An 81,763-nucleotide genomic window follows, 5' to 3' on the forward strand; every position below is an offset into this window, starting at 1 on the left:
AAATCGCCACCTCCTCGCGAGAGGTCTACATCACCATGGCGCAGTCGAAGCGCGGCATGGTCGAAAAGATCGACTTCTTCACCTCCTTCGGCCATGGCGAGGGTGGCGACCATCGCAAGCGGCTCGGCATCGACACCGCCGGTCCGAGCTTGCTGATCACCGACCTCGCCGTCTGGAAGCCGGACCGTGTCACCAAGGAATTCACCGTCGTCTCGCTGCATCCCGGCGTCACCCGCGAAGAGGTGCAGGCGACCTGTGGCTGGGAAGCAAAGTTTGCCGAGGCGCTTGACGAGACGCCGGCGCCGACGGAACTCGAGCTGAAGACATTGCGCGATTTGCAGGCGCGCACCAAGGCCGCGCATGCGGGTACCGCCAAAGGGAAAGCTGCATAATGACTGATGCCTTCATCTGCGACTACATCCGCACGCCGATCGGCCGTTTTGGCGGCGCGCTATCCTCGGTGCGAGCCGACGATCTCGCCGCCATTCCGCTGAAGGCGTTGGTCGAGCGCAACCTGGGCGTCGACTGGGCCGCGGTCGACGACGTCGTCTTTGGCTGCGCCAACCAGGCCGGCGAGGACAACCGCAACGTCGCCCGCATGGCGCTGCTGCTGGCCGGCCTTCCCCAGGACATTCCGGGTTCGACGGTCAATCGGCTGTGCGGCTCGGGCATGGATGCCGTCACCATCGCCGCCCGAGCCATCAGGGCCGGCGAGGCCGAGCTGATGATTGCCGGCGGGGTGGAATCGATGAGCCGCGCGCCCTTCGTCATGCCGAAGGCCGACACCGCCTTCTCGCGCAATGCCGAGATCTACGACACCACCATCGGCTGGCGCTTCGTCAACCCGCTGATGAGGAAGCAGTACGGCGTCGATTCCATGCCGGAGACCGGCGAGAACGTCGCCGAGGAGTTTTCGGTCAGCAGAGCCGACCAGGACGCCTTTGCCGCGCGCAGCCAGGACAAGGCTGTTGCGGCGCAGGCCAATGGCCGGCTGGCGAAGGAGATCACGCCGGTGGCGATCCCGCAAAGAAAAGGCGAGCCAATCGTCGTCTCGAAGGACGAGCATCCCCGCGCCGGCACGACCATCGAGGCGCTGGCCAAGCTGCCGACGCCGTTCCGCCAGGGCGGCACCGTGACTGCCGGCAACGCCTCCGGCGTCAATGACGGTGCTGCCGCGCTGATCATCGCCTCCGAAGCGGCTGCCAGGAAACCTGGCCTGACGCCGATCGCCCGCATTCTCGGCGGTGCTGTTGCCGGCGTCGCGCCGCGCATCATGGGTATCGGTCCCGCGCCGGCAACCAAAAAGCTCTGCGCCCGTCTCGGCTTGAGGCCTGACCAATTCGACGTCGTCGAGTTGAACGAAGCCTTCGCCTCGCAAGGCATTGCCGTGCTGCGTGAACTCGGAATTTCCGACCAGGCGAAGCATGTGAACCCCAACGGCGGCGCGATCGCGCTCGGTCATCCGCTTGGCATGTCGGGCGCGCGCATCACCGGCACGGCGGCGCTGGAGCTGCGCGAGCGCGGCGGCCGCTACGCGTTGGCCACGATGTGCATCGGCGTCGGCCAGGGCATTGCGATTGCACTGGAACGGGTCTGACGACTCGGTCCGCTCAGTAAGGCAGGCCGACATTGTTCTCCGCCAGCGCGGTCGAGGCGGCATTGATGTGTACGAGATAATCGAGGCCGGCTTCCTGGATGCGCTGGCCGAACTCACCCGTCTCGGGGAAGCGGTGCAGGATCGTCGTCATCCACCAGGAGAAGCGCACCGCCTCGCAATCGATTGCGATGCGTCGTCCTCGAGCCCGGTCCGGTATCGGTTGGTATTGTTTGCGTCATCGCCCATGGAGATGCTTTCCCTCAGGCAACGACGCGACGAAGGCGCGGATCAGGGCGACGACCGCGTCGGGCTGCTCGATGCAGGGAATGTGCCCGGCGCCGCGGATCAGCTCGAAGCGCGCGCCGGGGATCAGGTCGGCAAGCGAGCGCACGAGATCGGGCGGCGTCGAGCCGTCCTGGTCGCCGACGATGCAGAGCGTCGGCACCGCGATGCGGCGCGCGCTGTCGGTGAAATCCGCGTCGCGAACCGCCATACACGTGCCGATGTAACCCGGCAGCGCCTGCCTGGTCAGCATGTTGCGGCAACCGGCAAGCTCGGCGGCGCGGTTGGCATGAAAATCCGGCGTGAACCACACCTTCATGATGCCATCGGCAATCGCCTCGATGCCGTCACGCTCGACCGTCGCGATGCGGCTGTTCCAGCTCTCGGGGGTGCCTATTTTGTGCGCGGTGTCGCTGAGGATCAGCGCTTCGACGAGTTCGGGCCGCCGTGCATAGAACCCCTGCGCGACCATGCCGCCGACCGACAGGCCAAAAAGCACGACCTTCTGGAAGCCGAAGCAATCGATGAGCGCGCTCAGATCGTCGACATGGTCGTCGATCGAGCGCACGCCGCTGCCGATGTCGGAAAGTCCGTGGCCGCGCTTGTCATAGACGAGCATCGGCATCTCACCGGCAAGCCGTGCGACGACATCGTCCCAGATCCGCAAGTCGGTGCCGAGCGAATTGATGAAGATGATCGGGCGCGCAGCAGCCGTCCCGGCGATAAGGCGATGGTGCAACGCAATGCCGCCGATACTGACGAATGGCACGATCTCGATCCTCCAAACCAACATTGCACCAGTTGTCTAGATCGGTAAACCGAAGGCTACTCTGGACGGTGCACGCCGCCTTGGATCTTTTGAGGGGGCGTTTGGCGATCCGCCTCCGGGGTCGAGACCAGCAGGGCGGCGGCGGCATTCGCGGCGGCGATGGCGGCATCGGTGGGCTCGCCGCGAGCAAGCGCAGCCGCAAAGGCACCGACGAATTCATCACCGGCGCCATGGGTGCTGACCACCTTCACCGGAATGGCAACGAGCGCCAAGGCGCGGCCATCGCGGTCGTGATAGGCGACGCCATCGCCGCCGGCGGTGACGATTGCGGCCGGACAAACGATTGCCAATTGCCGCGCTGCCTCAGCTGCGCCTTGAAGCGTGTCGACGACCGGAATGCCGGCCAGGAACTCCGCCTCTATGGCGTTGGTGATCACGATGTCGACGAGCCCGGTGAGTTCGGCGGGCAGCGGCCGGGCCGGCGCCGCGTTGAGCACGACGCAGCAGCCGTGAGCCTTCGCCGCGCGCGCGACAGCGATGTTGGCGATTTCCGGAACTTCGTTCTGCAGCAACAGCACCGAAGTCTGCGCGAGCAGACCGGCGGCCGCCGCGACATCCTTTTCACCGAGTGTCAGATTGCTGCCGGAAACGATCACCGCGCCGTAGTCGCCATCGTCGTCGAAGATGGCCACGCTCATGCCTGATCGGATCCCCGGTTCTGTTCGCACGAAGCGGTGATCGACATTGCTGCGGCTGAGATTGGCGAGCAGCGCGCGGCCGAAATCGTCGTCGCCGACGGCGCCGATCATCGCCGACCTCGCCCCCGCGCGCGCCGCCGACAGGGCCTGATTGCCGCCCTTGCCGCCGCATTTCGGCTGCCAGCCGAAACCGGTCACCGTCTCGCCCTTGCGCGGACGATCCGGTGCGTCGACCAGGATGTCGTAATGCAGGCTGCCGAACACGGCCACCACCCCCGCTGAAGCAACGCTCATCCGCGATGATCTTTCATCTGTTCTTGTCCCGGCGCTTCGACGTCACTGCCGACATGGTGCGGCCGAGATTGTGCTCCGCCGCCTGATAGTCGCGCTGCGCCACCGCGACGAACAGCGCATCCAGGATGTTGAGCTGGGCGATACGGGCGGCCGCATTCTCGCCCATCAGCGGCGACCCCCGCGCGGTCGAGCAGAGCACGACATCCGCCTCGGCTGCCAGCGGCGAGTTGGCGTAGTTGGTTACGGCAAGCGTGCGGGCGCCGTTCTTTCTGGCGAGCTGAACGGCATCAATCACCGCGCTGCTGTTGCCGGAATGGGAAAAGCCGACGGCAATGTCTTCGGCGCCGAGGAGCGAGGCCGACATGAGCATCATGTGGGAATCGTCGTAAACCGCCGCGCGGATGCCGATGCGCAGGAACTTGTGCGAGACGTCCCGGGCAATCTGAGCTGAGCCGCCGACGCCGTAGAAGTCGCGATTTCTGGATCGATAAATGAGGTCGGCGGCCCGGTCGAAATCGCCGATGTCAAGGATCGCGAGCGTTTCCTCCAGCGCCTGTATGGAAGTGCGGAAGACCTTTTGCACGATCTCGGCCGAACTATCGTCGACGGAGAGTTCCCGGTGCATCTCGGCGGTCGGCGAGCGGCTGTATTCGCAGACTGCCGTCCGGAAGTCGCGATAGCCGGAGAAGCCCAGCTTCTTGGCGATCTTCACCACCATCGCCTCGGAGACGCCGGCCTCGTCAGCGATCTCTTTCAAAGGGATCGTCTCGTCGAAACCGCGGCGGCCGAACACGGTTTCCACCACCTTTGCCTCCAGCAGTGTGAGATGCGGCATCATCATGCGGATGCGCGGCCCCACAGCTCGGAGATCCGCGGACGTCATCCTGCATTTGCTCCGAGCAGGATTTCTTGGACGACAGCCTGAGAGGCAACCGCGTCCTGTCCGTCGAGGGCAGCCGCCAGCCGATTGTCCTGCCCCAGCCGCTCGACGACCCGCAACATGCGGTTGACGGTCGCGATGTTGACCTCGCATTCGCGCACCGGGTCGAGACCGGTCATGTCCGGAAAGGTGTCGAAATAGATGGCACCGGCGTAGCCGTCCCTGCGTATCTGGCGCAGCAGCTCGATCGTCTGCAGCGTGTGCACGGCGCCGACCATCAGGCCGTCGTCGCGCTTGGCGTAGCCATCGTTGAGATGAACGCCGAGCAACCTGCTGTGACGGGCGACAAGAGCGGCGGCAAAGGCCGGTTGCTCGTCGGCATAAAGAACATGCGCGAAGTCGAGAGTGACGCCCAGATTGGGCAGGCCGGCCTCGCGGATCGCCAGCAACGTGGTCGCGGCATCCGGCATCAGTGAATAGGAGCGCGGCTCGTTCGGCTTATATTCGAGACTGATGGCGCAATCGGGGTCATGCGCCGCAACTTCACGAATACCGTCGATTTCGTGTTGCCAAAGTGTCGCGTAGTCGGCCTGGAAAGCGTAGTCGAAACCATCCTGCCCCAGCCACAATGTCATGAGACTGGCGCCCGCCTCTTGCGCCGCATCGATGCCAGCCTTGGTAAGGTCGATGGCTTCACGCCGCACTGCCGGATCGGGATTGGTGAACGCGCCGAGCTTGAAGGCGGGATTGGAGTAGTAGCGCATCGCGAAGCCATTGATGGAAAGCCCAAGATCGCCAAGCCTCCGTGCGATTTCCCTGGGGTTTTCACCGATATGGTCGGGATAGTTGAGATCGAGATCGGTGAGCCCCTCGACCTTGGCCGCCCGCGCCGCCATCTGCAGCACCGAGGGCTTCCCGGTAAGCCCGGCCCACTCCGCCTCAGGCCGCGAGGCGAAGGAATTGAGACGGGTGGCAAAACGGTGGGATGTCATTTGGGATCCTTGGGATGCCTGAGACTTCACATGGAAAAATGATTTTGTAAAGTTCTCTGGTGAGCTGTACAGGCTGGTTGCCCTGGTTGGCATGCGCTGATTGTTCTGGCATTACCGGGTTCGAGAACCATTCCGACGGGCAGCAATGACCTCGAAACGCAACGTCCTTTTCATCATGTGCGACCAGCTGCGGTTCGATTATCTGAGCTGCGCCGGGCACAAGAGTCTGACGACGCCGAACATCGACCGGCTCGCCAGCCGCGGCGTGCGTTTCACCAATGCCTATGTGCAATCGACGGTCTGTGGCCCCTCCCGCATGAGCGCCTATACCGGCCGCTACGTCCGCTCGCACGGCTCGACGCATAACGGCGTGCCGCTCAGAGTCGGCGAGCCTACGCTGGGCGACCATCTGCGCGAGGTCGGCGTGCGTTGTGCGCTCATCGGCAAGACACATATGAAGGCCGACGAGGAAGGCATGGAGCGCCTCGGCATCGCCAAGGATTCCGTCATCGGCGTGCGTGTCGCGGAATGCGGCTTCGAGCCGTTCGAGCGCGATGACGGCCTGCACCCCTCGACCAGCTACGACCCCGATCCGGCCTACGACTCCTATCTGCGCCAGCACGGCTTCGAGGCCGAAAATCCTTGGGAGCATTGGGCGAATTCCGGCGAAGGCGAGAATGGCGAGAATTTCAACGGCTGGCTGCTCGTCCATGCCGACAAGGCGGCGCGCATTCCGGAGGAGCATTCCGAGACGTCTTACATGACGCGCCGCGCCATGCGCTTCATCGAGGACGCCGAAGCCAAGGGCGAAGCCTGGTGCGCGCATCTTTCCTACATCAAGCCGCACTGGCCCTATATCGTGCCGGCGCCCTACCACGCCATGTACGGCAAGGCGGAGATCCAGCCGCCCGTTCGCAGCGAAGCCGAGCGCGTCTCGCCAAATCCGATCTTCGAGGCCTTCCAGCAGGAGCGGTATTCGAAGAACTTCTCGCGCGATGAGGTCCGCGAAACGGTCGTTCCCTGCTACATGGGCCTGATCAAGCAGATCGACGATCAGCTTGGCCTTTTGTTCGACTTCATGGAGAAGTGCGGCCTGTTCGAGAATACGCTTGTCGTCTTCACTTCTGACCATGGCGACTATCTCGGCGACCATTGGCTCGGCGAGAAATACCTGTTCCACGACGTCGCGGTGAAGGTGCCGATGATCGTCTACGATCCTCGTCCGGAAGCCGACGTCACAAGAGGAACCACGTCGGACGCGCTGGTCGAGATGATCGATCTCGCGCCCACCTTCCTCGATTATTTCGGCGGCGAGCCCAAGCCGCATGTCCTCGAAGGCCGCTCGCTGCTGTCGCTGACTTCGGGTGAGCGGAAGAGCCTGCGCAACTATGCCATCAGCGAATATGACTACAGCGGCGATGCGGCGCGGCTGAGACTCGCCATGCCGGTGTCGGGCTGCAAGCTCTACATGATCACCGACGGCCGCTCCAAACTCGTCCATGGCGAAGGTGTCGAGCCGATGTTCTTCGATCTCCAGAACGACCCCGGCGAATTGCGCGACCTCGGCCGCGAGCCGTCGGCCGCTGGCGACATCGAGAGGCTGCGCAAAATGCTGATGCGCTGGCTGGCGCTGCCCAACAACCGCATCACCGTCCCCGACGAGTGGCTGACGGAGATCGACGACAAGGTCGGGCATTTCGACCCGATCATCGGCTCCGGCGTGCTCATCGGCTACTGGGACGAGGCCGAACTCGCCGAACAGCTGGAGGCGCGTCGCCGCTGGCTGACGCGCCGGGGCAACTAGCTTTCGTTACCCGAGTGTCAGCCCCGCCTTCTTCGCTTCCTCGCGCAGGAAGGGCAGCCCCACCTCGATGACGTCGCGCGGGTCGTCCGCCACCGGGCGCCATACCGCGAGCCCCCCGGCGATGTCGACGTCGACATGGTTCATGCTTTCGAGCGTGATCGGGCCCTCATAGCCGATGTCGGCGATCGCCTTCATGCAGGCTGCCCAGTTCAGCATGCCGCGCCCCGGCACGCCGCGATTGGCCTCCGACACATGGACATAGCCGAGGAAGGGCGCCGCCGCCTCGAAGCCGGCCGCGAAGCTCTCTTCCTCGATATGCATGTGGTAGGTGTCGAGATGGATGAAGATGTTGTCGGCGCCGATGCGCTCGATGATGCGCGCCGCGTCGATGCCGCGGTTGATCAGATGCGTCTCGTAGCGGTTGCAGGGTTCGATGCCGAGCTTCAGGCTGCGGGCCTTCGCCGACTTTGCCGCCCGTTCGAGGAAGCGGCACATGCCGTCGATCTCCCGCTGCGTCGGCGCCCGGCCGGTGGTCTTGCCGATCGTGCCATAGGTGACGCCGCCGAGCGCCTCGGCGCCCACCTCGTTGCAGACATTGAAGGCCGGCTGCAGGAAATCGAGTGCCTCTTCCGGCCGCTCCACCACGTCGAGTGCGCGCGGCAAGCCGAGCGACGGAATGAGCTGCACGCCATAATGGTTTGCAAAACCGCGCGTGCGCTTGGTGTCGATCTCCTCGGGTCTGAGCAGCGGAATCTCCATCAGGCCGATGCCGAGCTCCTTCAGCCGGTCCATCTGCGGCTCGATGCGGGCCAGATCCCAGACCGGGGCGATGGCGAAAGTGTGCAGTCCGAAAACATTCATATCAGCCTCGTTGCTCGTGCGCCGCCGCGGCGGCCGTGTCGCCGCCGCCGACGATGCGGCTGACGACTTCGTTCATGTTGGTTTTGGCGGTGACGAGATCGGCATCCGCCCTGCCGTGGCGCAGCACGACGATGCGGTCGGTGACCGACAGCACGTCATTCAGCCGGTGCGAAATCAAAATGACGGCGATGCCTTCAGACTTCAGCCGCCGGATGAGATCGAGCACGCTCTGCACCTCGCGCACGGCGAGCGCCGCCGTCGGCTCGTCCATGATGACGAGCTTCGGGTTGAAGGTGAGCGCCCGCGCAATCGCCACCGTCTGCTGCTGGCCGCCGGAGAAGGAGCCGACGGAACGACTGATCGACGGCAGGTGCGCCCCGAGCCGCTCGATCATCCGCGTCGCCTGCCGATCCATCTCGGTCTTGTCGACAAAGCCGGGGAAGAGGCCGAGCAGCCTTTTCGTCGGCTCTCGGCCAAGGAAGATGTTGGAGGCCACGTCCTGCTGCTTGGCCAAGGACAGATCCTGGTAGATCATCTCGATGCCGAGCCGGCGCCGCTGGCCGGGATCGAGAGCGAGGATGTCCTTGCCGTCGAACTCGATCGAGCCGGTGTCGGCGCGGTAGATGCCGGTGATGGTCTTCATCAGCGTCGACTTGCCGGCGCCGTTGTCGCCGACCAGCCCGACCACCTCGCCGGCCGCGACCGACAGGTCGACGCCATGCAGCACGTCGACCGCCCCGAAGCTTTTGCGGATCTTATGGAGCGAAAGCAGTGTCATACGCGCGACTCCTTCCGCACCTGATACTGGTCGATGAAGACCGCGAGGATCAGCACCGCGCCGATCGCCATCTGCTGGTAGTAGGACTGCACCGCAAGCAGCGTCAGCCCGTTCTGCAGCACGCCCATGATCAGCGCGCCGATCATTGTGCCGAGGATCGAGGCGCGGCCGCCGAACAGATTGGTGCCGCCGATGATCGCCGCGGTGATCGCGGTGAGTTCGTAGTTGATGCCGGCGGTCGGGTCGCCCGCATTGACGCGGGCGGTGAACAAGAGACCGGCAAGCCCGGCAAGCGCGCCGGAGAGCGTGTAGATGATGCGGCGATGCTGCTCGACGCGGATGCCGGCGGCGCGCGCCGCGCCTTCGCTGTCGCCGAGCGCCAACGTGTGGCGACCGAAGCGCGTATAGGCAAGCACCGTATGCGCGACGATCGCCGTCAGCACGAAGATGATGACGGGCATCGGAATGCCGAGCGGCCTCCCTTGTCCGATATAGACGATCTCCGGCGGCAGGCCGTAGATCGCCCTGCCCTGTGAGATGACGAGCGCCAGCCCGCGCGCAAGGCCCAGCATGCCGAGCGTTACGATGAAGGCGGGCACGAAGGCGCGGGTGACCAGTTGGCCGTTGATGTAGCCGGCGATACTTCCGGCCAGAATGCAGGCGATCACCGCGAACACCGACGGCCAGCCGAGGTTGACGGCGACGAAGGCCCCCGCCACGCCGGCAAGGCCCATGACCGATCCCAGCGACAGATCGAGCCCACCTGAACCGATGACGAAGGTCGCGGCGATCGCCAGCACGCCGATCGTCGACGTCGCGAGCAGGATGTTGAGGAAATTGCTGAGCGACAGGAAGAAAGGCGACAAAAGCGCCATCGCCGCGCTCAGCAGCACAAGCACCAGCAGCGACTCCAGCCTGATGTGGAGCCTCTCGACGGATGCGCGCTGCACCCGAGCCCAAAACCCGGGCTGCGCCGTTTCGGAAGCCATGGTTTTCACCCTTCTGGGTAGGGAAGTAGGGGAATAGGGAAGTGAGCGGGAGAGAGCCGGGTCTTGGAAGTGCAAACCTTCCTCCTCCTACTCCCCTACGGACCTACTCCCCTACTCCCTTCTCTTACTTCACATATTGCAGCATCGGCTCCTTGCCGGCGTCGAGCACGTCCTTGGTCAGCACCAGGGTGGGCACCGCGATGCTTTCCTCGATCTTCTCGCCAGCCAGCGCCTTCTTGACGTTCTCGACCGCCTGCTTGCCGACGAGATAGGGAAGCTGGGCGACGGAAGCGTTCAGACGGCCTTCCTTGATCGATTTCACCGCGTCGACATTGCCGTCCACGCCGATGATCGTCACCTGCTCGCCCTTGCCGGCGGCGTAGACCGATTCCACGGCGCCCAACGCCATGCCGTCGTTGGCGCAGAAGATGGCAACCAAATCGGGATGCGCCGTCAGTGTGTCGGTGGCGATCGAGGCCGCCTTGCCACGATCCCAGTCGCCCGGCAGCGAGGCGACGACCTCGAGCCCCGGCGCCAGTTCCTTGAGCTTGTCGGCAAAGCCCTTGGCGCGCTTCTCGCCGGTGATGTTGCCGGAGAGACCCTCGATCACCAGCACCGGACCCTTGGCGTCCTTGCCAAGCTTGGAGACGAGATATTCGGCCCCTAGCGCACCCGCGGCGACGTTGTCGGAACCGATATGGAAGGTGACCTTGACGCCTTCCTTGTCGAGAACCGCCTGGTCGAGATTGTTGTCGAGATCGACGATCTTGATGCCGGCATCCTGCGCCGATTTCAGGCAGGGCAAGAGGTTGGTCGAGTTGATGGCGGCGGTGATCATCGCCACCGGCTTGCGCTCGAGCATCGTGTTGCAGAGGTTAAGCTGCGGCTCGGCCGCCTGGTCGCTTTCGGCCGCCTGCTGGAAGTATTTCACGCCGGCTTCCTTGGCGCCGTCGGCGACGCCCTGCGCCATCGCGCCCCAGAACGGATTGGCCAAGGTCTTCATCAGCACGCCATATTCGCCGTCCTCGGCCTTAGCAGTGCCGACCGCGGCAAAGGTAAGCGCCACGCCCAATGCGAGAGTAAATCGATTTATCTTTGTGGAAAGCGATGTCATTCCGTCCTCCGTTTGTTTGCGCCGGATGCCTCGGCCAGGGCCGGCACTCTTCTTCCGTTTTCGACAATGGGGGTTATTGTCGGTCTCCTCCCCCGGAATGCGGGACGCTGCCTGGCGAGCCAACGGATTCCCGCATGAACACCTTGCAAGGTTCGAGCCGCGCCCTCGGCGGGCCGCGCTCGCCTTCGATCCTGCGAAACAGAACCTCCATTGCGTTGGCGGCGATCTCGCGCACCGGCTGCACCACCGCGGCGATCGCCGGCCACGTCACCTGCATCCATTCGGCGTCGTCGAAGCCGACCAGCGAGATGTCGTTTGGGCAATGCCAGCCGCGCCGCCGAAATTCCGAAAGCGCCACCAGCGTGCCCTTGAGGAAGAGCGAATAGACCGCCGTAGGCCTGTCGCCGCCGTCTTCCCGCTGGCTGAAATAATCGCGAAGCAGCGTCCGCAAGGGCCCGACATCGCTTTCGCAGAGTACGACGTCGACCCTGATGTCGGGCGCAAGCTCAACTGCCGTCTTGCGAAACCCTTCCAGCCGGGCGCGTACGGTCGCCGCCTGCTGGCCGAGACCGACCACAAGAACATGGCGATGGCCCTTGCTGACCAGCGCGCGCGCCACTTCGGCGCTTGCCGCAGCGCTGTCGGCCGAAACCGTGTCGAAGGCGTCATCGGCAAGCACGCGGTCAATCAGCACCCCTGTCATGCCGTTCGCTTTCATGAAACCAGCCGCCGGTCCGTGCTCGTTTCGCACCGGTGCCAGTACGACGCCGGCAACGCGCCAGTCATGCATGCGGGCGAGGATCTCCTTCTCACGTTGCTCCGATTCCCGGCTGGAGGCGGCGACCAGCGTATAGCCGCGTTGCTCGGCGAGGCCTTCGAGCTCGCTCACCATCTGGCCGAAGAACTCGCTTTCGAACTCCGGCATGATGGCGCCGATGATGCGACGCTTGGCCCTGCGCATGTCCGAGGCGAGCGGATCGACGCGGTAGCCCAGAAGCTCGACGGCATCGAGGACGCGCTGCGCGTTTTCCGGTTTTACCGTGGTGACGCCGGAAAGAACCTTGGAAACGGTGGCCGCCGACACGCCCGCCTGGCTTGCCACATCGTGGATCGACGCGCGCCGCTGCTGGGCCTGCTGTTGCGCCATTAATCTTCTCCCGGAGGCGAGTGGTCGCCCTCTCGTTAACATAATCGATAAATCGATTTTTCGCTGTTGTAAATCGTTTCATCGGGAGTAAAAACGCTGATATGATTGGTGCGATCCAATCGCGCCGGGAGGAAAATCATGTCCAACAAAGCCTCGCCGCTGGTGATCAGCGCACCCGAACCGCGCACGCTCGACCTGATCTTCACGCCGCCGCAGCTGGCGCGCTTCCGCAAAAGATATCGCATCGTCGAGACAACGCCGGAAGGCGTCTCGGAGTTGCCGACAGATGTGCTGGCCGAAGCCCGCTACATCGTCGGCCAGCCGCCGATCACCCCTCAGACGCTGGAGAGGTTGAAAGCGCTGCGCTGCATCTTCAACGTCGAGACCAATCTCATCAACAACATGCCCTATGAGACGCTGTTTGCCCGCGGCATTCACGTCGTCACCACCGGCCTGGTGTTCGCGGAGCCGGTGGCGGAACTCGGCCTTGCCATGGCGCTAAACCTGGCGCGCGGCATCGTCGATGCCGACCTCGCCTTCCGGCAAGGCAAGGAACTATGGGGCGGTGACGGCAACCAGACGGCGCGACTCCTCTCAGGTTCGGATGTCGGCATCATCGGCTTCGGCGATCTTGGCCGCGCTCTCAATCGGCTGCTGACCGGCTTCCGAACGCGCACTAGGGTCTTCGATCCCTGGCTACCGCCTTCCGTGCTGGTGGAGCATGGCGTCGAGCCGGCCCCGCTCGACAAGGTGCTGTCGGAAAGCGATTTCGTTTTCGTCGTCGCCTCGGTGACCAGCGAGAACCAGGGCTTTCTCGGCGCCGACGCTTTCGCCAAGATGCGTCAGGGCGCCGCCTTCATCCTGCTCAGCCGCGCCGGCGTCGTCGATTTCCCGGCGCTGATGGAAGCGGTCAAAAGCGGTCATGTCGTTGCGGCCAGCGACGTGTTTCCCGAGGAGCCGTTGGCCAAGGACCACCCGGTGCGCTCGCTTTCCGGCTTTCTGCGCTCAGCCCACCGCGCCGGCGCGCTCGACGATGCCTTCAAGCGCATGGGCGACATGGTGCTGGAGGACATGGACCTCGTCGACCGCGGTCTGCCGCCGATGCGCTCCAAGCGCGCCGAGCGCGAGACCGTTTCACGGATGCGCTCCAAGCCGATCGACAGGAACTGATCGCGCCTGGTCGCCTGGAACATTAGCGTTCCTGCTACTGATTGCCGCCCTGAGTGTAATGCAACCAAACTTAACGGCCGGACCACGGAGAGTTTCGGCCCTCTCAGGACCATTTTTCTTCAGAATTTTTTTCTGCATTTCACGGGAATAGAGGAACTTTGATCCGGACCTTCCGTTGATGACACGATCGTTTCTCGAACGATCCAGAGAAACAGGAGGTTTATGTCATGAACATCAAGATGATCTGCCTTGGCGCAATGACCCTTTCGATGGTCGCCGGCTCGGCTCTCGCCGCTGGCGAAACCGGCACGTCGGCGCTGGATGACCCAGCCAAGATGCAGCCCTTCTACACCGACTCCAGCATGAAGACGATGGTCAGCAAGGACGCCTTCGTGAAGGCGTGGAAGGCAATGTCGCCGGAGGACCAGACCGCGATGATGACGGCTTGTGAGGACGAGGCCAAGAACGCCAATGCAGCCAACAGCCATCCGGAGTTCTGCAGCAGCGTCAAGGAGAACGGCGGCAGCAAGTAACCATTCAGTGCAGCCACCGACAAAACGGCCCCGTTGTGGGGCCGTTTTTGCGATCCCAGACGAAGGACCGCGACGCACTTTTCCCGAGATGATCAGGCAACCAGATCGCTGCGGTCCGCCGGTTCGAAACCGTCATTGAAATTCGACGCGAGCCAGGCGATCGCGCTGGCGACATCGGCGATGGCGAAACGCGCCGCGGTCTCGCCCTGCGGTCTCACGCGGATCGAGATCCCGCCCGCGGCATTGACGGTCTCAAAACCGTTTTCGTCGGACGTGTCGTCGCCGAGGAATACCGGACGCCGTCCGGTGAAAGGCTCAAGCTGCATGAAGCGCCGGATTGCGGCGCCCTTGGCCGCCTCTAGCGGCATCAGTTCGACACCGGCATTGCCGGCAATTACGCGGTAGCCTTTCGGCAGCCGGGCAAGTGCTGTCTCGACCAGCTCCGTCGCGCGGGCCAGCAATTGCGGCGCTGCCCGCGTGTGGATGGCGAGCACCGGCCCCTTGCGCTCCACATAGACGGCCTTGCTTGCCAGCTCCAGCTCGATTTCGTCGGCAAGTGCGGCCATATCCGCCGGCTCGTCGGCGGCCTCGATTTGTCCGTCCGGTGTCAGCCTGTGCTCCAGCCCGTAGAGGCCGGCGATCCGCAGCTTCAAAGGCTCGAACAGCCGGTCGACGGCCGCGATAGAGCGGCCGGTGATGAAAGCCAGCGCTCCATCCAGCCGGTGCTCGACCGCTTGCAGCAGCAAACGCAACTCCGCGCTGACCGCGACGCTATCTGGATGGGCGGCGTGCTCGAGCAATGTGCCATCGATATCGAGGAAGAGCGCCCACCGGCCTTCGGGGAGCGGTGGGGTCAAATCTGCCTGGATGTTCATCGGAATCCGACTGCCTGTTTGCGTTCGAAGATAGAGACGACATTGTCGCCGTTGGTGTTTGCCGAGCGGTCGGACAAGGCCGTGACGCGGTCGAGCTCGCCGCGCTTCCTCAATCGCGCCGCGTCGAGCAGCATGCTGCCGGCCCAGCGATAGACATTGTTGTCGCGTACGATCTCGCGCATGCGGCGCATGCGCTCGCGCTGCTCGTCGGGCCCCATGACCAGCGCCTGCCGCATGGCTTCGCTCATCATCGCCGCGTCGTAAGGATTGACGATCAGCGCCTCGAGCAGTTCGCGCGAGGCCCCGGCAAACGTGCTGAGCAGGAGTACGCCCTCTTCGTCGTCGCGCGCGGCAACGAACTCCTTGGCCACGAGGTTCATGCCGTCATGCAGGCTGGTGACGAGGCAGATGTCGGCCGCACGGTAGATCTTGTAGACGTCCTTCTGCGAGTGATGCTCGGCCACGAGCACGACCGGACGATAGCTGCCGTTGCCATAGCGCTCGTTGAGTCCCTCGGCGAGCCGCTGGCATTCCTCATGCAGGTGCTTGTAGGCCGGCAATGTGCCCCGGCTCGGTGCGGCGACCTGGAGGAACACCGCCTTGCCGACCATTTCAGGGTAGCGGATGAACAGTTCCTCCAGCGCATGGAAGCGGTCGAGAATGCCCTTGGTGTAGTCGAGGCGCTCGACACCGACGCACAGCTTGGCGTCGGCTGGAATCCCGAACCGCTCGCGGATTTGCGCGCGGCATTCCTCGACCGGCGGCAGGCTCTTCAGGAGCTGCACAGGCCATTCGATAGAGATCGGGTAGGCGTGGACCAAAGTCGTCTGGCCGCCATAGGACACCGCGGCATCCGCCCGTTCGATCCGGCTCTCCATGAAACGGTCGACGCTCTCGGTGAAGTTGTTGGCATGGAACTGGGTGTGGAAGCCGATGATCGAGCTGCCCAGCAGCCCATCCAGAATGCGCTCGCGCCACGGACAGATGCTGAACACTTCCGAATTCGGCCACGGGATGTGCCAGAAGGTGATGACAATCGCCTCGGGCAGGCGCTCGCGGATCATGCGCGGCAGCAGCGCGAAATGATAATCCTGGACCAGCACGATCGGCCTCTCGTTGCGCGCCTCGGCAACCACCGTTTCGGCGAATTTGCGGTTGACGGCCTCGTAGGCCGCCCAGTCCGACTCGCGGAAGATCGGTCGGGTAAAGGCTATATGGCAGAGCGGCCAAAGCCCTTCATTGGCGAAGCCGAGATAATAGCCCTGATATTCCTCGTCGGTCAGCCAGACCCGGCGCAGGGCATAAGATGGATTTTCGGGCGGCACCTGTACCCGGTCGTGGCGGTCGACGACCTGACGATCCGCGCTTCCGCCGCCATAGGCGATCCAAGTGCCGGCGCAGGCGCGCGTGATCGGCTCCAGTGCCGAGACCAGTCCGCTCGCCGGCACGACGAGCTCGACATCGCCGTTCTCGTCCTCATTGTGGATGTAGGGCTCGCGGTTGGAGACGACGATGACCTGTGCGTCCGGCAGATCCTCGGCAAGGATCTTGCGCAGCGTCTCCGGTGACCAGGTGACGAGGGCGGCGTCGACCGACTGCCCGTTCTTCTCGAATTCGCGCAACACCTTGCGTGCGGCTTCCGATGCGACGTCCTCGCCCGCACCGGGCGTGTTCACAGCCGTTGCATGCTGGTGACGGTGCCTGGTTATTGAGACGAAGATCGCGAGAGCGCTGAGTCCGAGACTAGCTAGGATAAGGACCCACAAGAGGTCGACGCCATACTGTGCCATTGATGCCAGGTTGCCTCCGGCTGTCCGCTATTTTGTTTTCGTTCTTGCCGGCTGCGGAGAGGTGTGCCGGTTCCGGTTTGCAAACGCATAGGGCGCTCGTCGGTTCCGACATTTTTCGACTGCCGGATGCATTTGCGGAACTCCGCTCTCGTAACGGTTTTCCGTCCGGAATTGCGCAATCGACCCGTCTAAGTCCGCACAATCAGCGGCACCAGGCCCTCATGCCGATCGGCGAGGAAGGCAACGACGCGGTCCCCGACACGCTGGAAGGTGAGGTCGATAGTCTTATCGCCGACGGACAGATGCCTGAGCGTGAGCGTGTCGATACCGATGGGCATCCGTGGGCGAGTGACGCGCAGCTCGCCTTTCCAGCCGTCGATTTCCAGACCGAGGCAGGCCTGCATCAGCATGAAGGTGGAGCCTGCCGACCAGGCCTGCGGCAGACAGGCGACAGGATAGGCGATCGGCGCCTCGCCTGGCGCCCGGGTGAAGCCGCAGAACAATTCCGGCAGCCGCATGTTGAAGTGCACGGCCGACTCGAACGTGCCGCTCATCAGCCGCACGACACTTTCGCGCTCGCCATAGCGCGACAGGCCGACACCGCAGAGCGCCGTGTCGTGCGGCCAGATCGAGCCGTTATGGTAGGACATTGGATTGAAGAAGATCGCGTCGTCTGCAAGCGTCCTCAGTCCCCAGCCGGAATGGAAGGAAGCCGACAGCAATTGATCGGCGACAATCTTGGCGCGCTCCGGCTGCGGCAGGCCGGCATAAAGCAGATGCCCCGCATTTGACGTTCGCACCTTGCAGGGCTCGCCTTCGCCGTCGATCGCGATGGCGTAGAAGTTTAGATCCTCGATCCAGAAGTCACGCTCGACGGCGATCCGCATTTCCTCGGCGCGGTTCTCCCAATGTTCGGCATCGGCAAACTCGCCGCGGCGGCGTGCGAGCGCGGCAAGGCCGCGATAAGCGGCAAAGACATAGCCTTGCACCTCAACCAGCGCGATCGGTCCTTTGGGCATGCGGCCGTCGGCATGGAAGACCGAGTCGACGCTGTCTTTCCAGCCCTGGTTGGCGAGGCCGGACTCCGCCGCGCGTTGGTAGGTGACGAAACCCGTTGCCCGGCTTGCCTCTTCCGTCCACTCGGCGGCCGCCTTGAGCGATGGCCAGAGCGTGTCGATGAAGGCCATGTCGCCGGTGCGGTCGGCATAGGCGCAGGCGAGATGAATGTAGAGCGGGGTCGTGTCGACGCCGCCATAATAGCGGCCGAAGGGAAGCTCGCGCAGCGCCGCCATTTCGCCCTTGCGCGTCTCATGCATGATCTTGCCTGGCTGGGAATCGATGAAGGGCGACGTTTCCGTCGCCTGATGTTCGGCAAGGAACGCCAGCACGCCGCGCGCGAGACCCGGATTGAGCCACAGCATCTGCAAGCCGGAGATCACGCCGTCGCGGCCGAAGGCCGTGGAGAACCACGGGATGCCGGCATAAGGATAAGGCCCGGTAGGAAGCTCGGTGGTAAGCAACGCGACATCCGCGCGGGCGCGCTCGACCCAATCGTTGAAGACGCGACCGGAGCTGTGGACGGTGGCGCCATGCCGGCGCTTGGCGCGCATGGCAAAACGCGCGCGTGCGGCAGCGGCCCGGAACCGGTCGCGATTGGGGGTTTCGGCAACTTCCGGTCCCACTTCGACATAAAGCACCTTGCTGCTGCGCTTAGTCACCGCGATCAGGAAGTCGGCACGACTGTCGCTCAGTTGGTCGGGAGCTTGCGAGAAGGAGATTGCCGAGAGGCGCGGCAGGCCGTCGAGACCGTCATAGCCGAGCATAACGGACGCCTTGTCGGTCTTCGCCAGATGGACCGTTCCACGTTTCGGCCGTGTCGAGCCGCGCACCTCGAACATGTCGCGGAAGTCGGCGGCGAAATGCAAGGAGATGGCGATGGTCGAATGCTCGCGGCTGTAGTTGGAAAGCGTGATGCGATCGAACAACCTGTCCTGCCAGATCAGCCTGACGCGCTCGATATGGATCGCGCCTTGCGGAATGTCGCGGCCGGCGGCGCTCTGAATCGGCAAGTTGGTCAGGTTGCTGGTGAAGAGAACATTGTCCTGGCTGAGCGAGGCGCCGAGCAGCGACATCGGCCTGCCGCCGATCGTCAGGCGGAACTCGGAAAGAACGCGGGTGTCGTCGCGAAAGAAACCGTCGCCGGCGCCCCTGATGTCACCATAGGCGTCGGTGACCGCGAAACAATCGCCCTGTTTGAGCGCGAACAGCCGGTGCGGCTCCCGCGGCGCCGTTTCGTCGAGCGAGGCAAGGGCTACGGCGGGATCGAGCTTGCGCTCGTCGAGCTGCGTCATTCGTCACCTCTTCGCTTGCCCCGCCCCAAGAGAATGCCGATCAGGAGGCTCTCGCCTCCTGGATGCCGATCAGGCGCATATAGGCGGCAAGATAGTCGCGCGCCATCCTGGTGGCTGAAAACCGCTTTTCGAAGACCACTCTCACCTGCCGTCGGTCAAGTCCGAGCAGGGCCGGCATCGCAGCGACCGCATCATCGACAGAGTCCACGACAAAGCCGGTCACGCCCTGGTCGATGAGCTCCGGCAGGGCGCCGCAGTTCCAGGCGATTACCGGCGTGCCGCAAGCCATCGCCTCGATCGGCGCTAGGCCGAACGGCTCCGGCCAGTCGATGGGAAACAGCAGGCCCGCGGCATTGCCGAGAAACTCGGCCTTCTCGTGTTCCGCGATCTCGCCGATATAGTCGACCCGGTCGCCGTCGATGAGCGCCTCGATCTCGTCGTGAAAATAGGCGCGATCGTCATCGCCGATCTTGGCCGCCAGCTTAAGCTTCAAACCGGAACGCCGGGCGATCTCGATCGCTCGATCCGGGCGCTTGTCGCGAGACAGCCGGCCCAGGAAAGCCAGATAGGGTTCCTCGGCCGAGGGATCGTAGGTGGGCTGATACGCATCGACCGGAATGCCGTGATGGATCGTCGCCAGCCAGTTGGCGTCGGGCAATCCGCGCTTCTGGCTGTGCGAGATGGAGATCATCGGAAAGCGCGGGAAGCGCTTGTAGGCCGGCGCCAGGTCGACATAGTCGAGCCGGCCATGCGGGGTCGTCACCGTTCGCCCCGCCATGTGTTCGAAGAATGGAAAATGCACGAAATGGCTGAGATGGAAGTGGATGACGTCGAACTCGTCCGCCCGCTCGCGCACCTGGCAAAGCATCGCCATATGCGCCGCAATCTCGGACTTTTTCGGCCGCGGATCGAGACGGATCGCCTGGTCGCGGCCGGGCACCAGCCGCGCCGAGGTCTCACTGTCGCCGCTGGCGAACAGGGTTACTTCGTGCCTGACTTCCACCAGCGCTTCGGTGAGATAGGACACGATCCGCTCGGTGCCGCCATATAGTTTCGGCGGCACGGATTCGTAGAGCGGCGCGACATGAGCGATGCGCATGGTTCCCTCAAACGGTTGATGGGAACCAAAATGCGTCAGCCGCCAGATCGTTCCTGCCCGATTGTCGCAGGCGAGGCCTCGAGCTTCGGCCAATCAACTCATCCAGTTGCCGCCGTCCACATTGAGCGTCTGCGCCACGACGTAGTCGGCCTCGCTCGATGCCAGGAAGACGGCCGCACCCCGGTAATCGTCGGGATCACCCATGCGCCCCGCCGGCACCGCCAGCCCGACCTGCCGCTTCTTCTCGCCGATCGGCAGGTTCTCGTAGCGCGCGAACAGGGCGTCGACCTGGTCCCACATCGGTGTGTCGACCACACCCGGCGCGATGCCGTTGACGTTGATGCCGTGCTTGATCAGCGCAAGGCCGGCCGATTGCGTGATGCTGATTACGGCGGCCTTGGTGGCGCAATAGACGGCGACCAGCGCCTCGCCGCGCCGACCCGCCTGCGAGGCCATGTTGATGATCTTCCCCTTGCGCCCCTGGGCGACCATACGCTTGGCCACCGCCTGCAGAGTGAACAACAGCCCTTTCACATTGACCGAGAATTGCAGGTCGAAGCTTTTCTCCGAAATCTCGAGAAGCGGCCCCATGTCGAAGACGGCGGCATTGTTGACCAGGATGTCGATCCCGCCATGCGTCCTCGTCACCGAAGCGACCATCGCCTCGATCGAGGCGAGGTCGCGCACGTCGAGTTGCAGAGCGGTAGCTTTGCCTTCGAGCTCGCGCGCAAGCGCTTCCGCCTTGCCTAGTGCCATATCGGCGATCACGACATGGGCGCCTTCGGCGGCGAAACCGCGCACGATGGCTGCGCCGATCCCTTGCGCGCCGCCGGTGACGACGGCGACCTTGTCCTTGAGTTTCATGGCAATTCTCCTGTCTCAGCGCCCTGGCTCAGCGCCATCTCAGCGTGTGGTATAGCCGCCGTCGATGACCAGCACCTCGCCGGTGACGTAGCTCGAGGCGGGAGAGCACAGGAAAAGTGCGGCCGCCGCAACTTCTTCCGGCTGGCCGACGCGGCCCATCGGCGTCATGCCGCGCCAGATCGGGAACCATTCCGGATTCTCGATGCCGCCGCGCGAAAGGTCCGTTTCGATATAGCCGGGCGCGACGGCGTTGACGCGAATGTTATCGACCGCCACCTCGCTGGCGAGGCTCTTGGTCATCATATGCACCGCCGCCTTGGAACTGTTGTAGGCAACCTGGTTCTGGGGAATGTTGGAGACGATGCCGGAAATCGAGCCGACATTGAGGATCGCGCCCCCTCCCCGGCGCCGCATCGGCGCCAGCGCCGCCCGGCAGCAGCGGAAGACGGCATCGACATTGATCGCCATCGTCTGCCGCCAGATGCCCTCCGGATAGTCGCCGCTGTCGCCATGGATGGCGATGCCGGCGCTGTTGACCAGGATGTCGAGGCGGCCGGCCTTGGCGAGCGTGTCGGCGACCAGCCTGTCCGGCGCTTTCTCGTCCAGCATCTCGGCGGCGTGAAAGTCGAAGGCGAGGCCCGCGAGTTCCTGCCGCGCATCATCCTTCATCGTCCGGCCCGCAACGACGACGCGTGCGCCGGCTTCGCCGAGCGCCTTCGCGATGGCGAGGCCGATGCCGCGCGTGCCGCCGGTCACCAGCGCGACCTTGTCGTCCAGTCGGAAGCGGTCGAAGATCATGGCGGCGGTTCCGTTCTGCGAGGGGCGAGGCGCTCAGATGTCCACGCTCTGCGGCAGGATGACCAGGTCGCGAATGGTGATGTTGCGCGGTCGCGTCAGCATGAACAGCACGGCGTCCGCCACTTCCTTCGCCTCCATCAGGCTGCCGGCGGCGAGCGCTTCTTCCATCTTGGCCTTTGGCCAGTCGCTGAGTAACGCCGTCACCACCGGACCGGGAGCGACCGCACCGACGCGAATGCCGTGCTTCAGCACCTGGCGCCGGACCGTATGGACGAACGCCTGCACGGCGAATTTCGAAGCGGTGTAGATCGGCTCCCAGACCACCGGAACGAAGCCGGCCACCGAACTGGTGACGATGATGTCGCCGCTCTGCTTTTCGATCATGTGCGGCAGCACGGCGTGCACCGTGCGGAACACGGCGTTAACGTTGAGGTTGAGCATCCTATCCCACTGATCGGGGTCGCCCGATGCCACCTCCCCGCCGACATAGGCGCCGGCATTGGCATGGAAGATGTCGAGCTGGCCCGCTCTTTCGAGGATCTCGGGCATCATGCGGTTGACGCTCGCCGGATCGAGCAGGTCGGTGACGACGGCATAAGCATTGTCGCCGAGCTCCGCGACAAGTTCCTGAAGCCGGTCCTCGGCCCGGTCAACTAGGAAGACCTTTGCGCCGGCGGCGAGCATGGTGCGGGCGCATTCCAGCCCGATGCCCGAGGCAGCGCCAGTGATTGCGGCAACCTTGCCGGAAAGACTATCAGACATTGCGATCCTCTTCGATAAGCCGTCAGGCGCGGCCGTGTGAGACACGCGAGCGGCGGGCGAGAGAATCGACGATGACCGCGATCGCCAGCACGCAGCCGGTTATCATGTACCGGAGCGAGGATGACAGATCGAGCAGCGTCAGGCCGCTTGCGATGGATTGGATGACGATGATGCCGAGCAGCGCCGAATAGGCGCTGCCCCGGCCGCCGAACAGGCTGGTGCCGCCGATGACGGCCGCCGCGATGGCGTTGAGATTGACGTCGCCGGTGCCGGCCTGCTGGCTGGCGGTTGCCAGGCGTGCCGCCGAGAGCAGGCCGCCCGTCGCCGCCAGCGTGGCGCAGAGCGCGAAGGCGCTGGCGTAGATCAGCCGGACGTTGATGCCGGCGCGACGCGCCGCTTCGCGGTTGCCGCCGACAGCGGTCATCGAGCGGCCCCATTGGGTGCGCTTCAGCGCATAGTTCATCGCCACGACCAGGCCGACGAACAACGCGAACATCCAGGGCACGCCGCGCGACAGATTGAGGTAGTAAGCCACCAGTTCGAGCGCGACCGTGATCGCGACGGCCTGGAGCAGCAGCCCGCCGAGCGAACGCGATGACAGGCCGGCGGCCTGGCGGCGTTGCGCGTTGCGATAGCCGAGAGCCAGGGCAAGCACGCCGGGCACGACGGCCAAAGTGTGCGACACCCAGTGCGGCATCACGAGGAGCTGTCCGAAATTCACCAGCGGCGAATCGTAAGGCAGGTTGATCGAGCCCGTCGGGCCGAGGATGTAGAGCTGCAATCCCAGGAAGGCGAGCAGGCCCGACAGCGTCGAGACGAAGCTTGGCATGCCGAGCCTGTTGAGCAGCAGCGCGTAGACGCAGCCGGTCACGAACCCGACCGCCATCGCCGCCAGCATGGCAAGCGCGACCGGCCAGCCCCACTGCACCCACAGCACGCCGAGCAGCGCGGAGGCCAGGCCGCTGACGGACCCGACGGACAGGTCGATCTCGCCCACCATCAGCACGCAGACGATGCCGAGTGAGATGATGCCGACCGTCGAGCAGTCGAACAAAAGATTGACCAGATTGTTCGGCGACAGGAATACCGGGTTGAGCGTCTGGAAGATGGTGCAGATCAGAACCAGCCCGACAACCACGGGCAGCGAGCCGAGATCGCCGGAGCGGACGCGGTCGAGGAAGCCCCTGATGGCGCCCTTCGCGCCGCTGCGATCCTTCAGCCGTTCGTCGCTGCGATCGAGCAGCGCGCCGGGATTGCGGTCGGACGCCGTGGTCATGGCTGTTCTCCTTGCGCCTTCTCGGCCGTGCGCCTGCCGCGCCGCGAGACCGCATTGTCGTCGGCGCCGGTGATCGCGGTGACCAGCTCCTGATTGGAGGCGCCGGGCAGGAAGATGCCGTTGTTGCGGCCGAGCCGCAGCACCACGATGCGGTCGGCCACGGCGCGCACGTCCTCCATGTTGTGACTGATCATGACGACGCCCAGCCCGCGATCCCGCACGCGCTCAATGAGGTTCAGCACTTCGGCGGTCTGCGCGACGCCGAGTGCGGCGGTGGGCTCGTCGAGGAGGATCACGCGCGGCTCCATCAGCAGCGAGCGGGCGATCGCCACCGTCTGCCGCTGCCCGCCCGACAGCGATGCCACCGGCTCGCGCACGCTGGGAATCCGTGCCGAGAGCTCGTTGAGCAGCGTCCAGGCGCGGACCTCCATCGAGACCTCGTCGAGGCGAAGCGGATGAAGCTCGCGGCCGAGAAAGATGTTGGCCACGACGTCGAGGTTTTCGCAGAGCGCGAGATCCTGGAAGACGGTGGCGATGCCGAGCTTCAGCGCCGCGGCGGGATTGGCAAGCGTCACCGGCTGGCCGTCGAAAGTGATCGAGCCCGAGCTCGGCATATGCGCGCCGGCCAGGATTTTCACCAGCGTCGACTTGCCGGCGCCGTTGTCGCCGACCAGGGCTACGATTTCCCCGGCATTGATGTCGAGATCGACGTCGGTGAGAGCCGACACCGCGCCGAAATTCTTCGAGATGCCGCGCAGGCTAAGCACCGGCGGACGGCTCGTCGTGGGCGGTGCGTCGGGTATTGCCATTGCGTGTCTCTCTTCCCGCGTTTTGGTCGATCTGTCCGGCCGCCAAGAGGGAGCGGCCGGACACACCCGGCTTCTCAGCCCTGACGGGCCAGCCGAGCATATCGCAGGCGACGCGGCTGCGCCGCATCGCTTTGGGAGACGATGCGGCTTCAGCCGCATCGCTCCTTATTGAATGCCGAGCTTCTTGCAGCCTTCGGCGTAGCGGTCGGTGCAGAGCTGGGCTGCGGTCTGGATCTTCTTGTCGATGATTTCGGCCTTCAAATTCTCCTGCGTCACCACCGCCGGCACGAAGAGTTGCGAGGGCGTATCGTACAGCGTTGTCTCGGCTTTCGGCGTTTCGCCCTTGAGAAGCTGCACAGCAACGTTTGCCGCCGCCGCGGCGACGATTTCGCTCGGCTTGGAGATAGTGTTGTACTGGTCGCCGGCAATGATGAGCTGCAAGGCGGCGATCGTCGCGTCGTTGCCCGTCACCGGCGGCACCGGATCGACGCCGGCTGCCTTGAAGGCGGCAATGGCGCCGCCGCCCGTGCCGTCATTGGCGGCGACCACGCCGACGATCTTGTTGCCGAAGCGCGAGATCTGTCCCGCCGCCCATTGCTGGGCATTCGAAGGCGCCCAGTTCGGCGTGTCAAACTCGGCGAGCGTCTTGTAGCTGCCGGTCTTGAGACCCTCATGGATGCCGTCCTTGATCAGGCCCGCCGCGGCGTCGGTCGGCGAGCCGTTGATCTGCAGCACGCCGACATCGCCATCGCTCGACACCCCCTTGGCCTTGAGATGCTCGACCAGCGAGGCGGCAATCGCCTTGCCGATGGCCTTGTTGTCGAACGACACATAGAAATCGGCCTTCGCCGTGGGGATCGGACGGTCATAGGCGATCACCTTGACGCCCTGAGCCTGCGCATTGTGCACCAGCGAGGCCGCCGCCGCCGAATCGACCGGGTCGAGCACGACAACCTTCGCGCCCTGGGTGATGACGGAGTTGAACTGCTGCTGCTGCTTGGTGACGTCGGCGTCGGCATTGAGATAGAGCACCTTGCAGCTGTCGCAAAGCTTCTTCATTTCAGCGACGAAGCCCGGATGATCATGCTCTTCGTAACGCGTCGAGCCCTGGTCGGGCATCAGGAACGCGACCGTGGAGCCGGCGATATCCTGCGCATTGGCAAAAGTCGCCCCAAGAGCGAGGCTCGAGACGGCCATCGCGGCTGCTGTCAATCTGGACACGTATCTGGACATAAGGTCTTCTCCAATTCCCATTGTGTGATCTAAACGGACTTCGACATCGAGCCGCGGATGCTGCTCGCGCGCCCGATTGGAAGTCCAGTGAACTCGTGCAGCAGCCTCACGGCTTCCTCCCGCTGGCATGACACGAGGAAATACTCGTCCATCGCTGGTTCGCTTGCGCGACCCACCGCTTCGTCCTGGTTCTTGTCTAAGGCTTGTTTCTCCTCCCGAACTCCTTTCTATGCGGCGCGCGCGGCCGCGAAATTATCCGCAACCAATCTCCTGAACTGCGAAGGCGGCATGCCCTTCTCGGCCAGGAATTGGCGATTGAAGTTCGACAGATTGTTGAAGCCGACCTCGAAGCAGATGTCCGAGATCTGAGCCTCTTCGTCGCTCATCAGGATCTGGCAGGCGAGATTGATGCGCAGCCGCTTGATGTACTGCAGCAGCGACATGCCGGTATGCTTGCGAAACGAGCGCGAGAAGGCGCTCGGCGTCTGTCCCGCGATTGCCGCCAGATCGCCTTCGTTGAATTGCTGGGTCAGGTTCTCGCGGATATAGGCGAGCGCCTGGTTCATGCCCGCAGACATGTATCCGGACGGGTCCGGCAGATAGTTCTCGCTGGCGAGCACGCGCGGCGTAGTTTCGCGGCTCAGCGCCTCCATGATCGACATGAACAGGCTGATCCTGTGAACGCCGTAAGCATGTGTGATCTCCGCCAGCAACGGCATGACCGCCCTGCTCACACTGGCGCTGAACAGGACGCCGCGCCGCGCGAGCTCGAGCAGTGGCGAGACCGCGCCAAGCTCGGGAAAAGTGGCGATCGCGCCGCCGATGAATTCCTCGCTGAACTGGACCAGCCTGCAGCGCAGCGGAACTGACTGACCTTCCGGAACCTCGCTGATCCAGTTGTGCGGCAGGTTCGGACCGGTGAGAACGAGGTTGCCGACCTCGAACTCGCCGATGAAGTCGCCGACGAAATAGCGGCCCTTGGTCGCCACGATCTGGTGCAGTTCGTATTCCGGATGAAAATGCCAGCGCACCGTATGGTAGGGATAGCCATGCCACCTCACCGCGAACGACTCGCCAGGCCTTATCTGTATGACTTCCAGATCGGGTCCCATCGATTCCTCCCGCAGGCTGTGCCAGCCTTCGAACCGCGGCCGTTTGTTCCGGCTCATCTAGGGTCAGGATAGCGGCGGCCAAGGATGTCCGCCACCTCGCCACGCCGCGCCTACTGATACGTTTTTGACCTTTTTGGCCCAGCGAAAAACCTCCCTTCGAAAATTAGAAGCTTCGAATATCGGCGACTGGCCCGCGGCCTTTGGGCGTGGGAAAGTCGCCGCGGACCACGCTATCGCATTGCACAATTCCGGCCGGGCTGCACAATAGGAAGCATGTCCGCTGGTTCGTTGACCATCCTTGTTATCGACGAGAACCGCATCCGCGCCTCGATCATCGAGGCCGGATTGCGGGACGCCGGCCATCGCCATGTCACCGTTGTTCATGACGTGGCCGGCATTGCCAAGCGCATCGCCGAGATCGAGCCGGATGTCATCGTCATCGATCTCGAAAACCCCAACCGCGACATGCTTGAGAACATGTTCCAGCTTTCGCGAGCAGTGAAACGGCCGATCGCTATGTTCGTCGACCGCTCCGACCGGGCCTCGATCGAGGCGGCGGTCGAAGCCGGCGTGTCCGCCTATGTGGTCGACGGGCTGAAGAAGGAGCGCATCAAGCCGATTCTCGACATGACGATCAGCCGCTTCAACGCCTTCTCGCGCATGGCGCGCGAACTGGAGGAGGCGCGCAGCGAGCTCGAGAACCGCAAGGTCGTCGATCGCGCCAAAGGCATATTGATGAAATCGCGCGGCTTGAGCGAGGAGGCCGCCTACGCGCTTCTGCGCAAGACCGCCATGAACCAGAACCGCAAGATCGCCGACATCGCCCAGAGCCTGGTGACGGCGGCGGGATTGCTGGGACCGCTGGAGGGCGAATGAGCAAGACTGCGGCGCACGAGATCACCGCCGGCTTCATGCCGCTCTTCGACAGCGCCGTCCTTGTAGCGGCCGGCGAGATGGGCTTTGCCGCCCGCGAAGGCATCGAGCTCAAGCTGCATCGCGAGACCTCGTGGGCCAACATCCGAGACCGCATCGCCATCGGCCATTTCGATGTGGCACATATGCTCGGGCCGATGCCGCTCGCCTGCAGCCTCGGCCTCACGCCGCTTGCCTCGGAGACCATAGTGCCCTTCTCGCTCGGGCTTGGCGGCAACTGCGTCACCGTCTCCAATGCGGTGTGGCAAGGCATGGCGGCGCACGGGGCCGCGCCCGACCTCGATCCGGGACGCGCTGGCACGGCGCTTGGCGCTCTGATCCGCGAGCGGGCGGCCGCCGGCCGCGAGCCTTTGCGTTTCGCCGTCGTCCATCCGCATTCCGGGCATAATTACGAGCTGCGCTACTGGCTCGCCGCCTGCAGCATCGATCCCGACCGCGATGTCGAGATCGTCATCGTGCCGCCGCCCTTCATGGCCGATGCGCTCTCCGCCGGCCGCATCGACGGCTATTGCGTCGGAGAGCCCTGGAACAGTGCCGCCGTCGCCGCCGGCACCGGCCGCATCGTCACCGTCAAGGCGCTGCTGTGGCGCAACAGCCCGGAAAAGGTGATCGGCGCGCGCAGAAGCTGGGCCGAGGAAAACCCCGACGCGCTGGCGGCGCTGCTGAGAGCGCTGCATCACTCCGCGCGCTGGTGCCAGGATCCGGTGAACCGCGGCGCGCTGGCCGCGCTGATGGCCAAGCCTGCGTTCCTCGGGCAGCCGGAGGCGATCCAGATGCCGGCACTCACCGGGCGACTTCAGCTCGGCGGCGGCCCGGAGCGCAGCGTTGAGGCTTTCTTCCTGCCCTTCGACAAGGCGGCGAACTTTCCCTGGAAGAGCCATGCGCTCTGGTTCTACACGCAGATGGTGCGCTGGGGACAATTGCCGCATACGCCGCAAAACCTGGCGATCGCCCGCGACTGCTACCGGCCCGATCTCTACCGCTCGGCGCTGAAGCCGCTCGGCGTGGCCCTGCCCGGCGCCAACGCCAAAGTGGAAGGCGCGCTGAAGACCGCGACGCCGGTCGGCTCGGCCGGGGCGAGCCTTGTGCTCGGCCCGGACGGATTCTTCGACGGCCAGATCTTCGATCCCGATCGGATCGATGCTTACATCGCGGCCCAGAATCGCGACTGATCATTTGCGCGCCATTCTTGTGCATTGCACAAAATTTGTGCGCCCTGCCCGCTCCGTTGATCAACGTTTGACCGTGTCTCGGCTCGGCCGGGCCGGTGCCTGAAGCGCCTACCGCTTTGATTTTTCTGGAAATCCGTCTTCCACGCAAAACTGGCACGCTTCGTGCTTTAAGATAATCGCGCCCCTCGCGGGCAATAGAACAGGCGTCCAATGGCGGGCGCCACAGGCAAAGCTGCCGCTCAGGTCGACGCGCGATCCCGGATGTACGGACGCGACAGGCCTGGTCGGCAGCTTTTTTGTTTTGGACCGAAACGCAATCGAAGGCTCCCAGGCGGCGCCGAACGGAGACGACGATGACGAAACGGATCGGAATTGGCGCTTCCCTGAAGGATTTCACCCGCCGCGATTTCCTGGCGAGCAGCATCCTGACGGCGGTGCTGTTCGCCGCCGCGCTTCTGCTGTTTCCCACCAATCACGACAGAGAGGCCAAGGGTCCGCAAGTGACCGCGCAGGTCCCAGCCTCGGCGCGCTGACCGATGCCGAGCCTTTGATCAACACAACACGCGGTGCCTCCCACGCCGCAAACGGAGCCGACCATGACCGCAAACCTCCAAGCCGCGCCCAGTCAGGACAGTAGCTCCCGGCAGGCGCTCCTCATGTCCACCATCGCCTTCACCGTCTGCTTCGCGGTGTGGACGATCTTCTCCATCATCGGCGTGCGTATAAAGCAGGAGCTCGGGCTGAACGAGACCGAGTTCGGATTGCTGGTCGGCACGCCGATCCTCACCGGCTCGCTCGTGCGCATGGTGCTCGGCGTCTGGACCGACCGCTACGGCGGCAGGCTGGTTTACACCATGACCATGCTCGCGGCCGCGGTCGCGACCTTCCTGCTCGCCTTTGCACATACCTATGAGCAGATGCTGGTGGCGGCGCTCGGCGTCGGGCTTGCCGGCGGCTCCTTCGCGGTCGGCGTCGCCTATGTCTCGCGCTTTTTCCCCGCGCGCAAACAAGGCACGGCTCTCGGCATCTTCGGCGTTGGCAATGTCGGCGCCGCGGTCACCAAGTTCCTGGCGCCGCTCGTGCTGATTGCCTGGGGCTGGCAGTCGGTCGCGCTGATCTGGGCCGCGGCGCTGGTTGTCATGGCCGGCGTGTTCTGGTTCACGACCAGCGACGATCCGGTCATCCGCGAGCGCCGCGCCGGTAAGGCAGTACCGGCGAGAAGCTTCTGGCAGGAATTCGCGCCGCTGAAGAACCTGCAGGTCTGGCGCTTCGCCTTCTACTACTTTTTTTCCTTCGGTGCGTTCGTGGCGCTGTCGCTCTGGCTGCCGCGCTATCTGATCGGCGTCTATGGCTTCGGCATCGCCACCGCCGGCATGATCGGGGCCGCCTACTCGATCCCCGCAAGCATTTTCCGCGCTTATGGCGGCGTGCTTTCCGACCGCATCGGCGCCCGTACCGTGCTCTATTGGACCTTCACCGTCTGTGCCGTCGCGACCCTCGTTCTGTCTCTCCCCTCGGCAGATTACGTCGTGCGCGGCATCAGCGGGCCGATCCCGTTCCATGTCGAGATCGGCCCGCTCGCCTTCATCGCCGTCGCCTGCGTGCTCGGCTTCTTCATGAGCCTCGGCAAGGCCGCCGTCTACAAGCACATCCCCGTCTACTACCCGCAGAGCGTCGGCGCGGTCGGCGGGGTGGTGGGCATGATTGGCGGCCTCGGCGGCTTCATCCTGCCGATCGCCTTCGGCGCGCTGAACGACCTCACCGGCGTCTGGTCGAGCTGCTTCATGCTGCTCTTCGTCATCGTGGTCTCGTGCCTTCTCTGGATGCACGCCACCATCCGCCGGATGGAGCGCGCGGCCGCCGTAAAGCCCGCGCCCCTCACCTACGCCGCCGAATAGATCGGAGCTGACCGGACATGAGCGAGAAACTCGTCATCATCGGCAACGGCATGGCCCCCGGCAGGATGCTCGAGCACCTGCTGGAAGCCGCACCCGACCGCTACGCCGTCACCATCTTCAACGCCGAGCCGCGCGTGAATTACGACCGCATCATGCTGTCGCCGGTGCTTTCGGGCGAGAAGGAGTTCGAGGAAATCGTCATCCATGGCGACGGCTGGTACATCAAGCACGGCATCACCCTCTACAAGGGCCACAGGATCGTCGCTATCGACCGCGACGCGAGGGCCGTCACCTCGGACCACGGCGTGACCGAAGGCTACGACAGGCTGATCATCGCCACCGGCTCGGTGCCGTTCATCATCCCGGTGCCGGGCAAGGACTTGCCGGGCGTGCTCAGCTACCGCGATCTCGACGACGTCAACGCCATGCTGCTTGCCGCGCAGTCGCGCGCCAAGGCGATCGTCATCGGCGGCGGCTTGCTCGGCCTTGAAGCGGCGGCCGGGCTTAAAGAGCGCGGCATGGACGTGACCGTCCTGCACGTCATGCCGACACTGATGGAGCGCCAGCTCGATCCGGCTGCCGGCTACCTGCTGCAGAAGGCCGTCGAGGCGCGCGGCATCAAGGTCATGACCAAGGCCAACACCAAGGCCATTGTCGGCAATGGCAAGGTCGAGGGCGTCGAACTCATGGACGGCACGATCATTCCGGCGACGCTGGTCGTGATGGCGGTCGGCATCCGCCCGAATATCGCGCTGGCCAAGGACGCAGGGCTGGAGGTCAATCGCGGCATCGTCGTCGACGACCGCATGCAGACATCCGATCCGGCGATCATGGCGCTCGGCGAATGCGCCGAGGTCGGCGGCCATGTCTACGGGTTGGTCGCGCCCCTCTACGAGATGGCCCGCGTGGCGGCAGCCGGGCTGGCGAACGGCGAGGACAGGCGCTTCGTCCATTCCGACACGCCGACCAAGCTCAAGGTCACTGGCATCGACCTTTATTCGCTCGGCGACTTTGCCGACGGCGACGACCGCGAGGAGATCATCCTGCGCGACGCATCGGCCGGTATCTACAAGCGGGTCGTGCTGCAGGACAACCGCATCATCGGCACGGTGCTGTTCGGCGAGACCGGCGACGGCGCCTGGTTCAACGATTTGAAGAAGAAGGCGACCGACATCTCGGAGATACGCGACACGCTGATCTTCGGCCAGGCATTCCAGGGAGGCGCTTCCTCGGACCCTTTGGCGGCCGTTGCGGCACTCGCGGATGATGCGGAAATCTGCGGCTGCAACGGCGTCTGCAAGGGCAAGATCACCGGCGCGATCACCGGCAAAGGGCTGACCGGGCTCGACGACGTGCGCGCGCACACCAAGGCCTCGGCCTCGTGCGGCTCGTGCACGGGTCTCGTCGAACAACTCCTGAAACTCACGCTGGGCGAGGCCTACAATCCGGCGGCCGTGCAGCCCATGTGCGGCTGCACGAGCCTCGGTCATGACGACGTGCGGCGCCTGATCAAGGCGAAGGGGTTGAAAACGATACCGGCCATCATGCAGGAGCTCGACTGGAAGACCTCCTGCGGCTGCGCGAAGTGCCGGCCCGCGCTCAACTACTATCTGGTCTGCGATTGGCCGGACCAATATGCCGACGACTATCAGTCGCGCTTCATCAACGAGCGTGTGCACGCCAACATCCAGAAGGACGGCACCTATTCGGTCGTGCCGCGCATGTGGGGCGGCGTCACCAGCGCCGGTGAATTGCGCGCCATCGCCGACGTGGTCGACAAGTTCGGCATCCCGACGGTGAAGGTGACCGGCGGCCAGCGCATCGACATGCTTGGCATCCGCAAGGAGGACCTGCCTGCGGTGTGGGCCGATCTCGGCAAGGCCGGCTTCGTCTCGGGTCATGCCTATGCCAAGGGCCTGCGCACGGTCAAGACCTGCGTCGGCTCCGACTGGTGCCGTTTCGGCACCCAGGATTCGACGGGGCTGGGCATCCGCATCGAGAAGTTCATGTGGGGCTCCTGGACCCCGGCCAAGGTGAAGATGGCGGTCTCGGGATGCCCGCGCAATTGCGCGGAAGCGACCTGCAAGGATGTCGGCGTGGTCTGCGTCGATTCTGGCTACGAGATCCACTTCGCTGGCGCCGCCGGCCTCGACATCAAGGGCACCGAAGTGCTCGGCCTGGTGAAGACCGAGGACGAAGCGCTGGAGGTGATCGTGGCGCTTGTCCAGATGTATCGCGAGCAGGCCCGCTACCTCGAGCGCATCTACAAATGGGCCAAGCGCGTCGGTACCGCCGAGATCAAAAAGCAGATCCTGGATGACGTGGAGAAGCGCCGCGCTTATTTCGAGCGCTTCGTCTTTTCGCAGAAATTCGCGCAGGTCGACCCGTGGTCCGAACGCGTCTCCGGCAAGGACAAGCACGAGTTCCGGCCGCTGGCCTCGGTCGGGTTCGCCGAGGCGGCCGAGTGATGGAGAAGTTCGCGCCATCCTGGACGCTCGCCTATCAAGCAAACACGGGAGTGTCCCAATGAACTGGATCGCAATCGGCTCCGTTTCCGACGTCCCTCGCCGCGGCGCGCGTTGCGTGGCCACCCCGCAAGGCAAGATCGCTGTTTTCCGCACCGCGGATGACAAGGTCTTCGCCATCGAAGACCATTGCCCGCACAAAGGCGGGCCGCTCAGCCAGGGCATCGTCCATGGCGCGGCGGTGACCTGCCCGCTGCACAATTGGGTGATCTCGCTGGAGACCGGCAAGGCGCTCGGCGCCGACGAAGGCTCGGTTAGGACGATCCCGGTCAGGATCGAAGGCGAACGGCTGTTCATTGCGCTCGAACCGTTGGCCTCGAAAGCGGCCTGAGCCATGGAAGAAGCACGCGAGGTGAGGACCACCTGCCCCTATTGTGGGGTGGGGTGCGGCGTGGTGGCCGAGATCGCCGCGGGTGGCAAGGCAACCGTCCGCGGCGATCCCGAGCACCCGGCCAATTTCGGCCGCCTTTGCTCTAAGGGTGCCGCGCTTGCCGAGACGCTCGGCCTCGATGGCCGCTTGCTTCAGCCGGAAATCCAAGGCAGGCAGACGAGTTGGGACGAAGCGCTCGACCTCGTCGCCGCGAAATTCTCGGACGCGATTGCCGAGCATGGGCCGGACTCGGTCGCCTTCTATGTCTCCGGCCAGTTGCTTACCGAAGATTACTACGTCGCCAACAAGCTGATGAAAGGCTTCATCGGCTCGGGCAATATCGATACCAATTCGCGGCTGTGCATGGCGTCGTCGGTCGCCGGCCACCGCCGCGCTTTCGGCGAGGACATCGTTCCCGGTGTCTATGAGGATTTCGAGCACGCCGATCTGATCGTGCTCACCGGCTCCAACACCGCATGGTGCCACCCCGTGCTCTACCAGCGCATGCTCGCGGCGCAGCGCGAACGCGGAACCAGGATCGTCGTCATCGATCCGCGCCGCACCGCCACGGCCGACGAATGCGACCTGCACCTGGCGCTTGATCCGGGCACGGACGTGCTCTTGTTCAACGGCCTTCTGGCGCATCTCGTCCAGAGCGGAAAGATCGACGCGGATTTCATCCGCACCAGCACATCGGGCTTCGAAGCCGCTGCCGCGCTGGCCGGTGCCGATGCGCCGTCGGTCGCGCGCGTCGCAAAAGGCTGCGGGCTGGTGGCCACGGATGTCCAGGCCTTTTATGAGATCTTCGCCGGCACCGAACGGACGGTCACCGTCTACAGCCAGGGCGTCAACCAGTCGGCCCATGGAACCGACAAGGTCAGCGCCATCCTCAACTGCCACCTCGCCACCGGCCGCATTGGCAAGCCAGGCATGGGGCCGTTCTCGGTCACGGGCCAGCCGAACGCCATGGGCGGCCGCGAGGTGGGGGGCCTCGCCAACCAACTTGCCGCGCACATGGACTTCGCGGATCAGGCCGCTGTCGAGCGGGTCTCCCGCTTCTGGAAGGCGCCCGGAATCGCGCGACGCGGCGGGCTGAAGGCCGTGGACATGTTCCAGGCGGTTGCCGACGGCCGCATCAAGGCGCTGTGGATCATGGGCACTAATCCCGCGGTGAGCATGCCGGACGCGTCGCGCGTGCGCGCCGCCCTGTCCAAATGCGATTTCGTCGCGGTTTCGGATGTGACCCGCACCGACACCACGCGCTATGCCGACGTGCTGCTGCCCGCCGCTGCCTGGGGCGAGAAGGACGGCACGGTCACAAATTCGGAACGGCGCCTCTCGCGTCAGCGGCCGTTCGTGCCGTCGCCGGGCGAAGTGAAAGCCGATTGGCGCATCATCTGCGAGGTCGCCGCGCGCATGGGCTTCGGCGATGCTTTTGCCTACCAGACGCCGGCGGAAATCTTCCGCGAGCATGCCGCGCTCTCGGCTTTCGAGAACAATGGGGGGCGCTTGTTCGATCTGGGCGGCCTGACGGACCTCAGCGATGCGGGCTATGCCGGCTTCGCGCCGCGCCACTGGCCGGCACCAGAATCGCGCGAGTACCAGACGAGATTGTTTGCGGACGGTCGTTTCCCGACACCGGACGGCCGTGCGCGTTTCGTGCCGGTGCGGCAGGAGGCGACGGCGTTTACAGTCGATGCGGACTATCCGCTTGCGCTGAACACGGGCCGGTTGCGCGACCAATGGCACACCATGACGCGTACCGGCACCGTGCCGCGCCTGATGGCCAACGCGCCGGAACCGGCGGTCGACCTCAATCCGGCGGATGCGGCCGCGCACCAGCTCAAGGATGGTGACCTTGCCCATCTGTCGACGCGCTTCGGTTTCGTGCGCGCGAGAGTACGTGTGACCAACGCGCAGCGGGGCGGCCATGCCTTCATGCCCATGCATTGGAGCGGCCAGTTCGCGGCCAGGGCCGCCACCGGCCTGCTGTCCTCGCCTGTCACCGACCCGCATTCCGGCCAGCCGGAACTGAAGCATGTCCCAGTCAGAATCGTGCGCGAAAACACTGGATGGGCCGGTGTGCTCATCACGCGGCGCGACCTCAGGCCGACCGGTTTCGTCCACTGGAGCCGCTACGCGGTCGAAGGCGGCTGGGTCTACGAACTGACCGGGACCGAGCCGCCGGACCAGGGCATTCTTCTGGCGCGCAAGCTGCTCGGCGTTCAACGGCAGGATCAACTGCTCGAATACACCGATCGCCGCGGGCTCGCCTATCGCGCCGCTGCGATCGACGAAGGCGGCGCCATGGCTGAGGCCGTGCTGGTCGCCGCTCCAGACCAGTTGCCGACGCGGGACTGGCTGGTCTCGCTGCTGGCCACCCGCCAGCCGCTGTCGCCAGCCGATCGCCATGCGCTTCTTTCCGGGCGTTCGCCAGCGCCGATGCCCGCCATCGGGCGGGTCGTGTGCTCATGCTTCCACATCGGCGTCAACCAGCTCGCTTCGGCGGTCGCTGCGGGTTGCGACAGTCTGGAGGCGATCGGCTCGACGCTGCGCGCCGGCACCAACTGCGGTTCGTGCCGCTCGGAGATAAGGGCGATCATCGACGCCCGGCACGTTCAGGCCGCCGAGTGAAATTCTCCCGAACCGTTCAGATCACCGCTTCTTCCAGGAATGGTTCATTGCGCGGGATGCGCTCGTAACAGAACGGTGAAAGGTCCAGCGTCTCGAAGGCGCCGTGCACGATGAGCTCCGACACCGCCCGGCCGACCGCCGGCGACTGCTGCAGGCCGTGCCCTGAGAAGCCGTTGGCGAACATGAAGTTCTTCACCTCCGGGTGAAAGCCGACGATGCCGTTGTGGTCGAGCATGTTGTATTCGTAGTGGCCGGTCCAACTGGTCTGGACCTTGAGCGCGTCGAAGGCCGGAATGCGGTGCCACAGCGCCGGCCAGATATAGTCGTCGAACTCCTCGAAATGCATTTCGAAATCGTCGTAATCGGCCGGCCCGTCGCCCTGCGGCGTGTTGCCGGTGAGGAAGAGCTCGCCTTCCGGGCGCACGAAAGTGCCGGAAAGGTCGATGACGTTGGGCATTCGCCCAGGGATCGGGTTGGCGCTGGCGAAGACGAAGCTGTAGCGCTTGTACGGGGCTACCGGGATGGAAAGGCCGGCCATGGCAGCGACCTGCTGCGCTCGCGGGCCGGCGGCGTTGACCAGGGTTCCGCAAGCGACTGTCTCGCCGGTCGCCAGCCGAGCGGAGACAACCCGCCCATCGACGACATCCAGTCCGGTCACGGCATTGTCGATGTACTCGACCCCGCTGGCGCGGGCGGCGCGGCGGAAGCCGTTCAACATGCCCATGGAATCGAACCAGCCCTCTTCGCGCGCACCCCACGAACCGCCGCCGAGGTCGTCGACATTCAGCCAGGGGAAGCGTTCCTTCAGCGGACCCGGCTCAAGGAAGACGGTGTGGGCGCCGAGGCTGCGCTGCAGCTCGACCCGCTCCTTGGCCGCCTCCACGCCTTCCGGCGAGCAGCAATAGAGATATCCGTGCTCCTTGAAGCCGAGATCGGGCGCCGGCTCGTTCGTGTAGAAGGGCGCCATCCGCTCCTGGAAACCGCGGATGATCTCGATGCCGAACTGGCTGATCTTCACATTGATCGGATTGGAGTATTGCTGGCGGATGGCGCTGGTGGAGAGCGCCGTCGAGGAGAATTCGTAGCTGGAGTCGCGCTCGACCACGAGGATCGAGGCGCCACTGCCCAGCGCCTGGCTCAGCCAGTAAGCCGTCGAAGAGCCGATGACGGCACCGCCGACGATGACGATGTCGTAGGCGTAGCGCGAGGGTGCTTTGTAAGGGGGGATCGCCACGGCCGTCTCCCGAGTCTAGCGGTTGAAGGACGCAATCAGGGCGTCCGAGCCCCGCGCCAACAGGCCGAGGTCGGAACCGACGGCAACCATGGTGAAGCCTTCGGCGAGATAGCGGTCGGCATCGGCCTTCACGGGAGCCAAAATCCCGCTCGCCTTGCCTGTCGCGGCCGTGGCCGTGCGCACGGAAGCGATCGCCTCCTGCACATGCGCAGCGCCGGGATTGCCCATCGCGCCCATATTCATGGAAAGATCGCCGGGCCCGACAAACAGAACGTCCACGCCATCCACCGCTGCGATCTCAGCCGCATTGGCGACGCCGGCCGCGTCCTCGATCTGCACCGCCAACAACTGCTGCTCGCGCGCTTTCGCATGATACCCGGCGATACGGCCGAAGGCGTTGGCGCGATGGCCGACCGAGAAGCCGCGGAAGCCGCCCGGAGCATAGGTCATCGCCGCGACGATTTTGCGCGCCTGCTCCGGCGTGCGCACATTCGGAATCATCAGGCTGCGGGCACCGACATCCAGGGCCTGCTTCATCAGGTTGGGATCGTCGGACGGCAGGCGCACCACCGCCTCGCACGGAAATGCCGCCGCGACCTGAAGCTGCGCCATGATGCTGCGCAGATCGTTGGGGCTGTGCTCGCCGTCGATCAGCAGCCAGCCCGCTCCGGAACCAGCCACCACTTCTGTGGTCAGCGCTGAAGCCAGCGAGCACCAGATGCCGATATGAGGCCGGCCGGCCTTAACGGCCGCCTTCAGCGAATTGACGCGCTCTTGCATTTGCGATCGGTCTCCAGTGGAAGAGGCATTGAAATTTGTATGATGTCCTATATCATACGCCTCCATTGAGCTGCAAGACGCTCTGGCGAGCACGGGAGTTGCGCATGAAAATCGGTTTCATCGGACTTGGCGTCATGGGCGCGCCCATGGCGCGGCATCTTGCCGATGCCGGGCACGAGATCGTCACGGTGCTCAATCGCTCTCCTCTGCCTGCCGATCTGAAAGCGTCGGTGCTGGCTTCCCCGGCGGAAGTGGCGCGGGTTTGCGAAATCATCATCACCATGCTGCCCGATACGCCCGACGTGGAGCGCGTCCTGCTCGGGCCGGGTGGCGTGCTCGAAGGGATTTCAGCCGGCAAGCTGGTCATCGACATGAGCTCGATCAGCCCGATCGCCACCGCGCAATTCGCGGCGAAGTTCAGGGAAGCGGGAGGCGGCTTCCTCGACGCACCCGTCTCCGGCGGCGAGGTCGGCGCAAAAGCGGCGAGTCTCACCATCATGGTCGGCGGGCCGGCTGCCGAATTCGAGCGCGCGCTGCCCATCTTCGAAAAGCTCGGCAAGAATATCACCCTGATCGGCGAGAAGAACGGCGCCGGCCAGACCTGCAAGATAGCCAACCAGATCATCGTCGCGCTCAACATAGAAGCCGTTGCCGAAGCGCTTGTTTTTGCCAGCAAAGCGGGCTGCGATCCGGCGAAGGTCCGAAGCGCGCTGATGGGCGGCTTCGCCTCGTCCCGCGTGCTCGAAGTGCATGGCGAGCGCATGATCGCCCGCACCTTCGCGCCGGGCTTCCGCATCCGCTTGCACCAGAAGGATCTCAACCTCGCGCTCGAAAGCGCCCGCGCGCTTGGAGCCGCCCTGCCGAGCACGGCGCTGGCGCAGCAACTGATGAATGCCTGTGCGGCCCGCCCGGGCGGCGCGGAAGCAGACCACTCGTCGCTCGTCCGGGCTCTCGAGGTCCTGAGCGATCATGAACTGTCAAACGGAAAGGAATAACCGATGCGCGGAACCGGCAAGGCCGATGTCTTCGTCATGCTGGCCCATCCCGTGGGCCACGCGAAAAGCCCTGGCATCTTCAACGAGATCTTCGAGCAGAAGGGGCTCGACAGTCTGATGGTGCCGCTGAGCTGCCGTCCGGAAGATTTCGATACTTTCTGGGCCGGCATCACGGCGGCGGAGAACATCCGCGGCGTCATCATCTCGGTGCCCTATAAGGTCCCGGTCTACCACAAATGCGCCGCCGCCCACGATCGCGCCGCGCGCGTGCAGAGCGCGAATTCCGTGCGCCGGCAGGCGGACGGCACCTGGTATGCCGACAATTTCGACGGCGTCGGCTTCATCGACGGCTTGAAGGCCGGCGGACACCGGATCGCCGGCCGGCGCATCCTCCAGGTCGGCGCAGGCGGTGCGGGCGCATCGCTGACCTACTGCCTCGCCGAGGAAGGCGCGACGGAGATCCGCCTCGCCGACATCGACAGGGAACGCGCGCAAAAGCTCGCTTCGCTGGTCAGCAGGTCGTTCCCCGATTGCCGCATCGAGGTCGGCGAACCCGATCCGTCCGGAATGGACATGGCGATCAACGCGACGCCCTCCGGGCTGAAGGGCGGCGATCCGCTGCCGATGGATGTGAACAAGCTGACGCCGGAGATGACCGTGGTCGACATCATCATGGAGCCGGCCGAAACGGCCCTGCTCAAGGCGGCGAAAGAGATCGGCTGCCGCATCCAGCCCGGACGCCCGATGATGGACTTCCAGGTCGAGGCCATGGCCGCATTCTTCGACATCGAGCGAAAGGAGCGCCACAATGGCTGAGGCTTCGACCGCGGTCGTCATCGGCGGCACGTCCGGGATCGGCCGCGCTATTGCGGAGCGCTTCGCCGAGGAAGGCTACCAGGTGGTCGTCGCAGGCCGGGACGCGAGCCGCGGCAAGGAAGCCGCCGAGGCCTGCGAGAGCGCCGGCGCCCCACGCGCCGTGTTTGTCCAGACCGATGTCGGCGATCCCGCTTCCGTCGAGGCGCTGGCGCAAGACGTCAGCAATGCGTTCGGCACCCCTCATGTCGTGGTCAACTGCGCCGGCATCCTGCAGAGCGGCAAGCATGTGCTCGACCAGGACCTCACCGAAGACGAGCAGATGTGGCGGATCAACTATCGCGGCACGCTGCTTGGCTGCCAGTTGTTCGGCCGGCTGATGTCGGCCGCCGGACGCGGCGCGATCCTCAATGTCGGCTCGCTCGCCTCCTTCGCGCCGCTGTCGCTTCCGGCCTACACGCCCGGAAAGCATGCGGTCCTGGCGCTCACCCAGATCCTGGCTGCCGAACTCGGCCCGCATGGAGTCCGTGTGAACGCCGTAGCGCCGGGCTATACCCTCTCCGACGGGCTGAAGGCCAGGATCGCCAAGGGCGAACGCAACCCGGAAGCGATCCAGGCCACCACCGCGCTGCGCCGCTTCGTCGAGCCGCGCGATGTCGCCGAGGCGGCGCTGTTCCTCTGCTCCGACCGTGCCGCGTCGATCACCGGCGTTACGCTGCCCGTCGATGCCGGCTGGCTCGTCCAAGCGCCGTACGCGCAGTACCTGCAGGGCAACCCCATCCGGCAGACGCCGGCAATCTGACGAGGAAGATCCAGTGGGCGATATCCAACGCTTCGACTTCGACACCCGCATCCATCATGGCGTCATCCACAACGGCACGCTCTACCTGACCGGCCAGGTTGCCAAGCCGGGCCAACCGGCGGCCGACCAGATGCGCGAGGTGCTCGCCAAGATCGATGCGCTACTCGCCACGGCAGGCACCGACAAGACCCGCATCCTCCACGTCCAGATGTGGCTGGACGACGTGCGGGATTTCGACGAGGTCAATGCGGTCTGGGACGCCTGGATGCCGAAAGAGCATGCGCCGGCACGCTCTTCCGGCGAAGGGCGGATGGCCAAGCCCGGCATGCTGGTCGAACTGATCGTCACCGCGGCGGTTTGAATGGTCTCGCCGGTTCGGGCATCATCCCGAATCTGAACTTGAACGGCCCTAGTCTGGACTTGAACGGAAGGCCTGAATGACGAAGCGCAAGCCGCTTTCCACCGTCGTGGCGGAGAGCCTGGCCGAAAAAATCCGCTCCGGTGAGTTGCAGCCGGGCGCGCAACTGCCGACCGAGGCGGAGCTTTGCGCCGAATACGATGTCAGCCGCACCGTCGTGCGCGAAGCCGTGGCGCGGCTGCGCTCCGAGGGCATGGTGGTGCCGCAGCAGGGTCGCGGCATGTTCGTCAGCGAAACACCCGTGCCGCGCAATTTCTCGATCCCGGACGAGGCGCTGAGAACCTTGCCGGAAACCATCGCCTTGCTCGAACTCAGGTTGAGCGTCGAAGTCGAATCCGCCGGGCTCTGCGCCGAACGCCGCACCGACAAGGAGGCGAGCGACATCCGTGCCATGATGGATGACATCGACGCGCAGCAGGCGGACCCGGCAGCCGTCCAGATCCACTACGACTACGATTTCCACCTCGCGATCGCCAAAGCCGCGCGCAACGAATTCATCCATGGCTTCCTGGCCTATCTCGGACCGATGATCGTGCCGCGCTTCCAGCTCGGCTATGTCGTCGAGCCGGCCCTGAAGGACAGCTATTACGCTCGCATCCACAGCGAGCACAAAGCCATCGTCGATGCCATCGAAAGACAGGACGGCGGCAAGGCCCGCCAGGCCATGCGCAAGCATCTGCACAACAGCCTCGGGCGCGTTCGCGCATTGGCGCGGGCTTCCGGAGTCGAGGCGACCGACGCGGAGCAAAAGGCCGCCGCAGCCTCGCTCTTCACCGAAATGAAAAGGCCTGCGCCAACGGCCGGGTAAGGCCGGGACGGGTTCGATCCCTCGCGTGGGCCGAATGCGATTGGCGCGCGTCGCGAAAGCCGTGTTTTTGTTCCACCGACGACCGGGAACCTTCTCCCGCGCGCCGACGGGATTGTTTTCCTTTAGTTCGCAGCGTTGGAGGCCGCGCAGGCAGCGTGGAACGTTTGAGCTGCCGGAAAGGCTCTCGAAAGTTTATCTTTCCTTTTTGCTGCTTTTCTTGGTTTCGCGGCACCGGTCGAGGCCGCAGACTAAAGATCAGGCAATAGGGGAAGCCCACGTGACGACAGCCTTCATCACAGGTGCGACGAGCGGCATTGGGCGAGCCATCGCCATCGCGTTGAGCGACGCCGGTTACGACGTCTATGCGGTCGGTCGCAGCCAGGCGGCGCTGAAAGAACTGCAGTCCGAGCGTCCTGGCATCCTGCCGATCGCCGTTGACGTTACCGACCGCGAGGCTTTGGAATCGGTCCTGGCCGATCTCACCATCGATGTGCTGATCAACAACGCCGGCATCATGCCGCCGCTCGGCAATTTCGCCGACATGACGATCGCAGACATCGACACCACGTTAGAGGTGAACCTCAGCGCGGCGATCCTGCTCACCCGCCTCGTCGCGCCGCAGATGCGCGAGCGCCAGTCAGGCTACATCTTGTTCACCGGCTCCACCGCCGGCCACGCGGCCTATTCCAACATCGCCGTCTATTCGGCCACCAAGGCGGCGATCTCCGGCTTTGCCGCTGCCTTGCGCGCCGACCTCTCGCCGTCCGGCATACGCGTCACCGAGATCGTCGCCGGTCGGGTCGAGACGCAGCTCTACAAAGACATCCTCGACGCCGACGCCCGGGCGGCGATGTACGCCGGAAAAGTGGTGCAGCCGGACGACGTGGGCAGGATGGTCGTCGCTGTGCTGGCGCTCCCCGCATGGGCCGACGTTACTCGTTTCGACATCATGCCGACCTGGCCGACCTCGCCCAGCGGCACCAAGTAAGGAAAACTGCAATGAAGGATCTTTCCGTTCTGATCGTCGGCGGCGGCGCCGGCCTTGGCGCCCTTCTCGCTCGCATGGCTGTGGAGGCCGGGGCAGCAAAGATCGGCATCATCGACATCAACCAGAAAGCTGCCGAGAGCGCTCTCGAAGCGGCGAAGGCCAAGGGCCTGCCTACGGCTGCCGCAGCTTGCGACATCCAGGTCGGACCGCAGTGTCACGCCGCCTTCGACGCCATTGTCGCGAAGCTCGGGCGCGTCGACACGCTGATCAATTGCGCCGCGATCTATCCTCGGCGTCCGCTCCTCGAGATCACCGACGCCGAGTGGGACGCCTCCAACGGCATCAACATCAAGGGCACGTACCACATGATGGTGGCGGCCGTTCGCCACATGCAGTCGCAAGAGCCAAAAGCGCATGTGCGTGGAAGGATCGTAAACCTCACTTCCGTCGACGCCTTCAAGGCGCATCCGCAGAACGCCCATTATGCGGCGACCAAGGCCGCCATCGTCAGCCTCACGCGCTCCTTTGCCCATCACGTCGCCAAGGACGGGATTTTGGTGAATTCCGTCGCGCCCGCCGGCATGGCCACCGAGAAGGCCAAGGCGCTCGGTTTTCTCGAGGAATTGGCCAAGGCAAGCCCGCTCGGCCGCGGCGCCGAGCCGACCGAGATCGCCGAGTGGGTGCTCATGACCGGCGGCCCGAAGAACACCTATATGACCGGTGAAAACGTAATCGTCTCAGGCGGTTACATCTACGCCTGAATCGGTTTTCATAAGCCGGCGGCGTCTGAAATCCAGCAGTGCATGATCAACGGAGTCTCGAACGAAAGGAGGCGGACTTCACGATGACCGGCAAGCTTCGCCTTCCTTCGCTCAATGCGCTTCGCGTCTTCCACGCCGTCGCACAGCACAAGAGCTTCCGGCAGGCCGCCGACGAGCTCCTGGTGACGCCGCAAGCCGTCGGTCAGCAGATCAAGCTTTTGGAAGACACGCTGCAGGTGACGCTGTTCGAGCGCAAGGGGCGCTCGATCGAGCTGACTGAGTCGGCGATCCTGCTCTCGCACTATGTCAAAGCCGGCTTCGACGAATTTTCCGAAGGCGTTCGCCGCGTCACCAAATCGAACTACCGGGACCGCATCAATCTCAATGCGAGCCCCTACTTCGCGACGCACTATCTGCTGCCCAGGCTTTCATTGTTCCGCGAGATCCTGCCGGGCGCTGATCTGCGCCTGACGACGATGGTCGACCTGCCCGATTTCGGGCGTGACGACATCGATATGACGGTGCAGTGGGGCTATGGCAACTGGCCGGACTACGAGACCACGCTGCTGGTGCCGGACCCGAAGATCATATGCTGCACCCCGGCGATTGGCGAGAAGATCAAGTCGGCGCAGGACCTGACGCGGTTCACGCTGCTCGACACCGTCAAGTCGAAGCGGCTGTGGCCCGACATATTGCGGCACCTCGGAGTGGAACTGGCTGAAGGCGACCGCAGCATCGGCTTCGATGACGCCGCCACCATGCGCCGTGCGACGCTCCAAGGCATCGGTGTCGGCCTGGTTTCCGTCATCGATGCCGAGGAGGACTTCAGGTCGGGCGCGCTGGTCGCGCCACTTGGCCGTGACGCCCTCTCGGACATGAAGCCGGAAGAAGTCCCCGGCTTCTACCTCGTCATGCCGCGCGGGCATCTGCGCGTGAAGGCGGTGGCCGCCCTGCATCGCTGGCTCGTCCAGCAGGATTGGGGCAGCGACCTCAAGCTTTCTCTGCCGAAACCGACACCGCTCTCCGATTAGGAGCGGCTTAGCGACCGAGGGCCGAAGCGCGTGTTTCGGGCCTCCAACAACAAGAACAAGTGAACCTCAACAGTGGAGACAACAAACATGAAAATGACGAAATGGGGGGCCGCAGCCATGGCCCTTGGCCTGGTTCATTTTGCGGCGCCGGCCGAGGCGGCGGGCGGCAAGACGCTGGAAACCGTGAAGGCGCGCGGCGTGCTCAACTGCACGGGCCATGACGGCTCCTATCTCGGCTTCGCCGAGGTAGACGACAAGGGCAACTGGAAGGGCATGGACATCGACCTCTGCAAGGCGGTGGCGACCGCCGTGTTCGGCGACCCGGCCAAGCTGAAGATCGTCCCGATCAGCTGGGCGCAGCGCTGGCCGTCGCTGCAGTCGGGCGACGTCGACATCATCATCAAGGCGTCGGGCGGCACGCTCAGCCGAGATACCGAGCTCGGCCTGCAATTCTCGATGTCCTATTACCTCGGAACGACCAAGGTGATGGCGCATAAGGAGCTCAATCTGAAGTCGCTCAAGGACGCCGATGGCGGCTCGATCTGCATCCCCGCGGGGACGACCATCGAGCAGCAGGTCGCGGCCTATGCGCAGAAGGTCGGGATAAAGCTGGAGCCTGTCGTCATCGAAAAGACGGAAGAGCTCGAGCAAGCATACTTCTCGGGGCGCTGCGACATGTATGCCCAGTGGGGGCCAGTTCTCGCAATCGCGCGTGTCGCCAAGGGCAAGGTCGACGACCACGTGATCCTGCCCGACGTGCTCGCCGTCGAACCCGAGGTCATGATCGTGCGGCAAGGCGACGACAACTGGGTCGACGTCGCCAACTGGACGCTCTCCGCCCTGCTCTTCGCCGAGCAGGAAGGCATCACGTCCAAAAATGTCGATGAGATCAAAGCCAAGCCCACGTCGCCGGCGGTCGCCAAGTTCCTCGGTGCCGCGCCAGGCATGGGCAAGGGTCTCGGACTTCCTGACGACTGGGCCTACAACGTGATCAAGAAGGTCGGCAATTATGGCGAGATCTTCGATCGCGATCTCGGCAAGGAGTCGCCCTACAAGATGGATCGCGAGCTCACCAACCTCTGGAACAATGGCGGCGTCCTGTTCCCGCTGGTGATCGACTGACTCCACCTCTTAACGCAGCTCGCTCTGAGCTCCGCCTGGCACCGCCAGGCGGAGCCGGCGACAATTCGGGGAAGACCATGATGGTCAGCCTGCTAAGAAATCAGAGGGTCCGCAATACGCTTTTACAGGTTCTTTATGTCGGCTCGCTTGCCGCGATGATCCTTGCCTGCGTGATGATTGCCCGGCGGAACCTGGCGCAGCAAGGCATCACCTCCGGCTTCGACTTCCTGTTCAAGTCGACGGGCTGGGATGTCAACTTCTCGCTGCCGCCCGCCACCGCCAACGACCCCTACTGGTGGTTCTTCCTCATCGGCGTCATCAATACGCTATTCCTGGGATGCACCGGGCTGATCCTGGCGACGATCGTCGGCACCATCGTTGGCCTGGCGCGGACTTCCTCGAACGAACTGGCGCGGCTGCTTGGCCGCACCTATGTCGACATCTTCCGCAACATCCCGCTGATCCTCCAGGTCTTCTTCTGGTACGCCGTCATCACGCATCTGCCGACGCCACGCGCCGCGCACGAGGCCTTCGGCATGCTGCTGACCAGCCGCGGCCTCTATGTGCCGGTCCCCAATGTCGGCGGCGTCGCGTTTGCGGCAGCTTTCCTTGCTGTAATCGCCGCGATCGCGCTGCCGGTTTGGCTGGGCCGGACCACGCGCCTCAGCCAACCGCCCGGCGAGCGGCTCGGCATTCAACTGACCGCGGCCGCGACGGCACTGGCCAGCGCAGTCATTGTCCTTGCGCTGGGTCGCCTGCCGGACCTGCCGCTGCTCGACTTCCCTGCCCTGCAAGGCCTCAACCTCAAGGGCGGCCTGCGCATTCCTCCCGAATTTTCCGCTTTAGCCATCGCCATCGCCATCTATGGCGGCTCCTACATCGCCGAGATCGTGCGCGGCGGCTTCAAGGCAGTCGGCAAGGGCCAGATGGAGGCCGCACTTTCGCTGGGGCTGAGCCCCTGGCGCGTGTTCACGCTGGTGCGGCTGCCGCTGGCGCTGCGTGCCATGCTGCCGATCCTCGCGAACCAGTATGTCTGGCTGATGAAGGCGACGACCATGGGCATTGCGGCGGGCTTCACCGACTTCTTCATGATCGTGGCGCTGACCATCAACCACTCCGGCCAGACGCTGGAGGCGATCGGTATCCTGATGGCGGGCTTCCTGGCGATCAATCTCAGCCTGGCAGCCGTGTTCAACCGCATCAACAAAACCATTGCCCTCAAGGGCAATCAGTTGAGGGGGTGAATGATGGAGATGGTAATTGTCGCTCCTCCTGCCCCTGGCAAGCTCGAAGACCTGAGGCGCCGTTTCTTCGCCACGCCGCGGCAGGCGCTGCTGTCGCTGATATCGCTGGCGATCATGGCTTTCGTTCTCTGGAAGCTGTTGAACTGGGCGGTGTTCTCAGCGGTGTTCACCACCAGCGGCGGGCCCGAGGCCTGCCAGGCGGCGGCAGGAGCCTGCTGGTCGGTCATTGCCGCCAGATGGCGCATCATCCTTTTCGGCCTCTATCCCTTCGAGGAGCAATGGCGCTCGGCCTTGGCCTGTGTGGCCGTCGTGGTCATGACAGTGCTGAGCTGCATCCCGGCCTTTTGGACCGGCAGCCGCATCGCGATCGTCTGGGGCGTCGGAGCGGCGCTCTACTATGTGCTGATGAAAGGCGGCGTGCTCAGCCTCCCCTATGTCGGCGAGGAAGCCTGGGGCGGGCTGGCGCTCACCCTTTTCATCTTCGTCACCACCTGCCTGATCGGCTTTCCGCTGGCGATCTGCCTGGCTCTCTTGCGCCGCTCGGAGCTGCCCTGGATATCCAGGACCACGGGCCTGATCATCGACGGAGTGCGCTCGCTGCCGCTGATCTCTATTCTCTTCACCTTTGCCGTCGTGCTGCCCTTCGCGCTGCCGCAATGGATGGCAGGCGACAAGCTGCACCGAGTCATTCTCGGCTCGGCCCTGTTCTTCTCGGCCTATCAGGCCGAGATCGTGCGCGGCGGCATGCAGGGCGTTCCGAAGGGCCAGGAGGAAGCCGCCATGGCGCTGGGCATGAGCTACTGGCAGCGCATCGGCCGCATCCTCCTGCCGCAGGCCATGCGCAACGCGCTGCCGGCGACGATCAACCAGTTCGTCATCTCGTTCAAGGAAACCTCGCTGGTGGTTATCGTCGGTTTCTTCGAGATCCTCGCCTCCGGCAATGCCGCCTACGGCACCGGCGAATGGCGCTTCGCCTATGTCGAGGTCTATGCCTTCATTGCGTTGATCTATTTCGTCTTCGTCTTCAGCCTGTCCCGCTACGGTGCTTACCTCGAGCGCCGCATGTCGGTCGGCGAACGGTAAGGAGGCGCGCAAAGTGATTTCGACGCAGTCATCCGGCGCCGCGGTTCATATCGAGAACCTGGACAAATACTACGGCTCTTTCCACGCGCTGCGGAACATAAACCTTTCCGTGAAGCGCGGAGAAAAGATCGTCGTCTGCGGCCCCTCGGGCTCCGGCAAGTCGACCATGATCCGCTGCATCAATCGGCTCGAGCAGCACAATGGCGGGCGCATCACCGTGCTCGGCACCGAGCTCAACGACGATGTCGGCAACACTGACGGGATCAGGCGCGAAGTCGGCATGGTGTTCCAGCACTTCAACCTGTTCCCGCACATGACCGTGCTGGAGAACTGCATGATCGCACCGATGATCGTGCGCAAGCGACCGCGCGCCGAGGCCGAGGCGACCGCCCGGTGCTATCTGGAGAAGGTCCGCATTCCCGAGCAGGCGACGAAGTTTCCCGGACAGCTCTCCGGCGGCCAGCAGCAGCGGGTGGCGATTGCGCGCGCGCTTTGCATGCAGCCGCAGCTCATGCTGTTCGACGAGCCGACGTCGGCGCTCGACCCGGAAATGATCGCCGAAGTGCTGGATGTCATGGTGAGCCTTGCTTCGGAAGGCATGACGATGATCTGTGTCACGCACGAGATGGGCTTCGCGCGCCGCGTCGCCGACCGCGTCATTTTCATGGACCACGGCGAGATCGTCGAGGAGGCGCCGCCGGAGCAGTTCTTCACCTCTTGCCGGAACGAGCGCACCCGGCAATTCCTGTCGCAGGTGCTGGGTCATTGAGCCAGGCGCCGCTGCTGTCTATACGCGGCGTGCCACATATCGCAGGTATCGCAATGACCGATCCCGTCACCGCTTTGCGCGAGATTCTCGGACCGAAAGGCTGGCTTTCGGGCACCGACGCCGAGCCTTATCAGCGCGACTGGCTGAACCGCTATGGCGTCGCGCCTTTGGGCGTTGCCAGACCCGCGAACACGGCCGAAGTTGCGGCAGTCGTCAAGGCATGCCGGGTGGGCGGCGTGGCCGTGATTCCGCAAGGCGGAAACACCGGCCTGTGCGGCGGCGCCGTCGCCGATCGGGCGGACGCGATCATCGTCTCGCTTTCGCGCATGACGGGAATAGGCGAACCGGATCCGGAGAGCGGGTCGATCGCGGTTGACGCGGGTGTTGTGCTCGCCGCGTTGCACGACGCGCTGGAGCCGCATGGCCTGATGTTCCCGATGCATCTCGGCGCCGAAGGCAGCGCCAGGATCGGCGGCCTGATCGGCACCAATGCCGGCGGCAGCCAGGCGTTTCGCTATGGCATGATGCAGGACCTCGTGCTCGGCCTCGAAATCGTGACCCCCGACGGCGCGGTGTGGGACGGCCTTCGCGCGGTGCAGAAGGACAATGCCGGCTATCAGCTGCGCAAGCTGTTCTGCGGTGCCGAAGGCACGCTCGGCATCGTCACGCGCGCTGTCCTCAGGCTCTATCCCACGCCAAAACAACAGGCGAGCGCGCTTCTGGTAATGTCCGACTTCGCCGCGGCCGTTTCCTTCGGCACCTATCTGCGCGGCGAGGCCGGCGAGTTCCTTGCCGGGCTCGAATTCTTCTCCGATGTCGGCCTGACGCTGGCGCTCAAGCATCTGCCTGATCTCGCCTACCAGCTGGAAACACGAGGCGACGTCTACCTGCTCGTCGAACTGGCGTCAGGTTCGGCGCGCGTTCCGCTGGACGAGATCCTCGCTTCGGCACTGGAATGGGGTATGGAGGAAGGTCTGGTCGTGGATGGCGCGCTGGCCAATTCGGGCGCGCAGCGGGCGCAATTCTGGCGGCTGCGCGAGGAACAACCCGAGGGGCAGCGGCTGGAAGGCGAACAGTTGAAGCACGACATCTCGGTGCCGCCGGGCGCCATCGCCCGCTTCATCGAGACCGGCGCCGGGATTTGCGACGACATCCTGCCCGGCGTGCGGATCAACCCATTCGGGCATCTCGGCGACGGCAACATCCACTACAATCTGTCGCCGCCGGAAGGCCGCGCCGATTTCGACGGCAAGGCGGGACAATTTGCCGAGGCGCTGGCTGCGCTCGCTACCGAGATGGGGGGCAGCTTCGCGGCGGAACATGGGCTTGGGCGCGCCAAGATCGCCGTGGCCGAGCGGAATCGCAGTTCAGTGGAGCGGGAACTCATGGCGCGGCTGCAGGGCGCGTTCGACCCGCAGGGCACGATGAATCCCGGCGTCCTGGTTCGAATTGCAGAATAAAGAAAAACTTTCGAATGGACCGCATTTCTTGATTTCGCGTCGGCCCGCCAGAGTGCAGGTATAAGTTCGAAAGGCAGGCTCCGTCTGCTTGCCACCAGCGTAAGAGGATGCCGAAGCATGGTCCGCAATGGCGGTCGCCTTCTTGTCGAGTGCCTGATCTCGCTTGGCGCGACCAAGAGCTTCGGCGTTCCCGGCGAAAGCTATCTCGCCGTTCTCGACGCGCTGCACGACACGCGTGGAAAGCTGGACTACGTGCTCTGCCGCAATGAGGGCGGTGCGGCTTTCATGGCTTCCGCCTACGGCAAGCTGACGGGCACGCCGGGCATCAGCTTTGTGACGCGCGGCCCGGGCGTGACCAATGCCAGCATCGGCGTGCACACCGCCATGCAGGACAGTTCGCCGATGATCCTCTTCGTCGGCCAGGTCGGCACCGACATGAAAGGCCGCGAAGCCTTCCAGGAAATAGACTACCGGGCGGTGTATGGAACCGTCGCAAAATGGGCGGTCGAGATCGATGACGTCGATCGTCTTCCCGAAATCGTGGCGCGGGCCTGGACCACCGCTCTGACCGGACGGCCCGGCCCCGTAGTGGTCGCGCTGCCGGAAGACATGCTGACGGCCATGACCGGAGCCGCGCCGCTCGGCGGACCGGCGTCTGTCTTCGAAGCGGCGCCGGCACAGGAGGCAATTGCGTCGGTATTGAAGATGCTTGCCGCCGCCGAAAATCCGGTGCTGCTGATGGGCGGCACCAACTGGACGGCTGACGGACGCGCGGCGCTTCAGGCTTTCGCTGAGGCCTCCGATATCCCGGTCGTGACAGCCTTCCGGTATCAGGACCAGTTCGACAACCATTCGCCGGTGTTTGTCGGCGAGGCCGGCGTCGGGATGGTGCCGCATGTGAAAAACCTGATCCGCGATGCGGACGTGATCCTCGCCGTCAATGTCCGCTTCGGCGAGATGACGACCGACGGCTACACCCTGCTCGAAGTTCCCGTACCGCGCCAGAAGCTGATCCACGTGCACGGCTCCGATCGCGAGATCGGCAAGATCTATGTGCCCACGATCGGTATCCATGCCGGTCCGAACGCCTTCGCCAAGGCGCTCACCCCGATCAAGGGTTCTTGGGCCGACTGGCGCACGACGGCACGCAAAGCCTATGAAGGCACGTTCGCTGCGCCCGTGCAGCCCGGCCCGGTCGACATGGTCGCGGTCAGCACCTGGCTGCGCGAGAATCTCCCGGCCGACGTCATCCTTACCAACGGCGCCGGCAATTTCACCCTGTGGCCGAACAAGTTCTTCAAGTTTGGACCGCAAGCGCGCCTGCTTGCGCCGCAATCCGGCGCCATGGGCTATGGCCTGCCGGCCGCGATCGCGGCGAAGGTCGCATACCCACAACGCACCGTGGTCTGCTTTGCCGGTGACGGCGACTTCCAGATGAACTGCCAGGAACTCGGAACCGCCATGCAGGCCGGCGCGCCGCCGATCGTGCTGATCGTCAACAATGGCATCTACGGCACCATCCGTGCCCATCAGGAGCGCAACTATCCGGCTCGCGTCTCCGGAACCTCGCTCGAGAATCCCGACTTCGTGGCGCTGGCGAAGGCCTATGGTTTTCACGCCGAGCGGGTCGAATCCACGGGGGATTTCGCGGCGGCGTTCGAGCGGGCGCTTAGCTCGACGACCGGCGCCGTCCTCGACATCGCCATCTCGCCCGAAGCGATAACGCCCCGGCAGACCCTCTCTCAGATGCGCGACGCCGCGCTCGCTTCCCAGAAGGCCAAGGCATGACCTCCAGAACTGACGACATCCGTCTCGGCGCGGACATCGGCGGCACCTTCACCGACATCGCCCTTGATGTCCGAGGGACGATGTTTTCGACCAAGGTGCTGACCAACTATGCGGCTCCCGAGCAGGCGATCCTCGACGGCATCGCCATCGTCATTCGCGACGCCGGAATTTCTCCGTCCGAGATCGGCATCATCATCCACGGCACGACGCTTGCCACCAATGCGCTGATCGAACGCCGTGGCGCGAAGACCGCGCTGGTCACGACGGAAGGGTTCCGCGACGTGATCGAGATGCGAACGGAAAACCGCTTCGAGCAGTATGATCTGAACCTGCAACTGCCGACGCCGCTGATCCCGCGCGAGGATCGCTTCACCGTCAAGGGCCGCATCGGCGCGGAAGGCCAAGAGCTGCAGCCGCTCGACGAAGCCGCTCTGGAAGACATCGCCGACCGCATTGCGGCGGGTGGTTTCGGCTCGGTGGCGATTGGCTTCATCCATGCCTATGCCAACCCCGACCACGAGCGCCGGGCGCGCGAGATCCTCGCCAGAAAACTCGGCATCCCGATCTCGATCAGCGCCGAAGTCTCGCCGCAGATGCGTGAGTTCGAACGTTTCAACACGGTCTGCGCCAACGCCTATGTGCGGCCGCAGATGGCCGACTATCTCGCCCGCCTGCAGACGCGCCTGAAGGACATGGGCGCCGATTGCCCCGTCTTCATGATCCATTCCGGCGGCGGCCTGATCTCGGTGGAAACCGCTTCGGAATTTCCGGTCCGGCTGGTGGAATCCGGCCCGGCGGGCGGCGCGATCTTCGCCGCAGACGTCGCCAGGCGCTTTGGTCTTGAGAAGGTCGTCTCCTACGACATGGGCGGAACCACCGCCAAGATCTGCCTGATCGAGGACTATGCGCCGCGCACTGCGCGAACTTTCGAAGTGGCGCGCACCTACCGCTTCTCGAAGGGCTCGGGCATGCCGATCTCCATCCCGGTTATCGAGATGATCGAGATCGGCGCCGGCGGCGGTTCCATCGCCTGGGTCGACGCCATGGGCCGTATCCAGACCGGGCCGGAGAGTGCCGGCTCGGAGCCGGGGCCGGCCTGCTACGGGCGCGGCGGCAACCGTCCGGCGATCACGGATGCCGATCTCGTGCTCGGCAAGCTCGACCCCGACAATTTCGCCGGCGGGGCGATCAAGCTGGACAGCACTGCGTCCGAGCAGGCGATTCTGCGCGATGTCGGCGAGCGGCTGTCGCTCGATGCCATGTCGACGGCCTTCGGCATCTGCGAGGTAGTGGACGAGAACATGGCCAATGCTGCCCGCGTCCATGCGGTCGAGAACGGCAAGAACATATCCGACAATCTGATGATTGCCTTCGGCGGCGCCGCCCCGCTTCACGCGGCGAGACTGTGCGAAAAGCTCGGCATCGACCAGTGCATCGTTCCGCGCGGCGCCGGCGTCGGCTCGGCGATCGGCTTCCTCAAGGCGCCGTTCGGCTACGAGGCGCTGGCCTCGAAGCTGACGCGCCTGTCGCGGTTCCAGCCTGCCGAAGTGAATGCCCTGCTCGCCGATCTCAAGGACTCCGCCGAGGGTTTTGTGCGCGGCGGCGCCAGCGGCAGGATCGTCTGCGAAATCACCGCCTTCATGCGCTATGCCGGCCAGGGCTGGGAAATCCCCGTGCCGGTGGCAGACGAGCCGTTCGGCGACGATGCCGATTCAGAACTCAAGGCGTTGTTCGAGGAGAATTACCAGCGCTTCTTCGGCCGCGCCATCGAGGGGCTCGACGGACTGGAAATCGAGATCGTCACCTGGTCGGTCAAGGCGACGGATGTGCGTCCCGCCGTCGCCAGGCACGAGCTCACAACTGGCAAGAAGACGAGCGAACTCAAAACGACCCGCGAGGTGTTCGATCCGGTCAGCGGCGCGCCGCGCAGCTACGGCATCGTCGAGCGCGACACGCTCCGCCCCGGCGATCGGATCGCGGGCCCCGCGGTCATCGTCGAGCGCGAAACTTCCACCGTCGTCACCACCAGCTTCGACGCCGTCATCCAGAGCGACGGCGCTATCCTCCTGATCCGCAAAGGCAGCCAGGCATGAGCGATATTGGCGAAATCCGCATGCAGGTCATGTGGAACCGGTTGATCTCGGTGGTCGAGGAGCAGGCGCTCACCCTGCTGCGCACCGCCTTCTCGACTTCGGTGCGCGAATCCGGCGACCTGTCGGCTGGCGTATTCGACCCGCGCGGCCAGATGCTTGCGCAGGCAGTCACCGGCACGCCGGGCCACGTCAACACCATGGCCGAGGCGGTGCTGCATTTCATGCACGAAATCCCACGCGACCAGATGTTCGAAGGCGACACTTACGTCACCAACGATCCCTGGCAGGGCACCGGCCACCTGCACGACATCACCATGGTCTCCCCGTCCTTCCTCAACGGCGAACTCGTCGCCTTCTTTGCCTGCACGGCGCATGTCGTCGATGTCGGCGGGCGCGGCTTCGGCGCCGACGGCAAGTCGGTCTACGAGGAAGGCATCCAGATCCCGATCATGAAGTTCGCGGAAAAGGGCAAGGTCAATCTCGATCTGGTCAGGATCCTGCGCGCCAATGTCCGCGAGCCCAACCAGGTGGTCGGCGATTTCTATTCGCTCGCTGCCTGCAACGAGGTCGGGCACCGGCGCCTCGTCGACATGATGAGGGAGATCGGCCTGACCTCGCTGGATGGGTTGGGCGATTTCATCTTCTCGCGCACCCGCGACGCCATGCTGGAACGCATCGAGGCGCTGCCCAAGGGAAGCTGGTCGAACGAGTTGGTGACCGACGGCTACGACGAGCCGGTCAAACTCGCGGCCACGGTGTCGGTCCGCGAGGACCATGTCGAGGTCGACTTCACCGGCACCGACCCGATGAGCCGCTGGGGCATCAACTGCCCGATCATCTACAGCAAGGCCTATGCCTGCTATGCGCTGAAATGCATGGTGGCGCCCGACATCCCGAACAATGCCGCCTCGCTCGCCTTCTTCACCGTGTCGTCGCCGGTCAACATCCTGAATGCCGTGCGGCCGGCCCCGGTGGCGTTGAGGCACATCTTCGGCCACATGGTGCCCGATCTGGTACTTGGCGCGTTCTCCAAGGCGTTGCCCGGAAAGATCCTCGCCGAAGGCGCCGGCGCGCTGTGGAACATCCACATTTCGGCGCGGCCCGTCGCCGGCGCGTCCGGCCGCCGCGCCGAAGTGCTGATGTTCAACTCCGGCGGCATGGGCGCGCGGCCTGAGCTCGACGGCTTGTCGGCGACGGCCTTCCCGTCCGGTGTCCATACGATGCCGATCGAGGCGACGGAGCATACCGGTCCGATCGTGATCTGGCGCAAGGAGCTGCGGCCGAATTCCGGCGGCGACGGCGAGTTCCGCGGCGGCCTGGGTCAGATCATCGAGATCGCCGCGATCGACGGCCACGAGTTCGACTTCTCCGCCATGTTCGACCGCGTGAACCATCCCCCGCGCGGACGCAATGGCGGCGAGCCCGGCGTCGCCGGCGTGGTCAAGCTCGACGACGGCACAAAGATGCGCCCCAAGGGCTGGCAGCACGTGCCCGCCGGGCGGCGGCTGATCCTCGAACTGCCGGGCGGCGGCGGCTATGGCGATCCGGCCAAGCGCAGCGCCGCCGCGCGGGCCAACGACCGATCCAAGGGTTACATCTCGGAGAACGACCAATGAGTTACGTTGCCTCGCGCCTCTCGGCGGTGAAGCCTTCGGCTTCCATGGCGGCTTCGCAGGCCGCCAAGGCGCTGCGCGCCAAGGGTGTGGACGTGATCGACCTCGGATTGGGCGAACCCGATTTCCCGACCCCGCTTCGCATCATCGATGCCGCGCATTTTGCCGCCAAGGCCGGACAGACGCTCTACACCGCCGCCGCTGGCACCATCGAAGTGCGCGAAGCCGTGGCCGGCAAGTTCCGCCGCGAGAACAGCCTGGACTACACGGCCGACGACATCGTCGTCGCCAACGGCGCCAAGCAGATCATCTTCAACGCGCTGATGGCGACGCTGGAGCCAGGCGACGAGGCGATCCTGCCGGCGCCCTATTTCGTCTCCTATCCGGAAATGGTGAAGCTGCTCGGCGGCACGCCCGTCGTCGTCGAATGCCCGGAGACCACAGGCTTCCGGCTGACGCCGGCGCTGCTGGAAAAGGCAATCACGTCAAGGACAAAGTGGCTTTTCCTCAACATGCCCGGCAACCCGTCCGGTGCGGTCTATTCCGCGTCCGATCTCAAGGCGCTGGGCGCGGTGCTGGCAAAACACCCGCAGGTGCTGGTCCTTTCCGACGAGATCTACGAGCACATCCTCTTCGACGGACGCGAATTCGTCTCCTTCGGCAAGGGCTGCCCCGAGCTCAAGAACCGCACCCTGATCGTCAACGGCGTCTCGAAGTCCTACGCCATGACCGGCTGGCGCGTCGGCTACGCAGCCGGCCCCGCGCCACTCATCAAGGCGATGTCGACGATCCAGAGCCAGTCCTGCACCTCGGTGTGCTCGATCGCACAAGCCGCGACCGTCGCCGCCCTCAGCGGTCCGCAGGATGAAGTCGCGCGCTTCCGGCAGGCCTTCGAGGCGCGCCGCAACCTGGTAGTGGACGGCATCAGGAAGATAAACGGACTGACGTTGTCGCCGCCGGAAGGCGCCTTCTACGCCTATATCGGCTGCGCCAGCCTGATCGGCCGCAAGACGCCCAAGGGCGTCGTCCTTGAGGATGACGCGGCCGTGGCCAACTATCTTCTCAACGAAGGACGCGTGGCGTCGGTGCCGGGCGTCGCCTATGGACTGTCACCCTATTTCCGCATCTCGACGGCGACTGGCGAAGGGGTGCTGGCCGAGGCGATCTCGCGGATCAATGCCGCCGTCGCGCAAGTGGAGTAAACGATGCCGCACTACGAACGTATATTGATCACCGGTGCCGCTGGCCGGCTCGGCTCGCAATTGCGCAAGGGACTGGTGCCGCTGGCAAGCAAGATCCGCCTGGCGGGCCGCGGGCCGTTCAGCGATCTTGCGCCTCATGAAGAAGAAGCCGTCTTCGATCTTGCCGACATGGAGGCGACCATCGCAGCCACCAAGGACTGCGATGCGATCGTGCATTTCGGCGGCGCGCCGCTCGAATGCGAGTGGCAGACCATCCTCGATTCCAGCATTCGCGGCTCCTACCACATCTATGAAGGCGCACGGAAACACGGCGTGAAGCGCGTCGTCTACGCCTCCTCGGTACATGCCATCGGCTACCACGAAATCGAGGCGCACATCGGCGTCGACGCGCCGGTGCGCCCGGACAGTCTTTATGGCGTGTCGAAAAATTTCGTCGAAAGCCTCAGCCGGCTTTACTGGGACAAGTTCGGCATCGAGACGGTGTGCCTGCGCATCTTCTCGTCTTTCCCCGAGCCGGCAGACCGGCGCATGCTGTGGTCGTATCTTTCCTTCGCCGACTGCGTGCGCCTGGTCGAGGCATCGCTGACGGCGCCGCGCGTCGGCCACACCATCTCGTTCGGCTTATCCAACAACAAGCTGAAGATGGTCGACAACAGCGGCGCCGACCATCTCGGATTCATCCCGCAGGACAGCGCCGAGCCGTTCCGGGCCGCTGTCGAGGCGAAGACGCCAATTCCCGACCCAAAGAGGCCGTCGGTGAAATATCTCGGCGGCTGGTTCTGCGAGCTCGGTCATCCGGACGACAAGCCCGAATAACCATGCCTCGCAAGCAGGTCAGTTCGGAAATGCCGACCTGACCCAGCCGACACGGCGCTCCCATAGTGATCGATGGTTCAGCCCTGTGGCCGGACCTGCGGCAGCGCGGCCTCGAGCGACCGTTCGAACGCGTCGACCAAAGCGTCGACCTGAGTCTCGGTAATGATCAGCGGCGGACAGAAAGCGATCGCATCGCCCATGTTGCGCGAGATCACGCCGTTCTGCTGCATGAACCCATTGACCAGCGCACCGAGAGCCGCAGGCTTGCCCCATGGCGCCTTGCTCGCCTTGTCGGCGACCAGCTCGACGGCGGCGATCAGGCCGACGCCACGCACCTCGCCCACCAGTGGATGGGAACCGAGCTTGCGCAGCCTGGCCTGCAAATGCGCGCCGACCCTGCGCGCATTGCCGACAAGGTCGCGCTCCTCGATCAGCTTGAGGTTTTCCAGCGCGACGGCCGCGGCGACAGGATGACCGCCGCCGGTGAAGCCGTGGCCGAAGGTGCCGATGCGATCGCTCTCGTCGGCGATCGGTTCGAAAACCTTGTCGTTGATCAGCAGCGCCGAGATCGGCAGGTAGGACGACGAGATCTGCTTGGACAACACCATGATGTCGGGATTGATGCCGAAGGTCTGCGAACCGAACATCTCGCCGGTGCGGCCGAAGCCGCAGATGACCTCGTCGGCCACTAAAAGAATGTCGTATTTCGACAGCACCGCCTGGATTTTTTCCCAATAGCCGGCGGGCGGAACGACGACGCCGCCGGCGCCCATGATCGGCTCGCCGATAAAGGCGGCGATGGTTTCCGGCCCCTCTGCGAGGATCAGTTTTTCCAGGTCGTCGGCCAGACGGCTGGAAAACTGCTCCTCGCTTTCCCCGGGCTCGGCATCGCGCCAGTGGTGCGGCGTCGAGGTGTGCAGGATATTGGCGATCGGCAGGTCGAAGGACAGATGATTGTTCGGCAGCCCGGTCAGGCTTGCGGACGCGATGGTGACGCCATGATAGCCACGCTTGCGGCTGATGATCTTCTTGCGCGCTGGCTGGCCGAGCGCGTTCGACCGGTACCAGATCATCTTGATCGCCGTGTCGTTGGCCTCGGAGCCCGAATTGGTGAAATAGGCCTTGCTCATCGGCACCGGCGCCATCTGCACCAGCTTTTCGGCCAGATCGATCAACGGCGAATGCGCCTTCGAGCCGAAATCGTGATAGAAGGGCAGCTTCGACATCTGCCGCGTGGCCGCCTCGACCAGTCGCTTTTCCGAGAAGCCGACGGCAACGCTCCACAGGCCGGCCATCGCCTCGATATAGCGGTTCCCGGCAATGTCCTCGACATAGATGCCGTCGCCCTTTTCGATGACCAGCGGTCCCGTTTCCTGATGCTTGCGGGCATTGGTGTAGGCGTGCATGTGGTAGCGGATATCGCGGGCTTCAGGGGAATTCGGTCTGGCGTCCATGATGGCTCCTGTCTGCGAGTGTAGGACCATCTCGCTGGTCGAGAAGTCCGAAATTTGCCCTCGTGTCTGAGCTGTGATGCATCATCGCACGTTCAAGCCGCAAGAGCCGCCCTGTCAGGATCGATAGCGCCATGGGAACCTGGCGCATGGTCGGTCTCGCAAGCCGCGGCGGGCACATCATTGCCCTACAGCAATGGACAACAGGCAAATGATCCTTGAGAAAGGGCTGTGAGGCGCCGCTCGCGCAACCGAATGGACTGGTCATGGAACAGGTTGACTGCGTGATTGCCGGTGCCGGCGTGGTCGGCCTCGCGATCGCACGCAGCCTGGCCGCGCAAGGTTTCGACGCGCTGATCCTCGAAGCGGCGGATGCCATCGGCACCGAAACAAGCTCGCGCAACTCGGAAGTCATCCATGCCGGCATCTATTATCCGCAAGGATCGCTCAAGGCCCGGCTCTGCGTGGCCGGACGCGAGATGCTCTATCGCTACTGCGCCGAGCGCTCGATCCCGCACCGGCGCTGCGGCAAGCTGATCGTCGCGACCGATGATGCGCAGGAGCCGGTGCTTGCCAACATTCGAGCCAATGCCGCGGCGTGCGGCGTCGGTGACTTGCGTTTCCTCTCCGCCGCCGAGGCTCACGCGCTTGAGCCAGCGCTGCATTGCACGGCTGCGCTGCTTTCGCCCTCCACCGGCATCATCGACAGCCACGCGCTGATGCTCGCCCTGCTCGGCGATGCCGAGAGAAGCGGTGCGATGCTGTCGCTCAACACCCGCATCGTGTCGGGCCGGATCGAAGCCAACCGCATCGTTCTCCACACGACCAGCACGGGAATCGGCGAAGATTTCGAGATCGCCACATCGCGGCTCGTGAACGCGGCGGGCCTCGGTGCTGTCGCGCTTGCCGGCTCGATCACAGGATTCGATCGCCGGTTCCTGCCCGGCCTTTGCTACGCCAAAGGCAACTATTTTTCAGTGGCGAAGCGAGCGCCCTTTTCGCACCTCATCTATCCCGTGCCGGAGCCCGGCGGGCTCGGCGTCCATCTGACGCTCGACCTTGCCGGCACGGCGCGCTTTGGGCCTGACGTCGAATGGACCGATGCGCTCGACTACCGCGTCGACCCCGCACGCGGCACCCGCTTCTATGCTGAAATCCGCAAATACTGGCCGGAACTGGCCGACGGCAGCCTGCAGCCGGCCTATAGCGGTATCAGGCCAAAGCTTTCCGGTCCCCGCGAAGCCAACAGAGATTTCGTCGTCCAGGATACCGGGACGCATGGCATCACGGGCCTGGTCAATCTGTTTGGCATTGAAAGCCCCGGGCTGACCTCGAGCCTGGCCATCGCGGAGCATGTGACGCGCATCTTGCTGGAGCATCGCTAATGGACATCGGAGCTCGAGCGAAAACATGACGCTGAGAAGCCGGCTCCGGCCTGCGGACCGCCCCGATCGCACCGGCCGCAGCAAACAATATCCTTGCGGGCCTCGCGGCTGCTGACCATAGTTCGGGTATGAAATTAAGTCTCCCTGTTAGATTCCGCAGCATGAAATGAGTTCCGCGAAAGAATCCCTCGTTGTCGTCGAGAGCCGCCCTGTCGAGAATGTGGGGCTGGTCGAAATCAATCGTCCCGAAGTGCGCAACGCGCTCAACCTCGAAGTGCGGGAGAAGCTGGCCGCCGCCGTGGCAAGCTTTTCCGAGGACACGGAAATCCGCTCGATCGTCATTGCTGGGCGCGGCGGCAACTTCGCTGCAGGAGCCGACATAAAAGCGTTCGAAAAGCTCGGCTCGGCCGACATGCTTCTGCAGCGCACCCACCGCTACTGGGACGCGATCGCCAGGTGCCCGAAGCCGGTCATTGCCGCGGTCGAAGGCTTCGCGCTGGGCGGCGGGTGCGAGCTTGCCATGCACGCCGACATCATCGTCGCCGCAAGGTCAGCCACTTTTGGCCAGCCTGAAGTCAAGCTCGGCTTGATGCCGGGCGCCGGCGGCACCCAGCGCCTGCTCAGGGCAATCGGCAAATACAAGACGCTGATGCTCCTTCTCACCGGCGACCTGTTTTCGGCCGAGGATGCCGAGCGTGCCGGCTTGGTCAGCACCCTGACGGATGAGGGCCAGGCCTTGCAGGATGCGCTGCAAATCGCTGAGAGGATCGGCCGTCTTCCGCCGCTGGCCGTCGAGCAGATCAAGGAGGCGGTCGTCAACGGCGAAGACGCTCCGTTGGAAACCGCCTTGAGGCTGGAACGCAAAGCCTTCCAGCTGCTTTTCGATACCGCGGACAAACGGGAGGGCATTGCCGCCTTCCTGGAGAAGCGCGGACCCTCGTTCAAGGGGCGCTGACTTGGCAGGCGCGGGAGGGGAGCCCACCAGTCGGATCGGGAAAGCCGGTGTCGTAGGCGCCGGGGTGATGGGTTCCGGCATAGCGGAGGTCCTGGCGGCGGCAGGCATCGATGTGATGATGGTCGATGATGCCCCCGGAAAGGCGGCGGCGGCCATCGAGCAAATCGCGTCGCGTCAGCGCGCCAGGGCAGCCGCCGGCAAAGTCAGCTCGGAGGTAGTCGAGAAGCTGCTCGCCCACATCGAACCCGCCGAAACACTTGAGCGACTGGCAGGGGTCGATTTGGTGGTGGAAGCCATTGTCGAACGTCTCGAGCCCAAACGTCAGCTCATCGAAGCGCTGGAGACAATCGTCAGGCCGGACGCCATCATCGCGACCAACACCTCTTCGCTGTCCGTCACGGCGATCGCTTCCGCGGCCAAGCGACCTGAGCGGATTGCCGGCTACCATTTCTTCAATCCCGTGCCCGTGATGAAACTGGTCGAGGTCATCTCAGGAGCTCACACGGCGCCTGAGGTCGAGCACACGCTGGTCGAGCTTGCGGCCCGCTTCGGCCACCGGCCCGTCGTCGCCAGCGACACGCCCGGCTTTATCGTCAATCACGCCGGCCGTGCCTTCGGCACCGAGGCCCTGGCCATGCTGCGGGAGGGCGTGGCCTCGATCGCCGAGATCGATGCGATCCTGCGCGACGCCGCCGGCTTCAGGATGGGCCCCTTCGAATTGATGGACCTCACCGGGCTCGATGTCTCCCACCCGGTGATGGAGGGTGTCTACAACCAGTTCTATCAGGATCCGCGCTACCGCCCTTCCGTCATCGCGGCGCAGCGTGTGGCGGCGGGCCTGCTTGGGCGCAAGACCGGACGCGGCTTCTATGCCTACGACGGCAACCGGCAAGCCGTTCCGCCCGCATCAACACAGCCGGCGGAGACCAGCGGGATTCCGGACCGTGTCACCGTCTTGGCCGACAATGACACCGGCGAAATGCAAAAACTGGTCGCGTCGGCCGGCGCCACTGTTTGCGGCCGCCAGGATCAGGCGCTAGGGCGAGACGGCCTCATCCTCGTAGGGTTGGAAGGGCACGACGTCGCCGGCGCCGCGATGCGTCTTGGCCTCTCACCTTCACTATGCCTCGGGTTCGATCCCTATTTCGGCCTGGACCGTCACGTCACGCTCGTCGCGTCGGCGGCGACGTCCGACAAGGCCAGGAGCGCCGCCCGCGCGCTTGTCAAAAGCGCCGGCCGCAAGGCCACTCTGGTGAGCGATAGTTGCGGCGCGGTCTGCCAGCGCGTCGTCGCGATGATCGTCAATATCGGCTGCGAGATCGTCGAGCAAAAGATTGCATCGGCGGCGGATGTGGACGCCGCCGTGCGGCTGGGGCTCGGCTATCCCCACGGACCGCTGGAGTGGGGCAACAAGCTCGGCCCTGCCCGCATTCTGCGCATGCTGGATACGATCCATGACCGCACCCGGGATCCTCGCTACCGCGCAAGTCTTTGGCTGCGACGGCGCGCCGAATTGGGACTTGCGCTGGGAGAATAGGCTGGCCGGAAGGAGACGATTTGGCCCAAACGGTTTGAGCAGTTCAGCACTCCCGCGCTGAACTGCCCGTGCCAGGCGCCTTGCATCAGCCCGAAATGTAGGAGCGATCAAATCCGGCTGTTTTGATCAGTCCCGGAAGATCGTGCAACTCGACGACGCCGTACCGGAATGAGGCCAGGGCGGTCTGACGCAACGTTTTCAACACGCGACTTACATGCACAGCCGAAAGTCCCAATGCATCGGCCAGTTCGCCCTGGGTCAGCGGGCATTCAAAGCGGGCCGGATAGCTCGTTGCCGATCGATGTGAGCGGCAGGCCAGTTCGAGAAGGAAATGGGCCGTGCGCTCAACGGCACCCCTTCTGCTGACGCTTGCCAGGTGTTCCGCAACTCTTGAATATCGATCCGCCTCAGCCCGCAGGATTGCTTCGCAGATGGACTGCGGATAACGCGCAGAACATGTACGGACGGGGCCGGCCAGCTCAATCGCGATAACGTCCGAGAGGGCCGTCACCGTATCGCCCGCTTTTCCGGCGAACTCGATCACCGCAATTTCGCGAGGAAGCGCAAAATCGACGATGAGACGTGAGCCGTTCGGCAATGTCTTCGCAAATGCCGCCCAGCCGGCGATCATAATCAGAATAGAGGATTTGGTGTGGTATTCGCCTGCAATAGTCGCGTTGGCCGCATAGGTGCGGCGCACGGCTCCTGGCAGTACAGAGATTCCCCTTTCCCAGCTTGCGTCAGCAAGCGTGGGTCCTTTCACCAATCCAACCTGCTTCGATAAGTTCATTTCCCCGAATCGCCCAAGCCCGTGATCCACCCCCCCGGGTCAACCTGAAGCTGCAACTATCGACTAGGCAAAAAGTTCCATCTGTCACCTCATCCGAATTGCAGTGCAGTCTACCACCTTTTGCTACAACCCTACACCCTTGGTATATTAAAGTCGCTCAGGCGGCACAGCTTTGGCTTGCAGCCACGATTGACTTAGAGACAATAGCTCGTGCCGCACCGATGCCAAGCAGTATGCCGCGGCATGCCCGGATGCCGTCGAAATGCAGGCCCCACCGCACCGATCCCGCATACTGCGCCCGACAGTATCGTCTGGACCATCGCAAAGCCCCGGCGGGAGGCCGAGAGTCTCGTCATTACGCGCGACGCTGCGGATGCAGCGAAAAGTTGAACCGCGCTGTCGGTCCGGACAGGCTGCCCGAGAACCTGCCGCCGGAACACCGATCCTTGTGTTCGAACCTTGTTGTCAGGGGCTCCCACCCGACGATGAGGCAAAATTGCGCCCTGCCGATTGCGTTGACGCCGGAGCCGCGGATTCGGGTCGCGGACCGGGCGCTTGCAGCTCTTGCCAAGGCGGCCCTGGAATATATCGCGTCTCGTTTTCTGGATTGTCCGTCGCGCCGACCGCGACGGTTTGCACCATTGCTCCGGCCTCCGGCTTCCGGCGCGAACGCCTGACGCTGTAGGTCTGTCGCCGCTCCTCGGCGACTTCCAGGCCGTCTATTGCCGACGCGACCAATGCGAGGCGGTCCTCGATTTGCTTCATACGCCTCCAGGTGGAAAGCAAGGCCAATGAAACAAGGACGCAATAGGCGAGAAGAGCGGCGACCGCTCCCGCCCAATTCTCGATACCCAACAATAGCAACATGACAGTGCCGACAACGACGGCAAGGGTCCCGTAGCCCAGCTGCCGGCCCTTAAGAAGAAGCATCAGCGGCAGGGTTGCCGCCAGCAGAAGAATGACCCCGGGACCGTCGAGCACCCAACCTGCAAAACTCGGAACGACTTCGCTATAAGTGTCCATGTCAACCTCAGAACTGCCGAGGCCGGCCGCTTCTCTCATCGTCAGGAGCATCCTTGACGATCGTAGCGTTGTAGTGGACCTCCCTGAAGGGCGAGAGGAAGGTGTCTCGGCGACTTCTTAAAGCTCGGAGAGGCATACGGGGTAGACCAGATCGACCTTTAGCCGAGTTACTACTCAATAATGGTAATGGCGGCGATGTCCGCGAAGCTGATATGTTTCTGCCTTACCGGTGACGCGATCGGTGAGTGGGCGCAGAAGAGCGATTTGGACATGTCGGGGGGACACCAACCCTTACGATTCATGCGTTTGAGAGCGCATAACGGCTAGCTGCCCGACCCATTTTGAAATGAACGCCATTCAGCCGACGCTGAAGGGCTGGGAGTTGTGCTGTCGATCGTGAGGATTCGGGAAATGGCCAGTCCAACTGATAATCCGAGGATGATTCGGGAATTCCTGCCCCTCGACGTCAGGGAAGTCTTCGATTTCTTTCTTCGTCGGTGGAAGCTGGTGTGCGGAATTGCCGTCATCACTTTCACTCTGTTTATAGCTGCCGCCTATATTCTTCCGACAACATACACTGGAGTTTCTCAGATATTACTTGACGCTCCGATCGACTATATGACTCCACAAGATTACTCCAATTCTGATTTTTCTGACAATCCAACGTTCATTGAAAGTCAGATCGCTGTCTTGAGGTCTGCGTCACTTCTTCAGCAGGTCGTCGACAGCCAAAAGCTGGCGGAAGACCCCAAGATAGGACCGGGGGCATTGATATGGCTCCAGAACGCGCTGGGAGTTTCGCGCGTCGGGCTTGGCAACGTCATTGAGCTTGATGTAGGCGCCTACGATCCGGAAAAAGCGGCATCGCTCGCGAACGCGATTGCCCAGGCCTATGTGGCAGATCGAATAAGGTCCCGTTACGAAGGGGTCCAGAAGGCCTCCTCGTGGCTCAGCGATCGGGCCGCCTATCTGCGAGCGGAACTCAGCCGTTCGGAGCAAGCTGTCCAGAAGTTTCGGATCGATCACAATTTAGTGGCCACGCAGGCGGGCAGCTTGACTGACCAGCAGCTGTCCGAGTTGAACGTCGCCCTAATCAATGCGCGCGCCGAGTTGTCCGAGAAACGTTCGCAATATCAGCAAGTTAGCAAGGTACAGGCTGCCGGAGGTGACATCCAGTCGATTCCGGACGTGCTGCAGTCGGTGGTGATTAACGCGCTCAGGGCTCAGCTCTCCGGAGTGACCCGGCGGGAAGCCGACCTCAAATTGAAGTATGGCGAGCGGCATCCCGAGGTCTTGTCCGCTCAGGCCGAGCGCCGCGACATCGAGGGACAGATCGCTGCCGAAGTCCAGCGCCTGATCGGCAATCTGAAGAACGAGGTCGACGCGGCCGAAGCACGGGAGGCTTCTCTGGCTCGCGCCCTGGACTCGGTATCCAACCGCTCCGAAATCGAAGGTCAGGTTGGCGTCCAGTTACGCGATCTGGAGAGGATCGCGGCCGCGAACAAGGAACTCTTCGAGACGTTCCTGTCACGCGCCAAGCTCACCGAAGAGAAATCCACCCTCCTCAACAGCGGCGTGCGTGTAATCACCGATGCGAGCGTTCCTGGCGCGCCAAGCTTCCCAAACAGGCCTCTTTTTGCGGCTTTGGGTGTGGTTTTCGGCATCTTCTTCGGGGGCGCCGGCGCCGTGCTACGTGAACTCTTCGCTTCCGGCTTCATGGCAAAGAAGCAGATCGAGGAAGAATTGGCAGTTCCGGTTCTTGCGTCGATGCCAAGGATGTCAGGCTGGTCGAAAGACGTCCATGCTCAGCCTGTGGCCTATCTCGAGCGCAAACCGCTCTCCAGGTACAGCGAAGCGGTGCGGCGGCTTCGCCTCGGTATTCAGGCCACGCCGGAACTGGACCGTTCGCCGCGCCTGGTGCTCGTGACATCAGCGATGCCCGGCGAAGGCAAGACAACGCTGGCATTAAGCCTGGCTTGCTCGGCGGCTGCCGACGGCGAACGGGTTCTGGTCATCGACGCGGACTTGCGTCTTTCGGCCGCCACGGCCTTCTTCGGCATGGCTGACAAGGTCGGATTGGTCGATCTCCTGACCTTGCCGGTGAAGGCCGCAAACGCGATCCATCTGGACGAACGCTCGGGCATATCCATGCTGCCCGCAGGAGCAAGAACCCGCAACCCGCCTGCCCTTCTTGCTTCGGCGCGAATGCGCTCGCTGCTTGAGGAAGTTCGGGGAAAATTCGACACGGTGATCATTGACGCACCACCCGTCGGACCCGCGGCCGATGCCTCGATCCTGGCCAGGCATGTCGACAAGGTCGTCTTCGTCGTGAGGTGGCGGGAAACCTCGCGCGAGGCCGTTGCCGAAGGAATTCGACATCTTGGCGATCGGTCCAAGCTTGCCGGCATTGCCCTGACGATGGTGGACGAACCAAAGCTGCCCAGATACGGCCGTTACACGTCGCTCGAAAGCAGTGTCTCGGATAGTTACTACCTCAATTAGGGAAGAGACAGTATTGCGTCATGCTGCACACTAACTTCTGCAACAACGGTTTTCCTGACTCGACGGACAAAAGTCACGGCGGCGAAGCTGCGCGCTGGTGCGTGGTCCAGACGCACCAGCATTCCGAGAGCCTTGCCGAGCGGCACCTGCTGTCGCAGAACTTCCGGACCTATCTGCCCAAGCGCAGGCGAACCGTCCGGCACGCCCGCAGGGTCAGGACCGTCTCCAGCGCGTATTTCGACTGCTATCTGTTCGTCTCCCTGGCTGTCCATCAGCAGAGCTGGTACCCGATCAACTCGACCGTGGGCGTCCGAAAGCTCGTCATGAGCAAGGGCATGCCGGTACCGGCGCCTTATGGGGTGGTTGAATCCTTGATATCGGCAACCGATGAGGACGGGATTTTGCACCCGGACATCCTGTTGAGGCCGGGCCAGAAAATCAGAATCATAGACGGGCCATTTTCGGACCAGCTCGGGATTCTTGATCATGTCGGAAGCGCCGGAGCGGTCAGAATTCTTCTCGACATCATGAACCGGTCTACTCCTATCACTATTGATCGGGACAAGTTGTCGATAGTGTCTTAAAACTACTCGGTGAGTTTTTACTCACCGCTTTCGTTACACAGATGCCGAAATACTCGGCAGGGAGTGATGAGTTGGCACCCAATTCACCCTCGGTGCGGTAGCCTGCGAAGGTGACGTCAGAACCTGCGGGCCGGCACTGAGACGATTGGTCGTTCGACATCCCAGGAACACCAGCCCACCGAGGGGCTTGGACCTACCGCACGCCAGTTCCACGACGTTTCCGGCGACGACGAGCGAGTGACGCTCGCCCGCGACCAATCACGAGAAATCTCTTGCAAACACCACGCAAGTCCAAATCGGCAGCCTTCCCTCCGGCCGGGGCCGGAGACCTTCGGGATCGTCTGCAGCCGCAGCAGTATCGCCGCTGGGCTACGGAGGCCAAGGCGGAGATCGTGGCGGAAACGTTGGCGCCGGGAGCGAATGTTTCAGCGTCGGCGAAGACTGTTGGCGCGGGCGCATTGGGCAGCCACTCAGGTGCAGCGCCGTATCAAACTGACGGAGGCGCTCCTTTCAGGCCGATCGAAACGGCGCCGGCACTGCCAATTGCCAGCGAACTGTTTCGAGCACTCAATGAAGCTGGCGTGAGGTACGGAATTATTCAGGATCTCGCGTCCGTGCATGACGGATTTGCCGGACGGGATGATCTGGATGTGCTTTTGGACAAGCATGACTACCCGCTCTTCTGCTCCATCGTCTGTCAATTGCACGGCCGGCGCGGCGCGAGCCTCTCCTGCTACGACAATGTCTGTGCCGGCAGAGAAGACTGGTTCCTGCCTGACTTCACGCATGGCCGCTATCTCCATCTCGATATGCATATCGGTGCCCGCGTCGGCCGGGAATTTCGCAAGCGCTATCCGGCTTTCGATTATGCGGCGATCACGCGATGGGAGGCGATTTGCGTCGACGGAGTATCGGTTCCGGTGGTCTCTCCCGAAGACGAGCTTCGAATAGCGATTGCCCGCTTCGCCTTCCGCGCCTCGGCGCTTCCATGGAGGCAATGGATCACCCTCGACGAGGGTTGGAAGCAGCACTTTGCGCGCCTGCCGTCCACGTCGGACGAGCACGGCTTGCAGGTCGTCGACTGCACGTTTGACGGCGCAAGAACGGTGCGCTGCAGGTTCCTGCAAAGCGCCGACGGCTTGGCCGCCCACCGCGGAGATCTGGCCAGACTGCGGCGTTCGATCCGCGAAATGTGTGGTTATACGGGACGCCCCGCTATCGCCGATGCGGCGGTCCATCTGGTGCGCAAGACCTGCTATCTCGCCCTGAGATCCCTCCACCGCTTGATGCCGGGGCGCTTTCCACCGAAGAGACGGCCCGCAGCTGGTGGATTCGTGGTGGCCTTGATAGGTCCCGATGGCATGGGCAAGAGCACTCAGGCTACCCGGCTGAGGCAGATATTCGGGTGGAAATTCGGGTGTGCCCAAGTCTATGTCGGAACTGGCGATGGCAATGGATGGCGGCTTCGCAAGGCATTGCAGACCGTCGTCTCTCCCCATAGACGGCGCCTGAAGTCCCTGGCCCAGAACGATGGCAGCGATTCCTCCGGCCGGGCTTGGTCGAAGGGAGGACTTGTCGCTGCCGCGTTGGCGTTTTGGGCGGTTTTGATCGCTTTTGAGCGATACGCTGTGGTGAAACGCGCACATCGATGGTCGACGCGCGGCATGATCGTCATTTGTGACCGGTGGCCGCAGGCGCTCGGCAGGGGATATCTGGACGGGCCGACCATTCCCGCTCGCCTGTTCTCCGTCCCAGGCCTGTCAGTTCTCGCCCGGCTTGAGCAGCGACTCTACGAGAAGATGGCGGAACGCCGCCCACACCTCGTTTTGCACCTCGTTTCAGACTTTGCGGTCTCCGAACAGCGAAAGCCCGGGGACATCAGGAAAGAAGCGTTCGACGCGCGGCTATCCCTGATGGCGGAACTGCGGGCGAAGGACAAGGATATCCGGACCGTTGACGCCAGCGCCGGCATAGAGAGCGTCGGCCGCGAGTTGTTCAGGCATATCTGGCTGTCTCTCTGAGAGGCAAATCGGGCGGTCCAACCGCCCCGCATCATCCCCGACGTGCAGCTTTTACGCGATCGCGCCGAACGACGGGCGAGCCCGGCCCGTGCCCCGAAACCCGCGGAAGGCGCCCCGCGACACTCCCGCTCGATCCCCACGATCTCCCGCCGCTCCGGATTTCATGTCCCTGAGGTACAAGCAAATGAAGATCGTCCATGTGATCACCAGACTGCTTCGAGCCGGCTCCGAGGAGAACACTTTGGCTTGCTGTCTCGCTCAGGCGCGGCACGGCCATGAAGTGCTGTTGGTTCACGGCGCGGAATACGACCCAAGGTTACGGGCATCCCTTGCCGGAGCCCTGCGAGTGGTGACGCTGGAAAAACTCATCAATCCGATCTCGCCATCCCGCGACGTTTCCGCCTTCAGGCAGCTCACCCGCCTTATGCGTGATTGGCGGCCCGACATCGTGCACACCCATCAAAGCAAAGCCGGCATTGTCGGCCGCCTCGCTGCCAAGGAAGCCAATATCCCCGGCATCATACATGGTGTCCACATCTTGCCTTTCGTGCATGTCGGCCGCGGGCAGAGGCTGGTGTTCCTGGCCGCCGAACGCCTGGCCGCGAGGTTCACGCGCGCTTTCATCGATGTCAGTCAGGCTATGCGCGACATCTGCATCGCCAATCATCTGGGCAGCCCCGATCAGCACCATGTCGTCCATTCCGGCTTCGATCTGGCACGCTTCGCGAACGCGCGGTGGCCGCAAGATCCGCATCTGCTCCTGGGGACGGCTGCCGGGGAGCCAAAGCCGCCGGTGGTCCTGATGTTGGCCGCGCTGGAACCGAGAAAACGCCACGTCGAGTTCATTGAGGCATTCGGCAAAGTCGTTGACCGAGTTCCAAACGTGCGACTGCTCCTCGCCGGTGACGGACCGGCGCGTTCGGACGTCGAATTTGCCATTGAACGATCCCGGTGCGCAAACAACATTCGCATGATCGGCTACCATAGCGAGCCCGAACGACTGATCAGCCTGGCGGACGTGTGCGTGCTGACCTCGATGCGAGAGGGATTGCCGCGCGTCATGATGCAGTATCTGGCCGGCGGTCGAGCCAGCGTGGTCTCGCATTTGCCAGGCGTGGAAGAGGTTGTTCGCCATGGCGTGAACGGAATTGTGACGCCGGCCGAGGATGTGGGCGCCGCGGCGGCTGCTGTCGCCGGTCTTCTCGAGAACCAGCAGCACCGCACTCAACTGGCCGACGGCGCGAAACGCACCGACCTGTCGTCCTGGGGGCTGGACGCCATGTGCGAAAGCGTCGAGCAGATTTATCAATCGGTGCTCGAGCCCGCCCCTTCGGCCGCGAGGCCAAACGAGGCGAGAATTCGCGACCGCCTCGCCGGGCAAACCTTCGGGCTGCACGGATTTTGATCAGCCTTCGCTGCTCCGATGGAGTTCGCAATGCAGGCTTACTTCTCGAACCATAGGAAGAACCTCGTGTCGCGCTCCCGCCGGCGAATGTCGGCGGGCCCCGATGGCAGCAGGCTAGACAACCGGAGTACCGACGATGCGTATGCGTATTGACCAGCAATTTCCTCCCAAGCCTCTGCGCATGAAGGGCTGGTGCCGACGGCTAGTTTCCAACTTCGAACCCGCGGTCGGCAGCATGCTCGCAATGATCGGTGGGCTTGCCGTTGCCATTGTACTGCTCACCGCAAGTGCATCGCGCGCGGATGGATACACCTTCGACACCGGCGACATCCTGCGTGTGTCCGTGATCGGCGAACAATCCTATCCGCTGGAGGTCGTGGTCGATGATCGGGGCTCGATCTCACTGCCAATGTTGGGTGACATCAAAGCGCGCGGCCTGACCACCGTTGCCCTCTCGCAGGCCATCCAGCAAGCATTTCAGCAGCAGAAGCTGATCCTCCAGCCGTTCGTGAAAGTGGAGATCGGACAATACCGGCCATTTTTCATCTCCGGAACGGTGGCCCACCCCGGATCCTATCCGTTTCAACCCGGAATAACGGTTCGCCATGCACTCGCCATAGCAGGCGGGTTTCGCGCCAGCGCTGTGGGCAACACGGAGCCCGCCCTGGAAATAGCTGATCTGCGAAGCGCGCGCTCAAACCTGGCGCTTGAAGAATATCGCCTGAAGGTCCGTCTTGCCCGGCTCCAGGCGGAAAGTCGACTGGAAAAGTCCTTCGTCGCTCCTCCCGATTCGCCCGTCGAGTTTGGCGGGCAGTTGATTGACGGCATCATCGCGTCTGAACAGCAGCAGTTGGACGCCCGGCTTGCCGCGTATCGGGATGACGTTTCCTACCTGGAGGCCTCGCTGGATCGGGCCAAGAAGGAAGCGGCCATGCTAGCCGCGGCCAGGGAAGAACGTGAAAAGACCGCGAACATCCAACTGCAAGAACTGCAGTCTGCCCGGTCTCTGCGGGAAAAGGGTTTGATAACGAACTCGAATGTGCTGACGGCGGAACGAGCACATACCAGCTATCGGGCTGAACTGGCGCAGACGGAATTGCAGCAGGAACAGGCGCAGCAGGCGATGCTGAACGCTGAAAGCGAGCTGCGAAAGAAGCACCAAAGTCACGAAATGGAATTGATCGCCCAGACCCAAGACGCGCAAGTTGAGCTCGGAAAAATCCAGAGTCAAATTAGATACGTGGCCGACAAGCTTCTCTTTATCTTCACTTACGGCGAACAGAGAACCTTCGACGACCTGCAGGGCTCGGTGAGGATTTCCATCTTCAGGCGCGACCAGAAGATCGCCCACGACATCGTCGCCGATCAAAACACGGAAGTGAGAGCCGGCGACGTCATCGAGGTTTCCGTCGTGGCCAACAAGGGGTTCTACGCTCCGGACTCTGGTGCCTCTCCCAAAGTGCAAAATCCGGCCGTCCAGCGCAGCATGGTCGGCCAATAGAGCAGCAGATATCTTCGGAATTTTGACGTGATCTTTGGCACAGCATTGACGGCCTTTGGAGCGCGTCCCCGCCGGGCGAATTTCCATGCCAAGACGAAGCAGCGGCCGCCAAAGCGCCCCCGCACAACTGCGCGCCGCAAGAAGTCGAGCAAGGCCCCGCGCCGCCGCCTCATCGTCCGTCTTCCCGCTGCAATCCTGCTCCTCCTCGCCGCCGCGCTTGCGGGTGCGGAGTTTCTGCCACGCTTTGTTGATCTCGCCAGGGTTTCGCAGACGCGACCCTGGACGGACCTCGTGGCTGGCTGGCGCTATTTTTCCGATCCCCAGGCCTTGCTGGCCGATCCAGGTGCCCTCCAGGTTTTCGTGGCGATCGCGGCCCTTGGTCTCTTCATGGCAGCCGTCCGCAGCGCAAGGCGGAGACGAAGAAACGACTTGCCCGGCGCATTCGCGAACGCCGGCGCCCCGTCCTCAACCAAGGAACCGGCGCCCGGCTCCGAACTGGCCAGTGCGTTGCGCTCCTGCAAGGCAGCCTTCGCGGGCGTTGCGGCTTTCAGCGGCGTGAGCAACATCCTCATGCTGACCGGCGCAATGTTCATGTTAGAGGTCTACGACAGGGTGCTGCCGAGCCGCAGCGTCCCCACTCTGATCGCCATGGCAATACTGGCCGGCGTTCTGTTTGCCGGGCAGGCGGTAATCGACCTCGTGCGCGGCCGCATCATGAACCGGATCGGCGCTGAGCTGGACGAAGCGGTCGGGGGACGCGTATTCACCGCCGTTTCGAAATTGCCCCTGTACATCGGCCAGCAGGGAGATGGATTGCAGCCGCAACGCGATCTCGACAACATCCGTACTTTTCTGTCGAGTGCCGGGCCTGGCACCCTGTTCGATCTTCCCTGGCTGCCCTTCTACCTGGCGATCATCTGGAGCCTTCATCCGACCCTCGGGACAACCGCCGCTTGCGGCGCGTTGGTGCTGGTGACGCTGACGGTCGCGACGGAGATCCTCACACGCAGACCGATGGGCGCTGCGGTTCTAAGCAGCGTGAGGCGCAACAGCTTGGCCGAGGCCAGCCGGCGCAACGCGGAGGTGCTTCAGGCGATGGGCATGGGCAGGCGCCTGCACGACCACTGGCGCGAAGCGAGCCGCGAGCATCTTGCGCTGCAACAGCGTGTCAGCGACATCGTTGGCGGTTTCGGCAGTTTCGCTCGTGCGTTGCGACTGATGCTTCAGTCGGCGATGCTGGGTGTGGGCGCCTGGCTTGTGATCGAGGGCGAGGCGACCTCCGGGATCATCATCGCCGGCTCCATCCTTGTAGGCCGTGCGCTGGCGCCCGTCGATCTTGCCATCGCCCATTGGCGCAACTTCGTCGGGGCGCGACAGAGCTGGAGCAGGCTGAGCAAATTGCTCGCCCGGTTGCCGCAGGATGCTCAACCGATGGCGCTTCCGGTGCCCGGGTCGAAGTTGACGGTGGAGCGCATCGCGATCGGTGCGCCGGGCGCACAGCGCATCATCGTGCAAGGTGTGGAATTCAGCCTGGACGCCGGCTCGGTGCTCGGCATCATAGGACCAAGCGGTTCCGGCAAATCGAGTCTGGTTCGAGGGCTGGTCGGCGCATGGCGACCGCTGGCCGGCCGTATCAAGCTGGACGGCGCCGCTCTCGACCAGTGGTCGTCGGAGCGGCTGGGCCGCTACATAGGCTACCTTCCGCAAGACGTCGAACTGTTCGCGGGAACGGTTGCCGACAATATCGCGCGCTTCGATCCCGGGCCGGACCCGCAGGCCATTGTCGCAGCCGCCCGCGCCGCGGGCGTCCACGAGCTCATCATCGGTCTCCCCAATGGCTACGAGACGCAGATCGGAGAGGGCGGAACCGCGCTTTCAGCCGGCCAGCGTCAGCGCATTGCGCTGGCGCGCGCGCTGTATGGCGATCCGTTCCTGGTGGTCCTCGACGAACCCAACTCCAATCTCGATGCCGAAGGTGAAATGGCGCTTGCCGCTGCCATCCTCGCAATCAAGGCCCGCGGCGGCATCTTAGCGATTGTGGCGCATCGGCCGAACATTCTCAGCACAGTGGATTTCCTGCTCGTGATGAAAGAAGGCCAGACGCAGATGTTCGGCACCAGGGAAAGCGTTCTGTCGACACTCTTGCCCGCGCCACAGACCGTGACCGCAGGCCTGCAGCCGGTTTTCAAGCTCACTCCGACACCGCGTTGATGGCTGACCCGGATTGGAAATGGGGAAATGACAGCTGCCCTTTCGAACGTGTCGCTTTTGAACCGACGGTCGATCCGTCGCAATCTGCTGGGTGGCACGACCATCGTCGCATTGCTCGTCGGCGGAATGGGAGTCTGGGCCGGGACGGTGGATGTTTCGGGAGCGGTGATTTCGCACGGCACGGTGGTCGTCGACAGCAGCGAAAAGAAGGTTCAACACCCGACCGGCGGTGTGGTCGGCAAGATTTTTGTGCGCGACGGCGACCGCGTCAGGGCCGGAGACGTTCTGGTCCAGCTCAGCGACACCGTTCCGCGTGCCAGCCTGGCCTACGTGACGAAGAACCTGGATGAGCTCTATGCGCGAAAATCCCGGCTCGAGGCCGAGCGTGACGGCAGCGAGCGCATCACGCTTGCTCCGATGCTTGTCGCGAGAATGAACGACCCTGAGATAGCTGCCACGGTGGCGAGCGAACAGCGGCTGTTCGAGCTTCGTCGAACCGAGGTGTCTGGCAACAAGGCGCGCCTACGCGAACGCATCGAGCAGTTCGGGAAGCAGATCGAAGGCTATTCGGCGCAGGAATCGGCAAAGACGAAGGAGATCAAGCTGATCAACGACGAGCTCGTCGACATACGCAGTCTTGTCGAAATGAAACTCACCCTCAAATCGAAGCTGACCGAATATGAACGTGAGGCGACGCGCATCGAGGGTGAACGGGCGCAACTTGTGTCGAGCATTGCGCAGGCAAAGGGAGCGATCGCCGAAATCGAGCTGCAGATCCTGCAGCTGGACAAGGAGTTTTCCAGCGAGACCGGGAGCGATCTGCGCGATGTCGAGGCCAAGATCGCCGAGTTCGAGGAGCGCAAGGTCGCCGCCGAGGACCAGCTGTCGCGCATCGATATTCGCGCCCCCGCCAGCGGCACGGTCCATCAATCGGCAGTCCATACCGTTGGCGGCGTGATCGGCGCGGGGGATCCGATCATGCTGATCGTGCCCGACACCGATGCTCTCGCGGTCGAGGTAAAGGCCGCACCCCAGGACATCGATCAGCTCTCGATCGGTCAGCGCGCGCTTCTTCGCTTCACGGCCTTCAACGTCCACACCACGCCCGAAACGGAAGGTATGGTCTCCATGATCGCGGCAGACGTGACGCGCGATCAGCATACCAACGAAATCTACTACACGGTGCGCATCACCCCCGACCCCCACGAGCTGAAGAAGCTTGGAGCGCTCTCGCTGGCGCCCGGCATGCCGGTGGAAGCGTTCGTACGGACTGGCGACCGCAAGGTGCTCTCATACCTGATGAAGCCTTTGACGGACCAGATGATGCGTGCCTTCAGAGACCAGTAGCAGCGCGTTGTCGTGCGCATCCGTGCATCCTGGTTGACCTTTAGCGATAGGGGCTTGTCATGACGACAGCAGAGTTGAAACCTCCGATTTTTCTGATTGGCAACTACCGGTCGGGCACCACCATCACGCAGAAATTGATCGGGCTGCACCCGGATGTCGTCACCTGGTACGAGCCAAAAACATTGTGGCTCTATGCCGATCCGGCGCGCCGGCATGACGAATTTGTCAAAGCCGACGCCAGCGAGAAGGTCGTGCGCTACATTCGCAACCGGTTCCTCGACTATCAGCTGCGGAACGGCAACCGGCAAATCATGGAAAATACGCCCGCCAATGTCTTGCGCGTGCCGTTTATCCACCAGATCTTCCCAGAGGCTATATTTCTATATATCACAAGGAATCCGTTCTCCTATATAAGCTCCATGGAACTTAAGTGGCAGCGCGCAAAAAGTTTCAAAGGTCTTCTGCGACTATTGAAAGAAACGCCGGCCACGCAAGTCCATTACTACGTGGGAGACGTCGTAAAGCAGATAGTCGCCAAGAGGATACTACACAGAAAATACACGTCGATCTACGGACCGCGCTACAAGGGAATAGATCGGGATTTGCAGGAGCATCAAAAATTGACAGTGATCGCGCGCCAGTGGGCGCGCGGCAATCGAATGGCCCGAGAGGATCTCGCCAGGCTTGGCGAAGGCCGCGTGCTGTCGTTTCGCTATGAGGATCTGATACAGGATCCCGAGTTGGTCTTGCGCCGTATCTATGAACATTGCGGGCTGCATTGCTCTGACGACATCCTTCGCGTGGCGAAGGAGATGATCGATCCCGGCCGCCAGCAGAAGTGGCTGCGCCTGGATGCGAACGAACTGGCGGCGATCATCCCCGAGGTGCGGGATGAGATGGGATTCTACCGCTACGAGATCCCCCCGTCCCTTCTCGTCGGGCATGGCTCGCGGCCCACGCGGGCGCCGTTGGCGTTTCAGCATGGCCATCCGAATATCCCCTCCCCCCGCTGAGCGGTTCCGGGGAGATGCATGGCCGCCCTTCTTTGGTCGGTCGAGTAAGCAAGGCGGCATGTGGAGATTGGCGTGAGCGACATCCGGCGCGGGCTGGCAAAACGCAGTGTCGTAGGCATGTTCTGGACGGGCCTGTCCATGGGCGCCTTGGCGGTTGCCGAGCTTGTCGCCCTCGTCCTCCTGGCCCGGTTGCTCTCGCCCAACGAGTTCGGTCTCTACTCCGCGGCACTGATCGTCATCAAGTTTTCGGCCATCTTCCAGGGCCTCGGCATCACGCCTGCGATCGTGCAGCGACCTGTACTGGAGGAGCGGCATCTCCGGGTCGGATATACCCTGTCGCTCTTCCTTGGCCTTACCGTAACCGCTCTGGTATGGGCGTTGGCACCCGCTATTGCCGGTCTTCTTCGCCTGCCCGAGCTCACTCCGATCGTGCGTGCGGTCTGCTTCATCTTTCTTTTCCAAGGAGCCTCCATGGTGGCGCTGGCCTCGGCCCAGCGTGCCTTGCGGTTCCGTTGGCTCGCGCTCGTCGACGCGGTCGCTTTCGCCATCGGCTACGTGGTCGTCGCTCCGGTGCTGGCTTGGCTCGGCTTCGGTATCTGGGCACTTGTCGCAGCGATCCTGGTCCAGCAGTTGTTCCGCACGATCGTGCTGCTCGTCGGCCAGCGGCACCCGATGCGGCCGTTGCTCGAGAGGGGCGCGATTTTCGAACTGCTCTATTTTGGCGGCGGCTTCACCATTGCGCGGGTCTGCAACTACCTTGCCACTCAGGTGGACAGGCTTGTCGTGGGCCGCTATCTCGGCGCCGATGCGCTCGGTGTCTACGGTTTGTCGTCCCAACTCATGACCACTCCGGCGGTCATCGTGGGCCAGGTGCTCGATCGCGTGCTGTTCCCCACCATGGCGCTGGTCCAGGAAGAGCCCGTCAGGCTTGCGCGCGCCTATCGCAGCGCGGTCGCCGGTTGCAGCCTGCTTGTCCTGCCGGCCAGCGTGGTGGTGGCGATCGTCGCGCCCGAATTGGTTCGGGTCATTCTCGGACGGGGCTGGGAAGGCGTGGTCGGCCCGCTCCAGATCCTGGCGTTCAGCATGCTGTTCCGCACGAGCTACAAGCTTAGCGACTCCGTCTCGCGAGCAACCGGAACGGTTTACGCCCGGGCCTGGCGCCAGGCTGTTTTCACCGTCGGTGTCTGCATCGGAGCCTTCACAGGGCAATTCTGGGGCGTGGAAGGGGTGGCGTTTGGTGTCGGCCTGGCATTCGGGGCAAATTTCTTTCTCATGGCGCAGCTGAGTCTCCGCGTGACCGGGATGACCTGGGCGAATTTCTTCCTTGCGCACCTGCCTGGCGTCGCGCTCGCGGGCGTTGTCGGAACCGGTACCTGGGCATTCGTGGACTGGCTTCGCGCCCTCCATCTATCGCCTCTTCCGCTGCTCATCGATACGGCATTGCTGGCGTCTGTGGGGGGCTTGCTGTTGTGCTGGCTCCTGCCGTCGCTATTCCTTGGGCGGGAAGGCCTGTCACTGCTGCGCCTGCTCGCGGCAGTCGTGCCCGCATGGCCAAGACTGAGGCAGGCAACAGACTGATCAGCGGCGGAACTCGAGGTCAGTTCCCAGGATCACGTTCTTCACGCGCAACGACGCCATCGCCTTGCTCGATCATGGGCTCAGCCTGACGCCCGATCGGGCACCGGGAGATTCCGTCGTTGCGGAGGAAATTTACGAGAGGAGACCGACTATGGCTGAACTATTCGAAGCGCGGCTGGCGGCCGCGGGCGATGATGCCGAGGAGAAAGCTTCGGGCTCGATTTCAACCAATGTCGACGATCTGGAACTGGGCTTTGCCAGCACGACTCGCCAGACGGTCGGCCTACGCTTCACCGGCGTCGATATCCCGCAAGGCGCGATCATCACGAGCGCCTACATCCAGTTCCAGGCCAATGAGGTGAAGACCGGCGCGACCTCGCTGGTGATCAAGGGCCAGGACACCGACGACGCAAGCGCCTTCACCAGCACCAGCTTCAATGTATCGTCACGGGCAACGACCGACGCGTCGGCGACTTGGACGCCGGCCCCGTGGACCACGGTGGGGGAGCAGGCCCTGGCCGAGCGCACGCCCGACCTGACGGCTATCGTGCAGGAGATCGTCAGCCGCTCGGGCTGGGCGGCGGTCAACGATATGGCATTCCTGATCACCGGCACCGGCACGCGCACAGCCGATTCCTACGAGTACAATCCGACCAGCGCGCCGCTGCTGCACATCGAATATGTCTTGCCCGGATCCGGAAGTCCGGTGGCCTTCAACACGCCTGCCGATGCCGATCCCACTGCCAACCAGATCGCCGAGCTCGCCGCGGCGGGAGCGCCGACCGGGATCACCGCTTCGGCCACGGATCCCGACGCCGGCGCGACCGTCACCTACAGCCTCAACGACTCGCGTTTCGACATCAATGCCAATACCGGCGTCATCACGCGCTCGGGCACAGGCACGCTCGACTTCGAAACCCAGTCGTCCATCAATCCGACGGTGACGGCAACTTCTTCCGACGGCAGCACCGCCACCCAGAGCTTCACCCTCGATGTCCTCGACAGCCCGGAGCCGGTTGCGTTCAACACGCCGCCGGATGCCAACTCCGCGGCCAACCAGATCGGCCAGAACGCTGCCGCCGGCACCGCCGTCGGTATCACTGCTTCGGCCTCTGATCCCGATGCCGGCTCGACTGTCGCCTACACGATCGACGACACGCGGTTTGCCATCAGTTCCAGCACCGGCGTCATCACGCGATCAGGTACCGGCACGCTCAACGCCCAGTCCGAGCCGTCTGTCAACCTCACCGTCACCGCCACCTCGTCGGACGGGAGCGTCGTCACGCACCCCTTCACCGTCGCCGTCACGGCCGGCCAACAGCCTGTGGCCTTCAACACTCCGCCCGACTCGAACCCCGGCTCCAACCAGATCGCCGAGCTCGCCGCGGCGGGGACACCGACAGGGATCACCGCTTCGGCCACCGATCCCGATGCCGGCTCGACGGTCACCTACAGCCTCAACGACACGCGCTTCGCCATTGATTCCAGCACCGGCGTCATTACGCGCTCGGGCACAGGCAGCCTCAACTTCGAGACCCAGTCGTCGATCGACCTGACGGTGACGGCAACCTCTTCCGACGGCAGCACGGCCAACAAGGTCTTCACCATCGCCGTCCTCGACAGCCCGGAACCGGTTGCGTTCAACACGCCGCCCGATGCCAACACCGCGGCCAACCAGATCGGCCAGAACGCTGCCGCCGGTACTGCCGTCGGCATCACCGCTTCGGCCACGGATCCCGATGCCGGCTCGACGGTCACCTACAGTCTCAACGACCCGCGCTTTGCCATCAATCCCAGCACCGGTGTCATAACACGCTCGAGCACCGGCACGCTCAACGCCCAGTCCGAGCCGACGGTTGCGCTCACGGTCACCGCGACCTCGTCGGACGGCAGCACCAACACCCACGCCTTCAATGTTGACGTCACCGGCGGCAGCACGCCTGGGACTTTCGAGGCCAGGGTGGCGGCCGCAGGCGACGATGTCGAGGAGAAAGGTTCCGGCTCGATTTCGAGCAACGTCAGTGATCTGGAACTGGGCTTTGACGGCTCTACCCGCCAGACGGTCGGTCTCCGCTTCACCGGTATCGACGTCCCGCAAGGCGCGATCATCACCAGCGCCTACATCCAGTTCCAGGCCAATGAGGTGAAGACCGGCGCGGCCTCGCTGCTGATCAAGGGCCAGGACACCGACGACGCAAGCCCCTTCACCAGCACCAGCTTCAATGTATCGT

At 63.8% G+C, this 81,763-nt stretch carries 68 protein-coding genes and 1 pseudogene (1 of these 69 running past the window's edge); 43 read left to right on the top strand and 26 right to left on the bottom strand.

The annotated features are described in order from the left end of the window. Positions 1-392, top strand: the 3' portion of a protein-coding gene (locus tag CK221_RS23360) for a CoA-transferase subunit beta (RefSeq protein WP_095779415.1). Its footprint begins 409 nt before the window's first position; only the last 392 of its 801 coding nucleotides appear in the window; its start codon lies off the left edge, out of view; the stop codon is at positions 390-392. Then, complete coding sequence (gene pcaF, locus CK221_RS23365) at positions 392-1,597, top strand: 3-oxoadipyl-CoA thiolase (protein ID WP_095779416.1); 1,206 nt, start codon at positions 392-394, stop codon at positions 1,595-1,597. The genes CK221_RS23360 and pcaF overlap by 1 nt, the downstream gene beginning before the upstream one ends. A 13-nt stretch (positions 1,598-1,610) precedes the next feature. Here the strand turns inward: pcaF and CK221_RS23370 are convergent. From CK221_RS23370 to CK221_RS23390, 5 genes and pseudogenes are all read right to left on the bottom strand, one after another. Continuing rightward, positions 1,611-1,772: pseudogene (locus CK221_RS23370) on the bottom strand (4-hydroxybenzoate 3-monooxygenase); the annotation flags it as partial. 60 nt (positions 1,773-1,832) lie between these two features. After that, positions 1,833-2,648 carry a 3-oxoadipate enol-lactonase gene (gene pcaD / locus CK221_RS23375; protein ID WP_095779457.1) on the bottom strand — a complete coding sequence of 272 codons (816 nt, stop codon included), beginning with the start codon at positions 2,646-2,648 and terminating at the stop codon, positions 1,833-1,835. A gap of 56 nt (positions 2,649-2,704) precedes the next feature. Continuing rightward, positions 2,705-3,640 carry a ribokinase gene (locus CK221_RS23380; RefSeq protein ID WP_095779417.1) on the bottom strand — a complete coding sequence of 312 codons (936 nt, stop codon included), beginning with the start codon at positions 3,638-3,640 and terminating at the stop codon, positions 2,705-2,707. Between the two features lie 13 nt (positions 3,641-3,653). Further along, positions 3,654-4,523, bottom strand: coding sequence for a MurR/RpiR family transcriptional regulator (locus CK221_RS23385; protein WP_095779418.1), 870 nt, complete (start codon positions 4,521-4,523; stop codon positions 3,654-3,656). Continuing rightward, positions 4,520-5,512 (bottom strand): sugar phosphate isomerase/epimerase family protein, encoded by a 993-nt coding sequence (locus CK221_RS23390; RefSeq protein ID WP_095779419.1) that lies wholly within the window; start codon positions 5,510-5,512, stop codon positions 4,520-4,522. Before CK221_RS23390 ends, CK221_RS23385 begins: the two co-directional genes overlap by 4 nt. 145 nt (positions 5,513-5,657) lie before the next feature. Between CK221_RS23390 and CK221_RS23395 the strand changes: the two genes are divergently transcribed. Beyond that, the gene (locus tag CK221_RS23395; RefSeq protein ID WP_095779420.1) at positions 5,658-7,316 is read left to right on the top strand and encodes a sulfatase-like hydrolase/transferase; all 1,659 of its coding nucleotides are present in this window, start codon (positions 5,658-5,660) and stop codon (positions 7,314-7,316) included. Between the two features lie 6 nt (positions 7,317-7,322). Here CK221_RS23395 and CK221_RS23400 read toward each other — a convergent pair whose 3' ends face one another. The 5 genes from CK221_RS23400 to CK221_RS23420 all read right to left on the bottom strand — a co-directional run bounded on the left by CK221_RS23400 (position 7,323) and on the right by CK221_RS23420 (position 12,205). After that, positions 7,323-8,177 (bottom strand): sugar phosphate isomerase/epimerase family protein, encoded by an 855-nt coding sequence (locus CK221_RS23400; RefSeq protein WP_095779421.1) that lies wholly within the window; start codon positions 8,175-8,177, stop codon positions 7,323-7,325. Between the two features lies 1 nt (position 8,178). Then, entirely contained in the window at positions 8,179-8,955 is a 777-nt protein-coding gene (locus CK221_RS23405) for an ATP-binding cassette domain-containing protein (RefSeq protein WP_095779422.1), read from the bottom strand. Continuing rightward, complete coding sequence (locus tag CK221_RS23410; protein WP_066992192.1) at positions 8,952-9,944, bottom strand: ABC transporter permease; 993 nt, start codon at positions 9,942-9,944, stop codon at positions 8,952-8,954. The genes CK221_RS23405 and CK221_RS23410 overlap by 4 nt, the downstream gene beginning before the upstream one ends. A gap of 124 nt (positions 9,945-10,068) precedes the next feature. Further along, on the bottom strand, positions 10,069-11,058 hold the full coding sequence (locus CK221_RS23415; RefSeq protein WP_245430713.1) for a substrate-binding domain-containing protein: 990 nt from the start codon (positions 11,056-11,058) through the stop codon (positions 10,069-10,071). Positions 11,059-11,131: 73 nt separating this feature from the next. Further along, a complete protein-coding gene (locus tag CK221_RS23420; protein WP_095779423.1) occupies positions 11,132-12,205 on the bottom strand; it encodes a LacI family DNA-binding transcriptional regulator in 1,074 nt (357 codons plus the stop codon). Between the two features lie 138 nt (positions 12,206-12,343). On the opposite strand from CK221_RS23420, the gene CK221_RS23425 reads away from it, so the two are divergent. Together CK221_RS23425 and CK221_RS23430 are read left to right on the top strand one after the other, a co-directional pair. Further along, a complete protein-coding gene (locus CK221_RS23425) occupies positions 12,344-13,375 on the top strand; it encodes a hydroxyacid dehydrogenase (RefSeq protein ID WP_095779424.1) in 1,032 nt (343 codons plus the stop codon). Between the two features lie 227 nt (positions 13,376-13,602). Beyond that, positions 13,603-13,908, top strand: a complete 306-nt coding sequence (locus tag CK221_RS23430) for a hypothetical protein (protein WP_095779425.1) — start codon at positions 13,603-13,605, stop codon at positions 13,906-13,908. Positions 13,909-14,000: 92 nt separating this feature from the next. Here the strand turns inward: CK221_RS23430 and otsB are convergent, their stop codons facing one another. From otsB to CK221_RS23485, 11 genes are all read right to left on the bottom strand, one after another. Next, complete coding sequence (otsB, locus tag CK221_RS23435; RefSeq protein WP_095779426.1) at positions 14,001-14,783, bottom strand: trehalose-phosphatase; 783 nt, start codon at positions 14,781-14,783, stop codon at positions 14,001-14,003. Next, the gene (locus CK221_RS23440; protein ID WP_095779427.1) at positions 14,780-16,573 is read right to left on the bottom strand and encodes a trehalose-6-phosphate synthase; all 1,794 of its coding nucleotides are present in this window, start codon (positions 16,571-16,573) and stop codon (positions 14,780-14,782) included. Before CK221_RS23440 ends, otsB begins: the two co-directional genes overlap by 4 nt. A 188-nt stretch (positions 16,574-16,761) precedes the next feature. Then, on the bottom strand, positions 16,762-18,924 hold the full coding sequence (locus tag CK221_RS23445) for an amylo-alpha-1,6-glucosidase (RefSeq protein WP_095779428.1): 2,163 nt from the start codon (positions 18,922-18,924) through the stop codon (positions 16,762-16,764). A gap of 40 nt (positions 18,925-18,964) precedes the next feature. Next, positions 18,965-20,023 (bottom strand): glycosyltransferase family 4 protein, encoded by a 1,059-nt coding sequence (locus CK221_RS23450; RefSeq protein ID WP_095779429.1) that lies wholly within the window; start codon positions 20,021-20,023, stop codon positions 18,965-18,967. Positions 20,024-20,116: 93 nt separating this feature from the next. Continuing rightward, on the bottom strand, positions 20,117-20,887 hold the full coding sequence (locus tag CK221_RS23455; protein WP_066992171.1) for an L-iditol 2-dehydrogenase: 771 nt from the start codon (positions 20,885-20,887) through the stop codon (positions 20,117-20,119). Positions 20,888-20,926: 39 nt separating this feature from the next. Continuing rightward, positions 20,927-21,685, bottom strand: a complete 759-nt coding sequence (locus tag CK221_RS23460) for a glucose 1-dehydrogenase (protein WP_095779430.1) — start codon at positions 21,683-21,685, stop codon at positions 20,927-20,929. A 33-nt stretch (positions 21,686-21,718) separates the two neighbouring features. Continuing rightward, positions 21,719-22,447, bottom strand: a complete 729-nt coding sequence (locus CK221_RS23465; protein ID WP_066992165.1) for an SDR family oxidoreductase — start codon at positions 22,445-22,447, stop codon at positions 21,719-21,721. A gap of 22 nt (positions 22,448-22,469) precedes the next feature. Further along, positions 22,470-23,723: an ABC transporter permease gene (locus tag CK221_RS23470; RefSeq protein ID WP_095779431.1), complete on the bottom strand. Its 1,254-nt coding sequence runs from the start codon at positions 23,721-23,723 to the stop codon at positions 22,470-22,472. After that, positions 23,720-24,532, bottom strand: a complete 813-nt coding sequence (locus CK221_RS23475; protein ID WP_066992159.1) for an ATP-binding cassette domain-containing protein — start codon at positions 24,530-24,532, stop codon at positions 23,720-23,722. Before CK221_RS23475 ends, CK221_RS23470 begins: the two co-directional genes overlap by 4 nt. Before the next feature lie 165 nt (positions 24,533-24,697). Continuing rightward, positions 24,698-25,765 carry a sugar ABC transporter substrate-binding protein gene (locus tag CK221_RS23480; protein ID WP_066992156.1) on the bottom strand — a complete coding sequence of 356 codons (1,068 nt, stop codon included), beginning with the start codon at positions 25,763-25,765 and terminating at the stop codon, positions 24,698-24,700. A 227-nt stretch (positions 25,766-25,992) separates the two neighbouring features. Further along, complete coding sequence (locus tag CK221_RS23485) at positions 25,993-26,877, bottom strand: AraC family transcriptional regulator (protein ID WP_066992353.1); 885 nt, start codon at positions 26,875-26,877, stop codon at positions 25,993-25,995. A gap of 273 nt (positions 26,878-27,150) precedes the next feature. Between CK221_RS23485 and CK221_RS23490 the strand changes: the two genes are divergently transcribed. The 7 genes from CK221_RS23490 to CK221_RS23520 all read left to right on the top strand — a co-directional run bounded on the left by CK221_RS23490 (position 27,151) and on the right by CK221_RS23520 (position 36,409). Next, positions 27,151-27,753: an ANTAR domain-containing response regulator gene (locus CK221_RS23490; RefSeq protein ID WP_066992153.1), complete on the top strand. Its 603-nt coding sequence runs from the start codon at positions 27,151-27,153 to the stop codon at positions 27,751-27,753. Continuing rightward, the gene (locus CK221_RS23495) at positions 27,750-28,982 is read left to right on the top strand and encodes a CmpA/NrtA family ABC transporter substrate-binding protein (protein WP_066992150.1); all 1,233 of its coding nucleotides are present in this window, start codon (positions 27,750-27,752) and stop codon (positions 28,980-28,982) included. The genes CK221_RS23490 and CK221_RS23495 overlap by 4 nt, the downstream gene beginning before the upstream one ends. A 353-nt stretch (positions 28,983-29,335) precedes the next feature. Next, positions 29,336-29,515, top strand: a complete 180-nt coding sequence (locus tag CK221_RS23500) for a hypothetical protein (protein ID WP_095779432.1) — start codon at positions 29,336-29,338, stop codon at positions 29,513-29,515. Positions 29,516-29,578: 63 nt separating this feature from the next. Then, positions 29,579-30,880 carry a nitrate/nitrite transporter gene (locus CK221_RS23505; RefSeq protein WP_095779459.1) on the top strand — a complete coding sequence of 434 codons (1,302 nt, stop codon included), beginning with the start codon at positions 29,579-29,581 and terminating at the stop codon, positions 30,878-30,880. Positions 30,881-30,897: 17 nt separating this feature from the next. After that, entirely contained in the window at positions 30,898-33,348 is a 2,451-nt protein-coding gene (gene nirB, locus CK221_RS23510; RefSeq protein WP_095779433.1) for a nitrite reductase large subunit NirB, read from the top strand. A 58-nt stretch (positions 33,349-33,406) separates the two neighbouring features. Continuing rightward, entirely contained in the window at positions 33,407-33,736 is a 330-nt protein-coding gene (gene nirD / locus CK221_RS23515; protein WP_066992140.1) for a nitrite reductase small subunit NirD, read from the top strand. Between the two features lie 3 nt (positions 33,737-33,739). After that, positions 33,740-36,409 (top strand): nitrate reductase, encoded by a 2,670-nt coding sequence (locus CK221_RS23520; protein ID WP_095779434.1) that lies wholly within the window; start codon positions 33,740-33,742, stop codon positions 36,407-36,409. A gap of 16 nt (positions 36,410-36,425) precedes the next feature. Here the strand turns inward: CK221_RS23520 and CK221_RS23525 are convergent, their stop codons facing one another. Together CK221_RS23525 and CK221_RS23530 are read right to left on the bottom strand one after the other, a co-directional pair. Next, the gene (locus tag CK221_RS23525) at positions 36,426-37,643 is read right to left on the bottom strand and encodes an FAD-dependent oxidoreductase (protein ID WP_095779435.1); all 1,218 of its coding nucleotides are present in this window, start codon (positions 37,641-37,643) and stop codon (positions 36,426-36,428) included. A 15-nt stretch (positions 37,644-37,658) separates the two neighbouring features. Continuing rightward, positions 37,659-38,423: an HpcH/HpaI aldolase/citrate lyase family protein gene (locus CK221_RS23530; protein WP_095779436.1), complete on the bottom strand. Its 765-nt coding sequence runs from the start codon at positions 38,421-38,423 to the stop codon at positions 37,659-37,661. 104 nt (positions 38,424-38,527) lie between these two features. Here CK221_RS23530 and CK221_RS23535 point away from each other — a divergent pair, with 104 nt between their 5' ends. The 18 genes from CK221_RS23535 to CK221_RS23620 all read left to right on the top strand — a co-directional run bounded on the left by CK221_RS23535 (position 38,528) and on the right by CK221_RS23620 (position 58,229). Beyond that, positions 38,528-39,418: a 2-hydroxy-3-oxopropionate reductase gene (locus tag CK221_RS23535; protein ID WP_067328800.1), complete on the top strand. Its 891-nt coding sequence runs from the start codon at positions 38,528-38,530 to the stop codon at positions 39,416-39,418. Positions 39,419-39,421: 3 nt separating this feature from the next. Next, positions 39,422-40,234 carry a shikimate dehydrogenase gene (locus CK221_RS23540; protein WP_066992125.1) on the top strand — a complete coding sequence of 271 codons (813 nt, stop codon included), beginning with the start codon at positions 39,422-39,424 and terminating at the stop codon, positions 40,232-40,234. Continuing rightward, complete coding sequence (locus CK221_RS23545) at positions 40,227-41,033, top strand: SDR family oxidoreductase (RefSeq protein WP_095779437.1); 807 nt, start codon at positions 40,227-40,229, stop codon at positions 41,031-41,033. Before CK221_RS23540 ends, CK221_RS23545 begins: the two co-directional genes overlap by 8 nt. A 13-nt stretch (positions 41,034-41,046) precedes the next feature. Then, the gene (locus tag CK221_RS23550) at positions 41,047-41,394 is read left to right on the top strand and encodes a RidA family protein (RefSeq protein ID WP_066992119.1); all 348 of its coding nucleotides are present in this window, start codon (positions 41,047-41,049) and stop codon (positions 41,392-41,394) included. 76 nt (positions 41,395-41,470) lie between these two features. Continuing rightward, complete coding sequence (locus tag CK221_RS23555) at positions 41,471-42,259, top strand: FadR/GntR family transcriptional regulator (RefSeq protein WP_176478037.1); 789 nt, start codon at positions 41,471-41,473, stop codon at positions 42,257-42,259. A gap of 277 nt (positions 42,260-42,536) precedes the next feature. Beyond that, a complete protein-coding gene (locus CK221_RS23560) occupies positions 42,537-43,247 on the top strand; it encodes an SDR family oxidoreductase (protein ID WP_095779438.1) in 711 nt (236 codons plus the stop codon). An 11-nt stretch (positions 43,248-43,258) separates the two neighbouring features. Further along, positions 43,259-44,008 carry an SDR family oxidoreductase gene (locus tag CK221_RS23565; protein ID WP_095779439.1) on the top strand — a complete coding sequence of 250 codons (750 nt, stop codon included), beginning with the start codon at positions 43,259-43,261 and terminating at the stop codon, positions 44,006-44,008. A gap of 83 nt (positions 44,009-44,091) precedes the next feature. Beyond that, positions 44,092-45,039 carry a LysR substrate-binding domain-containing protein gene (locus tag CK221_RS23570; protein WP_066992107.1) on the top strand — a complete coding sequence of 316 codons (948 nt, stop codon included), beginning with the start codon at positions 44,092-44,094 and terminating at the stop codon, positions 45,037-45,039. An 87-nt stretch (positions 45,040-45,126) separates the two neighbouring features. Continuing rightward, complete coding sequence (locus tag CK221_RS23575; RefSeq protein ID WP_082980382.1) at positions 45,127-46,161, top strand: amino acid ABC transporter substrate-binding protein; 1,035 nt, start codon at positions 45,127-45,129, stop codon at positions 46,159-46,161. A 77-nt stretch (positions 46,162-46,238) separates the two neighbouring features. Then, positions 46,239-47,405, top strand: a complete 1,167-nt coding sequence (locus CK221_RS23580) for an ABC transporter permease subunit (protein WP_245430714.1) — start codon at positions 46,239-46,241, stop codon at positions 47,403-47,405. Continuing rightward, on the top strand, positions 47,406-48,488 hold the full coding sequence (locus CK221_RS23585; protein ID WP_245430715.1) for an amino acid ABC transporter permease: 1,083 nt from the start codon (positions 47,406-47,408) through the stop codon (positions 48,486-48,488). 13 nt (positions 48,489-48,501) lie between these two features. Further along, complete coding sequence (locus CK221_RS23590) at positions 48,502-49,257, top strand: amino acid ABC transporter ATP-binding protein (protein ID WP_095779440.1); 756 nt, start codon at positions 48,502-48,504, stop codon at positions 49,255-49,257. A gap of 53 nt (positions 49,258-49,310) precedes the next feature. Beyond that, positions 49,311-50,717 carry an FAD-binding oxidoreductase gene (locus CK221_RS23595; protein WP_095779441.1) on the top strand — a complete coding sequence of 469 codons (1,407 nt, stop codon included), beginning with the start codon at positions 49,311-49,313 and terminating at the stop codon, positions 50,715-50,717. Between the two features lie 117 nt (positions 50,718-50,834). Continuing rightward, positions 50,835-52,505 carry a thiamine pyrophosphate-binding protein gene (locus tag CK221_RS23600; RefSeq protein WP_095779442.1) on the top strand — a complete coding sequence of 557 codons (1,671 nt, stop codon included), beginning with the start codon at positions 50,835-50,837 and terminating at the stop codon, positions 52,503-52,505. Beyond that, positions 52,502-54,598: a hydantoinase/oxoprolinase family protein gene (locus CK221_RS23605; protein ID WP_095779443.1), complete on the top strand. Its 2,097-nt coding sequence runs from the start codon at positions 52,502-52,504 to the stop codon at positions 54,596-54,598. Before CK221_RS23600 ends, CK221_RS23605 begins: the two co-directional genes overlap by 4 nt. Beyond that, positions 54,595-56,214, top strand: coding sequence for a hydantoinase B/oxoprolinase family protein (locus CK221_RS23610; protein ID WP_095779444.1), 1,620 nt, complete (start codon positions 54,595-54,597; stop codon positions 56,212-56,214). The genes CK221_RS23605 and CK221_RS23610 overlap by 4 nt, the downstream gene beginning before the upstream one ends. Continuing rightward, positions 56,211-57,413 carry a pyridoxal phosphate-dependent aminotransferase gene (locus tag CK221_RS23615; RefSeq protein WP_095779445.1) on the top strand — a complete coding sequence of 401 codons (1,203 nt, stop codon included), beginning with the start codon at positions 56,211-56,213 and terminating at the stop codon, positions 57,411-57,413. The genes CK221_RS23610 and CK221_RS23615 overlap by 4 nt, the downstream gene beginning before the upstream one ends. 3 nt (positions 57,414-57,416) lie before the next feature. Further along, a complete protein-coding gene (locus CK221_RS23620) occupies positions 57,417-58,229 on the top strand; it encodes an NAD(P)-dependent oxidoreductase (RefSeq protein ID WP_067328769.1) in 813 nt (270 codons plus the stop codon). A 77-nt stretch (positions 58,230-58,306) separates the two neighbouring features. Here CK221_RS23620 and CK221_RS23625 read toward each other — a convergent pair whose 3' ends face one another. Beyond that, the gene (locus CK221_RS23625; protein WP_095779446.1) at positions 58,307-59,683 is read right to left on the bottom strand and encodes an aspartate aminotransferase family protein; all 1,377 of its coding nucleotides are present in this window, start codon (positions 59,681-59,683) and stop codon (positions 58,307-58,309) included. 263 nt (positions 59,684-59,946) lie between these two features. Between CK221_RS23625 and CK221_RS23630 the strand changes: the two genes are divergently transcribed. From CK221_RS23630 to CK221_RS23640, 3 genes are all read left to right on the top strand, one after another. Beyond that, positions 59,947-61,065 carry an NAD(P)/FAD-dependent oxidoreductase gene (locus tag CK221_RS23630; RefSeq protein WP_095779462.1) on the top strand — a complete coding sequence of 373 codons (1,119 nt, stop codon included), beginning with the start codon at positions 59,947-59,949 and terminating at the stop codon, positions 61,063-61,065. A 166-nt stretch (positions 61,066-61,231) separates the two neighbouring features. Continuing rightward, positions 61,232-62,020, top strand: a complete 789-nt coding sequence (locus CK221_RS23635; protein ID WP_095779447.1) for an enoyl-CoA hydratase-related protein — start codon at positions 61,232-61,234, stop codon at positions 62,018-62,020. A 1-nt stretch (position 62,021) separates the two neighbouring features. Further along, positions 62,022-63,557, top strand: a complete 1,536-nt coding sequence (locus tag CK221_RS23640) for a 3-hydroxyacyl-CoA dehydrogenase (protein WP_280952188.1) — start codon at positions 62,022-62,024, stop codon at positions 63,555-63,557. A gap of 85 nt (positions 63,558-63,642) precedes the next feature. Here CK221_RS23640 and CK221_RS23645 read toward each other — a convergent pair whose 3' ends face one another. After that, positions 63,643-64,257, bottom strand: a complete 615-nt coding sequence (locus CK221_RS23645) for a Crp/Fnr family transcriptional regulator (protein WP_179295193.1) — start codon at positions 64,255-64,257, stop codon at positions 63,643-63,645. Between the two features lie 555 nt (positions 64,258-64,812). Next, positions 64,813-65,409: a hypothetical protein gene (locus CK221_RS23650; RefSeq protein WP_210200037.1), complete on the bottom strand. Its 597-nt coding sequence runs from the start codon at positions 65,407-65,409 to the stop codon at positions 64,813-64,815. A gap of 372 nt (positions 65,410-65,781) precedes the next feature. On the opposite strand from CK221_RS23650, the gene CK221_RS23655 reads away from it, so the two are divergent. The 10 genes from CK221_RS23655 to CK221_RS23700 form a co-directional block, all read left to right on the top strand. Continuing rightward, on the top strand, positions 65,782-67,872 hold the full coding sequence (locus CK221_RS23655) for a polysaccharide biosynthesis tyrosine autokinase (RefSeq protein WP_095779463.1): 2,091 nt from the start codon (positions 65,782-65,784) through the stop codon (positions 67,870-67,872). Positions 67,873-67,892: 20 nt separating this feature from the next. After that, the gene (locus CK221_RS23660) at positions 67,893-68,456 is read left to right on the top strand and encodes a transcription termination/antitermination NusG family protein (RefSeq protein WP_095779451.1); all 564 of its coding nucleotides are present in this window, start codon (positions 67,893-67,895) and stop codon (positions 68,454-68,456) included. A gap of 272 nt (positions 68,457-68,728) precedes the next feature. Next, entirely contained in the window at positions 68,729-70,477 is a 1,749-nt protein-coding gene (locus CK221_RS23665) for a hypothetical protein (protein ID WP_245430716.1), read from the top strand. A 184-nt stretch (positions 70,478-70,661) separates the two neighbouring features. Further along, entirely contained in the window at positions 70,662-71,882 is a 1,221-nt protein-coding gene (locus tag CK221_RS23670) for a glycosyltransferase (protein WP_095779452.1), read from the top strand. Positions 71,883-72,018: 136 nt separating this feature from the next. Next, positions 72,019-73,383 carry a polysaccharide biosynthesis/export family protein gene (locus CK221_RS23675; protein ID WP_245430717.1) on the top strand — a complete coding sequence of 455 codons (1,365 nt, stop codon included), beginning with the start codon at positions 72,019-72,021 and terminating at the stop codon, positions 73,381-73,383. Between the two features lie 387 nt (positions 73,384-73,770). Further along, positions 73,771-75,594, top strand: coding sequence for a type I secretion system permease/ATPase (locus CK221_RS23680; RefSeq protein WP_095779466.1), 1,824 nt, complete (start codon positions 73,771-73,773; stop codon positions 75,592-75,594). Between the two features lie 27 nt (positions 75,595-75,621). Beyond that, positions 75,622-76,941 (top strand): HlyD family type I secretion periplasmic adaptor subunit, encoded by a 1,320-nt coding sequence (locus tag CK221_RS23685; RefSeq protein WP_095779453.1) that lies wholly within the window; start codon positions 75,622-75,624, stop codon positions 76,939-76,941. A gap of 59 nt (positions 76,942-77,000) precedes the next feature. Further along, on the top strand, positions 77,001-77,954 hold the full coding sequence (locus CK221_RS23690) for a sulfotransferase (RefSeq protein WP_082954065.1): 954 nt from the start codon (positions 77,001-77,003) through the stop codon (positions 77,952-77,954). A 72-nt stretch (positions 77,955-78,026) separates the two neighbouring features. Next, positions 78,027-79,532, top strand: a complete 1,506-nt coding sequence (locus tag CK221_RS23695; protein WP_245418716.1) for a lipopolysaccharide biosynthesis protein — start codon at positions 78,027-78,029, stop codon at positions 79,530-79,532. Positions 79,533-79,683: 151 nt separating this feature from the next. Further along, positions 79,684-81,763, top strand: a 2,080-nt coding sequence (locus CK221_RS23700) for a cadherin repeat domain-containing protein (RefSeq protein ID WP_245430718.1), incomplete at its 3' end; no start/stop codon positions are given.

The organism is Mesorhizobium sp. WSM3868 (assembly GCF_002294785.1).
Lineage (GTDB): Bacteria > Pseudomonadota > Alphaproteobacteria > Rhizobiales > Rhizobiaceae > Mesorhizobium.

Coding starts and splice junctions, on each gene's coding strand:
- CK221_RS23600 (WP_095779442.1), top strand. CDS start 50,835: ATGGTCCGCAATGGCGGTCGCCTTCTTGTCGAGTGCCTGATCTCGCTT.
- CK221_RS23460 (WP_095779430.1), bottom strand. CDS start 21,685: ATGATCTTCGACCGCTTCCGACTGGACGACAAGGTCGCGCTGGTGACC.
- CK221_RS23540 (WP_066992125.1), top strand. CDS start 39,422: ATGCGCGGAACCGGCAAGGCCGATGTCTTCGTCATGCTGGCCCATCCC.
- CK221_RS23485 (WP_066992353.1), bottom strand. CDS start 26,877: ATGGGACCCGATCTGGAAGTCATACAGATAAGGCCTGGCGAGTCGTTC.
- CK221_RS23565 (WP_095779439.1), top strand. CDS start 43,259: ATGAAGGATCTTTCCGTTCTGATCGTCGGCGGCGGCGCCGGCCTTGGC.
- CK221_RS23555 (WP_176478037.1), top strand. CDS start 41,471: ATGACGAAGCGCAAGCCGCTTTCCACCGTCGTGGCGGAGAGCCTGGCC.
- CK221_RS23530 (WP_095779436.1), bottom strand. CDS start 38,423: ATGCAAGAGCGCGTCAATTCGCTGAAGGCGGCCGTTAAGGCCGGCCGG.
- CK221_RS23385 (WP_095779418.1), bottom strand. CDS start 4,523: ATGACGTCCGCGGATCTCCGAGCTGTGGGGCCGCGCATCCGCATGATG.
- CK221_RS23575 (WP_082980382.1), top strand. CDS start 45,127: ATGAAAATGACGAAATGGGGGGCCGCAGCCATGGCCCTTGGCCTGGTT.
- CK221_RS23415 (WP_245430713.1), bottom strand. CDS start 11,058: ATGACATCGCTTTCCACAAAGATAAATCGATTTACTCTCGCATTGGGC.
- CK221_RS23465 (WP_066992165.1), bottom strand. CDS start 22,447: ATGTCTGATAGTCTTTCCGGCAAGGTTGCCGCAATCACTGGCGCTGCC.
- CK221_RS23400 (WP_095779421.1), bottom strand. CDS start 8,177: ATGAATGTTTTCGGACTGCACACTTTCGCCATCGCCCCGGTCTGGGAT.
- CK221_RS23580 (WP_245430714.1), top strand. CDS start 46,239: ATGATGGTCAGCCTGCTAAGAAATCAGAGGGTCCGCAATACGCTTTTA.
- CK221_RS23610 (WP_095779444.1), top strand. CDS start 54,595: ATGAGCGATATTGGCGAAATCCGCATGCAGGTCATGTGGAACCGGTTG.
- CK221_RS23450 (WP_095779429.1), bottom strand. CDS start 20,023: ATGCGCATCGCTCATGTCGCGCCGCTCTACGAATCCGTGCCGCCGAAA.
- CK221_RS23615 (WP_095779445.1), top strand. CDS start 56,211: ATGAGTTACGTTGCCTCGCGCCTCTCGGCGGTGAAGCCTTCGGCTTCC.
- CK221_RS23520 (WP_095779434.1), top strand. CDS start 33,740: ATGGAAGAAGCACGCGAGGTGAGGACCACCTGCCCCTATTGTGGGGTG.
- CK221_RS23595 (WP_095779441.1), top strand. CDS start 49,311: ATGACCGATCCCGTCACCGCTTTGCGCGAGATTCTCGGACCGAAAGGC.
- CK221_RS23470 (WP_095779431.1), bottom strand. CDS start 23,723: ATGACCACGGCGTCCGACCGCAATCCCGGCGCGCTGCTCGATCGCAGC.
- CK221_RS23420 (WP_095779423.1), bottom strand. CDS start 12,205: ATGGCGCAACAGCAGGCCCAGCAGCGGCGCGCGTCGATCCACGATGTG.
- CK221_RS23620 (WP_067328769.1), top strand. CDS start 57,417: ATGCCGCACTACGAACGTATATTGATCACCGGTGCCGCTGGCCGGCTC.
- CK221_RS23455 (WP_066992171.1), bottom strand. CDS start 20,887: ATGAAACTCAAGGACAAGGTCGCCGTCGTCACCGGCGGCGCGCAAGGG.
- pcaF (WP_095779416.1), top strand. CDS start 392: ATGACTGATGCCTTCATCTGCGACTACATCCGCACGCCGATCGGCCGT.
- nirB (WP_095779433.1), top strand. CDS start 30,898: ATGAGCGAGAAACTCGTCATCATCGGCAACGGCATGGCCCCCGGCAGG.
- CK221_RS23430 (WP_095779425.1), top strand. CDS start 13,603: ATGAACATCAAGATGATCTGCCTTGGCGCAATGACCCTTTCGATGGTC.
- CK221_RS23390 (WP_095779419.1), bottom strand. CDS start 5,512: ATGACATCCCACCGTTTTGCCACCCGTCTCAATTCCTTCGCCTCGCGG.
- CK221_RS23655 (WP_095779463.1), top strand. CDS start 65,782: ATGGCCAGTCCAACTGATAATCCGAGGATGATTCGGGAATTCCTGCCC.
- CK221_RS23495 (WP_066992150.1), top strand. CDS start 27,750: ATGAGCAAGACTGCGGCGCACGAGATCACCGCCGGCTTCATGCCGCTC.
- CK221_RS23535 (WP_067328800.1), top strand. CDS start 38,528: ATGAAAATCGGTTTCATCGGACTTGGCGTCATGGGCGCGCCCATGGCG.
- CK221_RS23500 (WP_095779432.1), top strand. CDS start 29,336: ATGACGAAACGGATCGGAATTGGCGCTTCCCTGAAGGATTTCACCCGC.
- CK221_RS23405 (WP_095779422.1), bottom strand. CDS start 8,955: ATGACACTGCTTTCGCTCCATAAGATCCGCAAAAGCTTCGGGGCGGTC.
- CK221_RS23425 (WP_095779424.1), top strand. CDS start 12,344: ATGTCCAACAAAGCCTCGCCGCTGGTGATCAGCGCACCCGAACCGCGC.
- CK221_RS23480 (WP_066992156.1), bottom strand. CDS start 25,765: ATGTCCAGATACGTGTCCAGATTGACAGCAGCCGCGATGGCCGTCTCG.
- CK221_RS23440 (WP_095779427.1), bottom strand. CDS start 16,573: ATGGCACAGTATGGCGTCGACCTCTTGTGGGTCCTTATCCTAGCTAGT.
- CK221_RS23570 (WP_066992107.1), top strand. CDS start 44,092: ATGACCGGCAAGCTTCGCCTTCCTTCGCTCAATGCGCTTCGCGTCTTC.
- CK221_RS23630 (WP_095779462.1), top strand. CDS start 59,947: ATGGAACAGGTTGACTGCGTGATTGCCGGTGCCGGCGTGGTCGGCCTC.
- CK221_RS23605 (WP_095779443.1), top strand. CDS start 52,502: ATGACCTCCAGAACTGACGACATCCGTCTCGGCGCGGACATCGGCGGC.
- otsB (WP_095779426.1), bottom strand. CDS start 14,783: ATGAACATCCAGGCAGATTTGACCCCACCGCTCCCCGAAGGCCGGTGG.
- CK221_RS23670 (WP_095779452.1), top strand. CDS start 70,662: ATGAAGATCGTCCATGTGATCACCAGACTGCTTCGAGCCGGCTCCGAG.
- CK221_RS23635 (WP_095779447.1), top strand. CDS start 61,232: ATGAGTTCCGCGAAAGAATCCCTCGTTGTCGTCGAGAGCCGCCCTGTC.
- CK221_RS23660 (WP_095779451.1), top strand. CDS start 67,893: ATGCTGCACACTAACTTCTGCAACAACGGTTTTCCTGACTCGACGGAC.
- CK221_RS23475 (WP_066992159.1), bottom strand. CDS start 24,532: ATGGCAATACCCGACGCACCGCCCACGACGAGCCGTCCGCCGGTGCTT.
- CK221_RS23395 (WP_095779420.1), top strand. CDS start 5,658: ATGACCTCGAAACGCAACGTCCTTTTCATCATGTGCGACCAGCTGCGG.
- CK221_RS23545 (WP_095779437.1), top strand. CDS start 40,227: ATGGCTGAGGCTTCGACCGCGGTCGTCATCGGCGGCACGTCCGGGATC.
- CK221_RS23490 (WP_066992153.1), top strand. CDS start 27,151: ATGTCCGCTGGTTCGTTGACCATCCTTGTTATCGACGAGAACCGCATC.
- CK221_RS23680 (WP_095779466.1), top strand. CDS start 73,771: ATGGCAGCCGTCCGCAGCGCAAGGCGGAGACGAAGAAACGACTTGCCC.
- CK221_RS23410 (WP_066992192.1), bottom strand. CDS start 9,944: ATGGCTTCCGAAACGGCGCAGCCCGGGTTTTGGGCTCGGGTGCAGCGC.
- CK221_RS23650 (WP_210200037.1), bottom strand. CDS start 65,409: ATGAGAGAAGCGGCCGGCCTCGGCAGTTCTGAGGTTGACATGGACACT.
- CK221_RS23675 (WP_245430717.1), top strand. CDS start 72,019: ATGCGTATGCGTATTGACCAGCAATTTCCTCCCAAGCCTCTGCGCATG.
- CK221_RS23690 (WP_082954065.1), top strand. CDS start 77,001: ATGACGACAGCAGAGTTGAAACCTCCGATTTTTCTGATTGGCAACTAC.
- CK221_RS23380 (WP_095779417.1), bottom strand. CDS start 3,640: ATGAGCGTTGCTTCAGCGGGGGTGGTGGCCGTGTTCGGCAGCCTGCAT.
- nirD (WP_066992140.1), top strand. CDS start 33,407: ATGAACTGGATCGCAATCGGCTCCGTTTCCGACGTCCCTCGCCGCGGC.
- CK221_RS23585 (WP_245430715.1), top strand. CDS start 47,406: ATGATGGAGATGGTAATTGTCGCTCCTCCTGCCCCTGGCAAGCTCGAA.
- CK221_RS23445 (WP_095779428.1), bottom strand. CDS start 18,924: ATGACGCAGCTCGACGAGCGCAAGCTCGATCCCGCCGTAGCCCTTGCC.
- CK221_RS23625 (WP_095779446.1), bottom strand. CDS start 59,683: ATGGACGCCAGACCGAATTCCCCTGAAGCCCGCGATATCCGCTACCAC.
- CK221_RS23505 (WP_095779459.1), top strand. CDS start 29,579: ATGACCGCAAACCTCCAAGCCGCGCCCAGTCAGGACAGTAGCTCCCGG.
- CK221_RS23685 (WP_095779453.1), top strand. CDS start 75,622: ATGACAGCTGCCCTTTCGAACGTGTCGCTTTTGAACCGACGGTCGATC.